This is a genomic window from Magnetospira sp. QH-2, from assembly GCF_000968135.1.
GTDB lineage: Bacteria > Pseudomonadota > Alphaproteobacteria > Rhodospirillales > Magnetospiraceae > Magnetospira.
On record NZ_FO538765.1, the window covers coordinates 3464159 to 3579501 of the forward strand.

Genomic DNA, 115343 nt, shown 5'->3' on the forward strand with positions numbered 1-115343 from the left:
GTCGTTCATGCCCGCCTCGATACAGCGCTCCCGGTCCCCGGCCATGGCGTTGGCCGTCATGGCGATGATCGGCAGATCGACAAAGGTCTCGGTGGCGCGAATTTGCCGGGTCGCCTCGAAACCATCCATCTCCGGCATCTGAAGATCCATCAGAACGGCGTCACAGCGGATCGGGTCGAGGGGATTGAGGAAGGCCTCCAGCGCCTTCAAGCCATTGTCGATGACCTCCACCGAGGCCCCGACATTCTCCAGCAGGCCGACGGCGACTTGCTGATTGATCACGTTGTCCTCCACCAAGACGAAGTGCCGCCGGGCCAGAACACGACGCGCATCCCGCTCGAAACGGCTGGCACCGCCGGAGCGTGCACCGTGCCCCTTGCCCGGCCCCATGGCCTGAATCAAGGTATCGAACAACAGCGATTGATTGACCGGTTTGAGCATGAACCCGTCGATGCCCGCGTCCTCGGCCTTGTCTTGCACTTCCTCCACGTCGGAGGCGGTGGCCATGATGACGGCAGGGATATGGGTCAGCCCGCCCTCTTGTTTGATGGTGCGCGTGGCCTGCACCCCGTCGATCCCGCCAGGCATGTACCAATCCATCACCACCAGCTTGAACGGATCGCCGCCATCGGCCTCCCGCAACATGTCCAGGGCTTCCTCGCCCGAGGCCGCCGCGGACACCGCGAAACCCATATCTTCCAGGGTTTCCCGGAACACGATACGGGCAGTCTCGCTGTCATCCACCACCAGAACCTTCATGCCGCGCATGTCCGGATCCAGTTGATAGCTCTGGAACAGTCCGTCAGACGATTCTTGGTAATTGAACCAGGCGACGAAGGTAAAGGTCGTCCCTTCTCCTAATTCGCTCTTCACCCAGATATCACCATCCATCATTTCCACCAGTCGTCGGGAAATGGTTAACCCGAGGCCGGTGCCGCCGTATTTGCGGGTGATGCTTGTATCGGCCTGCGTGAATGCCGTGAACAGCTTGGCCTGATACTCCGGCGACATGCCGATGCCGGTGTCGCGGACGGTGAATTCCAATTTGACTCTTCGGTTCAAAAGCTCCTCAACATGGCAGGAAACCGCGACCTCACCCTGTTCGGTGAACTTGACCGCGTTACTAACCAGATTGATCAGCACCTGCCCCAGACGCAATGGATCGCCCTTGAGCACCGGAGGCACGTCCTTGGGCGTCGAAAGGGTAAGTTGCAGCCCTTGTTCCCGTGCCTTTTGGCCAAGCACGTTGGAGACGTTTTCCATGACGCTGTCCAATTGGAAATCGATGTCCTCCATGCTCAGCTTCCCGGCTTCGATCTTGGAGAAATCGAGCAGGTCGTTGATCAGCATCAACAGGCTTTCACCGGAGGAATGGATCTTCTCCAGGTATTCCCGCTGTTTCCGCGACAGGCTGGTCTTCAAGGCCAAGTGGGTCATGCCGAGCACCGCGTTCATGGGCGTGCGGATCTCGTGGCTCATGGAGGCCAGGAAATCGGACTTGGCCTGGGTGGCGGCCTCCGCCGCTTCCTCGGCCCGGCGCCGGGCGACCACCTCGCGACGCAGGCGGCGATTCCAGATGATGATGATCAGCACGATTACGGAACCCGCGCCCACGATCTGCCAGACCAGGGTCATGTCGAGACCCGTGGTGTAGTCCACGCTGACCCACTTGTTGCGGATCGCCGCTTCCTCTTCCGGGGTGATGGAGGCCAGAGCCTTGTTCAGAATCGGAACCAGTTCCGGCCAATCCTTGCGCACTGCGAATGACAGTCCGGGCATCTTAAGACCCGCTGGCGCGGCAATCTTGAGATTGGATAGATTGCCCTTTTTGATCAAATAGCTGGCGACCGCCAGGTTCATGATGGTGCCTTCGGCCTCGCCAATGGCAACGGCTTCCAGGGCCGCCAGCGGCGTGGGTTGGTCCACGCGGACGATTCTGGGGTTTTCCGCCAGCACCATATCGGTGGCGCCATAGTTGACCGTCGTGGCGATTTTCATCCCGCTCAGGTCCGCCAGACCGGCAACCAGGCCATGATTGTCGCGGGTGATGATCACCAACGGAAATGTGGTGTGGGGCTCGGAGAAATTCAGGAATGACTGGCGCGGTTGGGTGGAAAAGGCCGCTGGCAGAACATCGATCGATCCATCTTGCACGCCTTCGATGACTTCGGTCCAGGTCCGGCTGGGCACCACTTTCATCTTGATACCCAAGCGTTCGCTTACCAGTCGGACATAATCCGACCCCATGCCCGCGTGGGCCCCTTTGTCATCCAGAAACTCAAAGGGCGGGTAAGCCGGGTCCACACCGATTCGGATGGTCTCGTGCTTCTTCAGCCATTGCTTTTCGTCATCGGTCAGATCAATGAGCTTGTGGATTCCGGCATCGGGCGTCGCCGTACTATCCAGCGTGATATACTTCTCCAGGATGGCCTGTCGTTCCTCGCTGGTGACCGAGGCCAACCCCTTGTTCATGATATCCCTGAAGATGGGCCAGTCCTTGCGCACGGCCATATGGACGGCCTTGGCCTCGTCGCCGAAGAAGCCGACCACTTTAAGATTGGGAAGAATGAACTTCTTGATCAGGTAAGAGGCCACATAGTGGGTGCCGATATAGGCATCAGCCTTGTTGGTGGAGACCGCCTTGAGAGCCTCGGTGGTATTGTCGACCACCAGCAAATTGATCTCCGGATAGTCCCGCTTGAGGATTTCGATGGTATAGAAGCCACGCTCCACGGCAACGGTGCGGCCTTTGAGATCCTCGGCGGTTTCCACGTCATTGATGTTGTCAGCGGTGACAATGGCGTCATAGAGGCTGAGGAAGGAATCCGTGAACTGCAGATAGGCTTCCCGTTCCGGGGTATGATAGATGGAAGGCGCCAGATCCAGTTTGCGGTCCTTGAGCTTGCCGAGAAGCAAGTCCCATTCGTCGAATTCAGGCCGGAATCGGATGCCCAAGCGATCCCCCACCAGTTGGACCAATTCGGCGGCAATCCCCGTATGCTCGCCGCGTTCGCCGCGAAATTCGAACGGTGGCCAATCCTTGAGCGCGGTCATGCGTAAAACCGGATGCTCGCTGATCCAAGCTTTTTCCTCGCGGGTCAGATTGAGTTCCGAGCGCATCGGAGCGCCGGTACCGCCGATCCATTGCCGACGAAGTTGGTCTCGCTCTTCCGGCGTGACCGCTTCCATGGCTTTTTCCAAAATCGGGATCAGCGGCAGCATGTCCGCTTCCTTGCGGGTGGCGATGCGCAAGGCGGCATAGTCATCTCCGCCTAGCTTCAGCTCGCCGGAAATAACCAGATCGGTCATCATGTCGCGACCGATCAGGTGCTTGAATACGGCCAGTTCGCCCACCGCCGCATCGGCCTTGCCAAAGGACACCGCCTTCATGGCCTCGGCCACGTCCTTGACCAGCAGCAGTTTGATTTCCGGGTGATCCCGGCGCAGGATCTCTTCTTGGAAGAAGCCCTTGGGCAGGGCCACGGTCTTGCCGTACAGCTTGGTCAGATCTTCCCCATAAGGGTTGTCCCGGCGGCTGAGGATGGTATTCGGGTTTGACGTGTAAGGCTTGGTGTATGCCAGATATTTCAAGCGTTCCGGGGTGCGCACGATATTGAGCATGATGTCCAGGTCTTTGCTTTTCATCATGCCCAGGAACTCGCCCCAGGTAGGCCCGGTCTTGTAGTCGATCTTCACGCCAATTTTGTCGGCCAGCAAATTCATGTACTCAATGGAATAGCCGCGCGGTTTACCGTCGGTATAAAAATTGAACGGGGGCCAATCGGATTCATTGTGAATGCGCAATACCGGGTGCGCGGCCACCCAGGCCTTTTCCTCATCGGTCAGATCCAAGGCAGGCTTGTCGTCGCGATATAGCCGTTTGGCCGGATCGGCAATCCAATTGGTTTCCATACGCCGAAACTCTTCCGGTGTGATGCTGGCCAATCCCTTGTCAACAAGCTTGGTCAGTTCAGGCCTTCCTTGAAGCACGCCGGCATAAATCTTGTCCGAGAACATGGGCCGCTCGGATTTGAGAACCTCGCCCTGAGCGCCCATGCGTTCAATGGCCGTCAGGGCCGTGGGATCCTCGCCCAGAAACGCCACGATGCGACCCGACATCAAGGCTTGGACACTGCTCACCTGATCATCGGTCGAAACCACATCGATGCTTGGATAGTTCTTCTTCAGATAGGTTTCTTGATAGCTACCGGCCACGGCCCCAACTTTTTGGCCATCGAGTTCGGTCAGCTTGGGAACTGCTCCCGTTGAAGCCAGGGCATAGACGCTTGATGGCGCTTCGTAGAATTCTTGCGAAAACTCCATCCATTCTTCGCGCTCGGCACTCTTGAACAGCCCGGAATGAATATCGGCCTCGCCGCTGCGCAAGGCGTCCAGGGTGTCGGCCCAACTACTGCTCAGAAAGCTGATCTTGCGTCCGGTTTCCTCCGACCACTGGCGCCACATATCCACCAAGAGACCCGCGGGCTTGCCCTGGGCATTCAAGAAAGTGAACGGCGGATAGGCCCGGGAAATGGCGATGATCAGAGCATCATCCCCCTTGTTCTGGCCCGACGCCCAGCGCCGTTGAACCTTCAGCTTCTCGCTCGCGGCGATCTTGTCCATACCTTGGTTGATGATCTTGAGCAGGCCACCGTTGCCATCCTTTACCGCCACGAACCACTTGTTCTTATAAAGGTGCAGGGCATCGAAGAAATTGAAGTCCGACAGGATGCCTTCTTCCCTCAAGTGATAGATGCCGGTCGGAGTATCTCCGGCGAATACCCGCAACTTGCTCGTCTTCAGATCGCCGATGACCGCCGCATAGTTCTCGTAACCGACAACGCTGCTGGCTGGAAGGCGCGCCTTGAGGTATCCCTCCACATAGTCCCCGGCCATCACCCCCACGCGATAGGCGGCCAGGTCGGCCAAATCGGCAATGGGCGGCAGGCTTTTATGCAAGAAAACATGAGTGTCGGTCTTGGTCAGGTCGTTGCCGTAATCCAGATAGACATCCCGTTCCTTGTTATAAAACAGCCCCGCATGGGCGTCGGCCTTGCCGTCGCGCACCATGGCCAAGGTCTCGCCCCAGGTGGCGGCTTTGTAATCTATTTTAATGCCGGTCTTTTTTGACCACAGGCGCCAAAAATCGATAATCAGCCCGGTGGGCTTGCCCTGCGCATCCAAAAACTGGAACGGGACGCAATCGCTACAGACGGCCAATGAGATTTTTTTGGGTGAGGCCTTTTGTGCCAGAGCGCTACCCGGCGCCCAGAGCAGCCATAAAAACGGCACAACCAATAGGAAACCAATCCATTGCCTTGCTGATCTCTTCCCGCTGCCCATCATCTTGATCCGTCCTTCTCGGTTATCAAAAAAAGTATAACCGGATTGCCAATATCTCCAAGCACCGTAATATTTCTCTTATATTTCCCCTGGCTAGATTGGAGAGAAGGAAGCCGCAATTAGTCAGAACCGTTCTAAACAAATGAATACAATATTTCTCTAATATTTCTGTATATCAGAGCCGCTTGTAGGCTTGGCAAAGGTGTCCTATGGTTTACTTAGATACAGAATCAAAGAGATACGGTTTTTTTGGCCAGGGGGGCCAATCTAAGAACGAGGCAGGTCGGGGACCATGGGCAACACTAGAATACTAATGGTCGAAGATGACCGGAGTTACGCCGCCACCATCGCGGCCCATCTCGCCGGGAATGGTTTCGAAGCGGCGGCCGTGCCCACCGGCGCCGATCTGTTCAAACAGATGGATACCTACCGCTTATCCATGCTCATCATCAGCCTGACCCTGCCCGACGAAGACGGGATCGTTTTGGTTCGAAAGGTCCGAGCAAGATCTGATATCCCCATTCTCGTCCTGACCTCGCGCGACGGCATGGATGATAAACTGGCCTGCTTTGCTCTGGGGGCCGACGACTATGTGCCCAAGACCGTTGACCCTCGGGAACTGGTGGCCCGCATCGGTGCCTTGCTTCGGCGCAACGACCCGCGCAGTCGCAAGGATGCGCTGCTGGTTGGCGAAATTACCCTCGACCGGTCCCGCAGGCTGGCCAGACACAGGTCGGGGGCCAAGGTCAATCTGACCCCCGCGGAATTTTCACTCCTATGGATTCTGGCCCAGGCCGATGGTCGCGTGATCTCACGCGACAATCTGGTGGATGCCGTGTCGGTGGGCGACGGCCCGGCGTCCTATCGGGCGGTGGATATTCTCGTCAGCCGGGTGCGAAAGAAACTCGATAAGGGCGCCATCCTGACCGAGCCCCATGTGGGATACAAATGCGGCTGGCCGGTTACCGGCGTCTAAGCTCTTCATTTCCCGTTCAGAAATATCCTGGAAACACCCTCGGACTTGCGAATGAGCCTTGGCCGACCGACAATAATCGGAAGCCGCCAATACCTGGTGGCGTCCCGTTTATGTGGAGGGTGTTATGGCTATCAAGGTTCTCATTCGCAGCGAATCCGGCGATTTACGCGAAGTCACTATCGCCGATGGCGCCAAGATAGCTCTCGCCCCCGGTGAAACTCTCATCGTCGAAGGCATCGACCCGGCCACCCTTATTTTGGGACAGGATTCGGACGACATCTTCTTTGTCTTTGCCGACGAAACCGAACTCACGGCAGGCGACCTGGCCAAACAAATGAGCGCGGGCACCAATGCCATTGAATTGATCCCCGAAGAGGGCGGCGAACCCATCGCCATCGAAAATCTGGAACAATTGGCCGAGATCGAAGCCGGTGGCCTTGAAGATTTCGCCACCGCCGCCGGAGGCCAGAACACCAGCGGCAGCGGCGACGACCCGGCGGGTGGCAGCCTGTTGGACAATCTGGACCAGAACCGACTGGGATCGTTCGAAGGCCGCATTGGCGCGGCCATCGGCGAACCGGAAGGCCAGTTGGGCGACCCGATCCCAGAGGATGACGCGGCAGCGGCCGGCGACCCGGACACACCGCCGGAACTCGAAGGCGATGACGCCGTTTCGGTCAAGGAAATCGCCGAAGACGATCCGTTCGCCAACGAGGGCGATATCCTTACCCGCTCCGGAACGCTGGAATATACCGGCGATGGCGGTTCCATCGAAATCAACATGGTCAGCAGCTCGCTGGACACCCCACTGGGATCCTTCTCCGCTGGCTTTGCCGAGGGCACGGGCACCGGGGCCATCGATTGGACCTTTACCGTCGACGATACCAATCTGGATTACATGGAAGAGGGCGAGACAGAGACCCAGGTCTATCAGATCTCCGTGACCAATGGCGATGGCACCGTCACCACCCAGGACGTGACCATCAATATCGTCGGCACCAACGATGCCCCGGTTATCGAAGGCGACCCCGGCCCCGGCAACAATGACAGCCTGACCCTTGAGAATATGGGCCAAATGAAAGCAGCCTTTGCCAATACCATTGGCTGGTACCGTATGGACGAGAATGGCCATCCGGTGGAAGGCGAAATCATTTGGGCCAACGTGCGTCATACGGTCGGCGATATCTTCACCATGGACAACGTGGATGCAGACAGTATCGGATTCTTCCTGCTATCCGATGGCGCCCGTCGCAATGACGATATCAACGACGGTGATCCGGTTACCTTCAGCCAAAACGAAGCGGGTGAATGGCAGGCATTGGATGCCGACGGCACTGTCCTTCAGTTCCATGAGAAGCGGGGCGGCCTGCTTTTCAATAATCCCGATTTGAACGAAAATAACTACGATCACGAGGGCGATTCTTACGCCATCGGCAACATGAACTGGGAGGATCTAGCCCGGGGCGGCGACGAAGATTTCGATGACGTCAACCTGAACCTGACCATCACCTATGGCACGCCAGGCCCGTTCGAGGGCTCGGTGACCGACGGCGATCTTCTTGATGACAACATGACGCTTCTCGCCGGCGAGGCCTTCGCGGTCGGCAACGAGGGCGGCAGCCAGGTTTATAGTGACGTGACGGCCCTGGCCGGCGGCGGCTACCTGATCACCTGGACCGCCCATGAAGGCGGCGATGATGATTCCCCCTCGGACCTGATGGGGCAGCGTTATGACGCCGACGGCAACCCGCTGGGCGGCCCGTTCACCCTTCATACCCCGACTCCCGACCTGGATGAAGAAAACGGCGCCGTGTCGGCCCTGCCCGATGGCGGTTTCGTCGCCACCTGGCACACCCTTAATAGCGCAGGGGACTACACTTCCAGCAGTATCGTCTTGCAGCGTTTCGACGCCGACGGTAATCCGGATGGTGACCTGACGACCATCAACGCCAACATGGAAGGCAGACATCGGTATCCGGATATCACCACCCTGGCCGACGGCAGCTACGTGGTAACTTGGGAAACGCCGGACGAGGGCGGCACCGACATCGTCGTCCGCCTGTTCGATGCCAATGGTGATCCGATGGATGAAGAGTTCACCGTCGGGACCTATCACGCCAACTATCAGAGCGACACCGAGGTCACGAGCTTGGCCGATGACGGCTTCGTGGTCACCTGGACCACTTCCGCCAACCCGGGCGACACCAGTGATTATGGCCTCGCCGGGCAACGCTACGACTCCCTCGGCAACGCTGTCGGCGGCGAGTTTTTGATCAATACCGCGACCGAGGGCGTTCAGCGTAACCACCAGACAGAGAGCTTCGACGACGGCGGATTCGTGGTCACTTGGCAAAGCAGCTCTGCGCCGGGGGATGATAGCTGGGACGGTATCTCCGGGCAGCGCTTCGACGCCGATGGCAATAAGATCGGCACGGAGTTCCTGGTCAACACGGAGACCTACGCCAATCAATACGATCCCGCCGTGACCACCCTGCCCGACGGGCGATTCCTCGTCGCATGGGGCGGTTGGGGTACGCCCGGCGACGACGATGGCGGCGTTTCCGGGCAGCTGTTCAATGCCGACGGCAGCCCGTCCGGCGAGCAGTTCCTGATCAACACGGGGGCCGAAGGCTTCCAAGGCTATCCCTCGTTCGCCACCCTGGCCGATGGCAGCATTGTCGTCACCTGGGAAAGCGAAAGCGGCATGGACGAAAACGGGGATTCCGTTTACTCTACCTTTGCGCGTACTCTCGAATTCATTCCTGTTACCATGTTGGCCACCGACGGTACCATCGCCTTTACCGACGTGGATGATTTGGACAGTCATACGGTTTCCGTGGAACTGAAAAGCACCACCGCCGGCAACGAACTGGGCGAGATGAGGGCCATCATCTCCGATGGCGCCACCGGCGACAACGCGGGCGAGATCGGCTGGAATTTCTCGGTCGCGCCATCCGACCTGACCCATCTGTCCGAAGGCCAGACCATCACCCAGGTCTATACGGTCACCGTCATCGACGAACAGGGCGCCACCGACAGCCGCGACGTGACCATCGCCATCAACGGGTCCAACGAAGCCCCGGTGCTCTACGGCGCCGCGGTATCGGGCAGCGAGGAATTCCTGGTCAATACCGAGACCTGGGGCGAACAAACCAATCCTTCCGTTTCGGCTTTGGCCGACGGCGGATTCGTGGTCACTTGGCAACACCTGGACAACGGGGAAGGCGGCGAGGAAGCCTTTATCCGGGCGCAGCGCTTCGATGCGCTGGGCAACAAGCTGGGCGAAGAGATCAGCGTCACCAGTTGGCGGGACGGCATGTCCTACGACGCCGACGTGACCGGTCTTGCCGATGGCGGCTTCATGGTCACCTGGAATGCCGAGACCTGGCGCGAGGAGGCCCCGGACCAACAAGGCATCTACGGACTGCGCTATGACGCGTCCGGCAATGCCACCGGCGAACCCTTCCTGGTCAATACCAATATTCCATCGGAGCAGTACTCCTCCGAGGTCACGGCCCTGGCCGACGGCGGCTTTGTCGTCGCCTGGATGGACGCCGACCCCGAAGCCGCGGCTGACTGGGGCGAGATTTCGTTACAGCGCTTTGATGCCGACGGCAACAAGGTGGGCACCGAGACCCAGGTCAACACCACGACCGCCGACACGCAGGGCGCGCCGATGATCACCGCGCTGGGTTCCGGCGGCTATGTGGTCACCTGGTCGAGTGGCGAAGGCATACCCAACGCCATTGCCGGGCAGATGTATGGCGCCGACGGCACGCCGGTGGGCGGCGAGTTCGCCGTCAATACCGTCAGTGGTGCCTATACCTACCAGGGCGGCGTCACCGCGCTAGCCGACGGCGGTTTCCTGGTCACCTGGAGTGCCACCGAAACCCTAGAAGGCCTCGGTGACGATGCCATCCATGCCCAGCGCTTCGATGTCTCGGGCAACAAGGTCGGCGGTGAAGCCGTTGTCAATACAACAACCGAAGGCGCCCAATCGTATCCGGATGTCACCGCTCTGTCCGATGGCGGCTATGTCATTGGCTGGTGGAATGAAACCGCCGACGGCTCCTATGATATCGTTGCCCAGCGGTTCGATGCCTCCGACGATCCCGTGGGCGGCGAATTCACCGTCAACGTCCATGCGGACCGGGATCAGGTGATGCCGAAGCTAGCCGAGTTGAATGACGGCAGCCTGGTCGTCACCTGGGCCAGCAGTGATCCGGCCACCGGCGACCGGTGGGAATCCGGCATCGCGGCGCGCCTCTTCGAGATGCCCAGCGCCGACACGGCGGGCGGCATTCTCAGTGGTTCGGTCACCGAGGGCGGCAGTCTGACCGCCGAGGGTACTTTGCCGTTCACCGATGTGGATCTGGCCGACTCCCACGAAATCTTTGTCGACTATGAGGGTGGCCTACAGGCCGATACCTTCGGGACCATGACGGCGACCATCACCGATGCCGCCACCGGCGACGGGCAGGGCGTTGTGCAATGGACCTACACCGCCGACGAAGCCATGGTAAACAAGCTGGCGGTCGGAGAGACCATCACGCGCACCTACACCTTGACCTTGTCGGACGATCACCGCGAAGCCTCTTCGCAGGTTGTCACCGTCACCCTGTCGGGAAGCAACGACGGCCCAATCGTGGTCGGCGCAACCTCGGGAGAGACCATCATCGAAGACTCGGTGCTGAGTACCAATGGCACCGTGGCCTACAGAGACGAAGACATGTCCGATACCCATACGGTCGAGATCGCCCTGAAGAGCACAACGGCGGACAGCGAATTGGGCGCCATGAGCGTCGAGATCGCCGCCCAGGCCTCCAACGGCAACCCGGGCTCGGCGGAATGGTCGTTCAGCGTCGACAATGCGGCGTTGGATTATCTGGCCGAGGGCGAAACCGTCACCCAGGTCTATTCCCTGACCGTCACCGACCCCAGCGGCGCCTCAGTGAACCAGGATGTGACCGTTTCCATTGTCGGCACGAACGATGTGCCGATCGTCAGCGCCGCCAACGAAGTGCAGTTCTTTGGCGACGATGTGACAGTCAACACCACGACGGCGGGCGATCAGATGGAATCCGACGTCACGGCCCTGGCCGATGGCGGCTATGTGGTGGTCTGGACCTCGCAGACGGTCCCTGGCAGTGGCCTTTCCAATGACGTTTTCATGCAGCGATTTGATGCGGACGGCGGCAAGGTCGGCGGCGAGACCCTGGTCAATACCGGCACGACCTATAATCAGGCCATGGCGCAGGTGGTGGCTTTCGATGATGGCGGCTATCTGGTCACCTATGCCAGCCAGGGCCCAGACGGGGTCGCGGCCAGCAGCTATGAAATCGCCGCCCAGCGCTTCGACAGCGACGGCAACAAGGTCGGCGGCGAATTCGTTGTCAACACGGTAACCGAAAGCATTCAGCAACAACCCGCCATCGACACGTTTGCCGACGGTGGCTTCGTGGTCTCCTGGCACGGCAAGGACGGCTATGGCGACAGCGACCGCGAGGACGTGCGGGCACAGGTCTTCGATGCCCAAGGCAACAAGGTCGGCGGCGAATTGCAAGTCAACACGTCCACGACCGGAAGGCAGTACGACAGTGGCGTGGCCACCCTGGCCAATGGCGGGTTCGTGGTTACCTGGGCTGGTGACAATGCCCCGGGCGACAGCTCCGGCTACGGTATCTCCGCACGAATCTTCGATACCGACGGCAACCCCTCCGGGCCGGAATTCCTGGTCAATTCGGCGACCTACAACTACCAATACGCGCCCAGCATCGTGTCCCTGGATGGCGGCAATTTCGTCGTCGCCTGGAAATCTCCGGATGGCAGCCTGGACGGCATCTCCGGGCAGATGTACGACGGCGACGGCAACCGCGTTGGCGGCGAGTTCCGCATCAATGCCACCTTGCTAAGCGATCAACGAGAGGTATCCCTGAGCGAGACCGACGATGGCGGTTTCATGGTCACCTGGTCATCCTACGACCGCACCGCCAACGAAGACATTTTCGGCCAGCGGTTCGACGCAGACGGCAACAAGGTGGGCATGGAGTTCCGCATCAACGCCGATACGGCGGGCCAGCAGGAACTGTCGGCGGTCACCCAACTTGCGGATGGCAGCTTCGTTACGGTGTGGCAGGATGGCGAGATCGAGGCCAGGCGCTTCACCTATCCCACCGACCGGGTGGATTTCATCGAAGGCGAGGGTGCGGTGGAAGTCTCTCCGTTCCTGCTCCTGAGCGACGTGGACGGCGCGACCCTGGCAAGCGCCACCCTGGCCATCCAAACCAACTTCCAGCAAGGCGGGGATGTTCTGGACTTTTCGGATCAGAACGGGATTTCCGGGTCTTATGATGCCACCACCGGCGTGCTGACCCTGACCGGGACCGCCAGCTTGGCCGATTATCAGGCAGCCCTGCGTTCGGTGACTTTCGACAATACCAGCGCCAATCCCACTTCGCAGGCCCGCACCGTGACGGTTACCGTCAACGACGGCCAGGGAGACAGTGATCCCCTGGAAACCTATGTCACTCTTACCATCAACAATGATCCGCCGATCTTCGGCAGCGGCGACCTGGCAGCCCAGGTCAGCGAGGGGATTGAGAATTACGTTCCCTACGAGGTGGACGAACCGGTGGTGGTCAATACCCAGACGGGATACGGTCAGGAACACCCCTCCATCACCACCTTGGCCAACGGCGACTATCTGGTGGTCTGGAAAGGATTCGATGGCAGTCTCCAGGGGATCAAGGGTCAGCGGTTCGAGGCTGACGGCACCCCCATCGACGGCGAATTCGTGGTCAATGTCGGCGAAACCCGTAGCACCCAAAATCAACCCGACGTGGCGGCCCTGGCCAACGGCGGTTTCGTCGCCACCTGGTACAGCCAGGATTGGTCGACCGGTTCCATGAACTATGAGGTCCGGTCTCAGATGTTCGATGCCGAGGGCAACGCGGTGGGCGGCTTGCAGCACGCCAACGCCGACCCCGAGGGCACACAATATCAACCCAACATCGCGGCCCTGGCGGACGGCGGCTACGTGGTCACCTGGGTTTCCGATTACCGGTCCCTGGAAGGCCGGACATTCGGCGCCGACGGTCAGCCGGTGGGCGAGGGCTTCAGCGTGGCTTCCAGCGGCTCCCTCGATCACGGCGAGCGCAACGATACGGTTACCGGTTTGACCGGTGGCGGCTTCGTGGTCACCTGGAGTGCAAGCGACATCCCTGGCGATTCGTCCAGCGAAGGCGTGGGCGCGCAACTATTCGACGCGACCGGCAACAAGGTCGGCGGCCCGTTTCTGGTCAATTCCATGACCGGGAGCAAGCAATCGGAACCGGCGATCATCGGCCTGAATGACGGCGGATTCGTCGCGGTCTGGTCCGGCTATCATGCTCCCGGGGACACCAACGGCCCCGGCGTCACCGGCCAGCGTTTCGATGCCGAAGGCAACAAGGTCGGCGGCGAGTTCCTGGTCAACACCACCACCCAATCGGTGCAATACGAACCTTCCATCGCTCCCTACGGCGACGGTGGCTTCGTGGTGGTTTGGTCTTCCATGTTCGGCAACGCGACAGCCGTTCAGGGCCAACGCTTCGATGCCGAAGGCACTCCCATCGGCGGCGAGTTCACCGTCAACGGGGCAGCGGATTTGGACGGCGATACCCTCCGGCCCAAAGTCACCGCCTTGGCCGATGGCTCGGTGGTGGTCACCTGGAGCGGCGACGAGGTTGATGGCTCCCAGGAGGGCGTCATGGCCCAGACTGTCCATTTCAACGACGAGGGTGGGCCGGAAGGCGTGACTCATGTCACCGAGGGAGCCCTGTCCTTCAGCGACGCGAATGCGACCGATATCCATACGGTCTCGGTGGGCGCGCCGGGCAATGCCATTGGCACCATGACCGCCACCCTCAGTGCGGCGGGGTCCGTCGAATGGAGCTATACGGTCGACGACGCGGATATGGATCATCTGGCCGAGGGCCAGGTCCTGACCCAGGTCTTTGGGGTCACGGTGACCGACAGTGCCGGTGGTTCGGCGGTCCAGAACGTCACCATCACCCTGATCGGCTCCAACGATGCACCGCAACTGCTCTCCGGGGCGCAGACGGCCTACAGCACCGATGAAAGCAACACCGCAAACATCGATGTGGCCTCCTTGTACAGTGATGCGGACGGCAATCCGCTGACCCTGTCGCGGGCGGAAATCAGCAGTGGTGTGGGTTTGGTCTCGATCATCGGCAACCTGATCGTGTTCGATCCCAGCAGTTTCTATGCCGGGGAACCGGATGGTTGGGCCTCAGCCGACGTGACCATTGCCTATACCCTCTCCGACGGCACGGTTGAAACCACTGGCGAGATCACCGTCTCGGTGGCTGATCTGCTGAACGGCCAGCCGCCGGTGGCGGTGCCCCTGGTGGGGAGCGCCGGAGACGACAGCTTCATGGTCGATGCGGCCAACAGCGTCGATCTGCAAGTGGACGGCGGCGCAGGCACCGACCGGCTCGAATTCGTCGATCCTACCGGCGCGGAAGTCTCCGAAGTTGAACTCGATGGCGTCGGCGCCGGGTCGGATATCATCGGCATTGATGAGATCATCGGCAACGCTACCGTGATCACCGGCACCGACAACGCCGATAACCTGGACTTCACCGGTATCACCATGACCGGCGTCGAAGGCATCGAAGGCGGCGGCGGATCCGATACCATTACCGGTACCGCGGGCGACGATCTGATCACCGGCGGCGCGGGTGATGACGTCCTGACCGGCGGCGACGGCAGCGATTCCTTCCGCATGAGTGGCAATGATGCAACAGAAGCCGGCAATGATGTCATCAAGGATTTCACCCTTCGCGGCGCCGATTCCGAAGGAGATTCCGATGTTTTGGACCTCAGCCAGCTCCTGGATTACTCCTCCGCCGATGGCGATGAACTGGCAAATTACCTTAAAGTTGAGGTAGTTGGTAACGATACGGTGGTCTCGGTCAATACCTCGGGCGAAGGGGAGGCCTTCGAGAGTGTCGCCACCCTCGAAGACGTACAGACCGACCTGGATACGCTTTTGGCGCAAGATGCGGTAAAAGTTGAATAATTAACCTCTGTGGGGTACAACGACCAAAGTGGGAAAGTCATTGTTAATATGACGGAATTTCAATGGCTTTCCTTTTGAAGGATCTTTGGTGGAGGGGTTGGATGTTTAAGTTGAAGCTGGCCGTTGCGGTCGGGGCGCTGGTAGCTGCAAGTACAGCTGCTGGAGGAGCCTCTGCGCAGGAAGCCATGACCATCCAGGAGGCCGTCACGCGCGCCGTATCCCACCATCCCGATGTGGATCGGGCAAGGGCCAGCCACGAAGTGGACGCCCAGTCCATCGAAGTGGAAAAAGCCGGACATTTGCCGTCTGTGGACCTGGAGGGCGAGGCCGGGTACCAGAATTTCACCAGCGAGACAGATCACCGCCTGCGCGGAGGCATAACCTTCAAAATCACCCAACCGATCTTTGACGGCAACTTTGCCAGCCGCCAGGTCAGCGGCGCTGAATTCACCGCCGAGGCGAGCAAGGAACGCCTGCGCGAAACCCGCGAGAACAAAGCCCTGGAAGCCGCCGAAGCCTATTTGGAAGTCTATCGGACCCGGGAAGCCCGGGACATCGCCAGCCGTAATCTGGATCGTCACACCGAATTGACCGATCTGGTGGTCGTCCGCGCCGAACAGGGCGGCGGCACCGAGGCCGACGTGTTGCAAGCCCAGGTGCGCACCGATGCGGCCAAGGTTCGTCTCAACGAAGCCCAGGACGCGGTCGCCACAGCCGAAGCGACATTTCTGCAACTGGTTGGGACACAGGCGGGTGAGGTGACTTTCCAGCCCTTTGGCGGCATGGTCACACCGAAATCCAATACCGAGGCCTTGGAAGAGGCCCGGGCCAAGAACCCGGCCCTAAGCGCGGTTGCCGCCACCGAATTGGCGGCCAAGGAAAACATCGAAGCCAATACCGCCAACTTCTATCCGCTGGTGGATTTGGAGCTTTCTCAGAGCCTATACGAGAATTTCCGCGAGGGCTCCGGCGATTCCCGTGAGACCCGGGCCATGGTGGTATTCACCTGGAACCTGTACGCGGGGGGATCCGACGAAGCCAAGCGCCGCCGCGCCGTTGCCCTGTTGGGTGAGTCCGTGGCCGGCAAGGCCAGCCTGGACCGTCAGTTGGAACAGCAGGTTTCCGAGGACATGTCCTTTCTGGAAACCATGGAGCAGAACGTTCCGATCCTGCAAGAGCGGATGACCAAGTCCGAAGAGGTGCTGGTTCAGTACAATCAACAATTCCAAGTGGGCGCGCGAACCTTGCTTGATCTGCTCAATGCGGAAAACGAGCTATTCCAGGCGCGCACCGATCTTCTTGATGCACGGGTCCAATACGAATTTGCCAAGTACCGGGTCTACAACACGCTCGGTTCCCTGTTGAACGTTTTTGAAGTCGCCTCGACGGAAGGTAAATGACCACCGTATAGAGGGGCGCTGAATCCAGGGGGATTCTAGATCATGGCTGTAGGCGGAGAAACGGACCAGACGCCAACAGCCGCGAGCCCGGACCAACAACCGGAGCCCCGCTCAGGACCACAAGCCGATGACTCGGTGGTGCTCTCCGCGGTGGAAAGCGATCCGCTGCTCGCCTGTCTGGAATTCATCAGCGCTTTCCATAAACGTCCCTACTCCGCCAAGGTGCTGGTGGCCGGTCTGCCTGTCGGTCCAGAGGGCATGACCCCGCAGATCTTCCTCAAAGCCGCCGAACGGGCGGGCTTCCGGTCAAAAATCGTCAAACGGTCTTTTTCCCGCATTCCCATTGATGTCTATCCGGTGGTGGTGATGCTGGCCTCGGGGCCAGTGGTGCTGGTCCGTCGAACCGAAGACGGCCGAGCCATCGCCTTTCTACCGGAAACCGGATCGGTGGAAACCGGGTCCCTGGATGAGCTGATCGAGAACTACACCGGCTACGCCGCCTTCGTCCGGCCAGAGGTGGTGCTGGAGGATTTCGAGCAAAGCACCCGGGACGACGACAAGAAACACTGGTTCTGGGGCACCATCTTCAAAAGCAAAGGCCTCTATCTTCAGGTCATGCTGGCTGCCGTGGTGATCAACATGTTCGCCATGACCGTGCCTTTGTTCACCATGAACGTCTATGACCGGGTGGTGCCCAATAACGCCATCGAGACTCTGTACGTTCTGGCCATCGGCGCCGGGCTCGTCTTTGTCTTCGATTTTATCCTAAAGACCCTGCGCGGGCTGTTCATCGACCTGGCGGGCAAGCGGGCCGATGTCATCCTGGCCTGCCGTATTTTTGATCAGCTGTTGGACATGAAGATCGCCTCGCGACCGCAATCGGCGGGGGCCTTTGCCAGCACCTTGAAAGAGTTCGAGAGCGTTCGGGACTTCTTCACATCGGCCACCCTGATTTCCTTCGTCGACCTGCCCTTTGCCCTTTTGTTCCTGCTGGTCATCTATTTCCTGGCCGGGCCGCCGGTGTTCGTGTTCATTGCCGCCATTGGGCTGGTGCTTGTCTATGCGCTGCTGGTGCAGATCCCCTTGGGCCGGGTGGTTCGGCGCTATTACAAGGAAAACCAGCAGCGCCATGGCATCCTGATCGAGACCATCAACGGCCTGGAAATCATCAAGAGCATCGGCGCCGAAGCCCGCATGCGCTACCTGTGGGAAGGTCTGGTGGGTCTGACCGCCAAGTCGAGCCAGTCATCGCGGGCCTGGTCCATGTCGGCACAGAATTTCGCTGCCTTGATCAATCAGGTCTCCAATGTATCCGTGGTGATCGTCGGCGTGCATCTGCTGGTCGAGGGCGAAATGACCATGGGCGGCATCATCGCCACGGTTATGCTCGGCTCACGGGCCTTGGGCCCCTTCACCCAATTGTCCCAGCTCTTGGTGCGGTTGAACCAGACCCGGGCGTCCCTGGGCGGCCTGAACAGCATGATGCAGGCCGAGGTGGAACGCCCGCCGGAGAAGCGGTTCTTGCACCGCCCGACCCTCGAGGGCTCGGTGGCCTTCGACCATGTCTCCTTTACCTACCCGGGTCGCGAAGCCCCGGCCCTGCGCGACATCTCGTTCAATATCAAGGCTGGGGAGCATGTGGGCATCATCGGGCGCATCGGGTCTGGCAAGAGCACGGTGGCCAAGCTGGTCATGGGCTTGTACGACTCGCAAGATGGCATGGTGACGATCGGCGGGACCGACCTGCGCCAGATCGACCCGGTGGATCTGCGCCGGGAGATTGGCTACGTGCCGCAGGAACCGTTCCTGTTCCGCGGCACCATCCGTGACAACATCGCCGCCGCCGCGCCCCATGTGTCGGACGAAAAGATTCTCAATGCGGCCCGGCTGACCGGCGTTGATGAGCTGGTCCGGCAAAGCCCGTTGGGTTACGACACCCCGGTGGGCGAGCGGGGCGACGGCCTGTCCGGCGGCCAGCGCCAGGCGGTGACCCTGGCCCGCGCCATTGTCCGTGACCCGGCCATTGTGATCATGGATGAACCGACCAGTTCCATGGACGCGCGCACCGAGGATGAACTGTTCAAGGGCCTGAAAGACAGCCTTAAGGGCCGGACCTTGTTGCTGGTCACCCATCGGGGGTCGCTGCTCGGGCTGGTGGACCGGCTGATTGTCATGGACTCCGGCACCGTTGTTGCCGACGGACCGCGTCAGAAAGTGGTCGAGGATCTAGCCAAGGGACGCGTTCGCAGCTCCAAGTCGGGAGCCGCAAAATGAGCCGCAACATTCTTTATCGTATGTTCAAACCTTTCATCGTCTGGGGCAAAAACCGCGGAGACGACCTGAAAGAAGCATCTCCCTCGGCGGCGGTGGAAGATACCTTTTTTGCCTCCAAACAATGGATCAAGAGCCAGACCGATGGCGTGGCCCGCCCCGAAGACGCAAGCTATATGCGCAATTTGAAGGCGGCCTCGGTTCAAACGACCCCATTTTGGACCCACCTTTTGTTGGTCACGGTGGTGTTGTCGGTGGCCGGTGTGATCTATTGGGCCTCGGTGGCGGACCTGGACGAAGTGGTGACCGGCATGGGCAAGGTCATTCCGTCCAATCAGTTGCAGGTGGTGCAGAACCTCGAAGGCGGCATCGTTCAGAGCATCCATGTGAAGGAAGGCGATCTTGTATTTGCCGACGATGTATTGGTGACCATCGACCAGACCCAGTACAAGTCCAAGTTCCGCGAGCAACGGGCCAAATACCTCGGCCTGCTGGCCTCCCAGACCCGCATGGAAGCGGAACTGGCGGGCCGCGACACGGTCATCTATCCCAAGGAAGTGATGGAGGAGGCACCGGAAATCGCCCGCAACGAAGATCGCCTGATGAAGGCCCGGGCCACCGAACTGGGCAGTTCCATCGCCGCGCTCAAGGATACCTCCACGCAGCGCCAGGCCGAGATCCGCGAGATTCAATCCCGGATCGGCAATCTGGGCAATCAGTTGGGCCTTTCCAACAAGCAGGTCAAGATGATCCGGCCCATGGTTAAGGCCGGGGCCATGTCGGAGTTGGAACTGCTGCGCCTGCAACAGGAAATCGCGGCCTTGCAGGTGGAAGTGAGTGCCGCCAAGGACAGCCTGCCCCGGGTGCGGGCCGCCGCCCGGGAAGCCGAAAACCGCATTAAGGAACGGCGCAATAAGTTCCTGTCGGAAACCCAAGCGGCACTGGGCGAAACAAACATCGATATCAGCGCCCTGGAAGAACTCATGGGGGGCGAGGAAGACAAGATCCGCCGCTCCGAGGTCCGCTCACCGGTCAAGGGGACGATCAGCAAGATCAACGTCACCACCATCGGCGGCGTGGTCAAGCCAGGCATGGATATCGTCGAAATCGTGCCCATCGAGGACGCCTTGTTGGTAGAGGCCCGTATCCGCCCCGCCGACGTGGCCTTTTTGCACCCCGGTCAGCAGGCAACGGTGAAGATTACCGCCTATGACTTCGCGGTCTATGGCGGCATGAAGGCGGAGCTGGAACATATCAGCGCCAATACCATTACCGACGAGGAAGGCGAGGCCTTCTACCTGATCCGCCTGCGGTCAAAGGGCAAAATCACCGGCAAAAAGGGCGAGGACCTGTCCATCATTTCCGGCATGCAGGCCGAGGTGGATATCATCACCGGCAAGAAAACCGTGTTGGCATACCTGATCAAGCCAATCATCCGAGGCGCCAACAGAGCGCTGCATGAGCGTTAGCTCTTGCGCTTTTTTTTCGGGCCCCCCCGATGGCGCCACCAGGCCTTTTCATTGATGGAGAACTTGGGTTGGTAATGATGGATACGATCGGCAGGCGTAACCAGGACCACTTGATTGTCCAAAACCATGATGTCGTTGTCCATGTACACGGCAAGAATGGCATGTCCGGCCCGCAGGTTCAGATCCTGAACCGCCACCACGCGCATTTTCGCCGGGTCGAACCCCAGTCTCTTGAGCGCCATGTACTTGGTGATGGCATAGTCTTCACAGTCGCCGTTGCGGGCCAGGAACTCCGTCGGCGTGGCCCAATAATCCTCGACTCCCCAGTTCACCGGATCAACGATATACGGCTTGCGATTGGCAAAACCGTTCACTTTCTCCAGCAGTTTCTGCTTCGGCAACTTGCGGTCGGTTTCGGCCAGAAAGGCTTTCCAGTCCGCTGTCTTGATCAGCGCCCCGCGCGAACGGCGCACCACCTTGGTCCATTGATCAAAGGCTTTCAAATTGGTGCTGCGGTATTCCTTGGAATTGAAGATCCCCGGCTTACCACGCGCTTGAGCCTCGGACCCTGGCAGGAATCCGGCCATGGCTGAGGCACTGAGCAGCGTTAGAAAAGCCCGACGGTTCATGAGGTGCGTTGTCTCGTCATCATCACTGGCCCTTGAGTATACCTCGAAGACCCATCTGGAATCACCTTTGTATTGGGAGACCCCTCTTGTCGACAGGTATTGAACAAAAAGTCCGGCGCGCCATTTTGATCGGGGGCCTGGTATTGGGTGGTGTCACTGTCCTCGCCATCATCCTGTCGATCACCTTCGTGGAGAGCCAGAAGCGGCGCGATCTTTTGGCCTGGAACGACCGCCTGTCCCTTGTCGCCGATAGCCGACTGGCCGCCCTGGATGGCTGGCTGAAAGGTCAATGGGCCGTGATCGAGGAAATTGCCGGCAATGAGTCGGTACGCCTCGCCCTGATGGAGGGCGCTGGCGACGGCGTGCTGGGCGAAGAGGAGCGCGCCAACCTGGTCTCGGAAATCCAATACCTAAGCAATTACCTGAATGCCACCGCGCGGCGCGAAGGCTTCATGAGCGAAATTCAACCGGTGGCCGCCAATCTGGACGGCGGCCCGCCGGTGGGGCTGGCGGTTCTCGACGCAACGAATCGGCCGCTGATTGCCAGTGGCCGATTCAGCGGCCTTGAAACCGTGGTGCGAGACGCCGCCATTGAAGCGCGAGACCGAGGCCGGGCGTTGATTGATCTTCGGGCCTCGACAGCCGGACCCGTCCTCGGCTTTGCCCATGCCATCCAGCCGGTGATGGGACTGCCCGATGCGCCACCGGTGGGGGTGGTGGTCGGATTGCGCCCCTTGGGTGAGTCCGTCTGGACCCTGCTCGCCCAGCCGGGCGATGTCAGTGAATCAGGCGAGACCTATCTGGTCCGGCGCCAAGGGGATCGCATCGATTATCTGTCCCCTCTGTCCGACGGCACCGGGGCATTGAAGCGCAGCCTGACCATGAGCGCCGACCCAAGCTTGGCTGCCGTCCAGGCGCTCACCAGCCCGGGTGAATTCCATGAGGGCCTGAATGCGCAGGGGCTGCCGGTGCTGTCCGTGTCACGCCCCGTGCCCGGCACGCCCTGGCTGTTAATCCGTAGTGTCACCCGCGCCGAAGCCTTGGCCGAAAGCGAAGGTCGGGCCAGCTTGATCCTGGTGGTCTTTTTGCTGCTGATCGCCGGGTTCGTGGGGGCCGTGGTGGCTGTCTGGCGGCACGGGACCAGTCTGCGCGCCGAGCGGGCCGCCGAAGCACAACGCAGTCTCGCGGCCAAGCTGGAGGGAATTTTGCAATACCTGCGCGTTGTGTTGGACAGCCAGCCCACGGCCATCGCCGCCTTTGACAAGTCCGGTCGTTACACGCTGGCCAACCGCCATGCCGCGGAAATGGCGGGTCTGGCGGTGCAGGATATCGTCTCCAAACCCCTCGAAGGGGCCATCGGCCCGGCGGCGGCCAAGCCCATCTTGGATACCAATGCCGAGGTCTTCGAGACCGGCGAACCGCACTGCCATGTGCTGACCCTGCGCACCCGGGACGAATTGCGCCTGCACAAGGTGGATCACGTTCCCCTGCCCGACGATGGCGAAAAAGGCGACGGGGTTCTGGTCATCGCCGAGGATATAACCGAGCTGACCAATGAACAGCAGCGCAGCCGGGATCTAATGTCGCAGCTGGTTGCCACCTTGGTGGAATTGGTGGACCGACGGGATCCCAATACCGCCGACCATTCGGCCAAGGTGGCCCGGGTGGCCGCCGATATCGCTGAAGAAATGGACCTGTCCGAGCCACTCAAGGATACGGTTACCCTGACTGGTCAGTTGATGAATGTGGGGCGCATCTTCGTGCCCCGCGAGGTGTTGACCAAAAAGGGCAACCTGACCGAAGCGGAACAGGCACAGGTGGCCGATTGTCTTGCCGTTGGAACCGATATTTTGGACCATGTCAGCTTTGATGGGCCTGTGGTCAAATCCATCCGGCAGGTCACCGAGCATTGGGACGGCAGCGGCGCCAACGGCCTGAAGGGCGAAGATATCACCAAGCCTGCCCGCATTGTTGCCGTGGCCAACGCCTTTGTCGGTATGGTGAGCGCCCGCGCCTATCGCGACCCGAAACCTTGGCCCGAGGTGTCGCGTATTCTTTCAGAACAGTCCGATCATCTTTATGACCGCGCCGTCGTTGTGGCATTGATGAATTTGGTCGAGAACCGCAACGGGCTGAAGCGCTGGGAAATCAATAATGGTCGATTATCTTAGCCGGTCAACCAGAGGAATCACGGTGAGCTCCCCACCGATAAAGTGACCATCACCCACGCCTTTTTCCTGTTCAATATCAATGTCTTCGACCTTGAACTTTCGGACAACGGCCCAGATCCTTCCGGGAGTTTCCGCCCGATGATGAGCGGCATACCGGCCAAAGACGTATCGAACGCCCGCGTGATCGATGTGGTCCTGTCGGGGAATCAATCCAAGCCGGTCCACCCACTTCGGTCCGAGTTTGGTTTTTAGGGCTGTCCAGGCGGCATTGTCCGTCAATGGCCGGATCTGTAGCGGATATCCCCAGCGGGGGGCCACGCCATATCGCATGATTCCCCAGAAAACAGCCATTTCTGGGATGACCACCATGTCTCCTTTATTCACATGACGGGTCAAATACTGGGCTGCTGGTTTCAGGTTTTCCCCCCGCTGAGGTTTTTGAACCCACAGTCCGGTATAGATGGCGATCACGAGGCAGGCAATTACCGTCGCCACCTTTATCCCCCCCCATCCCAGGCGGGAGACGGCAACCCCCGCGCCCAAAGCCAGGAAAGGGATCAGATTCGCCTGAAAAACCGGCGGCTTGAACATGGGCCTACCCAGCGCGCTAATGGCGATACAGACCAACAGAGCCAGACAGGGAATCAACACGACGGTGAGCCTCGTTGCTTTCTCTCTAAGCCCCAGCGACGCATAGACCATGAAAGCAAGCCCGCCAATCCATGGCATCGCCTGCTCGCTCAGGCCCAACGGGATCATCAGACGGGCCGGATAGTCGATCAAACTGAAAAAGCTTGGCAGATGCAAAACCTCGGTCCCCCGGACCAAAGCGCTACCAACCACCGGCAGCATGAATAGCATTGTCACGACCTGCGCCAAGAACCAGTGGCGAAGCCGCTTGCCGTTCGTGGTCGGCCATTGATCCACCAATGCCGCCAGGGCGAAAAACGCCGCAAAATAGAAACCGATGGCATGGAGGTAGGTTTGCGCAAACTGAATTAGCAGCAGGCCCATCAACCACCCGCGAGACCCGGTTCGCAGGAATTCCCGGTTGGCATACCAACAGATCAAGGCGATGACCGGAACCAGACCATACATTCTCAGGTTGCCGGTAAAATCGGAGAATGTCGGCAACACCGCGAATAACCCGACGGCCCACAAGGCCGCCTTGGCGCCGTAAATCCGCCAAGCGACGCGGTATAGAACCGCGCAGCTGATGACCCCGAAAAACACCGAGCTCAACAAGATCCATTTATCGGAGCCGAAGGCCAACGAAGACCAAAATCCCAAAATCCAAAAGTACAATGCAGGGTGAATATCGTGCCGCAGAATCTCGACGAAAAACGCTGGAAACGGCTGAAGCCCATGCGTAATGGCAATAATCTCGTCCAGCCATAATGACTCCCGCCCGCTCCAATAAAAGAGCGCGCAAGATAGGCCGAATAGCGTTAGAACCGCGGGAAATAGCCTGTCATGTTTCGCCTTGAAAAAGATCATGGCTTCCCGCATTCAACTGAAACTATGCCCCGACGTCGCCGGAAGCCTATTCATTGGTTTTGGTTATGCCTTTGTCCGACATGGGAAATGGCCCGGGTTCGGCAAGATATCTCATGCGCTTCATTTCCTGCCGACCGCGCGTGACCGTATCGAGAATCATGCCACTGGCCAAACTGAGGAACGCCAAAATCATAATACCGGTCGCCAGGATGGCGGTTGGAAACCGAGGAACAAGGCCGGTTTCCATATACGTGATGACGATGGGCACCGCCAGAACGATCGCTGCCAGAACCAGAACGGCGAAGATCGCCGAGAAGAATGGCAAGGGGCGCTCTTCCTTGACCAGTTTGACGATCATCAGGAGGATACGCCAGCCATCCCGAAAGGTGTTGAGCTTGCTTTCCGAGCCTTCCGGACGGGCATGGTAGGGCGTATCGATCTCGCAGGTAGCCATCCGCAGTTCAAGGGCGTGAACCGTCAACTCTGTCTCGATTTCAAAGCCGCTGGACAATGACGGAAAAGACTTCACGAAGCGTCGGGAAAAAACCCGATAGCCCGACAGCATATCCTTGAACCGCCACCCAAATATGGAGGCAACCAGCGACGTCAGAAGCCAGTTGCCGAAGCGGTGACCAGGCCGATAGGCCCGCTGATCCCTGGTGACCCGTGCCCCGTTGACCATATCCACGCCATTTTCCGCATAGGCCTGCAACAGGGCTGCGACGCTCGGAGCGTCGTAGGTTCCGTCGCCATCCACCATCACATAGGTATCGGCCTCCACATCGGCGAACATCCGCCTGACCACATTGCCTTTTCCCTGAAAAGGCTCCATGCGCACGATGGCTCCGGCTTCGTCAGCGATGGCGGCGGTATTGTCGGAAGAATTGTTGTCATACACATAGATCGTGGCATCAGGCAGTTCACGTTTGAAATCCGCGACCACATCGCCGATGGCGGCGGCTTCATTGAAACTAGGGATCAAAATGGAGATACGACCAAAGTCGAACTTTTTGCCGTTGACCATCTGGTACCCCTTTCTGACTCCGTTGGCATGAGACCAACCCATCGCGGCGCTGTTTGCACAAAGCGATCCCTTTCGCAACCGGCGGGTCGGACTCTTTGGCAAATCCAGATTGGATGTTAGTGCATGTCCGGCCTCAGGGCTATTGAGATCATGGTTGCGAGGACCCATGGCATACGGCCATTTACCGAGATTTGTCCTTTAGCAGCGTTCCCAAAACAGGGGCGGCAAGAATGCATATTCCGATCCGCAAGAGATGATGAATGACCACATACGCGGGGTCTATATCCAGAGCCAGCGCGATCAACGACATTTCCGCGATGCCGCCCGGCGAAAATGCGAGAAGACCGGCAATAAACGGGATGCCCGTGACCAAGTACAACAGACCCGCGGTACCAGAAGATATCAGCAACAACAATCCAACGCTAATCAAGGTGTGCCCTGCAAGACGCGCGAGGATGCGATGATCAAATCCGGCGAACCGGCTGCCGATCGAACAGCCCAGCACCCATAACCCAACGGCGAGCAAAGGCCCCGGAATGGCGACCGTTACCGTTGCTGTGATATAAAGGGGTGCAATGCAGACCAGCGGCCCCAGAAACTGTGGTGCAGGCAAGCCCATTCGGTGCGCCACGTAGGTGCCAAGACCCGCGATCAGCATCACCATGCCCAACTGAACCATGTCTGCGTCCAAGCCGGACGTCAGCATGTCGGATTGGTCCCGTTGAACATCGAAGACGCCCCACAGAATAAACGTCACAATAAAGACCGCAATGACAATGCGAAGAATATGGGAAATGGCGATGCGGCGTTCATCCCCGCCACTTGTACCGCCGATGGCAATCATCACCATCAAGCCGCCAGGCACGGCGGCGAATATGGATGAGATGCGATCGAGTTTTGCAACTCTATGAAAATAGAACCCGGCAATAGCCGTTGAAATGGCAATGTAAAGGGGAACACTGGCCAGGCTTAATGGCCACTGTGCCATGCTGGTGACCACATCCGGCGTAAATTTACTGGCGAGGAACGCGCCGAGTATCGTCATGACGGACGTTCGCAAACCATCTGGCACGTTGATCCGCGCCCCGGCAAGCCCGGCCACCATGGTGGCGAACAAAGGACCCAGCAACAATGCCAACGGTATGTTGAGAAAAACAGCCACAAGGCCGCCCGTCGCACCAATTGCCAATGCCAGGGTAATGGATCGCACTTGAGACGAAACGGTCATCCGGGGGCAAACTTTCATTGCCCCAGTGGAGCAGACGATTGTTCAATAATATTCTGAGACAGCAGATTTTGAATGTGATTTTCGTCTATGGCAAGTTCATGCAGAATTTCCACGCTATGTTCACCGCGCCTTGGTGGGTTGAGGTCGGGGGCATGAACCTCTGCTTCTCCGATGCGAAATGGCAGCGAGGGCACGGTTACTGATACGGCTTCGTCCCCACCGGGATTGTGGAGAAAATGACGGCTTGTTATTTGCGGATCTTCCAAGGCTTCAGGCAGCCTGCGTACATAGGCCGCAGGCACCCCGGCAGCCAACAAAGCGCTTTCCCACTCCTTGGCTGAACGCTCGGCAAGCGCCGCTGTCAGCAAGCTCTCCAAGACCTCGGCGTTTTTGGCTCGTGCGGGACGATCCGCGAACCTTGGGTCGGTTTTCCACTCTGATCGCACAAGCACATCAGCCAAGGCCTGAAATTGATGCTCCTCATTGATACCAAGGCTGAGCATGCCGTCGCCGGTTGGAAAACTGCCCGCGGCCGGGCTACGGCTATTGGCCGCGTTGCCGCGCTTAACGGGAGCATTACCAGTGGCAAGGAAATCGGTTACGGTTGAACTCATCAACGTCATGGCGGTTTCCAACATGGACACGTCAATGAATGTTCCTTCTTGGGTCTGGGTACGCTGGAACAATGCCGAAGCGATAGCGAACCCGGCGGACAGTGCCGTACCGTAGTCCATGATCGGCGCGCCCGTACGTGTCGGCCCTGACCCTGGTTCTCCGGTCATGGTCATCAAGCCGCAGGCTGCCTGGATATTGACGTCATAGGCCGGTGCGTCCGCCTTGGGACCATTGCGTCCATATCCCGTCATGGCGCAATGGATGATTTTGGGATTGATCGCCGCAACGGTTTCATATTCCAATCTCAAAAGCTTCAGCAAGCTGGGGCGATGATTTTCAACAAAAACATCGGCACTTTGCAGAAGTTTCTTCATCACCTCGTATCCTTGCGGATCGGCGATATCGATGGCAATGGACCGCTTGCCGCCGCCTTGGGTGAGAAAGGCGGTACTCAGGCCCGCGCTTGATCGCTCGCCATCCGTACCACCCCGAAATCGCGTACTGTCACCCCGCCCGACGGTTTCGACCTTGATGACATCGGCCCCCAATGAGCTGAGAAAATAGGCGCAGGCCGGACCTGCCAAGACATGTGTGAAGTCGATCACGCGCAATCCCGAAAAGGGGCCGTTCCCGGATCGTTTTGAAGAGACCTGTGTCATTGCGTAACCTCCTCAACCGATGTCTTTTGTTGCAATCGAACGGGACGCCTTGCGCCATGTGCCGTAGGCGCGAAATGCCATCACGCCGACACCAAGGATCAAGAACCCGACAACGACCGGTCGCTCGAAAAAGATGCCTGCACCGCTGTCGGATAACAAAAGAGCTTGGCGATAGGCCTCTTCGGCTCCTTTCGCGAGCACGAAAGCGATGATGAACGCCGCAGCGCTGAAACCGGTTTTACGCAACAGGTATCCAATGACGCCAAACACAAGGGCGACGCCAATATCAAAAGCGCTTTGTCGGGCCGAGTACGAAGCCACAAAGGCCGTCAGAAAAATGAACGGATATATAAGGCGTGCGGGAACTTTGCCGATGATTTTGCCAACCATGGGTCCGGCGTAAAAGCCGATGAGCCCATACAGTAAAATTCCAACCAACCCAGCGGCGAACAATCCAAATATCAAGTCGCGCGATGTTTGAAAGATCATGGGGCCGGGCTGGATGCCATGGATCAAGAATATACCGATGAGGATGGCGGCGATGGTGCTGCCGGGCACGCCCAAGGTGAGCAGGGGAATCATGGAAGGGCCTGAAACGGCATTGTTGGCCGACTCTGGCGCGGCGATTCCTTCAATAATCCCCGTGCCCCATTTTTCTTTGAATTTAGAACGCCGCCGTTCTTCACCATATGCCACGAATGCGGCAACGGAAGAGCCGAGTCCCGGCATCATGCCGATAACGGACCCGACCACGGATGACCGTAACATAATGGGTATGCACCGTCTGATTTCCGACCAGGTCAGGCGGCTGCCTTCCTTTGTATCGGCGATCGTGGGACTGGTTTTTTCAGAGCCGTTGGTTTGTTTTTCCAGTTGAAAGATGATTTCGGAAATGACGAATACGCCAATCAATAGCGGCACCAACGAGAAACCGTTTTCCAGTTCCAACTGACCCAAGGTCATGCGGGGCTCACCGGTTATGGGATCAAGACCGATTAAGGATATAAGCGCGCCGAACATGGTCGACACCAAACCCTTGATAACGGATTCCGTCACCACACTGCCGATCACCAGGAAGGCCATCATATAAATCGCGAAGTATTCGGGCGGACCAAAGCTTTCGGTAAAGCTGGCGATCAAAACCGCGCCAAAAATCAATATGATCTCGCCGGTGAAATCACCCACAACGGACGCAACGCTCGCCATCTTCAACGCCTTGCCGGATTTGCCGGCCAGGGTCATGGGATAGCCGTCTTGCATGGTGCCAGCCGATGCGGCCGTTCCTGGCGTGTTAAACAAGATCGCGGAAATGGACCCGCCGAAACGCCCGGATTTCCCGATGACATACAAAAACGCCAGCGCCGTCAGGGGGTCCAGGTGAAACGTAATGGGCATCAACATGGCAATGGCCGCCGCCGCCGTCAGGCCCGGCAACGCCCCAATCACAACACCCACGAACGCCGCCAGCACGACAAATCCTAAAGCCATGGGGTTGTCGAACAAGAAGACGAAACCGTTAAACAGGTCGGTCATCTCAATCCCTCCGGCTTACAAAAAACTTGAAACGTCAATGAGCCAACCCGGCGGATCGTAGATGCCCAGTTGTTTGACAAAGACGACGTAATAGATAGCCGTTCCAATCAGGGACATGAGGATCACGGGAATGGGACGCTTGTTGCCGAACAGAACCAAACACATCACCAATACGACGAAAGTCGACAATGCGTAGCCCAATGCCCCCATCAAAAAGAGATAGAAAAAGCCCAATGCGGTCAGCACGCCGATACGAAAAAGCATGCCCGTGAGGGATACCTGTGAAGCCTGATTTTGGGCCGGTTCTGGCTCTTTTGGCGCATTGATCGTTGCGGCATAGGCCATGCCGATACCGCCCAGGATCAACATACTTACAGACAAGACCAGGGGAATGAATCGGGCGCCAACGCCATCGTCATTTGAAGGCGGGATCGTGTTGGCTAAGGCAATAGCCATCAACGAAAGGACGACGATCCCCAAAGAAATGAGAAATTCATGATTTTTCATGACCGGCATGATGGACCCCTATAAAAGGCCTAAAAAAAGGGCGCGGATACTCTGATCGGATATCCATGCCCTTGAGTGGGGAGGTTACTTGGTGAAATTGGCGTCAACAATCGGTTTCATATTGGCCATCAGGTTTTTGACAATTGCCACGCCCTCTTCGGGCGACTTGTAGTATCCGACGGCCCCCGTCTTCTTGATCAGTTTCGGATAGCCCTTGTTCGTCGCCGCCGCTTTGATGGCCTGGGAAAGCTTGGTGGCCACATCCTTGGGCAGGTCCTTGTGGCCCCAGATCACCATGGGCGCGGCTAGATCAAGGTTGGCCAATGACTGTTCGCCGAACGTCGGCACATTTTTGTAAACGCCGTCCCGTTCCGTGGAGGCAACACCCAAAGACTTCAGCTTTGATTCAAATCCCGCCAAAAGCTGTATACCCATGAAGCCAAAGTCGACTTGCTTACTCGCAACCGCGTTGCGTGCCTTCGAGCCGCCTTTAAAGGGAACCGACGTCGCTTTGATGCCGTTTGAATCCAGGAAACCAAGACCTGCGATGGTATGCGAACTTGTCTTGCCCGGGTTGGACCAACGCAGCTTTCCCGGATGGGATTTTGCGAAGTCCACCAGTTCCTTTGCATTGTTAAACGGGCTATCGACAGGAACAATCAATCCAGAAACCAACTGACCGATCACGCCCAACGGCTGGAAGTCTTCCAGTGCCTTGACCGGGGCTTTGTCGCCATCGATGAGTTCCCGGGTCGAAAAACTGGCCGCGCTGATCACGTACAGGGTATATCCATCCGGTGCGGCCCGCTTAACCGCTTGGGCCGCCACCATGCCACTTGCGCCAGGCTTGTTGACCACAACAAACGGCATGCCCAAGGACTCGTAAACAAAGCTCGAAAGAGCACGGGCGTAGACATCCGTTCCGCCGCCCGCTGAGAAACCAACCATCAGCTTAATAGGTTTCGTCGGGAATTCGGCCTGAGAAGGCGATGCGAGAATCCCAAGTGACAAACCAAATGCCACGGCAACCGCTGCGGCGGACTTCGTGGCCCTCCAGATAAACTGTTTCATCTCATTCTCCCTAGCGATGCAAAGCCGATATGGCCGCCTAATTCGTAGGCGATGGTTTCAGGTTAGTTGACGATACTTGTTCTGAAAAATATAATTATTCTATTATATCTTTTGGAAATTCGAAGAATGAATCTGAAAAGCCTCCGTGTTTTTGTATATGTCATTGATGAAGGCACGCTCGCGCGGGCATCGGAGCGGCTAAACCTCAGCCAACCCGCGGCAAGTCGCTTGCTGTCGTTGCTCGAGCATGAACTTGGCATCACATTGTTTTTTAGAGAGAAAAAACGATTGGTGCCGACCCCGGAGGGGACCTTGTTCTATGCCGAGGCCGTGCGGATTTTGGCTTCCGTCGATGGTATTCCGGCCTTTTTCGACCAGATTAAAGAGGATGCGTCCGTGCCTCTGCGCATCGTTTGTCATTCGCGAATCGTCAACGCATTGGTCTTGCCGTCCATTGCCAAACTATCGCGCCGGAAACCCGAGTTGCGCACCAAGCTCGAAGTCTATCCCCGGCGCAATCTGGCCCGATGCATCGCTCAAGGTTTGTATGACATCGGAGTGGGGGCTCTTCCAATTTCAACGGCTGAACTGGACCTACACCGTTTATGTTCGTGCGATGTGCAGATTGTTTTGCCAAAGGGGCACCCACTATCAAAAGAAACCGCACTGACAACGGAACAATTGTCACAGCTTTCTTACATCGCGATCGATCGCAGCACCCTGATCCGCCGGATCGTGGACAAGGCGCTGCTTCAAGAAGGATCATCTTTGGAACCACACCATGAGGTTTCCGTCGGTTCTGCCGCTTACCGTTTGGTTCTTGAAGGACTTGGCTTTACGTTTGCCGATCCCGTTGCCGTCGAGGAAGATTTAAAACAGCACCTCTGCTTCATCCCCTGGGATCAGACAGCCTCCATCGAATTCGGTCTGTTCTTGCCGAAAACAATTCGTCGGCATCACTTTGTCGAGGGGTTTATCGATTGCATGCATGAAACCGTGAAAGAGGCGACAGCGTCTCATGCATGACCCATTGAGAGGTTTGACCTGAGCCCCAACCTTGGACCGCCGGAGAGGAGAGTTTTCCGGGGCCAATGGTCCATGGTCCGGTCTTCCGCCACCAGACCAGCACGGTAAATTGCCGCGCCGCCAGGGCCATACACGAACACGCCCCTTTGCAACGCTCAAAGTATGGGCCGTGGCGTAGGCAAGATATACAATCGTTGGGGAATTTTCTTTTAAATCAAATCTCTAAAAAGAGATTTGGCGGAGAGACGGGGATTCGAACCCCGGTAAGGTTGCCCTTAACACGCTTTCCAAGCGTGCGCCTTAAGCCACTCGGCCATCTCTCCTCTAAGAAGGGCCGCAAACTAGCCTAACTCCCTGCATGCCGCAAAGGTTTTTTCGAAGCAGTTGCCCCCGGGACCCGAATTCCGGCACAATCGAATTCCCTCGGCCCCGATTGGACGGCAAATGCATATACCCTATTTCCTTGGCCTGCTGCTCTGCGGCTTGGCGGTCCTGCTTGCCGGGATTGAGACCATGTCGCGCATGCGACCCGAAATCGGCGGCGTTTTGATCGCCACAACGGATCTTTGGCGGGCGCTGGATCCGGACACATTCATCGCCTTCCGACAGGCCATCCCCCGGGGAATCTGGGTGGACGTGGTGGCACCCTTGTTCCAAGCGCCGGTTTGGCTGCTGGTGGGCGGACCAGGCTTGATCCTGGCCTGGGTATTCCGCAGCAAGAGCCCGGAAGATCTGGCGGAACTGGAAGAGTCGCTGTTCCTGTTCGATCGGCTGGCCGAAGAGGCGGAACAGGGTGCACATGACCCGCCGGCGGATATTGCCGAGGCGCCCGGGTCCGACGAGCCCATGCTGCTGACCGAGGCTGACCGGGTCGAACCCAAGGACCCGGCCGACAAAATCTAGCGTTACTCGACGGCCAGGTCGCCCACCGCCGCCACGCCGTCGGTGCCATGGTAATAGCCATTGGAGAACGGCACGCCGCCGGAGAGGTCATCCAGTTCGGCAATCGCTTCCGCGGCCTCCATATGGCCATCGAGCAGACGGCGGTAAGCCTGGGCCACCGCCACCATGTCCATGTCCTGGGCCGCCAATCGGTAGTGGTTGATTCCCATGCGCGCCAGTTCGGGGAGTTCCCGGACCAGATTGACATAGGTGTAGGACAGGGTCTGGGTGCCATTGACGGCCAGGAACGGCTCACCGTCCATGGTATCCAGGTCCATGCCGTCCGGGTCGTCGCTACAGACGTACTGGCAGGAATCCTTGTGCAGCTCGCGCGAGCGGGCATGATAACAGCGCGCCGAAATGGCCAATGGCAGACGCCCGAAGACCTGCACCTCCAACTCCGCCAACTCGGCGGCGGCCAGGGCACGCAGGGAGGCCGAGGAAAGCTCTCCCGGGAGCGATACCCGAGTGGCGCCGTTGCGGGCCAGGTAGGACAGGGTGCCCTCGTTGTAAACATTGACCAGCGGCCCCACCGTATGCGGACGCCCGGTCAGAAAGGAGACCGCCGACAGGTCGTTGGCCTCGACCATGATCTCGGAGTCGGTGCACAAGGCGCGCACTTGCTTTTCCTCGCGTTCGGACATGATCAGGGCGAGGGTGGAGAGCAGCACCTCCTTGCCCGCCGCCTGCAAGCGCTCGATGGCTTCCGGGAGGACCGGGTCAAGAAACGGCTGGCGCTTGGAACAGACCACCTCGCCAAGGCAGACCGTGTTCACCGGCGCCTCGTCGGCGATGCGGAAATAGAAGTCCCGCCAGCGTTCCGGTTCCCAGTTATAGTAAACCGGGCCCAGGGTCAGTTTGCCGCTCATGGGACTATCTCCAGGTTTTGCGGTAGGAACCGGCGGTTTCGGTCTGGCCCTCGGTGAGCCCCGACAGGTCCATGTCCGGCACCGGTTCACCCGCGGCCGCCAGATCCACGGCTTGGCGGAAAGCCTTAACCACCTGCGTCACATAGGCCCGGCCCCGCTGACGGCCCTCGATCTTCAAGGCCGTGACACCGGCCTGCATCAATTCCGGCAACATGCGGATGACATTCAGGCTGGTCGGATCCTCGAACAAATAAGAGGTCTTGTCGTTGGCGGTGAAACGGCCCTTGCACAGGGTCGGGTACCCGGCGTTCTCCGAGGTCTCGAAACGGTTGATGGTGAAATCGCCCAGGCGCGAGGTCATGCGGTCGCCCTCTTCCACGTACTGCACATGGCTGGCCGGGGAACAGACCCCGTTCATGTTGGGCGACTGGCCGGTGACATAAGAAGACAAAGCACACCGTCCTTCGGCCATGACGCACAAGCCGCCAAAGACGAAGACCTCGGTCTCCACGTCGATGCGCTTGTTGAGCGCGGCGATCTCGGCGATGGTCAGCACCCGGGGCAGCACCACCCGTTTGATCCCGAATTCCCGAACATAGAAAGAGATGGCTTCGGCATTGGAAGCCGAGGCCTGCACCGACAAATGGCGTCGCAGATGAGGGTGATTGCGCGCGGCATAGTCGGCCAAGCCGATATCGGCCAGGATCACCGCGTCGGCGCCCAGGTCGGCGGCGTCGTCCACAGCTTGGTGCCAGGGCGCATGGTTGCCCGCCTCGGGAAAGGTATTGATGGCCACCAGCACCTTGGCGCCATGGGCATGGGCATGGGCAAGGCCGTCTTGCAATTCGATGCGGCTGAAGTTCAGGCCGGGAAAGTTGCGGGCGTTGGTCTCGTCGCGGAAGCCCAGGTAGACCGTGTCGGCGCCTGCTTCGACGGCGGCGCGCAGAGCGGCCGGGGTGCCCGCCGGACAGACCAGTTCCAGTTTCCGGTCACTCATGGGACGGCTCTCCGGGAGCGGCGCGAGGCCTTGTCCAGGGTGGCGACTTTCTGCTCCAGGCGTTTCAGGTCGGCGGCCTGGGCCTCGGCGCGGCGATCGGCGGGAGCGACAACGGCGGCGCGCAGCAGATCCAGATCCCGGGCAAAACGGCGGGCCAGCCTTTGGCCCAGAGACAGGGCATGGCGGGCCGGGCGCGACGCCGGGCCGAGCAACGACAGCACATCCTCCACCAAATCGACCTCCGCCCCGTCCACGGCGTTGCGCAGGGCCACCACGGCTTCGGTATCCCCATCGAAACGCAGCTCGCGGGTGAAGAACAGGGCATCGCCGTCGATGCGGCCTTCGAGCAGATCGATGAGGGACAGCAAGGGGCCGCGAATTGTCGCCGTAACATCCTCCGGTGTCTCATCGGTATCGGCAATGGCGCGCAGGGTCGGGTGGGCCGCGTCCGCATGCAAGATAAAGCGAAGCGGCAGATCCAGCGGATCAATCATCACCGTCGGCGTCTCGATCCCCGACAGGCGTTCGAACAGGTCCGGATGGCGTCGGCGCAGCAGGGTCATGGAGAGATCCAGCAAAGGCTGCAACAGGGCAGGCGGCAAGGGTCGCAGGACGAACCCGGCGATCAATACCGGCGAAAACGGCGGCGCGGGCTCAGTCATGGCACGGCTCCCCATGGATCAATTTCACAAGCATGGCGCGGACTATAGCCACCCCAAGAGGGGGCTGCAACGGAATTGGCAACAGACGATCCGCCTCGCGCCCTAATCCTTGATGCTGCCGAGAATCTTAGTGGCCTGAGACAAAGCCTCCTCGCCGAAGGTTTCACGCAGCTCGGCCAGGGATTTCGGGTTGCTCATGGCATCCTGCAATTCTGAAAACAGAGCCTTGGCCAATTGATGGAATCCCACCGGGGTCAATTTCCACTCCTCTTCGTCGGCCAGGTCGCGTCCGGCATCGAAAGGACGCAGGTTGCCGTTGACGATGGTGATGAACCATTCCTGACGCCGTTGCAGGGCGGCGAAAAACGGGATGATATGCATCAGCACGTCGCGCACCATGGCCAGGGTCTCGGCATCGCCATAGACATCGCCCCAATGGAAATCGGCGCCCTTGGTGGATTGAACCCTCTCGACGATGGACCGGGCGCGCTCCTGGTAGCCCACCGAGGCATCCAAGCCGACCATCTGCTCCATGCAACGCAGGAATCCGGGGATGATCCGCCGCGACAAACAGTCATCAGGCAGGTTTTTGGTCCCGTCCTCGGGAAACAGGCTGGAGACCTGCCGCACCATCAACCGGTCGAAATGGTCGCTGCGCGCCTTGTTGATCTGCTGCCGTTCCAGCACCTGCCCGAAATCGGAAAAGGCATTCTTGAACACATTTTCCAAGGCCCCGGCCTTCTTACCGAATTCCGAGCCCATGGTTTGCAGGTCCTGCACACTCAACGATCCCCCATTGCGCTGTGCCTCGGCCATCAGCCGCCCCATGAAGGATTCGGTGACCGCCTCCACCAAAACCTTGCTTTGGCTGCGGGCCGCCTCCGCTGCCGCGTCTTCCACCCGACTGGATTCAGTCGGCTTCTCGCTCTCTTTCCTGGACGCCGGTTTGGGCGGGGCGACAACCGCCTTGGGTTTGGCTTTCGGAGTCGGGGGCGGGGTCGCATCTTCTTTTTCGCCTGCCTGCGGCACCGAGCCTGCCGGTGTGGGGCGCTTGCCCATGGAGACACGGGCCGGAGCAGATGGCGTCGAGGGCTTTTTCGCCGGAGCGCCGGCCGCGTCGGTGTTCACGCCACCTTGCTTACCAGAAGAAAAATGCACTTTCTGCCCAGCCTGGGCGGGGATGAAAATCTGCGCGCGGGCGACCTTGTCGGTGGCGCGGGGGGGAGTCTTTTTGTCGGCCATGTTCTGACTACCTGGGCTTCAACCATGCTGCTAACTGGATCTGCCGCACAGTCTAGCAGGCCCCCGGGGCGCCGTCATGTCCCTGATGCGGGGACGGATCCTGGCTCCCTCCTCGCACAGTCGCTATAGTCCCGGTAGCGAACGAGCAATCATCAGGGAGGATCGTTATGACCGCAACAGCGTCCATGACCCGATGGCGGATTGTATGGCTGGTGTTGGTGGCCCTCGGCTTACCGACCAACGCCGTTGCCGAGCGAGAATTCGTCAAGCAACCGGTCATTGTCGATCAACGCGTCGCTCCGCGGGTTATCTACATCGAGAACCCGCGTTTTCCCAAAGTCTCCGATCAGGACCTGCGCAGAATCCTCGCCTCGGCCAGCGCCTTGGTGCGGGATCATTTCGGCATCACCGTCGAACAGCCTCAGGATATACCAGTCTGGCAGATCGACCCGGTTTTCCTGGATCTACAGGCCAACAAGCCCGAGATCTTTGATGATCTCATCGGTGATTTCCGCAACGACCGAGTGGATTGGACGGTTGTTCGGGAGAATTTAGTCAAGCAGATCAAGAAACAAAAGGATCCATTGTCGGCTCAGATCGATTTTGTTCGCCCGCATTTGGTCAATCCGCTCACTGCCGACAACCTGGACACCTTCGCCGATGCCGTGATCGAAACCTTTCGCACCCGCCTGGCCCATTGGACCACCGCCACCCTCGCAGACGGCTACCCGGTGATCGGCAAGGTCGCGGGACGCCCCGACTTGCCGCTCAACGAATACGGATTCTGGACCTTGATGGCCAAGCGCGGCATTCCGGCGGAAATCGTGTTGACCAATCAGTTGGTGGCCAGCGTCGAATACATGCCGATCCCCATCCATACCTCCATCCGCGGCGGGATCACCGGTGGGTCCGCCGAGTACAATCCCAAGTCTTCTCTGGGCACCACGGTCTGGGTGTCGCTCTTCCCCTACCTGTCCGACAATCCACAGATCAAGACCCTGCGCAACGGCGACGGCTACGACCACGACAATGCGCTGGCCTATGCGGGTGCCATGCTGGCCCACGAGATGGGGCACCAGCTTCTGCAACTGGGTCATCCCTGGTCCAACGACGCCTGCGTCATGCGCCCGGCGGAAGCGCTGGACTTCGCGCCCTGGGTGGCGAAATTCGACGCGGCGAAATGCCCGGTGGGGTCGAGTGAGGCCATGACCCCGGGGGTCGTTAAGGTACCAATCTGGTAATCAGTCCGTGAGGAGATTTAGTTGGGACACAGCTCGCATTACGGCAAGGTTTACACTGCCTTGATGATCGGCAAACTCGCGGCGGCGGACCGGATCGGATCCGTCGTGGATTGCGGTTGCGGCAGCGGGACTTACAAGAACCTGTTAGGCCCCCTGTTACCCAGGGCCCGCTGGATTGGGGTCGAGGTCTGGGAACCCAACATCCTCCGATTCGGGCTGGAACAGCTCTACGACGAAATCATCCCTAAGGATCTGAGGGACATTTGTTGGGAAACACTGCCGCCGGCCGACTTGGCCATCTTCGGCGATGTGCTCGAACATATGCCGGAAGAGGATGCCGTTGCCCTGGTTACCAAGGCGAGGCAGAGGGTGCCCTATATTCTGCTATCGATCCCCGTGGTCTCGTATCCTCAAGGCGCCGCTCATGACAACCCCTATGAGGTTCATGTCAAGGAGGACTGGGACCATGGCCAGGTGTCGAGCCGTTTCTCCCCTATCACCTCCTACTTCATCCATGATCATATCGGGGTCTATTTTCTGGCGACCAGCGAGCAAGCCATTCGGGATATTCGTGCACTGCAGCCCGTGGTGGCGGCAATGCTGCGGGACCAGTTTCCGCAGGATATCATGGCCTGGGGAACCCATGGCTAGCGGTAGGGCGCATCCACGCAAAAACTTGCCCTGGCTCGGCTCTTGAGGCATACCGGGCAAAACTCGAGAGTCATAGCAAACCATGCCGCCAACCCTGACCATCGCCCTGGCCCAGAACAACCCCACCGTTGGCGCCCTTGACGTCAACGCCGATCTGGTGCGTCGCGACCGGGCCACGGCCGCTGACCTGAACGCCGATCTGGTGGTGTTCGGCGAATTGAACATGACGGGCTATCCGCCCGAGGATCTGGTCCGCAAGCCCGCCTTTCAGCGACGCATCGAGGCCGAGGTGAGTGCCCTGGCCCGGGAAACCGCCGACGGTGGCCCGGCCCTGCTGGTCGGCGCGCCCTGGCGTAGCGGCGGTAAGCTATGGAACGCCGCCTTGTTGCTGGGCGACGGGCGGATTATGGAGATCCGCGCCAAGCACCACCTGCCCAACTACGGCGTGTTCGACGAAATGCGCGTTTTCGACGCCGGACCGTTGCCCGAGCCCATGAACTTCCGGGGTCGGCGCCTGGGCGTGATGATCTGCGAGGACATGTGGTATCAGGACGTGGCCCGCCATTTGGCCCTACAGGGTGCCGAGATGCTGATCGTGCCCAACGGCTCGCCTTTCGAAGTGGGCAAGGCCGGGCGGCGCATGGACCTGGCGACGAGCCGCGCCCGGGAAACGGAGCTGCCGCTGATCTATGTGAACCTGGTCGGCGGCCAGGATGAGTTGGCTTTCGACGGCGCTTCTTTCGTCAGCGACCGGCAAGGCAAGATCCTGCGCCGCGACAAGGGCTGGGACGAATCGGTCATTGCCACCCACTGGACCTATGACGACAACCGCTGGCGTTGCACGCCGGGGGAAGTGATCGACAAACCGGGACAGATGGAATCCATCTATCGGGCCATGGTGGTCGGCCTGCGCGACTATGTGAAAAAAAATGGCTTTCCCGGCGTGGTGCTGGGGCTGTCGGGTGGCATCGATTCCGCCTTGAGCGCCGCCGTGGCGGTGGATGCCCTGGGGCCTGAGCAGGTTTTGACGGTGATGATGCCTTCGCCTTATACCAGCACCGAAAGCCTGGAAGACGCCTCCGAGGTCGCCCGACTTTTGGGGACACGATTGGAATCCATATCCATTGGCCCGGCCATGGAGGCTTTCGGCACCATGCTGGATCCGCTGTTCGCCGAAACCCAGGCCGACACCACGGAGGAGAATATCCAGTCGCGCTCGCGCGGCCTGTTGCTCATGGCCCTGTCCAACAAGTTCGGCCATATGCTGCTGACCACCGGCAACAAGTCGGAAATGTCGGTGGGCTATGCCACCCTCTATGGCGATATGTGCGGCGGCTATTCGGTGCTCAAGGATCTCTACAAGACCACCGTTTTTTCCCTGTGCGAATGGCGCAATAACCATCGCCCCGATGGCCTATTGGGCCCCGACGGTCCGGTGATGCCCCAACGGGTAATCGACAAACCGCCGTCGGCCGAGCTCAAACCCGATCAGACCGACCAGGACAGCCTGCCGCCCTATGACGTGCTCGACGCCATCCTCACCGGACTGGTGGAGGACGAACGCTCGCTGGAAGATCTGGTCGCCGACGGCCATGACCCGGACCTGATCAAACGCGTCTGGCGATTGCTCGATCTGGCTGAGTATAAACGGCGACAGGCGCCGCCGGGAGTGAAGATCTCGGCCCGCGCCTTTGGCCGCGACCGCCGCTATCCCATTACCAATGGATTTACCAAGCTGGTTTCGAAAGGCTGATCCCGTGACCCTGCGTATCCAAGACACCCTGACCCGCCAGAAAGTCGAATTCCAGCCGGTAACCCCGGGAAAAGTCGGGATGTATGTCTGTGGACCCACGGTCTACGACTATGCCCATATCGGCAACGCCCGGCCGGTGGTGGTGTTCGACGTGCTCTATCGGCTGCTGGATCACCTCTATGACCAGGTGACCTATGTGCGCAACATCACCGATGTGGATGACAAGATCAACGCCCGCGCCGCCGAGTCCGGGGAATCCATCCGCGCCATCACCGAGCGGACGGCGCAGGCCTTCCACGACGACATGGCGGCGCTGAATGCCTTGAACCCGACCATGGAGCCCCGGGCCACCGACCATATCGCCGAGATGCAAGAGACCATCCAGCAACTGATGGACGCCGGGCACGCCTATGAGTCCCAGGGCCATGTGCTGTTCGACGTGCCGTCCGATCCCCATTACGGCTGCCTGTCCCACCGTGACCAGGAGGAAATGCTGGCAGGGGCACGGGTGGAAGTGGCCAACTACAAGCGGGACCCTTCGGACTTCGTGTTGTGGAAACCCTCCAAAGAAGGCGAACCGGCCTGGGATAGCCCCTGGGGCGCCGGACGCCCGGGCTGGCATATCGAATGCTCCGCCATGTCGGCCAAGTATTTAGGGGACACGTTTGATATCCATGGGGGCGGGCAGGATCTGATCTTCCCCCACCACGAAAACGAGATCGCACAAAGCACCTGCGCCCATCCGGGCAGCGGCTTTGCCAAGCACTGGATGCACAACGGCTATTTGATGGTCGAGGGCGAAAAGATGTCCAAGTCCTTGGGCAACTTCTACACCGTCCATGATCTGCTGACCGAGTTCCCCGGCGAGGCCATCCGGCTGGTGCTGTTGCAGACCCATTACCGAGGTCCGCTGGACTTCACCAGGGATGGCATCGCCGTGGCCCGCAAGAGTCTGGATCGGCTCTATACCGCCTTGCAGAACGCTCCCGTCGATCCCATCGATACTGAGCCACCCGTCGAAATCGTCGAGGCCCTGAAAGACGACTTGAACAGCGCCGGGGCCATTGCCCATCTGCATGAATTGGCCGGTGCCCTGAACAAGGCCGCGCCTGACGCCCAGGCCGAGATCAAGGGCAAGCTGCTGGCCGGAGCCAAGATCCTGGGCCTGCTGGAGCAAGACCCGGACGACTGGTTCCGCTGGCAGGGCGCGGCGGCGGACGACGGGCTGGACGACGACGCCATCGAGGCTCTGATCACCCAACGTTTGGAGGCCCGCAAGGCCAAGGACTTCGCCACCGCCGACCGGATCCGCGACGACCTGAAGGACCAGGGCATCGTCCTGGAAGACGGTCCCGGAGGCACCACCTGGAAGCGCGGCTGATGGCGGACGACCCGGTCACCAAAGCCATCGCCGTGCTCAACGACGCGCTGAAGCGCGACCCGGAAGCCATCACCAAGTTGATCAACATGCGCGCCGACTGCGCCAAGTCCCTGGCCGACCACCCGACCATTCAGACCATCGTTCTGGATGGCTCCCACAAGGTGGGCCTGATGGGCCTGCTCAACGGCATCCTCGGCGATTCCCCTTCCGGCGTCATCGGTGCCCGGGGACGGCAACTCCCTTCGGGGCTGTTCACTTCGGTGACCGAGTTCGTGGATCTGCGGAAGGGGAAGGTGGATCTGTTGACCTGAGGGGGACTTGATCAGTCTGCGGGAACGAATTTTTTCCCTTTGAACCGGCGGATCGGGTTGCCACGTTCGAGTAGATTATGGTGTTGCCAGGAGTTGGTTCGGGCTTTGGCGGCGTCTTGGTGGGAGCGGTCTTCCAGCAAAGCCTGCAACCGGGCGATCGCAGCCGCCTTGTTGCGGTGTTGGGAACGTTCCCCCCTGGCCAAAACGACCAATCCCGTCGGCTTATGGATCACCCGTACCGCCGAGTCCGTGGTGTTGACATGTTGCCCTCCCGGTCCCCCGGCCTTGGTGGTTTCAATGGTCAACTCTCTCGGGTCCAAAGGACCAATCGCCCTGGTTGGCGGTTTCAGCGTTTGAATACCAACATACCAATTGCGCCGTTTGTGATGGGGCCTGAAGGGACTCGTTCCGATCCATTGTATGGATCCGTTCCACGAATCCACGAATGCGGACGATTCCCTGCCTGCCACCGAAACCACGGCGGAAGACAGCCCCTCGGGTGTTTCCTCGGCCTCCTCGATACGGACCGAGAGACCGATTTTTGCCGCCTCGCACGTAATGGTTTCGATGACCCTGGCGGCAACCCAACGGCATTCGCCGGGTCCTCGTCCCGTCGTAACCTGTAGCCAAACAGTTTCGCTCATGACTTTCTCCGGACCTTAGAGGTCAGAATGGGCCGGAAGGTGGCGATGATCGTGCATAGTCCCGCCTCGACCAAATCGGCCACCACAGGGTCGATGGCCTTATAGGCCTCGGGTGCTTTTTCCACCAACAACTTGCGATCTTCACAGATGACCCGGCGGCCCAATGCCGTTCGGGTCAGATCGCTCAGGAAGCCCCGGGAATCCTCCACGGATTATGGGCGGCGAGCCTTCCTGGCCGTCAAGACAATGCGACCGGAATTTCTTTAGAAAGTCCCCCGAGAGGGAAGGTTGGAATACTGTGACATGATCACGCCTCCCTGCTGGATGAAAAAGGATGATGCGATCTTAACACGAACTATCCACAAAACAATAGGATTGTTTGTTGGCGGGGCGATACGGCCCTCACCCCCTACCCCCTGGCCAGCGGCACCACATACTGCAAATCCGTGTCCCAGGGGAAGAACACCCATTGGTCCTGTGGCACTTCGTGCAGGAAGGTATCCACCAGAGGCTGACCCTCGGGCTTGGCGTAGAGGGTGGCGAAATGAGCCTTGGGCAGCAGGTCGCGGGCGGCCTTGAGCGTCGTGCCCGTGTCCACCAGATCATCGATCAAAAGCCAGCCTTCGCCCTGTTCCGCCGCCGCCGTTTCGGGGGCTTTGAGAATGGTGGCCTGGGTACCGATTTCCTGTTCTTCATAGGTGGAAATGCACAGGGTATCGATCAGCCGCATATCCATCTCCCGGGCCACGATGGCCGCCGGGACCAGGCCGCCCCGGGTCAGGGCGACAATGCCTTTCCAGTTCTGCCCCGAGAGCAGTTTGCGCACCAGATACTTGGCGTCCCGGTGCACGTCGGGCCAGGTGACGATCATGCCGTCCGTATCGGTGATGGGAGTTGGCATCAGAAGGTAATCTCCACTCTTGGGGCTTGGGTGTCCTTGGCGTCGAACAGGCTGCGGCATTCGGCCAGCCGGGCGGCGTCGATGGCGTGGGTATCGATAATGGACTGTTTCATGTTGCGTGCCCGGGCGACGGCCAGATCCTCGAGGCTGGCGCGGATCTGTTTGTCCAGGGACTCGCGCTCCTCGGGCGTCAGTTCCGGATCGACGGCTTTTTTCTTGTCCTTCAACGCTTGTTCCGTTTTCAGCAACAAGGCATCGGCATAGGCCTGGGCGGCAACCACGGCCTGGTCTTCCCCCGTGGCGCGCCCGCACAGCCGGATCACCAGCTTGGGTCGTTCGCTCAGCACCAGCGCTAACTGATCTCCATGGGCCAGGGCCTCCGGGGTCAACGTCCCCTGACCCGGCGGGAATGACACCGGCTTGAAATCGACGCCACCATCTTCGGATTCGGCGATCAACGCAATCAGCGCCGCCGGGGGGAACAAGACCTTGAAGATCCCCCCCGCCGCTGCCTGAACCGCCCCGCCCACGGCCTGACCGATGGCATCGCTGAGGTCGAAATCGGGCTCGGCCAGATTGCCGGTAATGGGCAAGGCAATGCTGATGTGACCATTCCCGTCTTCGAGCAGCCCGACCACCGTTTCCACCGGCATGCCCACCTGATCGGAGAGCTTCTTGCGGTCCTCTTCGGACAGCGGCGTGAAGGCCAGCTTGTCCAGGGCAATATCCAGCTTGGAGTCCAATTGGCCATCGGTCGCCTTGCCGGATCCGGAGACTCCCAAACGCCCGCCGTCCAGGTGCATGCCCACCGCCCGAGCCGCATAGGGCGACAATGACGGCAGATCGAGGGTCTCGATGGAACCGGTCAGATCAAAGGAGATTTGTTCTCCCAACGGTTTGGCCCAGCCGCTCACGACCAAGGGCGCGAATTGGTTGATCTTGCCGCGCAGGTCCAGGGTCAAGGGCTGGTCCGGTCGGTCGTTGCTGAGGTTTTCCAGCAGGAAGGTTTCCAGCTCCAGCTGCGCCTTGACCGGTGGTTCGACGGAACCGTCCGAGAAGGTGAGACGACTGGCCTTGTCCAAATCCACCCGGTCAATGCGCAGGCTCAAGGGCATCCCTTCCGCCTCGGGTGCGCTCGCGTCACCGGCATCAGGTGCGGCGGCCATCGTTGCCACTTTGTCGGTCAAGCTCAGATCCAGACCTTCCCCGCCGAGGCGAGCCAGTTGGATCGCCAGGCCACCATTCCCGCCTAAACTGAATAGAATATTTTCAAGGGACACTTTAGTTATTTTTGCCAAGACCGCATTGTCTGGAAGTTTGGCCTCGATTCCTTGAATATCCAGGTTGCTTTCCCCGCGCAGGGTGAGGGCGCCGGCCCCATCGGCATCCACTTGCAGCGCGGCGACACTTACCCGGCCCTGATCGGTCTTGACGGCGGTATCCCCGCTCAGGACCGCCTCGCGCCAAGTCACGGTTGGTTTAGACAGCACGGAAAGCAGGCCGTCGCTGTCCCTGCTCAGGGCCAACCCGGCGTCCTCCAAAACAGCCTCGGCCAGCGTGGCGATTCGTGGTTGGCTCATGGCCAGACCCTGAAGCGTGAGCGCGGGTTTACCGCTTGCCCGCATCGAACCATCCGCGGCCAGGGTGGCCTCCAAGTCCGGCACAGTCAGCAACAGGCTGCCCAGGTTGGCGTTCAAGGCCTCCCCTTGCGCTATTTGCCCCTCTTTGACGGACAGGGTCATGCTGCCCTTGATGGCCTGCGCCGAGCCTGTTTTCGCCGCGCCGTCAAAACCCAAAGTCACGCCCGCCAGGGAAACCGTGCCCAGATCGGCCTGACTGATCTTTAACTTGTCGCCCCGCAGATCCAGCTTGCCGGTGGCTGCCCCCTCGCCAGAGGCAGGCAGGTCAATACGCAGATCCCAATCCAGGCCCCCGACCCCGTGCTGCGGTCCCAGATCCGGATTGCCGACCAAGGGCGTGAGCCGCGCCAGGGTGATCCCGGCCAATTGCCCCTTGGTGCCGATTTTCAGGGTCTTGGCAAAGGGATTGGCGGTCCCGCTGGCATTGAGATCCATGTCATTGATCTGCCCGGCCACCTCGAACCGCCCCGGTTGGTCCGGCTGCCAGCCAAAGAATTTATCCAGGCTCACCCGATCCAGGCGCAGGTCGGCTTTCAGGCCCGCCGCCTTATCTTCGAAACGGATGCGGCTATCTGCGAGAACCAACTGATCCAGGCCGGGAAGCCAGGGTTCGGCGTCGGGTTCGAGGGGCGCTTGTTCTCCCATGGGCAAGACCACATCGTTCAGTCGCAGCCCGCCCGATTCATCACGCACCAAAGTCAAGTCGATGCCGCCGATTTCCAAACTTCGCACCCACAACCGCCGATCCCACAGGGCTGCAAGATCATAGCGCAGAGTCAGGCGTTCGATGCGCAGGGGAGTCTCCTCCTTGCGCTGCAAGGCGACGGGCCCGAAGCGGACTTCGCGCTCCCACCAATCCAGATCCAGGGTCTCCAACCCTTTGGGACTGAAACCAAGAGTCCGGAGTTCTTTTTCCGCCAGGTTGGCGGCAATGGGCCCGGCCCCGGCCAACAGGGCCAGGACAATCAACAGCAGTCCAAGGACGATCCCGCCGACGATGGACAACTTTCGGCGGAACGCCGGTCTTTCGGATGGTGCATTCATGATGGGAGGACTTACACCCGGAAGCCAATCACCGCAACATCGTCCCGACGGCGCTGATCCCCCTGATAGGCGATCAGGGCTTCGTGGATGTGATCCCGTTGCACCGCCATGGGTTTGTCGAAGTACTCAAGCAAAACACTCTTGAAGCGTTTTTTGCCGAACATGCGGCCGCGCGCGCCGCCCACCTGATCAATCATGCCGTCGGTGGTCAGATAGAAACTCTTGCCCGCCACATCGTCCACGCGGGTTTCCCGGTATTCCTGGTCGAAGGGAATACCGCGATAGCCAATGCCGGACTTGGTGCCCCGGATGATTTCCACCTCCAACCCGTCAGAGACAAACAGCTCGAAGCGGGCCCCGGCAAAGACCAGGGTATCCATGGTCGGGGCGAGGAAACAGGCGCCCAATTCCAACCCGTCGTCGGACTCGCCCTCCTTGCCGTGCTGACCCAGAGTCACCTGTACGAGTTGGTGGATGCGCCGCACCAGATCGCCCACGCTGCCTGTGGCCGTTTCCGTCAAGGCTTTGTCCAAGGCCCCGGTGGAAATCAATGTCATGAAGGCACCCGGGACCCCATGGCCGGTGCAATCGGCGAGGATGACCAACAGCCCGTCTCCCCACATGCGAGTCCAATAGATATCGCCTCCGACCACGTCACGGGGTTTCCACAAGACGAAATGGTCGGTGAACAGGCTTTCCATCAGTTTGCCATCGGGCAGAACCGACCGCTGAATACGGGCCGCATATTGGATACTGGCCGAGATCACTTCAAAGGCGTCTTCCAAGGCGCGTTCGGCAGCCTTGCGGGCAGAGATATCGATGAACGAGACCACCGCTCCCATGATCTCATCCCCCCGCATGATCGGCGTGGCGTGATATTCCACTTCGAAGGCGGTGTCGTCCTTGCGCCACAGGACCTCATCGTCGATGCGATAGACCGCGCCTTCGGTGAAGGATTTATACATCCAGCAGTCTTCCTGCGGATAAGGACGGCCATCGACATGGCTATGATGAATCAGCAGGTGCCCTTGTCGACCTATCATTTCCTCGGGCGTATAGCCGAGCATGGCCGTGGCCTGCGGATTGACGAAAGTTATGCGACCGTCCAGGTCGACCCCGAACACGCCCTCGCCGACGGAATTCATCAACAAGCGGATGCGCTCCTCCGACTCGGCCAACTCCTTTTCCGCTTCTTTGCGGGCGGTGATATCCATCTCGATGCCGCCATAGGCGGTCATCTTGCCATCGGCATCGAAGACCGGGAACATGGAGGACTGCAAAACGACCTCGCTGCCTTCCTTGTCGATGGAATGTTCGCGCTCCAAGAGGCCGCCTGCCTGCACCGCATCCCGGTCGAAGTTTGACAGCTTATCGGCTAGGTCATTGGGATAGATGTCGTAGAGGCTTTTGCCACGCACCTCTTCGTACCGAATGTCGTACATCTCCTCATAGCCCCGGTTGACCAGTTGGAAGCGGCCTTCCATGGTTTTAAGGAACACCACGCCGGGCAGATTATCGAGCACGGTCTGGAACAGGGCCCGGCTCTCGGCCAGTTCAGCGGTACGCTCTTCGACCCGCAGTTCCAATTGGTCACGGGCCCGCATCAAGGAGTTGCTGGCCCGTTCGCCCAGGGTCATTGTGAACAGGGTTGCGCCCACCGCCAAAACCAGCGTGGCGCCCATGATCAGGATTACCGTCCAACGCAGAATATTGTAGGTCTTGAAGGCTTCATTGACATCAATCTCAGTGGCCAGGCCCAATTCCAAATCGGTGAGCCAGGTCCAGACTCCCAAGACCGGCACCCCTCGATAGTCGGCATAGCCGCTGAGATCCTTACCGCTTCTGCCAACGACGGCGCTGGCAGCCATGCGGGTTAGGCCGGTTTTCTGAGGTTGCCGAGTCGCCTGCGGGTCCCGGGTCAGATCCCGTCCCGGATCGATGATCATGATATTGAGCATGCTGCTTTGGCCCTTGTCCAGCAGCCCCAGTTCAGCCAGCTCCGCCTCGAACCGGCTGCGCGACAGCATCAGGCCGTTGTGATCAAAGGCATAGCTTTCACCGCTCTCGCCCATGCGACCGAACTGTAAAACCTTGCTGAATTGATGCCCCGGGTCGACCCGCAAGGTCACGACAGCAATCACCCGCCCTTGGGGTCCATGGACCGGGGCGGCAAAAAACATGGTTGGCGGTGTGCGGCTGGCTCTCTGACCGTTCTGATCCAAGAAAACGTCCGATTCCAATGGCGGGATGAACACTGTCTGACCATCGAAAACCTTCTGCAACAGCTTCGGGCGCTTCTCGGCAATCAGGTTGATGGTGCCGATATTGGTGTCCCGCCTCGAAGCGATGCTGATGTGGTTGCGATCAATTATGAAGAACCCTTGGGTGTCGAGCGTCTCCTCGTTGCGAGCAAAGAAGTTCCGCACTTCGCCCAACGGCCCGGAACGAAGCAGTTCATCATTTTGGGCGGGAATGGATAGCAGCCGTTGGGTGATGGCCACCAATTCTTGATTGTTGCCGACCTGCTCGACGATCCTCTTCTGTTGCTCCGCCCACAAACGCAGGCGCTCCACGGTGGAGGTGTGAATTGCTTCCAGGTCCGTGCCAATACTCTCGGAGATTTCGACCCGATTGCGATCCAAAACGATCCAAGAGATCACCACCACGATCATGGCCAGCAGTCCCAGGCCGGTCATGATCGACAGGCGGACTTTTCGCGATCCCATCTGACGGGCCAGGCGCTCGTCATCCAACGAGCTCATCATCCGGTTCACCAACACGGCCAGGGCAACGAATATGCCCACGGCCAAGGCGATCAGCCCCCAAAGCTTACCGGCATCATCGTCACGCTCATCCACCACTTGGGCCCGGGTCTGGTCGGTGCTTATCCAAGCATCCAGGATTCGCTTGCGCTCGGATTGCGCAATGGTGGCCAGCCCTTTGTTCAATATGGAGACCAGCAGCGGCCAATCGGAGCGCACGCATATTTTCAATTGAGCCGGGGCCACGCCGGCATGGCTGACGATATGCAGATTGGTCAGGCCCTGGGTACGCATGAGATGGTCGACGACTCCGAGGTTCCCCACATAGGATTCCACTTGTCCATCGAGGACCGCCCTGAGACCCGCCAAAGGACTGTCCACTTCGAGCACCGTCAGACCGGGGAACTTCTCCCGCATGGCGGAAATGACCGCATAGCCTTTCACCATGGCCACGCGACTGGCCAACAGATCGTTGGGCCCCTTGATCAAGTCGGAATTCTCGCGGGAAACGATGACCCAGGGCACGGTGGCCAAGGTCTCGGTGAATCGGAGGTATTTCTCGCGCTCCGGTGTCGCGGAACAGACGGAAATAATATCCAACTGGCGGTTCTTTGCTTTTTGCAGAACCTCGGACCACGTCAAGTCTTCCTGCAGCTTCAGTCGCAGCCCCAACCGTTGCGCCAGGAGCCCCAGAAACTCCGCCGATATCCCGTCATGGCGACCGTTCTCGTTGATCAGATCATAGGGGGGCCAGGCCCTGTCCACGCCCAACCGCAATTCTTGATGATCGATCAGCCAAGCCGTCTCCTCATCGGTCAGGGTCACCCTTGGATCCAGCTGCAACGATTCCCCGGCGGCCTTGAACCAGCGGGCCTGAATTAGCTGACGCTCTTCCTTGGTGATGGCGGCGACACCCTTCTCCAAGATCGAAGCGAGTATGGGCAAGTCCTTGCGGGTGGCGATGTTGAGCAAGGCGAATTCAGGATCGCCAAGCTTGACTTCACCCGACACCGCCAGGTCGCTCATCATATGTTCGTCCATCAAATGGGAGAACACCGCCAGTTCACCAAAAGCCGCATCCGCCGTGCCAAACTGGACGGCCTTCATGCTATCCAGCGTATTGTCCACCGGCAAAACCGTGATTTCCGGATAGTCGCGCTTAAGGATCTCCTCGTAGAAGAAGCCTTTGGGCACCGACACCGTTTTATCGAATAGATCCTGCAAGGTTTTGTAAGGGGTTTCGGCCTTGCTGAGGATGGTATTGGGATTGTTGGCGTAGGGCTCGGTATAGAGCAAGTACTTCTGCCGTTCCGGAGTCTTGACGATGTTGAGCATGACCTCCAGGTCACCCTGCTTCATCATCTCCAGGAACTCGTTCCAGGTCGGTCCGGTGACATACTCGATATTCAGCCCGGCCTTCTCGGCCAGCAGATTCATATAGTCGATGGAGAAACCCTTGGGCCGGCCATCCACCGCGAAATTGAACGGCGGCCAATCGGTCTCGTTATGCACTCGAATGCGGGGATTGGCGGCAATCCAGGACCTCTCCTCGGCACTCAATGTGACCACCGAGGCATCGGAATAAAAGACCTTGATCGTGCCGACTTGTTCGCCATCGAACGACGAAACGGCGGTAAACTGGCTAAGATCAAGCAGGCCTTGCGGAATGGGCTGCCCAAAGACAAGCTCTTCGTTGTCCCGGTAGTAGGTGAGAAGCTGTTCTTGATCGATACTTTCCGTGACGACGAGAGCCTTGACCTCGGGCTTTTCACCCAGATAGCTCTCCAAAACCGCAACCAACTGATCTTCGTCGAGATTATAAATCGCCTTACTGGCAAACGATGCGATCTTGTCAGCGGCGTTTTGACCGTTGTCGTCCGAGCCCGCCGCCGGCGCGCCGAGGCTTACGCAGAACAAAGTCAGCAGAAAAAACGTGCCAAAACAATGGGAAAGAAGTCTTTTCACATTCTTGACCGCCACCATGAGGAATCCCGGCGCATGAGGAAATCACCGGTCATATTTTTTGAGGATGGCGTCAATGACGCCGTCATCCTTTAGCTCGTCCAACGCGGTCTGCCATTGATAGATGATGCGGCTGTCGGTTTCCTTGTTGAAAGCGATATAGAGGAACCCGGACATGATCGATACATCGGGGATGGCCTCAATCTGATCCAGCAGGCCCTCTTTCTTGGCGCTGTAGATCCCCGCGTAGTAGGCCGTCGGCCAGACATCCACCCGGCCCTTGGTCAGCCGCCGAAGGTTTTTGTCGTCACTGCCACTTTTCAACACATCGAGATTGGTGAAGCCCATATTAGTAAGAATTTCATGGGTGGCCACATTCTTTGTCACGCCGATCTTGGGGATCTCGCGCGCGGCCTCCAGGGAATCGACCATGACATCGGTCCCTTTTTTCTTGAAAAACACCATTTCCAGCTTGGAAAGCGGTCCGACCCATTTGAATTTGTCTTCGCGCTCCGGTGTTCGGGCGGTCGAAAACAGCGCCCGGTTCGGCTTTTTCGATACCAGCTTGAGAGCGCGGCTCCAGGGCAGAACCTCGATTTGGTCCCGGTTGCCCACCTTGTTTTGCAGGGCCTGTACAATCTCGATGGAGATCCCGGTAATTTTTTTGTTCTCGCCTTCCCCTGCATAAAATTGGTAGGGCGCAAATTCCTCTGTCATCAACTCAATGGAATCGCTGGCCAGGGATTGGCTGGACCAAATCACTGATAAAAAAAGCAAAAACAAAAACCTCATGGCACCAGGCTCCCCTCGAAATCCCGACAAAAAGTAAATGCGACCCCATACGCCCCAAGGGGCATCGCCCCGCTACGGAATGGTCCGCTTTCCCCTATAACCTGTCATTTAATCTGATTCTTCGTACCCGTGCAACGACGTGGCCTCAGACTGTTTTACCGCCAGGATTTCTTCGCAAGGAAACGGTTTAACTTTGTCCTGATCGAAGCGACGCGCTATGCAGGGAAACGATCCCCTGTCATTGGAGCCCCTCTTGGCCGAGTCCGCCTCTCCCGACCGCCCCACTTCGGAGCGCCCCAAAAGCCGCAATGTGCGGATTCTGGCGCGCCTGTTCGGTTTTTTGCGGCCCTATTGGGGTCGGGTCATCGGCGCCATGATCGCCCTGACCGTCACCGCGGGCGCCACCCTCGGACTCGGTCAAGGCTTGAAACAATTGATCGATGGCGGCTTTTCCGCCGGGCGTCCGGAGGCCTTGGATCAGGCTTTGGTGTTCCTTTTGGCCTTGGCGGTGATCATGGCCTTTGGGACTTTCGCCCGGTTCTATCTGGTGTCCTGGATCGGCGAGCGGGTGGTGGCGGACCTGCGTCACGCCGTTTTTGATCGCATAGTCCATATGCATACGGGCTTTTTCGAGACCACCAAGACCGGCGAAATTCTCTCCCGCCTGACCACCGACACCACCTTGTTGCAATCGGTGATCGGGTCGTCGGCCTCCATGGCCTTGCGCAACACCCTGAACTTCCTCGGCGGCATGGTGATGCTTTTTGTCACCAATGCCCGGCTGACCATGCTTGTGCTGCTGGTGGTGCCGGTGGTGGTGGCGCCGATCATCCTGTTTGGCCGCAAGGTGCGGAGGCTTTCCAAGGAAAGTCAGGACCGGGTGGCCGGGGTGGGTGCCTTTGCCGAGGAATCCTTTAACGCCATCCATACGGTGCAGGCCTTTACCCACGAGGCCGCCGATTGCCGCCGCTTTGGGGCCGAAGTGGAAGATGCCTTTACCACCGCCTTGCGGCGTATCGGGGCGCGCAGCATCCTGACCGCGACGGTGATCTTGTTGGTATTCAGTGCCATCGGCGTGATTCTCTGGGTTGGCGGACGGGATTTATTGGCGGGAGACATCACCAGTGGCGAGCTCACGGCGTTCATTTTCTACGCGGTTATCGTCGCCTTTTCCGTTGGCGTTATCAGCGAGGTATTCGGTGAATTGCAGCGGGCCGCTGGTGCTACGGAACGGCTGATGGAAATCCTGGAGACGCGCTCCGACATCATCGTCGCCGACCCGGTCACGCCGCTGCCGGTTCCAGCCCGGGGCGCGGTCACCTTCGAGTCCGTGACCTTCCACTACCCCTCGCGTCCTGACCATGCGGCGCTGGAGGAGTTCAGCCTTGATGTCCCGCCCGGTGAAACCCTGGCCCTGGTCGGACCGTCGGGGGCGGGTAAGACCACCTTGTTGCAGTTGCTGCTGCGCTTCTTCGATCCCGATACCGGCCGGGTCCTTCTTGATGGGATCGATCTCCGTCAGGCCGATCCACAGGAAGCGCGTGGCCATATGGCACTGGTGCCGCAAGATCCGGTGATTTTCGCCGCCGATGGCTGGGAGAATATCCGCTACGGCAATCCCGACGCCAATGACGACGCAGTGCGGCGGGCAGCGGACGCGGCGGCGGCGTCAGAGTTCCTCGACAAGCTGCCCGAGGGCTTCAACACCTTCCTGGGCGAAAAGGGCGCGCGGCTGTCGGGGGGGCAGAAACAACGGGTGGCCATTGCCCGCGCCCTCTTGCGCGATCCTTCGGTTCTACTGCTTGATGAAGCCACCAGCGCCCTGGATGCCGAAAACGAACGCATCGTGCAGGCCGCCTTGGACAAACTGATGATCGGGCGGACCACCCTGGTCATCGCCCACCGGCTGGCCACGGTGGTCAATGCCGATCGGATCGCCGTCATTGAAGGCGGACAGTTGGTGGCCACGGGCAAGCATGGGGAGCTCCTCGAAAGCTCTCCCCTCTACGCCCAATTGGCAAGGCTGCAATTCGCGCCGGATCTGTTATAAAACGCCGAGACTCGCAAAAGGAGAGACGATTCCATGAAGCCCGACGAAATCGGCAAGGTGCAAAGCTACCTGCGCAAGACCTTTAACAACAATAGTATTTCCATCGCGCCTCCGGCCAAACCCAGCGCCCCTGTCGAGGTCTCCATCGGTGAGGAGTTCATCGGCGTGCTACACCGGGACGAGGAAGATGGCGAAGTCTCCTTCCAGTTACTGATGACCATTCTGGACATCGACCTGGAAGACGTCTGACGACATAGGCTCTATGTCGCCGCTGGCCTGCACCGCATGGAAGTGAGCGGCGAAGGCATCCAGGGTCCCGGCCTCAATGGCGGCGCGCAGGTCTTTCATCAGATCCTGATAGTGTTGCAGGTTATGCCGCGTTAGCAGCATCGGCCCAAGCATTTCCTTGGCCCGTACAAGATGGTGCAGATAGGCCCGGGAGTATTGCCGGCACGCCGGGCAGGAACAGCCTTCCTCGATGGGGCGGGGATCATCCTTGTGCCGGGCGTTGCGTAGATTAAGCGGACCGCGCCGGGTGAAGGCCTGACCCGTGCGCCCCGACCGGGTCGGCATGACGCAATCGAACATATCGATACCCCGCCGCACCGCCTCGACGATATCCGCCGGGGTACCGACGCCCATCAGGTAGTGGGGCCGATCCACCGGCAGTAAGGGCACGGTGAAATCCAGCACACTGAGGGTTGTCTCTTGATCCTCGCCCACCGCCAGACCGCCCACCGCATAGCCGTCAAAGCCGATATTGACCAAATCCGCGGCGCTTTCGGCGCGCAGGTCCGCATGCACGCCCCCTTGGACGATGCCGAACAGGCCATATCCGGGACGTTGCTGAAAGGCATGCCGCGAGCGCAGCGCCCAGCGACTGGTCAGGTGCAGGCTTTTCGCGATCTGGTCCTTGTCGGTGCCGAACTTGGGGCATTCATCCAACACCATGGTGATATTGGAATCCAACAGGTGTTGGATCTCCACCGAGCGCTCGGGAGTCAGGTGGTGATAGGCGCCATCCACATGGGAGCGAAAGGTCACGCCGTCTTCGGTCAACTTGCGCAGGTCAGACAGGGACATGACTTGAAAACCGCCGGAATCGGTGAGGATGGTCTGATTCCAGTTCATGAATTTATGCAGCCCGCCAAGCCGCGCCACCCGTTCGGCGCTGGGCCTGAGCATCAGGTGATAGGTATTGCCCAGGACGATCTCGGCGCCGGTTTCGGCCACCTGTTCGGGATACATGGCCTTGACCGTTCCCGCCGTCCCCACCGGCATGAAGGCCGGAGTTTCGGCGCTGCCATGGGCGCTGGTCAGGCGACCGCGTCGGGCCGCGCCGTCGGTGGCCAGAATCTCAAAACCGATTGTCATGACTCCCCCCGTTCCAGCAGGCAGCCATCGCCGTAGGAATAGAACCGATACTGTTGCGCCACCGCATGAGCATAGGCTGCCTTCATACGCTCGGTCCCGGCAAAAGCGCAGACCAGCATGAAAAGTGTGGACCGCGGCAAATGGAAATTGGTCATCAACAGATCCACCGCCCTGAACTGGAACCCCGGATAGATGAAGATATCCGTCTCGCCCTGAAACGGCTGCACGATTCCCTGATCATCCACCGCCGATTCCAATAGCCGTAAAGAGGTGGTCCCCACCGCGACGATCCGGCCCCCTTGGGCTCGGGTGTGGTTGACCGCCGCGGCCACTTCCTCGGATATCTCGCCCCATTCGGCGTGCATCTTATGCTCTTCGACCCGCTCCACCTTGACCGGCAGAAAGGTCCCGGCCCCCACATGCAGGGTCAGGCGCTGGTTTTTGACTCCCCGGTCATCCAATTTTCGCAGCAAGTCGGGGGTGAAGTGCAAACCGGCGGTGGGGGCGGCCACGGCGCCGTCACGGGCGGCGAACAGGGTTTGATAGTCGTCCCGATCCCGCGCGTCTCCGTGGCCCTGACGGATATAGGGCGGGAGCGGCATGATGCCCCATTGCTCCAAGGCCGCGATCAGATCGCCGCCGCTGCGATCAAAGGTAAGCAGGACCTCGCCCATATCGCCTTTTTCAGTCACCTGGGCGGCAAACCGGTCATTGAACCGCAGCTCGTCACCTGGCCGCAGCTTGCGGGCCGGACGGGCAAAAGCATGCCAGGCATCGGGGCCTGCTTGTTTGTGCAGAGTCACTTCGACCTTGGCCTCTCCGCGTTTTCCGGCGAGACGGGCCGGGATCACCCGGGTATCGTTGGACAGCAACAAATCGCCGGGCCGCAACTGCTCGACCAGGTCGGTCATGCCCCGGTCGGCCAGCATCGCACCCACATGCAATAACCGGGCACTATCGCGGGGTACCGCCGGGCGCTGGGCGATGAGCTCGCGAGGCAGCTCGAAATCGAAAAGGTCCACATCCATGGCGGCGCACCCTACACGGGCCAAGGCCAATGGGAAAGCCCCGCTTGCGGACGAGGCCCGAAGCGCCCATAAGGACCTCCATGTCAACGCTCCCGCGTATTCTTCGGCATTTGGCCGAACTGTCCCGTCTGGCCTGGCCCGTGATCATTTCCCGCTCCGGAATCATGGTCATGGCCCTGGTGGATACGGTCATGGTCGGCCGCTATTCGACCACCGAACTGGCCTATCAGGGGCTGGGCTGGGCGCCGGCGACGACTCTGACCCTGATCGGAATTGGATTGCTGTTGGGCACCCTTGTTTTGGCGGCGGAGGCCACGGGCGGCGGTCGCGACGCCGAAAGCGGCGCGGCCTGGCGTCATGGCATGACCTTGTCGTTGGTCGTCGGCGTGCCTTGCGCGGTGTTGTCCCTGTTCGGCGAGGAATTCTTCCTGCTCACCGGCCAGACCCCGGGATTGGCCGAAGGGTCCGGGCGGGTGATGGCGGTCTTCGGACTGGGTATCCCCCTGACGTTCACCTTTTTTGCCACCACCTTTTTCCTCGAAGGCATCGGGCGGCCCCTGCCGGGCATGATCGCCATGGCCATCGCCAATGTGGGCAATATGGGGCTCAATTGGCTGCTGATCGGTGGCGAGATGGGTTTCCCCGCCTTGGGGGCCGAAGGCGCCGCCTGGGGCACCACCATTGCCCGGGGCGTGGTGGCCGTGGGGTTGGTGATCTATCTGTGGTTCATGGCGGATCATGCGCGCTTTGCGGTTCGACAAAGGGCGAAAGGAGGCTGGGCAGGCTGGAAGCTACAGCGACAGCTGGGCTATGCGGCGGGGATCGCCATCGGCGCCGAGTCCCTGGCCTTCGGGCTGGTCAACGTGTTTGCCGGATGGCTGGGCGAGGAAGCCCTGGCGGCATTTTCCATTGCCTTCAATATGATGTCGGTGGTCTTTACCGCCGCCCTGGGCATCGGCGCGGCGGCGGCGGTACGCGTGGGCACGGCCTGGGGCCGCAAGGACCCGGCGGACATGGCCCTGGCCGGATGGGTCGGGATCAGTGCCAATACGGCGGTCATGATTCTATGCGGCGGGTCCTACATCCTTTTTGCCGAAGCCTTGGTCGGCATCTATTCCACCGATCCCGCCATTATTGCCCTGGCCATTCCCTTGGTCTATGTGGCGGCCCTGGCGCTGATCCCCGACGGCGGCCAGGTGGTGATGGCCAATGCCCTGCGCGGGCGCGGCGAGACCTGGGCGACCACCGCGATCCAGAGCTTTGTCTACTTGGGGCTGATGATCCCCGGCACCTGGGCGCTGGCCATTCCGCTGGGGCGCGGCCCGGTCGGGCTGTTCGAAGGTATTCTGCTGGCCAGTCTGGTCTCCATCGGCCTACTGGCCTGGCGGTTTCAGGTCCTGGCCCGGCGGGATCGAAACAGAGCCTAACTTTAGCAGGCTGCTTCTGTAATCGAGTCTTTTGAGTCAAGCTGATTTCCAAGCCGTCGGTTTGAACCTGGGTTATGTGGCGCCCTTTGCTTCTGTCCGCGGTCGACGTCGTCGCCGCATGATGGGGATCAAGGGGGATCGGGTGCAGCAATCTGAAAAGCGTGGTCTTACGCCACTGCAGCCTGCGCGCTGTCATCCGAGCCCCGCGCGTCGCCACGCGTCCTGGCCGCCCTTCAGGCGATCTCGGTTTTCGTTGTGTTTAGATGGCGGTCTCCTCCTTGCGGTACTGGAAGTCCGTGCCGTCGATCCACATGCGATGCATGATTACGGCGAGACGCCGGGCAACGGCTACCTTGGCGCGTTTCATCCCGCGCCTTTTGGCGACCGCGAGCCCCCAGTGTTTGAGCCAGGACCAACGGCGGGTTCGAGTGAGAAGTGCATTGGCGGCCTCGAACAAAAGCCAACGAACCATGGCATCTCCGCACTTGCTGATGGGGCCGCTTCGGTCCTGCTCTCCCGAGGCGTATCTGCGTGGGACAAGCCCGAAGTGGGCGCCGACCATGACCGACTTTTGAAACCGTTCCGGCACGTCGAGTCCTGTCCTGAAAGCGAGGGCGGTAACCGGGCCGACGCCGGGAACGGTCATCAGGCGCCGGCAAACGCTATCATCGCGCGCAGCGGCATGAACCTGCCGGTCGAGCTTGTCGAGTTGTTCGAGCAAGGCTTGGCGCGCAAGCAAGAGCGGCTCGGCGGCTGCGCTGAGGTGCGGGTTATCAGCCGTCAATTCCCGAACCCGCGCCGCGAAAAGGCGTCCGCGCGCCATACCGACCTTGAGGCCGAAAGCTTTCAATGTTCCTCGTACCGTATTGGACAACTGACGGACCTGATGAACCAGGGTCTCCCGATGGGTCAGCACCATCCGGAGCTCCTGACTGCGCGCGGTCTTGACGTGGGTCGCGCGGTACAAACCGGTCCGCATCGCCTGGCTGATCAAGCGGGCGTCGCGACGGTCCGTCTTGACTGGGCTGGCGCTGGCAAAGGCCTTCATTTGCCGGGTCTCGATACAAATCACAGGGAGGCCCCGACTGGACAGTCCTGCGTACAGCCAAGGCGCCAGAGGGCCAGCTTCCAACCCAATTCGCGCAAAGCCACGCCCGCTTTCCTCGAGCCAAGTGGCGACCGCCTCGGGTGTGCTTGACACCTTGCCTTCGCGAATGACGGTTCCCTTTGCATCAATCTCACAGATCGAAATGCTTGCCATCGATACGTCCATTCCAACAAAATACTCCATGGCTGGTCTCCTCTGTTCCATGTCCAGGAATTGACCCGGATACTTGATCAAGACCGAGTGTGGAGACCAGCTGACTGTCTAGGCAATCCCTGACTGCTCGATTACCGCCATCTGAAAAAGTCCGATTTCGAGCCTGTGGCGACACATGCTTCGACAAGCTCAGCATGAGGGCCTTTGAATTTTCAACATGTTCGCCTCACCCTGAGCTTCCTCATCCCGAGCTTGTCGAGGGACGAAGGGTGAGGCGGGCCGTAGGACAACTCTTTTTAGCAGCCTGTTAAAGCTCTCCCCAGCGCACCGGCAGCCGCACATCGATGCCGGGTAGTTCGATTTCCGCCTTTTCGGCCCAGGCCAATGCGGCCCGGCTTAGGCCATCATGACCGGACAGGGCATAGAGCGCCGCCAGTTCCTGCCAGCCTTTTTCCTCCAAAAGCGTGATCAGGTCGTCACCGCTTTCGTCGCGGCCCAAGGTGATCAGGATCCGCACGGCATTGTCCATGCGCAGCCGGTCATTGGAGGCAATCTCTTGCAGCAACACCTGGCGCGCCTTGTCCCAATAGGCCAGAAGCTCCAGCCGCGCCCGGCGCCCGGCGTAATAGAGAATCCATTGCCGATCGGATTGCGGGGTCCAGCCCAGGGCCTCCAACGCCCGGGCCGCCGGAGGACTGCTCTCCCAGTCCCCCAACAGGGCGATAAGAAACGGACGGACCCGGTTGTCTCCCAGCTGACCAAGGGCCTCCACGGCTTGCGGCCAATGGCTGCCACCTTCGCCCACATGGGCCATCAACAATGGGACCGCGGCCCGGGCCGCCGGACCATAAGAGGCGATGGCACCGATAACCTCGCCATCCCCGGCCCCATGGCGTTCGAACTCGGCAATCAGAAACGGCACCGCATCCGGCAGCCGGGCGGCGCGCAGCACGGCAATGAGCGCGCGGCGACGATTGGCATCTTCCATCACGCCCAGCCCCCGCCCCAGACGCGACACGCCGGAGGGTCCCAACTGCCCCATGGCGGTGGCGGCGGCCAGAAAGACCCCTTCGTCCTTTTCATGGTGCAGTGACTGTTCGAGCACTGACAGAGCCGCCGGATCGCCAAGGCGACCCAGAATCCGGGTAGCCAACAACCGGCCCGAGGCGGACATGCCGCGCAGGCGCTTGGCCAGCGGCTCCGCCGCCGGAGCGCCGATGCGCTCCAGGGTACGCGACACCTCCGGGCGCCATTGGATGTGGCGGACCAACACCGTCGCCGCCGCCCCCCCCAAGGCGACCAAACCCTCCCAGTCCTCACTGGCGAAATGGAATTGGGCCAGGTGATCGTCGGGGACCGGGATCTCGGCCTCGCGGATCAGATCCGCCGCCGCGGCCCGGATCTCGGGATCGTCCTTGTCCAGGGCATCAAACAGTGCCAGCCGCACTTGATCCGTGCCCGCATGAGCCAGCAACGCGGCTCGCGGCCCGGTAAAGGTATAGCTGGACACCCCGGTGATATGGTCAATGAGCAGGCTTGGGCCCTGACGTCCCAGGCGCGCCATGGCCAAGGCAATGACCCGGTTGATCTCAGGACTGGGAGCCGACATCAGGGCATCATGGGCCAGATCAATCGTGGCGGTTTCCGTGTCTTGCAGATCGGCCAGGGCGGTCAGGGCCGCACCCTGGAGATCCGCATGACAGCGTTTCGCCACATCCCGCAACGACTCCACCGCCCGCCGGTCGCCTAACCGTCCCAGGGCCAGCGCCGCCGCCGCCCGCGACCGGATCTTGGGCGCCGTGATCCAGGTTTCTCCCTTGGCAGGCTGCCCGCCGGATTCGCAGCGTTTGATGATGTCGATCAAGGGCAGCACCGCGCGGCGATCTCTGATATTGCCCAAGGCGGTGGTCACCGCCACCCGCACGTGGTCATCCAAATCGGTCAACCGATTGATCAGCAGGTCCACCGCTTTTGGATCGCTGACCGTGGTAATGGCTTCAAGAACTTTTCGACCCCGGTCACTGGTTACTCCCGCCGCTTTTGCTTCGTCGAGCATCAATGGCACCGCGGGCGCGCCCAGCCGAGCCAACGCCTGGAGCGCCACATCGAAGGGAAAAGTCTCGCCCAGCCGAGTCGCCACCAAGGGAATCGCGCGGGCATCACCCAAGTTCCCCAGCGCGGCGACCAGAGCCACTTCGGTTTCCGGATCGTTGCTGTTTTTGAGTTTCTGCATCAAAGGGTCGACGGCAGAGTCGCTTTGTTGCCGGGCCAAGGCATCCACCACGGCCCGGACCACCATCGGTTCCGGTCGATTGAGGGCCCTGAGCAGGGCCTGACCGGCGCGTGGATCGGCGATATCGGCCAACTGCGCGGCGGCTGTAACCCGTTCACGGGTATCAGAAAAGCGCCCCTCCAAGTCGTCAACCAGATCGCCAACCGGATCCTCTTCACAGCCGCCAACCAATAGCAACCCACACAAAACAAAAGGATAAGCGAATGACCGCGAATTCATGATATTCCCCCCATGAGGTTTCCTGACCTCTTGGCCTCATACTAGACAAACATCAAACGTCATGGCGACTTTTCTCGGGATACCTTATCCCCAGGCCTACTCTCCTATGGGCAGAGCCTACCCAAAAGAGTAACATACAGACCAGGATGGCAACCGAATCATCCATACGGTTCCAATGTGGACCGACGCCATAAAACACGGGGAGGAAAAAATGGCTCACCCCAGCCTGAAACCGACCACCGATCCCATAGGCCTGTGCCGGGATCTGACCGTGGCGGCCATCGTCTTGTTTACCCGCGACGGCACATTGATCGATGCCAACCGGGGGTTTCTCCGCTTGTTCGGCGCCCCGGACAGCGACAACCCGCCCAGCGACATTCGGTCCATTTTCATCAATCCGGGTTTTGATCAGATCATCGATGCACCGGTTGTGAAAAAGGGATCCACGCTCTATCGCGGCTTGCTCAACATGGGTAGCCTGGACCGGGAAGTCCGCTCCTACAGAGCCCATATCCACGAACAGGACGGCCATCTGCTATTGGTTGCCGAGGAAGACATGGAAGTCTTGCGCGCCGCCAATCAGCGCCTGACCGCTCAGATGCTGCCCATGCCGCCCACACCCAGGCCCGGCACGGCCCATTTGCCCCGCAGCCACCCGGCTCCATGCCATATCAGTGCCGGATACCTGGACCTGCTTTGGCAGCAGCATCGGCGGCTCCAAAAGTCATTGGAAACATCCAGAGGACGAACCGACAAGTGGGATGAAATCCAAGACGCCACCTTGTCCCGCTCCCTCAAGCACTACTTGGGGCGCATCCCGGATTCCACGGCGGAATTTCAATCGCTCATGGCCGATGTTGCGGCCCGCTGTAAGGAAGGGAAAGAGGCACATCCGGCGCCGCCCCCGTGATGGGAGGCGACCGAACGGACCCTGTGATGGCCGCCGTAATGGCGGCGATGGGATCGGCCGCGGGGCCCGTGCAATCGGCAAACCGGTAGGCGGCAAGGGGTTCGCCCATCGAGTCGTAGACAACCCACAAATCACCGATGATTTCGGTGGTCACGGTAGCCTCTTGCTCGTCGGCCCTGACGGGCGACGACAGCAAGACAGCGACTCCCAACAGGACCCAGCCGACATGCGCGACGCTCAAATGTAACGGGGCGCCGGATCGACCGCCGCCATGGCTGCCACCGCGCGATCCAGACCGTCGAGGGTCTGAGCCAGATTTTCCGGCAGATCCTCCGCCGCCAGTAGGCGGGCCTGCTGGGCATGCAATCGCGCGGCTCCATGGCTACCTTCTTGCAGAAGGGCGGAGGCCAGGCCCGCATGGAGATTGGCATCGAAAGGCCGCGCCATCACTGCCCGAGACAACAGATGGATTGCCCCCTTCACATCCTTGGCCACCAGCAGCATATTGCCCAGCATGAAGGAAGCCAGCACGGCTTCCTCGGGCAAATCCACCCCTCCATCGCCGGGAGTCCAGGCCGCCGCCTTTCTCAGCAACTGCATGGCCTCCAGGGTCCGGCTTTCGGTCCGTGCCTGGATTCCCTGTTGCAGCAAGGCAGCCGCTTCCGGATCCCGCCAAGGCGGTCGGGCCAGATTTCGCACGTCGGAATAGGCACCGCAATGGCGGCAGGCAAAACGGAAGCGTTGGAACTTTTCGCGGGTCGGCAGCACATTGTGAAACTCATTGCGTCCGCCACAATGGACGCAATCGAACGCAATATCGTATTGCGGGTTGCCGTCACGCCCGGGAGAGGCGCTTTCCTCAAAGGCATGGATTTTTGCCGGACGCAGGAGGCCATAGTCGAACAGATTGACCCGCCCCATCAGCCGGGCATAGGTCTCGTTGTCCATCCGTGTGACGTTTTGGTGCCATTGGGTGACCGCCGCCGGGTCATCCTCCATCCGGCCCTCCGCCACCACCCGTTTATAAACCGGGCTGCCGGGCAGGACCTGCAACGGCACCAGGCTGATCTGCCAGGCTCGATTCCGTGCCCACCAGTCGAGAGTATAGTTGGCGGTCTCCAGCGTTTCTTCCGGATCACCGAAAATAAGGTTCCCGCGCACGGCCAGCCCCTTGCCAAAGGTGGACTTCAGGGCATGGTTGATCATCTCCTCGGTGGATTTTTTCTGCATGCTGCCAAGAATGGTCTCGTGCACGTTTTCAATGCCGTAGCCCACAACAACGCATCCGGCGTCCCGCATGATGTCGATGACATCCGGCTCCACCACCCGCACATGCAACGAGGTCCACCACTTGACTCCGTAATCCTTGATGCGACGGCAGAACTCTTCCATGCGGGGGCGCTTGTAGGCGAAAAGTTCGTCTAGGACCTCGACCATATTGATGCCGAAGCGTTCGATGTTGAACTCCAGTTCATTGAAGAAATCGTCGAGCCCTCGCTGGCGGTAAACCTGTCCCGTGGGATGGAAGCAAAAGGTGCATTTGTAGGGGCACGACCGGCTGGCCACCATGGGTACCGAGCGCGGGTCATCCAACAGATCGAAAGAGAAGCTGTCGGATGTCACCTGCTCCTCGACCATCTTTTCCACGTCGAAGCTTTCCAGATCCGGCCAGGGCAATTGGTCCAGGTCCTTCAGGGTCTTACGGGCCTCGGTACGTTGGGCACGACCATCGGCGCCTTGCCAAACAAGGCCCGGTACCGCGCCGATACGGTCGCGGGCTTCCAGTACCCGGGCCAGGTCGACCATGGTCTCCTCACCCTCGCCAATGACACCGATGTCCATGGGCATATGGCCCACCACCCAATCGGGGGCCGCTGTCACCAATCCGCCGCCGCCCACGGTGACAACCGGCGGATGACCATCCTTGGCGGCCTGGAGGATTTCGGCGATTAAATGATAATGGGACGACAGGCCGCCGGTGGCGCAGAGATCGGGCTGAAAGCGCTGGGCCGCCCGCCGCACCTGGTCATAGGAGCGGCCCTCCACATGATGCAGATTGATACATTCAACTTCGTGCCCCGCCTGTTTCAGGGACGACGAGATATAGGCGATACCCAGCGGGAAATTATAGCCCCGGCCTTCGCCGAAATTGGGCAGCACGAGCAGGATCTTCAACGGCGGACCTCCTGACAACCGGTTGCATTTTGAACCAGGAAGCATGGCCTGTCCAATGACTGTTCCTCCGGTCCCCGCCTTGGGTTACACTCGCCGCAGACTCACCGATGGGACCCATTCATGGCGGATATCCGGCGCAAGGCCATCGTCACCCTGCTGATCGGCGAGGCCTATGTGGAGGCCTTCGAACGATTTATCCGGCCCACCTGGCAGCCCTATGCCGAACGTCACGGCTATGATCTGGTGGCCCTGACCGAGCTCATTGATCCCAATGCCGACACAGCAAAAAAATCCCTGCATTGGCAGAAGCTGCTGATCGGCGTTCATCCGGCGCTCAAGGACTATGACAAGCTGGTGTGGATGGATGCCGACATTCTGATCAATCATCGCTTGGCCCCCTGCATCGCCAGCGCCCACATCGGCAATGGCATCGGCGCGGTGACCATGCCGCCGCCGGACACTGATTTCTGCGGCCCGGACGGCAGCCGTTCAGCCCTGCACATGGTCATGGAGAACCTGCGGGCCCGGACACAAAACCCCGACCGCAATCCCTCTGTATTTTTGCAGGCCGACCACGCCGACTATTACCGGGTTTTGGGTCTGGACGGCGAGGCCCCACACCTCATCAACACCGGCGTACTGGTCTTCGATCCCCGACGCCACGGCGCCACGTTGGCCGGGATCTACATGAAGTACGACCGGGACTTCATCGATTTCGAAATGACACCGCTGTCCTTCGAAATACAGAATCAGGGCCTGCTCGACCCCTTGGACCCGCGCTTCAATACACCTTGGGCGTTGCATGCTCTCACCCATTATCCGTTCCTGTTCAATGATGACCTGCGCGAAGCCCATCCGGATCTGCTGAGCCAATGCGTCAACGCCGCATTTCGGCAGGTTTGGTTCTTGCATTTCGCCGGAACCCGAAATCATCCGGTGAGCAAGAGGCCCCTGGACCTGGTGGACCCGACCTGCCCGAGAATCACCGACTTGGTCTTTCCCGATCTGGCCGAGAAATGGCCTCATTGGTTCCGCTTTGTCGATGGGGAGGGATTCAAGCAGGCCTGCGCCCAGGTGGATGACGGGGCCGACATAGACGTTTTTTACTGATCAGTTTGGAGACTCTCCTTGTACCTCTGTTTCTTGATGCGCGAAGGACTGGTGAGCTTTCTTCCCAGGGGCGGAACCGTGGCGGAAATCGGCGTGGCACAGGGGGAGTTCTCAAAGGTGATCCTGGATGGCACCGAACCCAAGCATTTGCATCTGATCGACCCCTGGATCCATCAGGATGACCCGAGCTATGCCGCCGACCCCAACAACGCCCCCATGTCCGACCAGAATGCCAACTTCCGATCCGTGAGCGAGCAGTTCGCCGAGCAGTCGGCCTCGGGCCAGGTCATCATTCATCGAACCTATTCCCAGGCGGCGGTCAACCGATTCGAAGACCGGCAATTTGATTGGATCTATGTGGATGGTCTGCATACCCGCGAGGGCGTGACCCGCGATCTCGCGCTCTATTGGGACAAGGTCAAGGACGATGGCTTCATCGTCGGCCATGACTACACCAACATCGAACCGGCGCGAAAAATGGGGTTTGGCGTGATCGAAGCCGTGGATTCCTTTGTCGCCGAACGGGGTGCCGAATTCATCGCCCTGACCGCCGAGGCTTACCCAACCTATCTGTTGGCGAAACAGCCCGGCCAACACTGTGAGCAGATGAAGGCTTCCTTGCTCTATCACGTGCCGGACCTGGTGGAGATCCGTGAACCGTTGAACCGGTTTCAGCTCAGTCTGGTGACCGTCGGCGATAAAATGGTGCTTTTGCGTTCGTTCTAAAGGCTGCTTCTGTAATCGAGTCATTTGAGTCAAGCTGATTTCCAAGCCGTCGGTTTGAACCTGGGTTATGTGGCGCCCTTTGCTTCTGTCCGCGGTCGACGTCGTCGCCGCATGATGGGGATCAAGGGGGATCGGGTGCAGCAATCTGAAAAGCGTGGTCTTACGCCACTGCAGCCTGCGCGCTGTCATCCGAGCCCCGCGCGTCGCCACGCGTCCTGGCCGCCCTTCAGGCGATCTCGGTTTTCGTTGTGTTTAGATGGCGGTCTCCTCCTTGCGGTACTGGAAGTCCGTGCCGTCGATCCACATGCGATGCATGATTACGGCGAGACGCCGGGCAACGGCGACCTTGGCGCGTTTCATCCCGCGCCTTTTGGCGACCGCGAGCCCCCAGTGTTTGAGCCAGGACCAACGGCGGGTTCGAGTGAGAAGTGCATTGGCGGCCTCGAACAAAAGCCAACGAACCATGGCATCTCCGCACTTGCTGATGGGGCCGCTTCGGTCCTGCTCTCCCGAGGCGTATCTGCGTGGGACAAGCCCGAAGTGGGCGCCGACCATGACCGACTTTTGAAACCGTTCCGGCACGTCGAGTCCTGTCCTGAAAGCGAGGGCGGTAACCGGGCCGACGCCGGGAACGGTCATCAGGCGCCGGCAAACGCTATCATCGCGCGCAGCGGCATGAACCTGCCGGTCGAGCTTGTCGAGTTGTTCGAGCAAGGCTTGGCGCGCAAGCAAGAGCGGCTCGGCGGCTGCGCTGAGGTGCGGGTTATCAGCCGTCAATTCCCGAACCCGCGCCGCGAAAAGGCGTCCGCGCGCCATACCGACCTTGAGGCCGAAAGCTTTCAATGTTCCTCGTACCGTATTGGACAACTGACGGACCTGATGAACCAGGGTCTCCCGATGGGTCAGCACCATCCGGAGCTCCTGACTGCGCGCGGTCTTGACGTGGGTCGCGCGGTACAAACCGGTCCGCATCGCCTGGCTGATCAAGCGGGCGTCGCGACGGTCCGTCTTGACTGGGCTGGCGCTGGCAAAGGCCTTCATTTGCCGGGTCTCGATACAAATCACAGGGAGGCCCCGACTGGACAGTCCTGCGTACAGCCAAGGCGCCAGAGGGCCAGCTTCCAACCCAATTCGCGCAAAGCCACGCCCGCTTTCCTCGAGCCAAGTGGCGACCGCCTCGGGTGTGCTTGACACCTTGCCTTCGCGAATGACGGTTCCCTTTGCATCAATCTCACAGATCGAAATGCTTGCCATCGATACGTCCATTCCAACAAAATACTCCATGGCTGGTCTCCTCTGTTCCATGTCCAGGAATTGACCCGGATACTTGATCAAGACCGAGTGTGGAGACCAGCTGACTGTCTAGGCAATCCCTGACTGCTCGATTACCGCCATCTGAAAAAATCCGATTTCGAGCATGAGGGCCTTTGAACTTTCAACATGTTAGCCTCACCCTGAGCTTGTCGAAGGGCGAGGCGGGACGTCGAACAACACTTTTTCAGCAGCCTGTTAGCGCGTGTTTGATCGAATCCGATCAAACACGCCGTGATCTAAGAGCAAGACGGCTGCAAGGGAACTTTCTTGGGCATCCAGACCACCCAGTTTGGTCAAGAGGCGTGCATCGAATGCCTTGCGCGACTATTGTTATGACAAAGATGGCTCTGGCGCCTTCCTAACCGAGGCGACCGATTGGAATTCCCGTGAGACCGACCATGAAACTGTCCGGCCTTCTTTGCTCTTTGTCCGTCCTGGCCCTGATCGGGTTGGGCGGCCCCAAGGCGTCCGCAGCCGATGCGGATGCCGTCGCGGTCATTGTCGGCAACGGTCAGTACAGCCACCCGGACATTCCGTCGGTGGATTTTGCCCATCGCGACGCCCAGGCCATGCACCGCTTCGTGCGCGACGTCCTGGGGTTCCGCGAGGAAAACATCTTATTGCTCACCGACGCCTCTCAGGCACAGATGGAATCCACCTTTGGGCGCCAGGGGAATCCGCGCGGCAAGGCCTATCAGTATATCCGCCCCGATAAATCCGATCTGTTCGTCTTTTACTCCGGCCATGGCCTGCCCAGTCAGGACCAGCAACGGCGCTACCTATTGCCTACCGATGCCGATTTGGCCACCGTCGATATCAACGGCTATCCCCTGGACGTGCTCTACGACAATCTATCGCAGTTGGGAGCCCGCTCGGTCACGGTGATGGTCGATGCCTGTTTCTCCGGCGGCAGCCATCGGGGTCCACTGATCAAGGGGGCGTCAGGGGTGAAGATCATTCCCAAGGATGAGCCAAACCCCACCTCCTCGCTGACCGTGCTCACCGCCGCCTCGGCCGACCAATTGGCCAGTTGGGACGAAGAGGCCGAGCATGGCCTGTTCACCGAATACCTGCTGCGCGCCCTTTATGGCGCCGCCGACCAAAAGGGTCACGGCAATGGCGACGGCCAGATAACCCTGCAAGAGGTCAAGGCCTACCTGGACGATGAAATGCGCTACAAAGCCCGCCGCGCCTATAACCGGGAACAGGTGCCGACGGTGATCGGAGCGCCGGATCTGGTGCTGGTGGCAGCAGTGGACGGCACCTTTGCCAAACGACCGGATTTGCCGCGCAGCCCGCAATCGCTCATCGGCGAGCCGGTGTTGGATCCCATGGACCTGGAGATGGAATCGGTGACCACCAGCAATGTGCGCGCCGGGCCGGACCTGCGGTCTTTGCGGGTGGGCATGCTGCCCAAGGGCACCAAGGTGAAAGTGACAGGCAAAGTCGTCGACCGACCCTGGTTCCTGGTGGAACGCCAGGGAGACCGCATGGGCTATGTCTATGCCTCATTGCTGCGCGAGCCGGTTCCGGAGCCGATCCTAGTTGAACCGCCGGTGGTCGAACCGCCCGCCCCAACCGTGGAAACCCCAGACGAGGCCGTGGAGGCTTTGGAAGACCGCCTCAAACAGCTGGAAGCGGAAATGGAATATCGAAGCCGCGAAGGATCGATGCCCGAGGATCCGCCGCCCCTGCCTCGATATGGGGATGAAATGGACTTCGAACGCCTCCCGCCACCGCCGTCCCGACCAGGTTTCAATCCGCCTCGACGCCCGCCGCCGGGAGGTCAGGTTGCCCACCGCCCGCCGCCCAGGCGCCCCAATGGCGACAAGATCCGCCCCTTGATGCGGTTGCGCGAGACCCTCGACGAGATGGCCCAGATCCTGGTGCGCCAGAACTATATCGAACGAGTCGAGGTTCCGGTGGATTGTCCCGGCCCCGACGATGGCAAGTGTATTGCCGAAGGCTCCAGCGCCTTGTTCTATGGCCAGATCACGCCCCTGCCCCGAAGCTGCACGCTCAAGGTTCAGGCGACCTTCGAGCATGACCGCCTGATCCGGGCCGATGGCAGCCGCAAAGGCACCTATGTGCGCGATCGCAAGGTCTCCCTCAATCTGTTCAACAAGAACAAAGTCCGTGACAAGACCCTGACCATCAAGTCGCAGACCGAAGGGCAGCTGTTGGCCGTGGAACACTACCTGTTCGGCAAGGCTCGCTTCATCGACAAGGATGACAGAGACCGCTTCGCCCGCCTGGCCCGAGAAGCAAACCGGCTGTGCCGCACCATTCCCCTGATCGCCAACCGGCAGAATCGCTAATTGCGCCATAAGGAGCGACGGTGGGGTCAGTTCGAACTGGCCTTCTTGGCGGCGGGGTAAAGGTGCTCGGATTCCGCCACCACCCGATCCCACACCAGATCGACCATTTCCCTGGTCTCATCGAGAAACTGGCCGTGGTCGCCCACATGCAATCCGTTCCGCCACCACTTTTTCGCATACTTGCTGAAAATCCGTTTGATCTCCCGCTCGCCTTCGAGGAACCGCTTGGCGATGGACGGCGCCTCCTCTTCTGAACCTGCGAGCAGCACGGGATAGATATGAACCCCATTCATGGCAAAGTGGTTGGTGACGGCATCCACATAGCGCTGAAAAATCTCGCTACAAATGGCGGTGTCGCAGATTTCCCGGTCTTCCACCAGGTTTACAAGCACCTTCGCCAACTCAGAGATCTCGTGGTTTTCCCGATGCAGTTTCTCAAACGGTATCATCGTCCCCTCCTAAAGAAATAGTTTTCGCGCAGAATGCCGACCGGGCAATAGGGCGCGCAGGTGTGCGTTTCTCAGACGCCTTGACCAAATCTACCATACATGGCGGTACAATAAACGTTTTTGGTTATGAGCCAGTCGCATTCGAATCATGCATGAAGGCTGAAGGCAGCGGGAATCCACAAAAAAACCCGGGCCGAAGCCCGGGGTTTTTCCTTGTCGTCCGAATACGCTCAGTCGTCCCAGCGGTCGCGATACCATCCGCGCTTCCATCCGCGGCCCCGATAGGCCTTTTTCGACTTGCCCTTATAAACCACCACCCGCTTGGCCGGACGAGACTTTTCCACAATCACCACGCGCTCCACATACCGCGGGCGTTCGACCACCACGACTTTGCGCGGGGCAGGGCGATAGGCAACCGCGCGGGTCCGTCTCGGCGGATCGATCTGTTCATTGCTGATGGCGTAGCCAAAGCCCGCGCCGAGCAACGTTCCGGCGGCGGTGGCGGCCAACTTGCCGTCACCCTGGCCGATCTGAGAGCCGAGCAGCCCCCCGGCGGCGGCCCCGATCAGGGTACCGGGCTGCAGGAATCCATCGGCCTTGGCACCGGTAAACGGCGCGGCGGCGATCAGGGCGGCGGTCGCCAGGGCGGCCAGTTTCTTGGTCAAGGTCATGATCGGTCTCCTTGGTTTCAGTCGATGCCAGGGTAATGGAGCGGCCAGAGCCGGTTTTTCCGTTCATCGAAAATCCGCCTCTCCAGCCCCCATAGCCTCCGCACGATCCGATTTTCCATTCGCAACAGGGAGACCCTGTGATGAAACATTCCTTGATCCATCTGACCCTCGCCGGCTTGCTCGCCGTTTCCGCCGCCGCGACCGCCCCCCATGCCCAGGCTGCCGACCGACAGGCTGGACCGCCTTCGCGCATTTTGGTGCTGGGCCAGGATGGCGGGCCGGACATGCCGCGCCGGGATTCCGTGCCCTATCGCATTCTCACCGAACGGCTGAGCGCCGGTCTCGACCGGGACGGCTACAAGGTGTTCCAGGAAAGCGACCGCAGCCGCGACCGGCGTGATACCGCCAATGTGCGACGCAACGCCCAACAGGCCATCGCCGCCGCCCAGCACCTCAAGCGCCCGGCCATGGATATGGCGGTGGTGCTCTCGGTGCGCCCGGAAGTGGTCAAGCGAAAGATCGACGGCAAGAAAAAAGCCAAGGTGATGACCGTCCGCCTGACTGGCCAGTTGGTGGATCTGCCCAGTGGTCAGGTCCTTGATACCGTCGCCCTGCGCGCTGTCTCCGACAGCCGTTTGGAGCGGGATTGCAACAAAGGCTGCAAGACCCGCAAGGCGGTGCGCCTGACCCGTCGCCTGGCCGATGACTTCACCGAAGAAGTGGCTGCAAGGCTGGCCAAGTCCGTGGCCTGGAAAGACGAGGATGCCAAAGGCTATTCCGTGGTGTTGCAGGATTTCCGGCCCAAGGAACTCAAGCGCATGATCCGCACCCTGGACGACTACAGCGACCGATTGGACTACTGGTCCGTGGGGCGCACCGAACGCAGCCGTATCCTGTGGGTGGAGACCGCCGCCAAGCCGCGTCAGATCAAGCGCGCCATCAACCGGCTGCTGGACAAGTCCGGCCTGGAAGCCCGCGTGATCCGGTCCGACCGGGGCTTCACCATCATCCGCGCCCGTCATACCCGCCTCGCCATCGACCCATGGCGCAAGGGCTAAAGGAGCTTCGGTCATGATCCACGGCACTCCCAACAATGCCATGGCGGAAATCGCCCTGGCCCTGGCCATGGGCTTCTTCTCCATCATGGTGTTGACCCTGGTCTCCATGGGCGGCGGGCTGGTGGCTTCCGCCGATCTCCCCCTGGCCGATAGCGGCGCCGCCCTGGGCAAGACCCAGACGGACTCCGCGCAACAGGCCAGCGGCCCCGCCGTTCCCCGGGATTCCGTGGTGATCTACCACAAGGACCAGTTTTATGACGGCGGCCTGAAACCCCTTGATCCGGCCAGTCTGGCCGGACGTGAGCGGGTGGTGCTGGCCGTCGATCCCGACCTGCCCATGGCCCGGGCTTTGAAGGCCCGGGACCAGATTCCCGTCGCATCGCTCACCATGGCACCGCTGGATGACCGCTGGCGCCAAGCTCTAAAGGAGAAGCAGCCATGACCCCCACCTGGATCCGCAACAGTCTGTTGCTTTTCGCCCTCATCGGTTTCTGGCCGGGATCGGCCCAGGCCATCGTCACTCCCGACCGGGCCGAGGTTAAACGCATGATCATCCAAGAAGCCGCCCGGACCCGCGTACCGGTGGCTCTGGCCCTGGCCCTGGCCAAGGTGGAATCCGATTTCAATCCCAAGGCGCGCAGCAAGGCCGGCGCCCGGGGCGTCATGCAGATCATGCCCAAGACGGCCAAAGGCGAGTTCGACCTCAGCCCCAACCATCTGTGGGACGCCCGGACCAATATCCGCACGGGTCTGCAATTCCTCGAACAGCTCTATGATCAATACGGCGGCCAATGGAATCTGGCCCTGTCCCACTACAACGGCGGCACCCTGCCCGGTTACCCCGGCGCGGCACGGGCCCATGATTTCAACAAGGGCTATGTGCGCCAGGTTTTGAAGTGGCACGGAGTCTATCTCGAACAGGCGCTGATCTGGCGCGAGGAACAGCCCGTGGCGCGATCCAAGGCCGATGCCGAGCGCCCCCGCTATCAACTCGAAGACGACTGGTCCGACGAACGTCCGGCCCGCCTGGTGGTGGAACGCTGGCAGCCCCCCTATGAAGAGGAGTCGGAAGAGCAAGTGGTGGAGATCATCATCGAAGACGATTTTGACTTTGATCGTCCCCCGCCGCCGCCCCGTTTCGAGGCCCGCGACCGTTGGGACGACGATAAGGAGCGCCGCTTTCGACGCCCGCCACCGCGCCGGGGAGGACGCCATCACCACCGCCCGCCACGGCATCGGTTCTAGGACATTTGCATGACCCTCCCAAGGCTCATAGAATTCATCGGACAAAGGCCGACGAAGGCAGGGGGAACCGTGGACGAAGCAACCGACAGGCTGTTGCGGGCGGGGGGCGAAAGCCCGCTGATCGAGGATTTCCGCGCCGTTGCCGAATCCACGACCCCTGCCGGTCGTCTGCGCCATGCGCCCCGTCCGACCCTGGATTGGCTGTCCCGCTTTGTGGTCGGACAGGCCGGGGGCCCGCATAAGGATGCGCCGCTCTATGAACTCTGCCATCTGGTGCTGGCCCTGGGCGGAGACGGCGGCCGCCGGGCTCAAGTGCTGTTGGACCCCGATGGCGTGACCGCGAGTCGCTCCCGCGCCAGCTTTGCCGATCACCCAGGCGCCGATGAAGACGGGGTGACAGTCGAGGGTGACGAAGGCCCCTTTACCATCCGTTTCGGGCGCATGCCGATCCTGGCCGCCCTATACGAGTTTCTCTGCGGCATGGAGGGCTACGGCTTCTATCCCCAGCTGGAAGAGATTCTCGCCGGGATCACCGGTCCGGCCGATGTGCGCCCCGCCGCCAACCAGCTGTCCAGCCATCTGCGGCAATATCGAAAGAAGAATCTGCCCTCGGCCCGCAGCGAAGGAAAATTCACCACCATCTACGGATTTCTGCGCGACCGAAGCCCGGAAAACAGGCTTTCCATCGACGACTCCGCGATTTTGGACTTCTGGTGCCTCCATTGCCAAGGCAAGGAATTCAGAGGATATCGCGCCGTGTTTGATCAGTTCACCCGTTTCATGGAGTCATTGGAAGAGGCCGGCGCCCGCCGCGCCGTCGACGAGGCCGCGCCCTTGGGCACCGACCGCGAGGCCGGGGAGTTGGATCCCGCCGACACGGATCAGTCCGATCCCGGTGGGCCTGGTTGGACGTCCCCCCTGGCCGCCTTCGACCAACCGCCCCTGAACGAAATCAAGTTTCTCAAGGGCAGCAGCGAACGCAAGCCCATGGAAGCCCTGATGGATCATGGGCCCCATGCCCTGCACCTGCCGCTCGCCTTTCTGCGCTACGAGGTTTTCGGACAGGTACAGGCGGGCATCACCAATGATCTACAAGTTGGGCGCGGTGCCGAGGCCGTGGCCAGGCGCATCACCTGCGACGAGGCCGAATCCTATGGCGCCAGAATGGCGACCGTCGAAAAGCTCGCCGCCCACGTGGACCAACTGCAAAAGGCCGCCCTGCACGTTCTCGCCTCCGCCCCCTCTCCCGCCATACCCGCCAACGATGAAAAAATCGTCCCCTTGGAGATGGCGGCGCGGGCATACAAGACCCTGACCCGCAAGGGCTTCACCGCAGCCCCCGACGACGACAGCCGGGCCACGTTCCGTCAGGCCGCCCCGGCCCTGGTGGCGGTCGGGACCCTGCTGCGCGGCTACCTGAGCGCATTGACCCAATTGGACGGTCACGGTCTGGACCGCCATTTCCAAACCGACCGCGAGACCTTCAGCGAGCGCTTCCGGGCGCTGTACGGAGACCCCCAATGATCAGCTACCAAACCACCCCCGACCTCATCGCCCGCGCGACCACCTGGTTCCAGGACCGGGAGGCAGCCGACGAGCTCCTGGCGCGGGCCCGGGAACAATCCACCGCGCGGCCATCACCGGCGCGGCTTCAGGCCTATGCCACCGGACGACTTCCCTGGCCGCAGGACGATCTGGAACGGGCACTGGGCAGCCATCTGCCCTTGCGTCGAGCCTATATGATCATGGTCAAGGCAGCCTCTTCCCACCATCTGCCCCGCGCCCGCGCCGCCAGCAGCGACACCCTGCCCACCCGCGAGGGGGATCGGGTCCGCCTCAGCCTTCGGGAATCCCGCGCCGAGCCGGATCAGCTGTTCCTGATCGTCGAGATCAGCGACCGGGTGCCCGAGGGTCCCTCCACCCTGATCATCCTCGATAGCGAGGACAACTCGACGCAAGTGGCTTTGCCCGAACCACGCAACGGCGTGGCCCAGGTCATTCTCGACCGCGCTTCGGAGGCCGTCCGCCTGCTCGCCGACCCACGCAGCGAGGCCTTTATCCGGTGAGTAAATACGCCGTCTTCGCCGCCACCACCGACGGGCCGGTGCGCATCGAGCGCATCACCGCCGAACCGGCGCCGCAATCGATGATCTGTCTGGGGCGCACCTCCGAGGTGCTTTCCATCAGCGGCGGCTATGACGACTTCGTCCGTCCGGGCAGCGGCGTCATTCTGCGCGAATTCGGTCCCGATGAGGAAGACGCCTTCCGCCTTGATATCTCCGGCCCCATCTCGTCGGGGCGTTCTTGGCAATTGGCCGTCTTTGCCGCCCATGCGCTGCGCGCCGCCGAGAACGCCGAACTGGCACCGGTGGAACAGGCCGATCGGGTCCTGTGGCTGACCGGCACGGTGGATTATGACCTAAATGTCGGCCCGGTGGATCATGTGCCGCAAAAAATCGAGGCCAGCCGTACCTTGTTCGCGGCCTGGGCCGAGAGAGACATTCCGGTGATTGCCGCCTGCGCAGGGGCAGAGGATGCCGAAGCCCTGCGCCGAGCCGGTCTTCCAGGACAGGTGGAGGTCGTGGCATTGACCACCACCACCGACCTGCTCGCCCGTCTGCCCCTGGGCCCCACGGATCTGCGCAAAGCCAAGGAGACGAAGACCGTCACGCGGTCTCGGCGGCCATTTCCCTGGGGCTTTGTCCTGGGTAGTTTGGTGGTGGCCGGGGCCCTGGCCTTCCTCTGGCACAAGCCGTCCATCGAAACGGATCCGGGTCTCCCGGACACGACCCCGGCGGCGGCCATCCAATTGACCAGCCCACGCGGCGAAAATCCCACCTATCATTTCGGCGAGAAGCTGGATCTAAAGTTAACCCTGGGCCGCGATGCCTGGGTGAACTGTTTCTATCATCAAGCCGATGGCAGCACCCTGCGCATTCTGCCCAACAGCCGTTTCCCCGAGGCCCATTTGACCGGCGGACGATCCTATGACCTGCCCGGCGGCAACCTGTTTCCGTTCGAGCTGGAAGTGGCCGCCCCGGCGGGCGAGGAGAAAATCACCTGCTATGCCGCCGATCGCAAAATCGATTCGGATCTGTCCGACGGCCTAGATAATCAGCTACAAGGCCTGGCCGGAACGCAAATCCATGCCGCAACATTGAGTCTTTCGGTACGCCCCTAAAAAAACCGCCTCTCACCCCTCCATAGCCTCGGCAGGTTATCAAACAGAGGGTGAGACCATGTCACAATCAGCAATCCGTCCCCGCCGTCCCGCCGCTTTGGCCCTGGTTGCCATCCTGGGCGCCGTGGGCCTTTCCGCCTGTGTTACCCAGCCCCCCGCCATGGATGCCGGGATCGGCTTCCGCGAGGCCCGCTTCGCCGAAGTTACCGCCATGCGCGACTATCGCAAATGTCGCGACGACGCCCTGACCCTGGACCGACAAGGCAGGGAAACCGGCGATGCGGCCAAGTATCTGGCCAGCGCCAAGCTGCTGGAAACCTGTGAATCCGATCTGGGCCCCGAAGCCGCCGGCATTGCCCGCGACGAACGCCTACAGGCCTATGCCCTGAGCATACAGAATTTCCTCAAGGGTGGTGATCTGACCAGCGCGCGAAGCAATCTGCAACGGCTGTCCCAGGCCCATCCCGGCGTGGACCTGTATTACCCCGATGGCTCGTCTTTCGTGGATACCATGGAAGTGCTGCTGGGCCTGCGCCCGGATCACGCCGTGGCCCGTTTCTCCGACGCCAACGTCAATCGTGACCTGAAGGGCGAAATGCGCCGGGTCCAGTATTGGCAGAGCCACTAAACCAAGGAGGCCGTCATGAACCGCTCCCCCAAATCCCTGTTGGCGGCCCTGATGTTGGGCACCGCCTTGACCCTGACCGCCGCGCCGGTGCTGGCCAACCCCAGTTGGCATCCGCAGTCCTCGGAACGGCTGATCAAGCTGCCGCCAAGCTATCTGCAAAAATCGCTGGATAATGATTTCGCCCGCTCCGCCTTGGGTCAGGCCCTGACCACCACCGAACAGGATCTGTCGTTGAAAACCGGCACCCTGGGTGATCTGCAACGGGCCATCGACACCGCCGAAGGCGAGGTGCGCCTGGATCTGCGTCACCAGTTCCTGGCCGAAAAGCGGGAATACCTGAACCTGATTTCCGAGCGCAACGAGATGCGTCGCAAGCACCTGAAGGTCAAGCGCAAGCTGTTCGACCGCATGATGGACAAGTTGGCCGAGGAGGCCGACGATCCTTCCGGGACCCGCCAGCAGTTGATTGCTCAGCAGCAGGCCGCCCGCAAGCGGTTCCAAACCTCCATGGACGTGGTCGATCAGCGGATCTTCGAGACCAGCATGGCCACCGAGAGCAAGTATGCCTCGCAATATTCCCAAAACATGCAGGCCATGGAAAAACTGCTCGCCCGCATCAAGCATCACGACATGAACCAAATGGCCGAGGATGACGATGGTCAGCCGCTGACCCGCAAGGAACACCTGCGGCGCATGGCCTCCGACATTCAGACCGAACTGGCCATGCTCGACCAGGAAGAGACCATGATCGGCTATATGGCCAAGCTGGTCGCCCTGGATGCCATGGCCCTGACCGAAGACGGCCTGGACGCCGAGCTGGCCGATTCCGACGTGGCCACCGTCGCCTCGCCGGTCACCAATCTCAACTTCTTCCTCGACAACTGAAGCCCCGGAGAAAACCCATGACCCGCAAACTTCTGCTCACCTCCGCCATTGCCCTTGGACTCCTGGCCTCAACCGCCACTGCCTGGGCCGATACTCTGGAAACCCTTGAACGGGAACGGGCCGTCACCGTCGATTTGATGCTCGACCCGGAACTGACCGTGCCCGACCGCATGGGTAAGCTGGCCACTGCCCAGCGCCGCCTGGTGGATCTGGAACGCATGGTCTTGCGCGACGACAGCCTGCGCGGCAAGAACACCCGTGCCGTGCGCCAAGCGTTCAAGAATTACGACATCACCTTCCTGGCCCATGGCTCGGTGGAAAAGAACCGCGCCATGATCGACAACTGGCTCGATCAATTCGGCGTCAGCACCGAGAGCCTGATGGCCGCCAAGGTCGGGAGGCGCTGACATGCCAGCCCTCGCCACCATCGCAGATAGCGGCTCGCGGGCCCTGTCCGCCCTGATCGGCACGGCGACCATGGGGCTTGCCGTGGCCGTGTGGGTAACCGCCGACGATCCGGACGTGCTGGCCGAACGCACCGTGGAACTGTTCGGCGGCACCTTCTTGGTGTTGTTGGCCGGACTTTTGTTCCTCAGCCTGTTTGCCTGGGTGCGCATGGGTCAGAGCCGTTTCGATCCCACCGCCCGCGCCCTGTGGCTGGAGACCGGCCTGCATGGGGCCAGCGGAGTGGCCACCCTGGCCCTGACCTATACCCTGTTCGGGATCAGCCTGGGCATCGGCACCCTGGCCGACCAGCCGCTCAATCCGGATACGGTGGGATCCATCATCCAGGACCTGACCCGGCATTTCTCCATGGCCTTTCTGACCACCGTGGTCGGCCTGCCCACCTCCGCCCTGTTGCGGGCATTGCTGCTCATCACCGAAAAGCGTCTCGACGCCAAGGAGGCCCTATGAAGTTCCTTCTGTTCAATGTTGTTGTTGGCGGTGCCCTGGTCTATCTGATGGCCTTTGGCGGCCCCACCGGCATGCCGCTGCCCCGTGAGCTGTTTCCCGATCGGCCCGAAAAGGTCGCCATTGAGCAACCGGCCCCCGAGCCGGTCCGGCAAAGGATCGCCCGGCCGGTGGCCGAACCCGTGATCGAGCCGACTCCCGTTATGGAGCCCGTTGCCAAACCGATCGCCCAACCCCAACCCGTTTCCCAACCCGTTCCCCAACCCGTTCCCATGCCCGATCCCCAGCCTATTCCCCAGGCCTTACCACAGGCCTTACCCCAGGCAGTGCCCCAGAAGCTCGCCGAACCGGTGGTCGAACCCGCCCACCAACCGGCTATTGCACCGCCGCCGCTGCCGGAGCCGGTCAGTGTGGCTCGGCTTGATCCGAAACCGGCGCCCATGGGGGAATCCCCCGGCATCTTCGACGCGCCGGAACCGGAAACACCGAAGATTTCGGCCCGTGAACGACGCCGGTCCCTTCAAGACCTGGTGGCCGACATGGAACGGCTCTATGTCGACAAGATGGCGAGGTAACGGCCATGACCACCGCTCCCGTTTCCGCCCGCCTGTCCATGATCCTCAGCCTCGGTATCGGCATCGTGCTGATCGCCCTGGCCCAGGTCCCGGACCGGATGCACAAGGAACGGGAATCGGTGCGTCTGGATCTGCCCGAGGATAAACCGCAACCGGTCGCCGAGACGGTTACACCGGTGGTCCGGTTGCCCGCGCCACCGGCGCCTGCGCCAGTATCCGCGCCAGTATCCGCGCCAGTATCCGCACCGGTATCCGCGCCGGTCCCAGTCGCGACCATCACCCCGCCGCCTCCCGTGGCGGAACCAACGCCCAAGCCGTCGGCTGCAAGGGCCGAACCCGTTGCCCAACCGGCTCCGCCGCCCGCCATCGATCCCAGACCTCAATCAAAGCCAAGGGCCAAACCGAAGACCAAGCCGATCCCGCGAGCGGTGGCCATTCCGGCCCACCGACCAGCCCCCAAAACCGAGCCGCGCCCCCAACCGGCACCGGCACCGGTCGTTCAGGCGACCTCCGCGGATATCCGTACCGGGCGAACCCTGCTGCGCGTCTTGGAACATGGTCGTGGTCCGGAGATCGAGATTGCCTGGCCGTCCGGATCCCGGTCCCGCGACCAGTTGTTCGAGGCGCTGACCTCTTGCTACGGCATGCGGGTAGCGGTGATGGATGGCGCGGGGAATTTGTTCACCAGCGAACAGACCCCCGGCGAGCGGTGGGAAATCAATACCGACCGCTATAGCGGCTTCCTGCGTCAGCCCGCCGGACGACCGGCCTCGGCGGAGAGAACCGAGGTCCGGAAGATCAAACAGCATCACGACCTATATAGTGGGGACACGATTAGAATTTTCCCACGCCGGGTGGATGCCGCCCTATTGGGTGGCCTGCGCCAGCAATTGGGCAAGGATTACATGAATACCGGACGCATCCGTGCGACTTACCGGCTTGAGGGAGGCCGGGTCCGGGTCGGCGGTCTCTCGGCCGATGGCCTTGCCTTGCCCGGTCGCATCGACCTGGGCCGCTGCGGGAGGAGACCATGACAAAAACCCTGCTCCCGCTGATGCTGGTGATTTTGCTCGCTGGCTGCATGCAGACCGCCTATCGCCCGCTGACCGAGCGCGACGACAAGAGCGCGCAAGAACCGCTTGCCCGGGAGGTTCTTTATCACCTGGACAGGGACTATTATCGCGACCCTCCAACCTGCGTCTTCGTGCTCCCCACCTTGGGCCTTGAGCACCCCGCCTTGGCCCGCCGGATCGCTGATTCCCTGGCGCAGCACTTGAGTGGTCGCGTCGAGCGGGTCGTCTCTCCCTTGACCCGGCAACGGATCGAACGCAAGCGGGGCATAGATCTGGAAAACTCCGGCGACCGACGCCGCTTCGCCCTTGAACAACGGTGCCCGTTCCAGGCCCGGGCGGTCCTCGGCCATGCCGAAGATGCCTATATGCTCGTATGGAGCGAGCGTCAGGTGGGTCTCCGACTGGAGCTTGCCCGGGCCTTTGATGACAAGATTCTTTGGCGAGCCGCCCACACGGCCCGGCGCGGGGATGGCGGACTTCCCTTGTCGCCCCTGTCGGTGGTGGCCAGCGCGGCAACCGCGGGAGCTTTCCATGCCGATGGCGAAATCATGGACTCCTTGATCGACGACGCTTTGCGCCGCATGCTACGCACGCTCCCCGATAGTCGCTAATCGCGCAAGGATCTCGGTGGGTGGCAAGGACGCCGATGCCCAAGCTTTTCCCGCCGGGCTGTTTCTGCTAGTTCTTCGGACCTTGTTTCAATCTCCCCGTTCGAAGGACGACTTCCATGCATAACCTTTGGTCCGAAACCGAATCTCATGCCGCCATTGCCCGGTACGGTGCCGATGGAATCAACGAGGATTGGGCCCTGCGCACCTATACCACCCGGCTGCTCGGATCGGTGCCCGAGTTGGTGTTGCATGGCGGCGGCAATACCTCGGTCAAGACCAGCCTCCCGGATCTGACCGGCGACACGACCGAGGTGCTCTGCGTCAAGGGATCGGGCTGGGACATGGGAACCATCGAACCGGCGGGACTGCCCGCCGTGCGCCTGGAACCGCTGCTCAAGCTGCAAGACGTGGACAGCCTGACCGATGAGGAAATGGTCAACTTGCAACGCACCAGCCTGATGGATGCCAGCGCGCCCAATCCGTCGGTGGAGACCCTGCTGCATGCCTTCATCCCGCACAAGTTCATCGATCATACCCATGCCAATGCGGTGGTCGCCCTGACCGATCAACCGGACGGCGAGGCCCGGGCCCGCGACCTCTATGGCGACCGCATGGCCATCGTGCCCTATGTGATGCCCGGCTTTTATCTGGCCCGGGACGGCTACCGGGCCTATCTGGACAAGCCCGACGCCGAGGGACTGATCCTGGTCAAGCATGGCATCTTCACCTTCGGCGCCACGGCCCGCGAAGCCTATGACCGGATGATCGAGCTGGTCTCCGTCGCCGAGGATGTCCTGGCCAAGGCCGGGCCGAAAGTTTATCCATCAGCATCGGTGGCGTCGTCGGTGGCGACGGTGGCCCAGGTGGCCCCAATCCTGCGCGGGCTGGTGGCCGAGGATCAGGGTGACGACCATGAGCCCAAACGACTGCTGCTGGACTTCCGCACCTCCGCCGCCATCCGGGCCTTCGTGGATGGCGCAGATCTGAGCGACTATAGCCAGCGGGGCACCGTGACCCCGGACCATGTGATTCGCACCAAGCCCAAACCCTTGGTGCTTCCCTGTCCCGAAGCGGGCAAACTGGACGCATTCGCCAAGGGCGCGAAAGCGGCACTGGCAGCCTATCAGGCCGACTATCAGGCCTATTTCGAGCGCAACAATGCCCGGCTCGGCGGCATCAAAACGCCATTGGACCCGATGCCGCGCATCGCCTTGGTGCCGGGGCTGGGACTGTTCGGCATGGATAAGTCCCGCGGCGCGGCTGCCATCGCCGCCGATCTGGCCGAGACCAATATCGACGTGATTACCGCCGCCGAGGGGTTGGGCACCTATGACCCGATCCCCGAGGCTGACCAGTTCGACCTGGAATACTGGTCCCTGGAACAGGCCAAGCTGGGCAAGGGCTCCGAGAAAGCCCTGGCCCGTCAGGTCTGTTTGGTCACCGGCGGCGGATCGGGCATCGGCGCCGCCACCGCCCGGGCCTTCGCCGCCCAGGGCTGCGAGGTGGTGGTGCTGGACCGCGACGAACCCACCGCCCAGGCCATGGCCGAGGCCGTGAAGGGATTGGGCATCGGCTGTGACGTCACCGACAAAATGGCCGTGACCGCCGCCATCGCCCAGGTCTGCGAGACCTATGGCGGATTGGACATCGTCGTGTCCAATGCCGGCGCCGCCTGGCAGGGCCGCATCGGCGAGGTGGATGAGGAAACCCTGCGCCAGAGCTTCGAATTGAATTTCTGGGGACACCACACAATTTGCCAGGAAGCCGTTCGAGTAATGACCGCACAAAGCACCGGCGGCTGTCTGTTGTTCAATACTTCCAAACAGGCGCTCAATCCGGGCAAGAACTTCGGTCCCTACGGCCTACCCAAAGCCGCCACCTTGTTCTTGATGAAGCAATATGCCTTGGACCACGGGCGCGACGGCATTCGGGCCAATGCCGTTAATGCCGACCGCATCCGCTCCGGCCTGCTAACCGATGACTTCATCGCCCAGCGATCCGTGGCCCGGGGGGTGAGCGAGCACGACTACATGGCGGGCAACCTGCTGGGGCGCGAGGTCACCGCCGAGGACGTGGCCCAGGCCTTTGTGGATCTGGCCAAATCGCGCAAGACCACGGCGGCGGTGATGACCGTCGACGGCGGCAATATCGAAGCCTCGGTCCGATGAACCACGATCATACCGACGCCGCGCGGACGGTCATCCATACCGCCCTGGCCATGAACGCCCAAGGGCTCAATCGCGGTAGCGCGGGCAATGTATCGCTGCGCCTGGGGGACGGATTCCTGGTCACGCCGTCGGGCATGGCCTACCCAGACCTGCTGCCCGAAGACGTGGTCTGGGTCGGTTTGGACGGCAGATGGGATCGCCATGGCCGCAAACCCTCCAGCGAATGGCAGTTTCATCAAGCGATCTACGCGGCCCGACCGGAGATCAACGCCGTGGTCCATACCCATTCCAGTTTCGCCTCTACCCTGGCGGTGCTGGAACGGGACATTCCACCGTTCCATTACATGGTCGCCGCCGCCGGGGGCCGGGATATCCGCTGTGCTCCCTATGCCACCACAGGCAGCCCCGAGTTGGCCGAGACCACCGTTACGGCGCTGGCGGGTCGGCGGGCCTGTCTGCTGGCCCATCATGGCCTGATCGCCTGCGGCCCCGATGCCGAGCGTGCCCTGGACCTAGCCGCCGAAGTGGAAGACTTGGCCAAGATCTATGTGCAGGCCCTGGCCATCGCCGAGCCACCCCGGCTCGAAGACGCCGAAATGACCCGCATGCAAGAGATCTTCAAGGCCTATGGGGCCAACGCGCAGGATTGATTAATATATATTATGTCCCCGCCATAGTGTGGCGGCAATGGCGGTGCGAGACGGAGCGGATTGGTGGATCTGCGGGTATGTCTGTCGGTGAATGGGGCGGCGGATGAGGCGATGAATGGTCCTTCGACGCCCCCATGGTTTCGCCCCTGCCCCACCCATCAGAGCCCCTGCCCCGCACAGGCAGGGGGGTCGCACAATGCTGAGATCACGCTGCCTCATCCATTGATTTGGCGCGGGCAGAACATCAATATTTGGGTATTTTCAAGTCACCTTCTATTATGGGATAGGAGGAGTCGTGATGCTGGATTCGATCATCAAATTTCTGACCGAGAACCGGGATACCTTGATCGTTGGGATCCTGTTGGCGCTGCTGGCCTGGTTCCTGGCCCGATACTTCATGCCCAAAGGCAAGGGCGATGGCCCACAGATCAACTACACAACCAATGTCATTGTAACGCCAGAATTGCTTGATCGGTTGATCCAGGCCATCGAGGCGAAGAAGGATGCCGAGCCCAGGCTTGATACCACTGAAAATGACCTCATCAGCAAGGAAGAGGAAATCCGCGGCCTCAAGAAGGCCTTGGAAACGGCCCTAAACGCTGACCAGAACCAAGTTTCCGTTGCCGACATCATCCAGGACGCGGAACAGGGCAAGACCGACGCCGCCGAACAGGCTCTGGAAGCCCTGCTGGCCGCCAAGGAGTCCGAAGGCCGGGGCAGCCTGTCCGAAGCCTCCCAGGCGGCCTTACAGATCGGCGTCCTGGCCTATCACCATGACAGTCAAAAGGCCCTGCGCGCCTTCACCAAGGCGACGGCCCTGGACGAGGACCATGCTGAGGCCTGGAATTATTTGGGTCTTATTCACCATCGTCTGGGCAATCTGGATCTTGCCGTCGCCGCCTATGAGCGGGTCCTGGTCCTGGGCAACCGCAACAGGGACAAGGCGGTGCAGGCCGTGGCCATCTGCAACCTGGGCACCATCGAACTAACACGCGGGAACCTGGACCAGGCCATGGCCTATCACCAACAGGCTCTGAGCCTCAATAAGACACTGGACCGCAAGCATGGCATGGCCGACGACTACGGCAACATGGGCGTCGTGGAACAAACACGCGGGAACCTGGACCAGGCCATGGCCTATCACCAACAGGCCTTGGCCATCGATGAGGCGCTGGGCAACAAGGAAGGCATGGCCAACCAATACGGCAACATGGGCAACGTGGAACAAACACGCGGCAACCTGGACCAGGCCATGACCTATATCCAACAGGCTCTGAGCCTCAATAAGACACTGGGCAGCAAGCAAGGCATGGCCGCTGACTACCACAACATGGGCGTCGTGGAACAAACACGCGGGAACCTGGACCAGGCCATGGCCTATCACCAACAGGCCCTGGCCCTCCATGAGGCGCTGGGCAGCAAGCAAGGAATGGCCAACGACCACGGCAACATGGGCGTCGTGGAACAAACACGCGGCAACCTGGACCGGGCCATGGCCTATCACCAACAGGCCCTGAGCCTTGATAAGGCACTGGGCCGCAAGCAAGGCATGGCCAACCAATACGGCAACATGGGCAACGTGGAACTAACACGCGGCAACCTGGACCAGACCATGATCTATTACCAACAGGCCCTGGCCCTCCATGAGGCGCTGGGCAACAAGCAAGGCATGGCCAACGATTACGGCAACATGGGCGTCGTGGAACAAACACGCGGCAACCTGGACCAGGCCATGGACCACTACCGACAGGCCCTGAGCCTCAATAAGACACTGGGCCGCAAGCAAAGCATGGCCATCCAGTACGGCAACATGGGCACCGTAAAAAAAACACGCGGCAACCTGGACCAGGCCATGGACCACTACCAACAGGCCCTGAGCCTCAATAAGACACTGGGCCGCAAGCAAGGCATGGCCGCCGCCTACGGCAGAATGGGTATCGTGGAAAAACAACGCGGCGACACAGCGACCGCCCGCGCCCATTGGCAAAAGGCCCTGGACCTGTACCGGCAGGTGGGCATGCAGCCGGAGATCGAGAAAGTGGAAGGCTTGCTGGCCGGGTTGGACAAAGCGGATTAGGGCGGCCTGTTTCCCTTTCCGCCTCCCCCGCGCGGGCAGAGGGGACGGGGGCTGCCGGGGTCCTGTTGGGGGGGAATACCTCCCCGCCTGCGCGGGACCTGCGGGACCTGCGGGACCTGAGGGACCTGAGGGGCCTGAGGGACCTGAGAGGCTTAGATCGCCCCTCTAAATTACTCGGGGACACAATATATAATTACTGCCGACCGAGCCGCCTATGCCGGACGAATACCGGATCGGCTTTCCCGCCAAACCAATCCCGCCAGCAAGGCGAAATAACCGCCGATGAGGCCGGTCTGAATCCAATAAGGCATGGTGGACTGGCCTTCTTGCAGCACGGAGGCCAGGGCATCGGAAAGGTTGACCGAGGCCAGCCCGAGAACGGTCATGCCGAGGGCGAACAGGGCTGCCGGCACCACCGCCCGGTGGTTGGCCGCCGAATAGAACAACGCCGCGTAAGCGATCACCGCGAAGGCGATGATCTTATCCTGATAGGCATGGAACGGTGTGTCGTAATAGACGAACAGCAAGGGCTGCTTGATGCCGAAAAAGTGTGCCACGGCCATGCAGCAGAAATAGACCACCCCGGCCAGCAAGGCATATCTCAAGGGCGCCGATGGCATGGTGGCCTCCGTGGCGGCGGCGGACGGTCCGACCGACCGCCGCCAAGGAATCAGTCCTTTTTCGCCTGGGCGGCGACGATCTGATCGGCGACCCGGCCCATCAGCTCCTGCAAGTGGTCGAAGGACCAGGAGAAGGTGCCGACGCCCAGGGTCATGGAGCGTAACTCGACGATCATGTCATGCATCTCCGCCTGTGGCAGGTAGGCCTGTACTTCGTCCCAGCCGTTCCAGCCTTCCTTGGCCTGATAGCCGAGGATCTGTCCCCGGCGACCGCTGACCAGCCGTTGCACCCGCGAGGTGAACTCGTTGGGAATGGCGATATCCACCGAACAGATGGGCTCCAGTAGCACCGGTTCGCACTCGGGCATGCCTTCGCGCATGCCCTGCTGGGCGGCCTTGCGGAAGGCCATGTCGGAGCTGTCCACGGTGTGGAACTTGCCATCAGTCAGCGTCACCTCGATATCGACGATGGGAAAGCCCAAAGGCCCGGCGGAGGCGCAATGGTCGCGCATGCCCGCTTCCACGGCGGGGATGTACTGCTTGGGCACGGCGCCGCCGGTGATGGTGTCCTTGAACTGGATGCCCGATCCCCGGGGCAGCGGCTTGATGGTCAGATGCACCTCGCCGAATTCGCCGTGGCCACCGGACTGTTTCTTGTGGCGGGCCTGCTTGGAGACGCTCTTGCGGATGGTCTCGCGATAGGCCACCTGCGGGCGTTCGGTGACGGCGGTGATGTTGTAGCGATGGCGCAGCCGGGCCACGGCCACCTGCAAATGCACCGAGCCTTGTCCCCAGACCAGGAACTCGTGGGTCTCGGGATCATGGCCGAAGCTGAGCGACGGATCTTCCTCGGCCAGCTTGGCCAGGGCGCCGGACAGTTTCACTTCGTCCTCGCGCTTCTCGGCATTGATGGCCAAGGAGAACAAGGAGGTCAGCGGCTCGGGCCATTCCAAGGCCTCGGCCTTGCCCGATGGCGACAGAACGGCGCCGGTATGGACCTCTTCCATGCGCCCCAGACCGACGATCGCGCCCGCCGGAGCCTTGGCGGTTTTTACATGCTTGCCGCCGTCAAAGCTGAACAAACCGGAGACCTTGGACTCGCCTAGCTGCATGCCGTCGGTGAACTCGCCACGCCAGACGCGGGCGATGGACAGCTTGCCCGTATGGGCCGCATGCAAGGTCTTGAACACCTGGGCCACCGGCTCGCCGCTGGATTCAAAACCCATGCGTTCGGCCGATGCGGCGGCTTCCGGGGCTTCGTGGCGCAACGCCTTGAGCAGCCGGGTGACGCCATGGGCATGCAGGGCTGATCCGAAGAATACCGGCACAATCAGATCCTGTTGCAGATCGCGGGCCATGTTCTCGTAGACCTCATCCGAATCCGGCACCACCTCTTCCAGCAATTCTTCCATCAGGTGGTCGTCGTAGTCGGCCAGGGCTTCCAAAAGATGTTCGCGCTCTTCGTGCTCCTCGTCTTTCAGGCTGTCGGGCACCGAAGACATCTTGGAGGGCTTGTCTTCTTGATATTCAAAGGCGCGCTCGCTGACCAGATCAATGAAGCCGGTGATCTTGTCGCCATCGCGGATGGGCAATTCGCGCAGCACCAAAGGCCGCTCGGACACCACCTGCAAGGCTTCCAAAGTCGCCTTGACCCCCACCGAGGTGTTGTCCATCTTGTTGATAAAAATCACGTGTGGGATTGCATGATCGTCGAGGAACTTGAGCAGCGGACCCATGGCCAGCGCTTTGTCCTCGCCTGGCTCGCAGACCACCACGGCGGTATCGGCAACCATCAAGGCATTGATGGCGTCTTGGGATAGCTCCACATTGCCGGGACAATCGATGAAAGTCCATTGCTCACCTAGATAGGGACCGGATGCAATGTTCAGTTCCGTGCTCATCTGCCGGTCGCGGGCCTCGGGGGTGGAATCACCCACCGTGCTGCCCTCGGTGACCCGGCCCTTTCGGTTGGTTATCCCAGCACTGAACAACATGGCTTCCAGCAGCGTGGTCTTGCCACTGGTATAAGGTCCGACGATGGCGGCCACGCGCGGGCCAGACGTGTGCTTCTTGTTCGGCACGATGCCCCTCCTTGAGTCAGGTGATCGAAAGCGGATGAGACAGGAAAAGTCCCCTTTCCGAACACTACTCCTTTGAGGGGGCAGGGCAACAGGAAATCAGTCGTTTTTTTAAGCCGCGCCACAGTTCACGTCGGGGCCTTCAAGCCGATTGCGCCCCTGGGCCTTGGCCTTGTACAGGGCCTCGTCGGCGCGTCGGTACAGCTTCTCCGGCACGGCCTCGCCCGACCCGGGACATTCACAGACAAAACCGATGGAGACGGTCAGTCGCCCACCCGCCGGATTGTCCTCGTGAACGATTCCTGCGTCATGGATGCATTGACGGATTCGCTCCAACTGATCGCGGGCCGCATCGGCCTCCATGTTCGCCAGGATGATACAGAATTCCTCGCCACCGGTCCGGAACACATGGTCGTCCGGTCGCCGCAGGTTTTCCCTCAGAAGCTGAGCGACTTCCTTAAGAACGCGATCCCCTTCCTGGTGGCCGTAACGGTCGTTATAGAGCTTGAAATAATCCACATCGAGCATGGCCAGCACCAAGGGTGATTGGTGTCGGCGGGACAGACGGATCAGGCTATCCAGCTGATTGTCGAAATGGCGGCGATTGTGCAGCCCGGTTAGCTGATCGGTGACGGCCAAATGCTCCACCAGCTTGCGGTTGGAAATATCCTGGCGCACCGACTTGTAGCCCACCAGATCGCCCTGTTTGTTCTTCATGGGTGAAATGTGAGACATCAGCCAGAAATCTTCACCATCCTTGGTCCGGTTGAGAATTTCACTCGACCAATCCTCTCCAGCGCGCAGCGTGCGCCACATGTCGCGAAAAAGCCGGTCGGGGGTATCGGGATGGCGGACCAGATTGTGATTGCGCCCCAGCAACTCTTCCTCTGAAAAGCCCGAAACGTCGCAAAACGCCTTGCTGACCCAGGTGATATTGCCATCCAGATCGGTGGTCGAGGAAATCACATAGGTATCGAGCATGCGGTGATACTCGTTCAGATCCCGGCTGCTTTTCTCGATCTCCCGTTCCACATTCGAGACCCGGCGGTAGTAGAACCAGGCGAGCAGACTCAGCACCAATGCGGCGGTGGCCAATGACCCGCCCAGCACTTTGAATTGCAAATTGTGCTCTGCTTCCAAATCGAACAAGGCCACAACGGTGCCGATCACCGGGCCGTCCCGGTCCCGCAGGGGCACGGTGGTCACACCGTATTCCCGCGCATAAGCTTTGGTGACGTTCTCCTCAACCGGATAGCCACCAATCCCTTGATTTGCCAAGGTTTCAGCAACGTTCGATGGCAGCCGGACCAGGGTGCCCAAAAGGATTTTATGGGACCAAGTTTTATCCTTGTCCGTGTTTTGCTGAACCGCCATTAGAATTTCAGCATTCAACGTTTCTGCCAACTCTTCGACCAGATCTGCCGCCGACAGGCCCAATTCCATATACCCCAGCAGAACCCCATCCACTTTTACCGGGTGTACGGCACGCAAAGAAAAATCTCCAAAGGGGCCGAACTCGATGCCGTCGCTGGGGAGCCCTTTTTCCGCCGCCCGCGACAGCGACTTGCGTTCAATCAGGTCGCCGCTTTCCGACGGGTTATGTACTCGCAACTGAACTCGGCGGTCCGGCGCATGAAAGTAGAAATGCTTGACCCCATGGAGGCGCTGCAAATCCGAATAGATGGGATCGGCCAGGGCTCGCAGCCGCGCTATATCCCCCCCTTGCCAAGTCTCAATCAGCTCGGTCTGCCGGGTGAGGAAATACAGCAGACCGTGCAAGGTCCGCATATCCTTGTCCACATCATTGACTAAGACGTCGTCGGCCAAGCGCTGCAAGGATTCAACATGCAGCATTTCTTCTTCCGATTCGAAAATCGCCAGCGCCCCCAGATGCGCCAACAGCATCAGGGCCAAACCCAGGATAAAAGGAAGGAATATCTTATTCTTAATCGACATTATATGCTGCCATGACGAATATATTATTCTTTGGGCATATGTAGCGCGGAATTCAGATTATTATACAGAAACCGAACGTTATTACAAGTTGATAATAATCATTCTCAATACGCCCCAGCAGGCGGCAGGGGTATTCAAATCATATCCACAAAGTGATTATCGATCAGGGCTCGCGACTCAACCCGGCGGCTTCCAGGGCCTGCAGGTAGCCGGCCCAGATTTCATCCTGGCGCATGCCGAAATCATACAAGGTTTCCCAGGAGTAAATGCCGGTGTCGTGAAGATCATCGAACTTGATGGTGACCGCATAGTTACCGACCGGCGTCACTTCCATGATGCCCACATGCTTGCGACCGGCCACCAGAGTCTTTTGGTCGGGCCCATGGCCCTGCACTTCCGCCGAGGGGCTTTCCACCCGCAGCAGTTCCGCGGGGAGCTTGAAGCACTTGCCGTCATCGAAGTCCACTTCCAATACTTTGTCTTCCCGCTTGACGCGGATCTCGGTGGGCGTATGGGTCGTGCCGTAGGTCGCGGTCATTATTTTTCCTCCTCGTCGAGCGAGCGGGCCTCGTCGGGCAGCATGATCGGAATGCCGTCCCGTATGGGATAGGCCAACCGGGCCCCCTCACTGATCAGTTCTTGGCTCTGCGCGTCGTATCGAAGGGTTTCCTTGGTCAATGGGCAGACCAGGATCTCCAACAGTTTCGGATCGACGGTGCGTTCGGCCATGTCTGCCTCCTATTTGGTGTTTCCGGACCCGGTGTCAATGGGCTGTCAGTGACGGGTTCCGGCGTCGTCGGATTCGTCGTCACCCTGTAGGGCCGCCATGTCGAGCAAGGCGGTGAGAATGCGTCCGCGCTCGATCAGGTCGGGGGCTTCCAACAGGGCTTGTTTGTCGTTGGGGGCAAAGGGCAGCCCCATGGCCAGTTGATGCACCAGAACTTCGTCGTCCACCCCGTCCAGGCTGTTCCATTCCACCTGCATGGACCGGGCGGCGCCATAGGTCTTGAGCGCCCGCAACAGACTCTGGCGATCCACGGCCTGGACCCGACCATCATCGATCATATCGGCCTTGTAGTCGCTATAATCCACCACCGCCCGGCGATAGCCGCCGCCGCTGTCCACTTCCTGCCCCAGCCGGAAACGGCAGACCCCGGTCAGGGTGACCAATAGGCGGCGATCGGAGGTTTCCTGAAAGGCGGTGATCCGTCCGGCACAGCCGGTGCTCAGCAGCCGGGCATCGTCGGCGATGGGGTCGGCAGCGGACCGGGCCGGCTGCAAGATACCGACCATGCGTTCCTCGCCCAGACTATCAAGGACCATGTTCAAGTAGCGGGGCTCGAAAACATTCAGCGGCAACTCCCCGCGCGGCAGCATCAGCACGCCGCTCAAGGGAAACAGCGGCAGCACCCGTGGCAGGTCATCGAAATCCAGCTGAAAAGGGGAATCGCCCATGGTCGATCCGGTCTCTACTGATTAGGAGAACAACAAGGTCGACAGGCGCTTGCGGGCCGCGACAGTTGTCGGATGGGTATGTCCCAGGGTCTCGAATAGTTTGACCAATTGCTTGCGCCCAGCCTCCTCGTTCCAGCCCCGGTCCCGTTTGACCAAATCAAGCAGCTGTTCGATGGCAGCCTCGGCATCGCCTGCCGCATAGAGACTGTTGGCCAAGTCGAACCGTGCGTCGTTGTCGTCGGGATTGCTGTCCAGTTTGGCTTGCAGCGCCGCCACGTCGCCACCGCCGGTCCCCGCCAGATCCAACGCCGAACGCGCCGCTTGGATCTCCGACATCATCTTCAGCTTGTCGGACAGGCCATCGAGAAAGCTGGCGGCCGCATCCGTATCCCCGGAAGCGATAAGGCAGCGGGCCAGACCGGCCAGGGCCGCCACCTGTTCCGGCTCGGCTTGGAGAACCTGATTATACAGGGACGCGGCATTTTGCGGATCGCCACCGTCGAGCAACGCCTTGGCTTGCTCCAACGCGGCCTCCAAGGGCGACTGGGCCCCATCGGTGAGCTTGTCCACAAAGGCGCGCAGCTGGCTTTCCGGTACGGCCCCTTGGAAAGCATCCACCGGCTGACCATCCTTGAAGGCATAGACCGTGGGAACCGACTGGACCCGCATCTGCGCGGCCAGGTTCTGGTTCTCGTCCACATTGATCTTGACCATGCGCACGGCGCCGGCCATCTGCTTGACGATCTTCTCCAAGGCCGGGCCCAGGGTCTTGCAGGGCTCGCACCAAGGTGCCCAAAAATCGACGATCACCGGCACCGACCGGGAAGCTTCCAATACATCGGTGGTGAAACCGTTGAGATCGGAATCCTTGATTAGATCCCCCGCGGGCGTGCCACCAGCGGAAACAGGGGTGCCGTCATTATCGAGAAGAATATCCATGGTCTTTCCTTGCGTCTTCGTGGACCCGGTTCAACGGGTCAATTGTCCGTTGGGGCTAAGATGGACGGTTGGACGGCCCCCTGCAACCCCCCCGCCACTGCAAAAGGGTTGGTTCTTTTCATGAATTGGGGCTTGAATTGCCCCGCGCTTTGGGTAATATGCGCCCTCCTCGCGGTGGCGAGGCGGTATGCGGGCGTAGCTCAGGGGTAGAGCGCAACCTTGCCAAGGTTGAAGTCGTGAGTTCGAATCTCATCGCCCGCTCCAGTTTTTCAAAGGCTTAGTCAGTATTTGACTAAGCCTTTGTTGTTTTCCGCCCCCACTTGTTCCTGGTTCGGCGGCTCGATTCCAGTGTCCCAATCAATAATGGGAACGGCGCTACCACCCCATCAGCCCTCGAGTCACGAGACCGCCAATCCTCAACAAGCCTTTTCCCAAGGTCCAACGGCGCCACTCTCTTCAATTTACATAAAATTCGGATGATTTTTTGCCGGGGCAGCCCTGCATTATATGCACTAGTGCTAATGTTGCGTTGCACCCTATACTGTTACGTTATGTCGCGGCGCGGAATCCCTCATGGAGGCCCGGGCCCCATTCAAGGTATAGAGCGCGCCGCTTTGAAATGGGAGAAGCCGTGATGCCTGCTGCCGCCTCCAACCGCCTCAATGTTATTTTCGGTGCCATTCTGATTCAATTGAGTTTGGGTGCCATTTACGCTTGGTCCGTTTTCACCCCCGCCCTTCAGGCTGCCGGGTGGTCGAAGCTGGATACCCAGGTGGTATTTGCGGTGGGGTTGGTCACCTTTGCTTTGACCATGGTCTTCGCCGGGCGGGCTCTGGCCAAATGGGGACCACGCACTTTGGCGGTGGCCGGTGGCTTGGCCCTGGGCGGCGGATATGCCCTGACCGGCTTGCTGGGCGCCACGGAATTCTGGATTGTTCTGCTGGGTATCGGAGTGATCGGGGGAGCAGGAATCGGCCTGGGGTATGTGGTCCCCATCGCCGTCGGCATGCGGTGGTTTCCCGACAAGAAGGGACTGATCACCGGTCTGGCCGTCGCCGGTTTCGGCTTCGGCGCCATGGGCTGGGTCAAGATGGCTGGAACCTGGGGACACCTTATTAATTCCGTCGGCCTCGCTCAGACTTTCATGCTCTATGGCGCGGCCTTTGCCGTCATGATCCTGCTCGGTAGTCTGTGGATGCGCATGCCGCCCAAGGGCTGGAAACCCGAAGGCTATGTGGCGCCCGCGGCCACCGGTGGCAATGGCGGCCAGGAATTCACCGCCGCTGAAATGCTCCGCACGCCCCAGTTCTACTTGGTCTTCTTGACCTTTACCGCCAGCGCCGGGGCCGGCTTGATGTCCATCGGACTAATGAAGCTCTACCCCATGGAGGCCCTCCAGGCCGCCGGATACGGCCCGGTGGAGGCCAGTGCCATCGCCGGCACGGCCATGGCGGTATTCTTCAGCATCGCCAACGGGATCGGCCGGATCGCCTGGGGAACCCTGAGTGATCGCATTGGCCGTAAGCGGTCGATCATGGTCATGACTTTGTCCCAGGCTTTGTTCCTGTTCGCCTTCACTGGCATGGCCGGGTCCGAGTATCTTCTTTATCTGGGGGCGGCCCTCATCGGCTTCAATTTCGGTGGCAATTTTGCCTTGTTCCCCACTTTCACCGCCGATCTGTTTGGCAACAAGCGGGTTGGACAGAACTATCCACTGATCTTTTTGTCCTATGGGGTTGGTGGCGTGGCCGGTCCGGTTTTGGGCGGCATGCTGGGTGATCTTGGTAATTTCCCCGCCGCCTTTGCCATCTGCGGCGCGGCATGCCTGGGCGGCGCGGTCTGCACCTGGATGGTCGCCACGCCCGACCACGAAGAGGCGCGTCATCCGGCCAGTGTGCATGGATTCTTGCACCAAATGCATCTGGATCATATCGAAGAAGTGGTCGAATTCGCGCTCCACCCGGACCACTTCAAGCGCACCATGCGGACCGATTCCGCCAACGACGACGAGCATCAGGCGGCCTGAAGACCGCCTGAATGTTGCTTTATCGAACCGTCTCGTAAAGGGCCTTGGCGTCTTCCAGTTCGGGAAACTCCAAGGCCATCAACGGCTCCAGAACAGAAGCGGCCTTTTCCTTTTGTCCTTCGGCAGCCAGGGCGGCGGCCAGGTGGTAGGCGGTGGATGAACTTTTGCCCTTGCCCAGCACATGAGCCAGTTCCAACAGCGGACGCCCTTTCTCAGGCTCGCCCGTGCGGACCAGAAGCCAGCCATAGGTATCGGCAATGGACGGGTTGGTCTTGGCCAGCATCCAGGCCCGCCGAGCCGCCACCAGTCCCTTGCGCGGGTCGGTCTTGCTATGCAGGTAAGCCATGTTGTTCAAGGCCACCAGATGGCGCGGATTGACCTCGACAACCTTTTCATAGGCTGCAATGGCCTCCGCATCCTTTCCGGCGGCCATATACTGATCGGCAAGCGCCATGCGGGGCGCCAGATCATCCGGATGCTCTGTCAACCATTCGGTCAGAACGGTCTGAGCCGGTTGCCGGTCTCCAGCGGCGATATGCGCCCGGGCCAACCGGACCACAAGCGCGGGAGACGGCTTCTCCGCTATCCCGGCCTTGTACGCCGCCAGGGCCTTTTCAGGTTGCTTTGCCCGCAGGTAGAGATCCCCAGTCAGCATTTCCGCCAGATCCCGTCCCGCACCGGGCATAACCTCGGCCTCGCGGGATAGCTTCAGAGCCGCTTCCAATCCATTGCGCTTTTCTTCATCCGCCAGCCTCATCCCCCATGCGGATATCAGGCCCGGCTCGATTTCCACGGCCCGGTCGAGAACCTGGCGCGCATAATCGGGTTTGTTCTCTCTGATCAATGCCTTGGCCATGCCCACATGCACGGCCCCCCCTTGCGGGGTCAAACCAGCGGTCCGACGCAGGGCTGCCAGACCTTCCACCGGCTGATCAATGGCGAAGTGAACCTTGGACAGGAGAATAAAGGCATCGGCCGATTTCGGCAGGCTGGAGACCAACCGATCTGCTTCTGCCAGGGCGGCTTTCTTTTGACCGGCCACCATGAGCAAGTTGACATAGGCCCGCCCCACGATCAGGGACTCAGGGGCCATGTTCGCCGCCCGCTTGGCCAGGGTCAGGGCTTCGGTCGATTCGCCTTTCACCTTGGAAATGGAGATCTGGCCCAACAGAGCCCGCTCGTTTCTGGGGTTTCGGGCAAGAATGTCCGCATAGACCGCCGCTTCCTTGTCGGCTTCCTTGGTGCGGCGATAATGGGTCGCCAACTCGAAGGCCACAAGATCAAGTTCAGGCGCCTTTTTCTGCGCCGACAACAGGCTTTCCAGTTCCGCCTTGGTGTCTTTTGTCGCGCGATAAATGCGGGCAAGCATGAGATCGGGCTGCGGCGAGTCAGGCATTTGCCCCCGATAGGTCCGAGCCGCTTCCAAAGCCTTGTCCCATTCACCCCGCCCCATATGCAAGCTGGCAATGGCGGCTGAGGCCTGTGGCCCCGCGTCCGGGTCATCAACCAGCCCGGACAGATTGTCCCAGGCTGCCTCCGTGTCCCCTTCGGCCATCCGCGCCATGCCCACACGCAGCTTTAGCGCCTGGTTTTCAGGGTCCAAGGTCGCGGCCTTCTCGAACAACTCCGCCGCTTCGGTGTTTTTGCCGATAGCGGTATAAGCCAAAGCCAACCGCGCCAACACGCGGGCATCATCGGGTTCAGCCGCAACGACCTTTTCCAACAAGGGCACGGCCTTGGCATACTTCTTATCCCGCAGAAAAAGCTCGGCCATCAGTTTCACAACCACGGGATCTTCCGGATTGAGCTTGAACAAGGGATCGAGGAAACTATGGGCCTGCTCGACTTGTCCGGCCTCCATGGCGAGAACCGAGGCCAAAAGAACAGCGGCCTTGTTCCCCTTCAAGTTCTGCATGGCAGGTTGCAGCCGTTCCCATGCTTCCTTGAATTTCTTGGTCTGGGTTAAGCGCTGAGCCCGCAAAAGAATGGCAAGGGGATGATTGGGAACCCCCTTCAGCACCTTATCGATAATCTCGTCGGCTTCATCCACCTGCCCCAGGGCCATCAGGGTGGCCGCCCGGTCCAGTTGGACATTGGCATCATACGGGCGCAGGGCCACAATCCGATCCAGCAAGGCCATGACCTGATCCGTCTCGCGACGCTGTTTGTGCAACGCGACCTTCAGCATCAGGGCCTCGACGCCATGGGGACCCTGAGCGATCAACTGGTCCAGCTTCTGCTCGCCTTGCTCCAGCTTTCCCTCGGCCAGATCCCGCCGCGCATCAAGCAACACGACCCAGGGGTGCCCCGGCACCAATTGCTTGGCGGCTTCGATTTCAATCGCGGCCTCATCTGTTTTCTTCCTGGCATACAATGCTTGACCGCGAACTACATGCATGCGGGCCTTCAACTCATCGGGGAGCGCGTCGTCAATGTCCAATTCGCTAGCGACCCAAAGAAAGTCTCCTTTGAGGATTCTTATCTTTGCTTGCCAGACCAGGACGTCTTCCTTCCTCGCTCCCTTTTCCCGGGCCTGCAAAAAAGCAGTTTCGGCATGCGGAATGTTGCCTTGTGTCAGTAAGATACGCCCCAGCGCCAACCGTAACGAAGGATCGCCCGGATTGTCGCGAATGGCATTGCGCAAGTTGATGATCGCGGCGCTCAGTTCCCCTTTGGCTTCGAGCGCCCGTACCTCTTCGAGGACCGCGCTTCCGGAAGAATTTGCCGTCGTGGCGGACATGGCCGAAAGAGGCGAGAACATAACCAAGCCTGCAAGGACAATCCCTGTCCAAACAGTATGTCGATTCCGGTTGTGGTCCTTCATGGCGGCATCTCCCCTTGCTCCAGCGCGGTGCCGATTCGCTCTTAGCGCGTGCCGGGTCCAAACGGACCCATTGAACAAGCGCGACCCTATTGGAATCAATCATGTTTTTAGTATTCGATCGAATACGATCAAATACGATGTGATCTAGGGGCGCGGCACCTTTCCCATACCCTAGCGGGTTCGTGTGAAGGTTGGAAGACCACTAAAGCCTTTGGCGTTTCATATGACCCATTGTGATGGTCTCCGGTGAGTCGAACCGCCAGGAAAGGTCCCGAAAGCAATGCGGCGCATCGGTGAGGGAGCTTGACGCCGCGGGCGGCCACCGGAGACCACCCTGCGGGCCGATCCTTAAGATCGCTGCGCGTGGGGAAATCCAGATCGGCGCGCGCTTACACCCCGCCGGAGTGCACGACCTCGTAGTACAGCACTTCCAGCTCGTTCTTGTGCTTGGTCTCTTCGTTGGCCAGGTACTGGAACAAGTCGTGGATGGGGCCTGGGCCAGTCTCCTCGGCCAGGGCAGTGTACTGCTCCATGGCCGCCTGCTCGCGCATCAGGGCGAATTGCAGCACTTCCTGATCATCGGGTTTGTCACCAAGGTCCGGCAGGTGGACACAATCGGAGAACTTGCGGTCCGAAGCCGGGCGCTTGACCTCTTCTTGCAACACCGCCTGAACATCCGGGCGCGCCTTAAGCCCGGTGAACAGATCGAAATGCTTCTGTTCCTCGGCTGCCAATTCCTCGGCCAGGTAGCGCAGGTTCTTGCTGACCTTGGGGGCCAATTCGGCGTAGAAATCCCGAGCCGTGCGCTCGAACTCGATGGCCACGGACAGGATCTCTTCCATGGAGGAAAGTGGCTTCAGTTGGTCGTAGCCGTGTTCCTGAGTCATTTCTTGGCATCCTGTTGCTTGAAGACGGCATCGATGGCGGTGGCGAGACGATGACCATCGGCGACCGCGTGGATCACGTCGGGACCATTGACGCAGTCCCCCCCGGCCCAGAGCCAATCCACCGAGGTGCGGCCATCGCCATCCACCTTGATGCGGCCCCGGTTCCATTCCAACTGCTCGGTCAATTCCTCGCCCAGCAGGGAAACGTCGGACATCTGGCCGATGGCCTCGATGACCATGTCGCCCTCGTGGATGACCTCATCGGTTTCATCATAGCTGGGAGCGAAACGGCCCTGCTCGTCGAAGATGGAGACGACTCTCCAGGTCTTCAGACCCTTTACCTTGCCCTTGGCGTCGGTGATGATCTCCTGCGGGCCTCGGGCATCGAGGATAGTGATGCTTTCCTCGGAGCTCTCCTTGACCTCGTCCGGGTCGGCCAGGAAGTGGTCGAAATCTTCCAGCGCGGTAACGGTCATGGCCACGTCGCCATACTTTTCCTTTTGCTTGCGGGCCAGACTGCGGGCGATATCCATGGCCACGTTGCCGCCGCCGATGACCACCGCCTTCTTGGGCACGGTGATCTTTTCACCGTTGGTGATTTGCCGCAGCAGATCCACGGCCTTTTCCACGCCCTTGTTGTCGGAACCCGGGATGCGGGTCGAGCGCCCCAGATGCAGGCCGATGCTCAGGATCACCGCGTGGAAGTCCTTTTGCAGGTCGGCCATGGTGACATCGGTGCCGATACGCTTGTTGTATTGGATCTCCACGCCCATGCCGGTGATCACCGCGACCTCGCGATCGATGGCGTCATAGGGCAACCGGTATTCTGGAATGCCATAGCGGGTCATGCCGCCCGGCTTGTCCTGGGCTTCGAACACGGTGACCTGATGCCCCATGCGGCGCAGGTCGTAGGCAGCGGTCAGGCCGGCGGGACCAGCGCCGATGACCGCCACCTTGTGACGGGTCTTGCGGGCCGGCTTGCCGATGATTTTGCCATACTTGTTGTTGGGCACCTGATCGATGATATGGCGCTTGAGCCAACGGATGGCGATGGGCTCGCCTTCGTGGTTGGCGGCACAAACGGTCTCGCACTTGTGGGTACAGACGCGACCACAGACCTCGGAGAACGGATTGGTCTCGTAGAGCAGCTTCAGGCCCAATTCGTAATTGCCATCGCGCACCGCGCCGATGTAATCGGGGATCGACATATGGGCCGGACAGGTAGCGACACAAAGGCCGCATGAAACGCAGCGGTCGGCTTCGGCCTGGGCCTGTTCGACGGAGTAGCCATCGACGATTTCGTCGAAATTGGCGATGCGGGCGTCCGGTTCCATCTCGCCCATATGCACCCGGTCATGGGGCACCAGGCTATGGCCGTCGGGACGGTGATAGCCCAGTTCGGCGTTGTCCCAGCTTTTCTTGTCGATGCCGGGGGTAAAGCGGAAGGCATCACCGTCGCTGTCGGTCCAGGTGTATTCGTTGGACATGGACAAGGAGCCGGTCATGCAGACGTCGACGCACAGCGCGCACCAGCAGCAGCGGCCATAGTCAATGCGGGGCCGCAATCCGGAATCCTCGCCCCCCGTCACCATGCCCTCGCCGGGCACCATGTCGATGGCGGCATTCTGGCAAATGGCCTCGCAGGTTCCGCACCCGATACAGGTCTTCATGTCGTTCTTGTGGAAGCCGCGATAGCGGGCCGCACCCGGCCGATCATTCAGCGGATCCTTGATGGTCACCGGATCCCGAAACAGGTGTTTCCAGGCGGTGAACGGGGATATGACGTCGCGTACACTCATGGCTATCTCTCGATCTCCGGCGGATAGGTATGCAAGGACACCATCAGTCCCGCCACATCCGAAATATTGAGGTTGACGATCATCCGCTCCAGCAACGCCATGGCGTGGGTATAGGAGGGACCCCGGACATTGACCCGGCGCGGGTAGCCGCTGCCGTCGGTGACCAGGTAGAACCCGTACTCACCGCGCGAGCATTCGCCCTTGATATAGGTCTCGCCGCGCGGAATGTTCCAGTGCAGCACGTTGGGCAGCTTGGACATGGTCGGGCCAGTGCGCGGCATCCGGCCCAGGATCTGCCGGATCAGGTCGATGGAAACCAGAACGTCGCGGCGACGCACGTCGGCCCGGGTGAAGATATCGGAATCCGTGCCGCTGACCGGCTCGAAATTCAGCATGGGATAGACCAGATAGGGCGCATCCTTGCGCAGGTCCTTGACCACTCCGGCGGCGCGGGCATTGGGGCCGGTGATGCCGTAGCTGTCGATCAGCGCCGGGTCAATATAGCCGACGCCCACCGAGCGTTTTTTGAACACGGCGTTGTGGAACATCACGTCATGGACGTCCTTCATGGTCCGTTCGATTTCCTTGAGGGTCTCGGCCATGCGCTGATCGAAACCCTCGGGCAAGGTGTCGCGCACGCCGCCCGGCAGGATGAACATGTGATAGATGCGCGCACCGGTCAGTTCCTCGAAGCGATCGAGCATCAGATCACGGGCATAGGTGGTCCATTGGCCGATGACGCCCAGGCCGAAGGCTCCGGCCTGCCCACCGAGATACATCATATAGCTATTGATCCGACCCATTTCGAGGATCAGGGTGCGGATCCAATGGGCCTGTTCCGGCACCTCGATCCCGGCCAGTTCCTCCACTGCGGCGGCATAGCAGTACTCGTTGAAGTCCGGCTCCGGCACGCAGATGCGGCAGACGATGGGAAAGCATTGGATAAAGGTGCGGCGCTCCATGAGCTTCTCGAAGCCCCGGTGCAGGTAGCCCACATGGGTGCGACCCTCGACCACCTCATCGCCGCAGACCGTCAGTTCCACCGACATGTTGCCGGTGATGCCCGGATGGTTCGGACCCTGCCAAAGCTTCAGGTACTTGCCCGAGGTCAGGTCGATGTCGCAGGTCCCGTCGGCTTTTTTCTCCGGGTATTGGCTGCGATCTGGCGTAAACTGCAACATATCAATCCCCGTCCGGATAGAGTTTCTGTTTCATGTACTGCGCCGGGTCGTGGGTCTCGCGGCCCTCCCGGTGGACGAACTTCTCTTCGGAATACTTCAAGGTATCGAAGTCCCGGCGGTAAGGCGGGATACCGGTCCAGCCTTCGAGGATGAATTCCTCGTCGACTCGGGGGCTGCCCGGGAAGTCGATGCCGAACATCTCGCGCAGTTCCCGCTGATAGGTGGCGGCAGTGGGCCAGATATCATGGATGCCATCCATGGAAGCCTTGTCGCGCGGGATCATCAGCCGTACGCCCAACTCGCGGGCGGCCAACCGATTGCACAGGAGATAGGTCAATTGGAACTGATCTTCTTCAAGCCAATCCACCGCCGTCAGCAGCACCAGATGAGTGAAGCCTTCCACGTCGCGCAGTTGCAGCAGCAAGGCCCGCAGATGCTCGCGGTCCACGGTGACGAAGGCCAGATCCTCGCGCTGCTCGGTCAGCGGGCCGAGGGCGAAGGGCTGTTTGAGTCTCTTATACAGGTCGCGCATGTTCATTGGTCGTCACCAGTTGTAATCGGGCATGTCCCAATCGTCGATCACCGACTTCTGATTGGCCTTGTACCATTCGAAGCGCTCGGCATATTCGTTGGCGCCCTCAGCCTTGCCGGCCCGAATGATTTTTTTCAGATCCTCGAATCCAGCCAGCAGCGCCTCGGGGCGCGGCATGCAGCCGACGATGTACAGATCCACCGGCAGATACTCGTCGAGCTTCTTGATGGTGTTATAGGAATCCCAGTACATGCCGCCGTTGATGGTGCAGGAGCCCAACCCGACCACGTACTTGGGGCTCTGCATCTGCTCATAGGAGCGGATGGCCCGCTTCAGGGTCTTGGTGGAGAGGTATCCCGAGATCATCAGCAGGTTGGCCTGCCTGGGCGTCGGGCGCCACTGCACGCCGAAGCGATAGGCATCGAAGCGCGGTGTCATCAACGGGCGCATCTCGATGGCCCCGCAACCGGTGCCGAAGCCGAGAATCCACAGAGATTCGGACCGGGCCCAGTTGAAGAAGTCCTCGACAATCTTCACATAGACCGGCGGATGGACCTTGGGCGGCGCCTCGCAATAGTGATCGCGCAGCGGATCGATCTCGATGTCTTGACCGTCCGGAGTCCTGACGATGCGTTTTTGAAGTTCTTCTTTCATATCACCTCACACCACCAGAATGGCTGCGACGCCGATGGGAACGGCCCAGATCAGGAACCAGCGGATGGATTGTTCGACTCTAAAGCGTGGGAACACCACGCCAACGAAGGCGGCAAACAGATAGATCAGGAACGCCTTAACAAAGAAGATCGGCCAATTGTCCGCCCCGCCGAAGAACAGGTTCATATAGATCACGATCTTGGCGATGGGGAAAATCACCCGGTTGGTCTGCATCAGCGCCAAGTAGGATGAATGGTATTCCGTCGGCGGGCCGATGGGGATTTCCTGTGGGGCCAGCACCACGTCGAACGGCGGCCGCATCATGGAGCCCAAGAAGCCCAGCATGCCTGCTGCCACCGCCAGCGGATTGGTGAACAGGGTCCAACTCATCAGGCCCCCTTGCTGAGCGGCAACGATCTCGGTTACCGACAGGGTCTGATATTGCAGGGCCACCGCGAACACCGCCAGGGCAAAGGGAAGCTCTGCCGTGGTCACTTGCGACAAGCCCCGGGTCACACCGATGGCAGCATGGGGATGGCCGCTTTCGCCCGCGCCCAAGGCCATGCCCAGGGAACCGAAGAAAACGAAATACAGGGCCAGGATCAGGTCTCCGGCAAAGGAGAAATTGGCGAACATCACCGAGCCGTAGATGGTCGGCACGAACAACAACAGGCCCACACCGCCCGACAGCCGGAACACCGGGCCCAGGTAATACATGACACCATGGGTGATATGCGAGCGCAGGGCATAGTTCTTCAGCAGGTCGAAGTAATTCTGATAGATGGGAATGCCATAGCGCCGACCGGCCCGGGCACCGATTTTTTGAATCAGCGCGGTCATCAGCAGGCCATAGTTGACGACAATGAAGATCGTCAGCAAGGCATAGGGGATTTGGATCCACTCGAAGTTCATGGCTAGGCCCCCATCATAATCAGATAGACGATGACGACAAATCCCAACAGCTGGAAGGCATAGATCTGTCCGTCACCGGTATAGAGACGCCGGGTGATGTCAGCGACACCATGCAGCAAGTCGGTCACCGCAGCCCAGAATGTCTCGAAGTATGGCACCGCCAGGATGCCAAGAGCCTTGCGGTAGGGCGCGAAGAAATTCCAGGCAAAATGGGTGGTCTCCGGTCGATAGGGCCGCTCCGCCGCATAGACGATGTTGAACTGCTTTACCTTCTGGGCGTTGTGGTTCAGCGCCAGCATGACCAAGAACAACGTGGCGAAGATCACACCGGTGACGACCATGATCGAGACCGGACTCCAATAGCCGTATTGACTGGTAATGGTCAGCCCCTCCCATCCCAGGGAGCCATTGGGGAAGAACTGGGAAATGTAGGCATCCACCTTTTTCAGTGCCAGACCCGGGAACAACGCAAAGCCCATGAGGAAGGCCACATAAAGCATCTGCGGCAGGATGAACCAGAACGGCGCTTCCTTGACCGTGCGCAACTCGTCCTTCAACTGGCCCAGGAAGATGGTATGGATCAGCCGGAACAGATACAGGAAGGCGATGGGGCCGGACAGGAATAAGATGATAATCGGCAGCCGCGCATCGGAGTCCAAAATGGCGTTGTAGAAGATCCACCGGCCACCGAAGCCCGAAAGCGGCGGCACGCCGGACACGGCGATGATGCCGATCAAAACAGCGATAAAGGACAGCGGCATCATGGTAATCAAACCGCCCATCAGATACATCTGCCGGGTGCCGGTGCGCTTGGCCACGCCACCCACCGAAAGGAACAGCATGGACTTGTAGACATAGTGGTTGATGATGAACATCAAAGCCATCAGCCAGCCCAGGTGGTTCATCATCGCCAGACCGAACACGGCATAGCCCATCTGACCGATGGAGGAATAGGCCAGCAACCGTTTGGCGTCTTCCTGGAAGGCCGCCATGATGTTACCCACCAGCGCCGACAAGGCACCAATCCACAGCATCACATAGGTTAGTTCGACCCCGTACAGCTGCGTCTTGCCCATGGTCATCAAAAGCATCATCAAACCGAACAGTCCGGCTTTCAGCAAAATACCCGAAACCATCGGCGAGACATCGGTCTCGGCCTCGGCATGGGCGCCGGGCAGCCAAATATGCAGGCCCAACGACGCGGTCTTGGTCATGAAGCCGATGGCCAATAAGACGAATACCCAAGGCGCCCAGTCAGCGCTGACATGGGCCAGGGATTGCAGAGCGAACGGGGTTTGGCCCTGGGCCGCGATGGCGAACCCGGCCAACAGCACGAAGGCCCCCCCCATGGAAAAGATGATATAGGACAGGGCATGGGGCTCGGATTGCTTGCCCCGCAGGATCAGGAAGTACGACCCGATGGTCAGGGCTTCCCAGGCGGCGAAGAAGTTGAACGAGTCCTCGGCCACCACCAGCATGGCCAGACCGGAATACATCAGCATGGCCGACGGATAGAATCCCATGCGCTGGCCCTTGAATTCATAACTGGCCAGGAAGATCACCGCGCCGCCAATGAGGATGATAACCGCATAGATCAGTTGCAGCGGTGAATAGGTGTCGTAGCTGAAATAAAAGAAGACGGACATGCCGACGATGGCGATGCTGTTCTTGATCCAGGACGGCAGCGGCTCCAGAAGCAAAAAGGCGATGGCAAACAGCAGCGGGATCATTTGCAGCAGGTTGCCGTAGTCAGACAGTTCGCCCCAGATATACCCGGCGCCCCAACCACCCAAGGCGGCAAGCATGACCACGCCGACCTTGCGCACGGAGAACGGCATGAAGTGTCCCTGCTCTTCGCGCTTGATGACGTATCCGAACCAGCGATAAAGGTAACCGGTTTCCACCAGCGCCCCAAACAGCACCAGGGCAATCACGGTCAAACGCCCGTTCTCGGCCAGGATATGCATTAGCTCCCACTTGGCGTAGAAGCCGGGGAACGGCGGCAGGCCGATGAGCATGGCGAGGAAACTGGCAAAGGCAAAGATCAGCAGCGGATTCTTGCGCAGCACGGTCCAAGCCATCAACTCGCGCTCCTGGATCAGACCGGAAATCCAATACAGTCCCGCCTTGGCCACCGCATGGGCAACCAGAATGCCGCCGGCAATATACAAGTAGTCCTCGCCCAGGATGTCGCGCTGGCCGATGACCACCAGGATCAGGCCGATCTGACCGACCGAAGAATAGCCCAACAGGCGCCGATCGTTGGTCTGCGACAGGCCCATGATATTGGAGGCCACGAAGGTAAACAGGCCGATGCCGGTGGCAACCGGCAGCCAGGTCTCTCCGCCGATGAGGAGGATTTTGTCCGCCGCAAACAGTGCCGCGGCGCCTGTCGCGGCGGAGAACACCGCCGAAATGGCCGGATGGGCGGATTCATAGATATCCAGCGCCCACCCGTTGGCCGGGAACGGCTTCAGTTCGGCGACCACCGCCATGAACATCAAGAAGAAGGCCACCGAGCCACCGCCCACCAATACGGTTTTGGAGGCCGCCAGGTCGTCGATATTGAGGCTGCCACCAGCGTGATACAGGAAGATGATACCGATCAGCATCAACACCGAAATCACTTGCGAGACGATCAAATACTTGAACCCGGCTCCCAGCGCGTGGCGGTCATAGGACAACAGGATCAAACCACCGGTGGAGATCACCACCAATTCGAAGAACACGAACAGATTGAAGATATCGCGAGTCAGAATAATGCCGCACAGGGCCATGATGGCGATGAGGTACACCGCCATCGCCCGGCGTTTCAGACGGTTCAGTGTATCTTTAAGGAACAGCGCCGAGGCCAGACCGGTCAAGGTGACCAACAACAACAGCGCCGCTTCCGCCATGCCCATCCTCAGATTGATGGCAAAGGGCGGCGGGCTGCCCGCGGTATGAATATCCACCGGCGCGATGCCCTCGAAGGCAAAGGCCCAGACCCATTGACCGGCGATCCAGGCCATGACGGCCAGGGCGGCAAGGGTCAGCAGGTAGGCTTGGGCCCGCCAGGTATCCTTGAGGAATCCGAGCAGGAATGCCGAACCGAGGCCGACGGCGAGAATATAAATGGCGCTTACCATTTCAGCTCCGTGAATTTGGAGATATCGAGGGTCCGTTTGGTCTCGAACAGCTTATGGGCATAGGCGAGCATCAGCGCGGTGACGCCGAGGCCGATAACGATGGCGGTGAGCACCAGGGCCTGTGGCACCGGGTCGATGATCCGCTCGACGGCTTCGGCCAGCGGAACGGCGTCATCGAGAATGGGTGCCGTGCGCCCGGTCATGTATCCGACCGCCACCAGCACCAGGTTGACGCCCGTGTTGGCCACGGTGAAGGCAACGATCATGCGCAGGATATTGCGGTTGGTCAGAGCCCCGTGGAGCCCGATCAGGATCAACAAGAAGCCTGTCGCCATGGCAATGATTTCAATGTCAGGCATCACTTGTCCTCCGTTTCGGCGAAGCTCACCATCATGGAACTGAACTCGGCGCCGACCTTCAGACCAATCAGCGAATAGATCAGTGGAATGGCGCCGGCGGAGAACAAGCTGCCAAAGGTACCCAGGGGCAGGATCCGGTTATCCAGGAAGCCACCGGCCAAGAACAGACCGAGGATGCCGATGGTCACATAGAGGAATCCGGACCCCGATTCGATGCGCGCGATCAGCGCATGGCTGAAGCGGCGGAACGGATGGGTGAGCAGCATCAAGAGAATGCCCGAGGCGACAATGGCCCCGCCTTGGAAACCACCGCCCGGGGTCAGGTGGCCGTTCACAAACACATAAATACCGAACAAGATGATCAGCGGCACCAGCAGACGGCAGCCGGTGAGCAGTAATTCACCCGACGGCAGCAGGTTGGAAATCAAACCGATCACTGGAACCTGGCCCGGCAGGCGCTCTTTTCTAAGCACCAGCGCCACGGTGGCGGCGGTCAGGAACAAAACGGTCACTTCGCCCAGGGTGTCCAGGCCGCGATAGGTGACAATGATCGCCGTGACGATATTCTGCGCTCCGGTATCCGACGCCGTGTTTTCGGCGTAATAGCGCGCTGTCAGATTCAGGGCCTCGTCGGGGGTGTAGCCCAGCATCAAGGTGGTAAAGGCCGTGGCAAGACCGAGAAGCACCATGAAAGCGATCACATTCTTAATCATTGCGTCCGCCTCTCACCCGTCCGAGGACGAAGAAGAACAAGAAGGTGGTCAGGCCGCTGCCGATGGCCGCTTCTGTCATGGCCACGTCCGGCGCCGCCAGCAGCAGAAACTGCACCGAGGCAAACAGGCTTACCGCTCCGGCGGCCAGGATCGAGATCGGCAGGCTCCGTTTCCCCGACACTGCCAGAGTCGCGCCGACCAGCATCGCGGCCGTCAGCAACAGGCTCATGATTAAAGGGAGAAGACTCATGATTTTTCTCCAAGGTCTTCGGCCAGACGATCCACTTGGGTCTCCTGGGCGGGCTTGATGCCGCTCCGATGGGCGGCGCGCGCCAGAACCTGCGAAGACAGCGGGTTGGTGAACATCAAGAACAAACCGATCAACAACAGCTTGAAAGCCCAGTCCGGCTGCATCAAACCCGCACCGAGCAAGGTCAGCATGGTGCCCAAGGTCGTGGCCTTGGTTCCGGCCTGAATGCGGTTGAAAATATCAGGCATGCGGGTCAGACCGAGACCACCAAGAAGCAGGAACGTGGTTCCGGCCACCAAAACGATGCCACCGGCAATATCGAGCGAGGACTCCATCAGTCGGTTCCCCTTTCCAGATAGCGGGCGACGACGATCACGCCCAGGAAGGACAACAAGGCATAGACCAGCGCCACATCCAGGTAGACCACCCTCTGCTCCAACAGCGCCAGCAGCACGATGCCGGTGATGGCAACAATGGTCAGCACATCAAAGGCAATAACCCGATCAACGGCCACGGGGCCCCGGATAAAGCGCAGCAACGCCAGCAGAAAGGCCGTACCGGCCAGACCCGCCGCCACAAGGATCAGGATCTCAACCATACATGACCTCCAGATAGCGCTCGAACCCGGCTACGATTGTCTCGGTCGCCTGGTCCACATCCGCCGTTTCCATGCTCACCCAGTGCACGTACAGCCACTCGTCTTGCAATTCCACGGTCAAAGTGCCGGGGGTCAGGGTGATGGCATTGGCCAGCAGAAGCCGACCCATGCGGCTTTGCAGCTTGGTGCGCACCTTCACGATGCCCGGGTTCACGGGCAGGCTCGGCGACAATACGATAAACGCCAGGCGGAAATTGGATTTAACCAGTTCCTTCAAAAAATAAAGGATGAAAAGCAAAGTGGCGGGAATGGCCGCTGGAACCAGTCGGTAATCCGACAAAAAAGAAAGGCCGTTACGGAAAAAAACGGTAATGACAAAGGCCGCCACCAGCCCGATCAGTAATGTGTCCGATTCCAAATTACCGTTCAGCAAAATCCAGAATAAAATTAGAGTCAAAAACAGCTCGGCCGAGTAGATGAAACGGCTTGGAACGTTTGTGTCCATGTAACCTTACCTTCGCTCTGGGTCCAATGTGGATATACGTACCACACCAGACGCCCCCTTGACCGGATGAACTCGGATAGCTTTTTGTCGTAAACTGACCGGTCCAATATCATTGATCGAGCCCCGAACGTGTGGCGCTCATGCCGGTATATTATAATATATTAGGGAGTGATCATATAATGAAATGTTGCTGTGCACACAAGTATTTTTGACATGACAGCCTTGATTGAACCGCAACTCGAAGGTATCTCCCTGGAATAAGGGAGAGAATCAGGCTCAATCGTGATCGGGTCGCGGCAACGGTAGAATCCCCGAAAGCCCGGATCAACGGAATCAGGCCGTTAGTTGACCTGTTCCGGGCGCTCTTTGCGGGTCAAGCTGACTGGATCACGTCGTGTTTGATCGGATTCGGTCAAACATGAAAAACGGGATCGATTCCAATAAAGTCGCGGAGGTTGACCGGGTACAATTGCACCCGGCCTGCGTTAGCAGGCTGCTTCTGTAATCGAGTCATTTGAGTCAAGCTGATTTCCAAGCCGTCGGTTTGAACCTGGGGTATGTGGCGCCCTTTGCTTCTGTCCGCGGTCGACGTCGTCGCCGCATGATGGGGATCAAGGGGGATCGGGTGCAGCAATCTGAAAAGCGTGGTCTTACGCCACTGCAGCCTGCGCGCTGTCATCCGAGCCCCGCGCGTCGCCACGCGTCCTGGCCGCCCTTCAGGCGATCTCGGTTTTCGTTGTGTTTAGATGGCGGTCTCCTCCTTGCGGTACTGGAAGTCCGTGCCGTCGATCCACATGCGATGCATGATTACGGCGAGACGCCGGGCAACGGCGACCTTGGCGCGTTTCATCCCGCGCCTTTTGGCGACCGCGAGCCCCCAGTGTTTGAGCCAGGACCAACGGCGGGTTCGAGTGAGAAGTGCATTGGCGGCCTCGAACAAAAGCCAACGAACCATGGCATCTCCGCACTTGCTGATGGGGCCGCTTCGGTCCTGCTCTCCCGAGGCGTATCTGCGTGGGACAAGCCCGAAGTGGGCGCCGACCATGACCGACTTTTGAAACCGTTCCGGCACGTCGAGTCCTGTCCTGAAAGCGAGGGCGGTAACCGGGCCGACGCCGGGAACGGTCATCAGGCGCCGGCAAACGCTATCATCGCGCGCAGCGGCATGAACCTGCCGGTCGAGCTTGTCGAGTTGTTCGAGCAAGGCTTGGCGCGCAAGCAAGAGCGGCTCGGCGGCTGCGCTGAGGTGCGGGTTATCAGCCGTCAATTCCCGAACCCGCGCCGCGAAAAGGCGTCCGCGCGCCATACCGACCTTGAGGCCGAAAGCTTTCAATGTTCCTCGTACCGTATTGGACAACTGACGGACCTGATGAACCAGGGTCTCCCGATGGGTCAGCACCATCCGGAGCTCCTGACTGCGCGCGGTCTTGACGTGGGTCGCGCGGTACAAACCGGTCCGCATCGCCTGGCTGATCAAGCGGGCGTCGCGACGGTCCGTCTTGACTGGGCTGGCGCTGGCAAAGGCCTTCATTTGCCGGGTCTCGATACAAATCACAGGGAGGCCCCGACTGGACAGTCCTGCGTACAGCCAAGGCGCCAGAGGGCCAGCTTCCAACCCAATTCGCGCAAAGCCACGCCCGCTTTCCTCGAGCCAAGTGGCGACCGCCTCGGGTGTGCTTGACACCTTGCCTTCGCGAATGACGGTTCCCTTTGCATCAATCTCACAGATCGAAATGCTTGCCATCGATACGTCCATTCCAACAAAATACTCCATAGCTGGTCTCCTCTGTTCCATGTCCAGGAATTGACCCGGATACTTGATCAAGACCGAGTGTGGAGACCAGCTGACTGTTTAGGCAATCCCTGACTGCTCGATTACCGCCATCTGAAAAAGTCCGATTTCGAGCCTGTGCCAACACATGCCTCGACAAGCTCAGCATGAGGGCCTTTGAATTCTCAACAGGTTAGCCTCATCCTGAGCTTCCTCATCCCGAGCTTGTCGAGGGACGAAGGGCGAGGCGGGCCGTAGGACAACACTTTTTCAGCAGCCTGTTAGATCGGTACCTTGCGGCTTCCACCGACATCAGGTTCCGGGACGATGGCGCCGCCGAATTCGATCTCCTCGTCGGTGGCATCACGGACAGTCAGAACTTCCAGCTTGAAGATCACAAGGCGACCGCAAAGCGGGTTATTGCCATCGACCGTGAGAGTCTTGTCGTCCATGCGGGTCACGATGAAGTTCCGCGGCTCACCTTTTTCATTTTCCATGGTAATGGTGGTACCGATTTCCCGATATGGTTCGGGCACGTTTTCGATCTTGTCGGTAAAAACCAGGGATTCATCCCGGGCGCCGTAAAGCGTGGTGCAATCGATGGGCACCTCGATGATGTCGCCGGTTTTCTTGCCTTCCAGCTCCAAGGTGACACTCTTGTCCAGGGCGCAATCCTGACCATGAACATAGCCGATGGGATATTCGACCGCGACCAGGGTGTCCCCGGACTTCTGATCGATCACCTTGTAGCTGAGCTCGACGAATTTGTTGTCTTGAATGGTTTCGCTCATTTCACATCACAATCCGGGTTCTCGGTCACGTCGTGCTTGATCGGGTTCGATTCATCGCGAGTAACGTGATCCGTATCATTGGGGTCGCGCACGCCCATCAGGTTCAATGGAACCCGACCGGGGCTAGAAGACCGAGGCACCAAAAATCTTGATGGCCTGTTGCTCATCGAAGCCGAGGACCAGACGACCGAGCCACTCACCTTCCTTTTTCGTGCTGCGAACACGATACAGAACGGTTACATGCTCGCCACGGCGAATCATGCCGAGGTAGTCGTAGACTTCGGAAAGGCTCCGTGTCAGCTCGCTTTTCGCGAACTGCTTTCCCACTTCGACTTCGTTCAACCCTTGGATCAGGCTGTTGTGGAAATTGCGGATGAATTTTCCATACTTCCCTTCGTTGGAAGCCCGGACAAGCTCGGTCCACATGGGCTCGGCAACGGCCAGGATTTCTTCATCGGTGAGTTCGATAATGTTCATAAGAGTCCTCAGTCACGCTGGTAGGGCAATTTTGTAGGGGCATAAAAAAAGATCAACACGTCAATGCTGATCTTTTTTCAAACCCCCGGCAGAAGTTCAACGGGAACTTCTGCCGGATGTCTTGAAAGTTACTCGGCGGCGTCGGCGGCAGGCTCTTCGACGTCGACCAAGTGATACAAGGGTGCCTTCTCCATGGTGTATTCACCGGTCTTCGGATCACGACGGGACACAGTCAGAACGTGCCAATTCTCGTCATCCAGCTTCAGGGCGTCACCACGGTAGTAGTAGCCCGGCCAGCGGGTTTCCTTGCGGAACAACGTGTGCTGCATAACACACTCCGAGGTCCGGTGACGATGCTTGACTTCCCAAGCACGCAGCAGTTCGTGAGTGTCCTTGGCCGCAATCTTCTCGAGATCTTCTTCCATGATCTTGAGCTTCTTGAGACCGATGCTCAGCAGCTTGTCGTTGGTCATGTAGTTGACCGTCACGCCGCCGCAGTATTCGTCCATCAGCTTTTGCAGACGGTCGAGAGACTGACGCGGGTTGTGGTAGTTCGGGTTGACCTCGCCAGCCACGATATCGTTCCGGTGGACCTTGTAGTGTTCCATCGGCCGGAAGACTTCTTCCTTCAGCTTGGCGATGGTTCCCTCGGATACGCGGATGCCTTCGGCCTTGCCATCGTCGATATACTTGCAAGCATTCTTGGCGGCAATACGGCCTTCGGTGAACGAACCGGAGGAGAACGCGTGCGGCGTACCGCCGACCGCGTCACCGGCACCAAACAGGCCTTCGACGGTCATCATGCGGTTGTAGCCCCACTGATACTCGGGCGGGGAAACATCCGACGGCCCGGAGCACCAGGCGCCGCAACCGGTGGCATGGGAACCCATGACATACGGCTCGGAGGTGGTCAGTTCCGGGTTTTCGTTCTTCGGATCCACATCGGTGGCGGCCCACAGAACGGCCTGACCAACGGTCATGCCGAGGAAGTTGTGCCAACCGATTTCTTCCAGATGCGGATCTTGGAACGAGTGCATGGTGATCATATGGATCGGTCCGCGGCCCGCATTCACCTCATTGATGATCGCGTGGTTACGCAGGCAGGTCGGGATCGGACGGTGCGTACGGTGAGAAACCTCCGGATCCAGGTATTCCTTGCCAACCATTTCCTGGAGGGCGGGGAACCACTTGGATTCGTACTCTTCGCCATAAGCGTTCTGGGTGTAGGCCTTCAAGTGCAGGAAGTAGGCGCCAACCGGGCCGTAACCATCCTTGAAGCGGGCCAGAACGATCCGGTTTTCCATCTGGGTCATCTTGGCGCCTGCGTTGATCATCAACGCATAAGCGGAACCGGACGACCACGGGGCGTACCAAACACGACCGGCACCCTCACCGACGGAACGCGGCTTGAACAGGTTGGACGCGCCACCCGCACCGCAAACCACGGTCTTGGATTTGAACACATGGAAGTCACCCGTGCGAACGTTGAAGCCAACAGCACCGGCAACGCGGTTTTCCTTGGCTTCATCCATCACCAGATGGGTGATGCAGACACGGTTATAGACCTTGTCGGCCGACTTTTTCGCGGCTTCGGCCACGATCGGCTTATAGGATTCACCGTGGATCATGATCTGCCAACGGCCTTCACGCAGGAACGAACCCTTTTCCAGGTCGCGCATCAGCGGCAGGCCCCACTCTTCGAATTGGTGGACAGCGGAGTCAACATGGCGAGCCATGTCGAACAGCAGATCTTCACGCACCATGCCCATCAAGTCGATACGGGCGTAACGCACGTGATCTTCCGGGTTGTTTTCACCCCAACGGGTGCCCATGTAGCAGTTGATGGCGTACAGACCCTGAGCCACGGCACCGGAGCGATCGATGTTGGCCTTTTCGGCAACGACGATCTTCTTGTTTTTACCCCAGTAGCGGGCTTCGAAAGCGGCACCCGTGCCGCCAAGGCCGGCACCAGCGACGAGAATGTCGATGTTGTCTTCGACGATTGTTTTGTAAGCCATTAGTAGTACACCCCTTCCTTCATCACGAGGCCGTTGGATTCCAGGGTATGCAAGTCGCCGTCATCCATGCGGATGTACTTCGGCTCGTTGTACAGCAGCTGACTATCGCGCTGTTCCTTGGACGGCTCGGGCGCATTCTTCAGCTGAGGAATGCAAGTCCCCCATGGCTTGGTGGTGATCGGAGCCA

Annotated in this window: 90 protein-coding genes and 2 tRNA genes (2 of these 92 running past the window's edge); 38 read left to right on the forward strand and 54 right to left on the reverse strand. The window is 60.1% G+C overall.

Annotation, left to right across the window (positions count from 1 at the left end; all coding sequences use genetic code 11):
• A protein-coding gene (locus MGMAQ_RS19860; protein WP_158498882.1) for a transporter substrate-binding domain-containing protein crosses the window boundary here: on the reverse strand, nucleotides 1-5292 show its 5' portion. The gene continues 729 nt to the left of window position 1, outside the view; only the first 5292 of its 6021 coding nucleotides appear in the window; its start codon is at nucleotides 5290-5292; its stop codon lies off the left edge, out of view.
• Nucleotides 5293-5656: 364 nt separating this feature from the next.
• Between MGMAQ_RS19860 and MGMAQ_RS16295 the strand changes: the two genes are divergently transcribed.
• The 5 genes from MGMAQ_RS16295 to MGMAQ_RS16315 all read left to right on the forward strand — a co-directional run bounded on the left by MGMAQ_RS16295 (nucleotide 5657) and on the right by MGMAQ_RS16315 (nucleotide 20541).
• Nucleotides 5657-6319: a response regulator transcription factor gene (locus MGMAQ_RS16295; protein ID WP_052716480.1), complete on the forward strand. Its 663-nt coding sequence runs from the start codon at nucleotides 5657-5659 to the stop codon at nucleotides 6317-6319.
• A gap of 124 nt (nucleotides 6320-6443) precedes the next feature.
• A complete protein-coding gene (locus tag MGMAQ_RS16300) occupies nucleotides 6444-15401 on the forward strand; it encodes a VCBS domain-containing protein (RefSeq protein WP_046022384.1) in 8958 nt (2985 codons plus the stop codon).
• Nucleotides 15402-15502: 101 nt separating this feature from the next.
• Complete coding sequence (locus tag MGMAQ_RS16305) at nucleotides 15503-16801, forward strand: TolC family outer membrane protein (protein ID WP_158498883.1); 1299 nt, start codon at nucleotides 15503-15505, stop codon at nucleotides 16799-16801.
• A 42-nt stretch (nucleotides 16802-16843) separates the two neighbouring features.
• Complete coding sequence (locus MGMAQ_RS16310) at nucleotides 16844-19075, forward strand: type I secretion system permease/ATPase (protein WP_052716481.1); 2232 nt, start codon at nucleotides 16844-16846, stop codon at nucleotides 19073-19075.
• Complete coding sequence (locus tag MGMAQ_RS16315) at nucleotides 19072-20541, forward strand: HlyD family type I secretion periplasmic adaptor subunit (RefSeq protein WP_052716482.1); 1470 nt, start codon at nucleotides 19072-19074, stop codon at nucleotides 20539-20541. Before MGMAQ_RS16310 ends, MGMAQ_RS16315 begins: the two co-directional genes overlap by 4 nt.
• On the opposite strand, the gene MGMAQ_RS16320 is transcribed toward MGMAQ_RS16315, so the two are convergent.
• A complete protein-coding gene (locus MGMAQ_RS16320; RefSeq protein WP_052716483.1) occupies nucleotides 20538-21170 on the reverse strand; it encodes a transglutaminase-like cysteine peptidase in 633 nt (210 codons plus the stop codon). The genes MGMAQ_RS16315 and MGMAQ_RS16320 overlap by 4 nt on opposite strands.
• Nucleotides 21171-21256: 86 nt before the next feature.
• On the opposite strand from MGMAQ_RS16320, the gene MGMAQ_RS16325 reads away from it, so the two are divergent.
• Nucleotides 21257-23341: an HD domain-containing phosphohydrolase gene (locus MGMAQ_RS16325; RefSeq protein WP_046022386.1), complete on the forward strand. Its 2085-nt coding sequence runs from the start codon at nucleotides 21257-21259 to the stop codon at nucleotides 23339-23341.
• On the opposite strand, the gene MGMAQ_RS16330 is transcribed toward MGMAQ_RS16325, so the two are convergent.
• From MGMAQ_RS16330 to MGMAQ_RS16360, 7 genes are all read right to left on the reverse strand, one after another.
• On the reverse strand, nucleotides 23333-24850 hold the full coding sequence (locus MGMAQ_RS16330; RefSeq protein WP_046022387.1) for a glycosyltransferase family 39 protein: 1518 nt from the start codon (nucleotides 24848-24850) through the stop codon (nucleotides 23333-23335). The genes MGMAQ_RS16325 and MGMAQ_RS16330 overlap by 9 nt on opposite strands.
• 34 nt (nucleotides 24851-24884) lie before the next feature.
• A complete protein-coding gene (locus MGMAQ_RS16335) occupies nucleotides 24885-25862 on the reverse strand; it encodes a glycosyltransferase (RefSeq protein WP_046022388.1) in 978 nt (325 codons plus the stop codon).
• 181 nt (nucleotides 25863-26043) lie between these two features.
• Entirely contained in the window at nucleotides 26044-27090 is a 1047-nt protein-coding gene (locus MGMAQ_RS16340) for an AbrB family transcriptional regulator (protein WP_046022389.1), read from the reverse strand.
• A gap of 14 nt (nucleotides 27091-27104) precedes the next feature.
• A complete protein-coding gene (locus MGMAQ_RS16345) occupies nucleotides 27105-28364 on the reverse strand; it encodes a CaiB/BaiF CoA-transferase family protein (RefSeq protein ID WP_046022390.1) in 1260 nt (419 codons plus the stop codon).
• A 12-nt stretch (nucleotides 28365-28376) separates the two neighbouring features.
• A complete protein-coding gene (locus MGMAQ_RS16350; protein ID WP_046022391.1) occupies nucleotides 28377-29897 on the reverse strand; it encodes a tripartite tricarboxylate transporter permease in 1521 nt (506 codons plus the stop codon).
• Between the two features lie 15 nt (nucleotides 29898-29912).
• Complete coding sequence (locus MGMAQ_RS16355; protein ID WP_046022392.1) at nucleotides 29913-30413, reverse strand: tripartite tricarboxylate transporter TctB family protein; 501 nt, start codon at nucleotides 30411-30413, stop codon at nucleotides 29913-29915.
• A 75-nt stretch (nucleotides 30414-30488) separates the two neighbouring features.
• Nucleotides 30489-31475 carry a tripartite tricarboxylate transporter substrate binding protein gene (locus tag MGMAQ_RS16360; RefSeq protein ID WP_082085492.1) on the reverse strand — a complete coding sequence of 329 codons (987 nt, stop codon included), beginning with the start codon at nucleotides 31473-31475 and terminating at the stop codon, nucleotides 30489-30491.
• A gap of 126 nt (nucleotides 31476-31601) precedes the next feature.
• Here MGMAQ_RS16360 and MGMAQ_RS16365 point away from each other — a divergent pair, with 126 nt between their 5' ends.
• Entirely contained in the window at nucleotides 31602-32501 is a 900-nt protein-coding gene (locus MGMAQ_RS16365; RefSeq protein WP_052716485.1) for a LysR family transcriptional regulator, read from the forward strand.
• A 235-nt stretch (nucleotides 32502-32736) separates the two neighbouring features.
• Here MGMAQ_RS16365 and MGMAQ_RS16370 read toward each other — a convergent pair.
• A tRNA-Ser gene (locus MGMAQ_RS16370) sits at nucleotides 32737-32824 on the reverse strand.
• A gap of 121 nt (nucleotides 32825-32945) precedes the next feature.
• On the opposite strand from MGMAQ_RS16370, the gene MGMAQ_RS16375 reads away from it, so the two are divergent.
• On the forward strand, nucleotides 32946-33404 hold the full coding sequence (locus tag MGMAQ_RS16375; RefSeq protein WP_046022393.1) for a hypothetical protein: 459 nt from the start codon (nucleotides 32946-32948) through the stop codon (nucleotides 33402-33404).
• A gap of 2 nt (nucleotides 33405-33406) precedes the next feature.
• Here MGMAQ_RS16375 and MGMAQ_RS16380 read toward each other — a convergent pair whose 3' ends face one another.
• The 4 genes from MGMAQ_RS16380 to MGMAQ_RS16395 all read right to left on the reverse strand — a co-directional run bounded on the left by MGMAQ_RS16380 (nucleotide 33407) and on the right by MGMAQ_RS16395 (nucleotide 37213).
• Nucleotides 33407-34312, reverse strand: coding sequence for a U32 family peptidase (locus MGMAQ_RS16380; protein ID WP_046022394.1), 906 nt, complete (start codon nucleotides 34310-34312; stop codon nucleotides 33407-33409).
• Between the two features lie 4 nt (nucleotides 34313-34316).
• Nucleotides 34317-35309 (reverse strand): peptidase U32 family protein, encoded by a 993-nt coding sequence (locus tag MGMAQ_RS16385; protein WP_173427180.1) that lies wholly within the window; start codon nucleotides 35307-35309, stop codon nucleotides 34317-34319.
• Complete coding sequence (locus tag MGMAQ_RS16390) at nucleotides 35306-35971, reverse strand: SCP2 domain-containing protein (RefSeq protein WP_046022395.1); 666 nt, start codon at nucleotides 35969-35971, stop codon at nucleotides 35306-35308. Before MGMAQ_RS16390 ends, MGMAQ_RS16385 begins: the two co-directional genes overlap by 4 nt.
• 102 nt (nucleotides 35972-36073) lie before the next feature.
• Nucleotides 36074-37213, reverse strand: coding sequence for a hypothetical protein (locus MGMAQ_RS16395; RefSeq protein WP_046022396.1), 1140 nt, complete (start codon nucleotides 37211-37213; stop codon nucleotides 36074-36076).
• Between the two features lie 167 nt (nucleotides 37214-37380).
• On the opposite strand from MGMAQ_RS16395, the gene MGMAQ_RS16400 reads away from it, so the two are divergent.
• The 5 genes from MGMAQ_RS16400 to MGMAQ_RS16420 all read left to right on the forward strand — a co-directional run bounded on the left by MGMAQ_RS16400 (nucleotide 37381) and on the right by MGMAQ_RS16420 (nucleotide 42550).
• Nucleotides 37381-38454, forward strand: coding sequence for a hypothetical protein (locus MGMAQ_RS16400; protein WP_046022397.1), 1074 nt, complete (start codon nucleotides 37381-37383; stop codon nucleotides 38452-38454).
• Between the two features lie 21 nt (nucleotides 38455-38475).
• On the forward strand, nucleotides 38476-39105 hold the full coding sequence (locus tag MGMAQ_RS16405) for a class I SAM-dependent methyltransferase (RefSeq protein WP_052716486.1): 630 nt from the start codon (nucleotides 38476-38478) through the stop codon (nucleotides 39103-39105).
• 82 nt (nucleotides 39106-39187) lie between these two features.
• Complete coding sequence (locus MGMAQ_RS16410; protein WP_046022398.1) at nucleotides 39188-40858, forward strand: NAD+ synthase; 1671 nt, start codon at nucleotides 39188-39190, stop codon at nucleotides 40856-40858.
• A gap of 4 nt (nucleotides 40859-40862) precedes the next feature.
• Nucleotides 40863-42239 carry a cysteine--tRNA ligase gene (gene cysS / locus MGMAQ_RS16415; protein ID WP_046022399.1) on the forward strand — a complete coding sequence of 459 codons (1377 nt, stop codon included), beginning with the start codon at nucleotides 40863-40865 and terminating at the stop codon, nucleotides 42237-42239.
• Nucleotides 42239-42550: a hypothetical protein gene (locus MGMAQ_RS16420; protein WP_046022400.1), complete on the forward strand. Its 312-nt coding sequence runs from the start codon at nucleotides 42239-42241 to the stop codon at nucleotides 42548-42550. Before cysS ends, MGMAQ_RS16420 begins: the two co-directional genes overlap by 1 nt.
• An 11-nt stretch (nucleotides 42551-42561) precedes the next feature.
• Here the strand turns inward: MGMAQ_RS16420 and prfH are convergent, their stop codons facing one another.
• From prfH to MGMAQ_RS16450, 6 genes are all read right to left on the reverse strand, one after another.
• Nucleotides 42562-43194 (reverse strand): peptide chain release factor H, encoded by a 633-nt coding sequence (prfH, locus tag MGMAQ_RS16425; RefSeq protein WP_046022401.1) that lies wholly within the window; start codon nucleotides 43192-43194, stop codon nucleotides 42562-42564.
• Entirely contained in the window at nucleotides 43191-43403 is a 213-nt protein-coding gene (locus tag MGMAQ_RS16430) for an RtcB family protein (RefSeq protein ID WP_046022402.1), read from the reverse strand. Before MGMAQ_RS16430 ends, prfH begins: the two co-directional genes overlap by 4 nt.
• A 200-nt stretch (nucleotides 43404-43603) precedes the next feature.
• Nucleotides 43604-44095: a xanthine phosphoribosyltransferase gene (gene gpt / locus MGMAQ_RS16435; RefSeq protein ID WP_046022403.1), complete on the reverse strand. Its 492-nt coding sequence runs from the start codon at nucleotides 44093-44095 to the stop codon at nucleotides 43604-43606.
• Nucleotides 44095-46779: a DUF748 domain-containing protein gene (locus MGMAQ_RS16440; RefSeq protein ID WP_046022404.1), complete on the reverse strand. Its 2685-nt coding sequence runs from the start codon at nucleotides 46777-46779 to the stop codon at nucleotides 44095-44097. The genes gpt and MGMAQ_RS16440 overlap by 1 nt, the downstream gene beginning before the upstream one ends.
• Before the next feature lie 11 nt (nucleotides 46780-46790).
• Nucleotides 46791-51524: a transporter substrate-binding domain-containing protein gene (locus tag MGMAQ_RS16445; RefSeq protein WP_046022405.1), complete on the reverse strand. Its 4734-nt coding sequence runs from the start codon at nucleotides 51522-51524 to the stop codon at nucleotides 46791-46793.
• Between the two features lie 24 nt (nucleotides 51525-51548).
• Entirely contained in the window at nucleotides 51549-52295 is a 747-nt protein-coding gene (locus MGMAQ_RS16450; protein ID WP_046022406.1) for an ABC transporter substrate-binding protein, read from the reverse strand.
• Between the two features lie 253 nt (nucleotides 52296-52548).
• On the opposite strand from MGMAQ_RS16450, the gene MGMAQ_RS16455 reads away from it, so the two are divergent.
• Entirely contained in the window at nucleotides 52549-54345 is a 1797-nt protein-coding gene (locus MGMAQ_RS16455) for an ABC transporter transmembrane domain-containing protein (protein WP_046023451.1), read from the forward strand.
• A 33-nt stretch (nucleotides 54346-54378) separates the two neighbouring features.
• On the forward strand, nucleotides 54379-54594 hold the full coding sequence (locus MGMAQ_RS16460; protein WP_046022407.1) for a DUF3126 family protein: 216 nt from the start codon (nucleotides 54379-54381) through the stop codon (nucleotides 54592-54594).
• Here MGMAQ_RS16460 and tgt read toward each other — a convergent pair.
• Both tgt and queA read right to left on the reverse strand, forming a co-directional pair.
• Nucleotides 54553-55719 carry a tRNA guanosine(34) transglycosylase Tgt gene (tgt, locus tag MGMAQ_RS16465; protein WP_046022408.1) on the reverse strand — a complete coding sequence of 389 codons (1167 nt, stop codon included), beginning with the start codon at nucleotides 55717-55719 and terminating at the stop codon, nucleotides 54553-54555. The genes MGMAQ_RS16460 and tgt overlap by 42 nt on opposite strands.
• Nucleotides 55716-56747, reverse strand: a complete 1032-nt coding sequence (queA, locus tag MGMAQ_RS16470) for a tRNA preQ1(34) S-adenosylmethionine ribosyltransferase-isomerase QueA (RefSeq protein ID WP_046022409.1) — start codon at nucleotides 56745-56747, stop codon at nucleotides 55716-55718. The genes tgt and queA overlap by 4 nt, the downstream gene beginning before the upstream one ends.
• A gap of 80 nt (nucleotides 56748-56827) precedes the next feature.
• Here queA and MGMAQ_RS16475 point away from each other — a divergent pair, with 80 nt between their 5' ends.
• The gene (locus MGMAQ_RS16475; RefSeq protein WP_046022410.1) at nucleotides 56828-58174 is read left to right on the forward strand and encodes an MATE family efflux transporter; all 1347 of its coding nucleotides are present in this window, start codon (nucleotides 56828-56830) and stop codon (nucleotides 58172-58174) included.
• A gap of 259 nt (nucleotides 58175-58433) precedes the next feature.
• Here the strand turns inward: MGMAQ_RS16475 and MGMAQ_RS16480 are convergent, their stop codons facing one another.
• Nucleotides 58434-59465: an IS110 family transposase gene (locus MGMAQ_RS16480; RefSeq protein WP_046020119.1), complete on the reverse strand. Its 1032-nt coding sequence runs from the start codon at nucleotides 59463-59465 to the stop codon at nucleotides 58434-58436.
• 277 nt (nucleotides 59466-59742) lie between these two features.
• Complete coding sequence (locus MGMAQ_RS16485; RefSeq protein WP_046022411.1) at nucleotides 59743-61947, reverse strand: HEAT repeat domain-containing protein; 2205 nt, start codon at nucleotides 61945-61947, stop codon at nucleotides 59743-59745.
• A gap of 211 nt (nucleotides 61948-62158) precedes the next feature.
• Between MGMAQ_RS16485 and MGMAQ_RS16490 the strand changes: the two genes are divergently transcribed.
• Nucleotides 62159-62857, forward strand: a complete 699-nt coding sequence (locus tag MGMAQ_RS16490) for a hypothetical protein (RefSeq protein WP_148561001.1) — start codon at nucleotides 62159-62161, stop codon at nucleotides 62855-62857.
• Between the two features lie 237 nt (nucleotides 62858-63094).
• Here MGMAQ_RS16490 and MGMAQ_RS16495 read toward each other — a convergent pair whose 3' ends face one another.
• Nucleotides 63095-65032 (reverse strand): B12-binding domain-containing radical SAM protein, encoded by a 1938-nt coding sequence (locus MGMAQ_RS16495; protein ID WP_046022413.1) that lies wholly within the window; start codon nucleotides 65030-65032, stop codon nucleotides 63095-63097.
• Between the two features lie 120 nt (nucleotides 65033-65152).
• On the opposite strand from MGMAQ_RS16495, the gene MGMAQ_RS16500 reads away from it, so the two are divergent.
• The gene (locus tag MGMAQ_RS16500) at nucleotides 65153-66142 is read left to right on the forward strand and encodes a hypothetical protein (RefSeq protein ID WP_046022414.1); all 990 of its coding nucleotides are present in this window, start codon (nucleotides 65153-65155) and stop codon (nucleotides 66140-66142) included.
• 18 nt (nucleotides 66143-66160) lie between these two features.
• Nucleotides 66161-66868, forward strand: coding sequence for a class I SAM-dependent methyltransferase (locus MGMAQ_RS19865; RefSeq protein ID WP_148561002.1), 708 nt, complete (start codon nucleotides 66161-66163; stop codon nucleotides 66866-66868).
• 252 nt (nucleotides 66869-67120) lie between these two features.
• On the opposite strand, the gene MGMAQ_RS16510 is transcribed toward MGMAQ_RS19865, so the two are convergent.
• A complete protein-coding gene (locus MGMAQ_RS16510) occupies nucleotides 67121-68152 on the reverse strand; it encodes an IS110 family transposase (RefSeq protein ID WP_046020119.1) in 1032 nt (343 codons plus the stop codon).
• A gap of 428 nt (nucleotides 68153-68580) precedes the next feature.
• Here MGMAQ_RS16510 and MGMAQ_RS19870 point away from each other — a divergent pair, with 428 nt between their 5' ends.
• The gene (locus tag MGMAQ_RS19870; protein WP_052716488.1) at nucleotides 68581-70500 is read left to right on the forward strand and encodes a caspase family protein; all 1920 of its coding nucleotides are present in this window, start codon (nucleotides 68581-68583) and stop codon (nucleotides 70498-70500) included.
• A gap of 26 nt (nucleotides 70501-70526) precedes the next feature.
• On the opposite strand, the gene MGMAQ_RS16520 is transcribed toward MGMAQ_RS19870, so the two are convergent.
• Nucleotides 70527-70949 (reverse strand): hemerythrin domain-containing protein, encoded by a 423-nt coding sequence (locus tag MGMAQ_RS16520; RefSeq protein WP_046022415.1) that lies wholly within the window; start codon nucleotides 70947-70949, stop codon nucleotides 70527-70529.
• Nucleotides 70950-71179: 230 nt separating this feature from the next.
• Nucleotides 71180-71620 (reverse strand): glycine zipper 2TM domain-containing protein, encoded by a 441-nt coding sequence (locus MGMAQ_RS19875; RefSeq protein WP_052716489.1) that lies wholly within the window; start codon nucleotides 71618-71620, stop codon nucleotides 71180-71182.
• Nucleotides 71621-71760: 140 nt separating this feature from the next.
• Between MGMAQ_RS19875 and MGMAQ_RS16530 the strand changes: the two genes are divergently transcribed.
• The 16 genes from MGMAQ_RS16530 to MGMAQ_RS16605 all read left to right on the forward strand — a co-directional run bounded on the left by MGMAQ_RS16530 (nucleotide 71761) and on the right by MGMAQ_RS16605 (nucleotide 86683).
• Nucleotides 71761-72678, forward strand: coding sequence for a hypothetical protein (locus tag MGMAQ_RS16530; RefSeq protein WP_046022416.1), 918 nt, complete (start codon nucleotides 71761-71763; stop codon nucleotides 72676-72678).
• 13 nt (nucleotides 72679-72691) lie between these two features.
• On the forward strand, nucleotides 72692-73120 hold the full coding sequence (locus tag MGMAQ_RS16535) for a hypothetical protein (protein ID WP_046022417.1): 429 nt from the start codon (nucleotides 72692-72694) through the stop codon (nucleotides 73118-73120).
• Entirely contained in the window at nucleotides 73117-73923 is an 807-nt protein-coding gene (locus MGMAQ_RS19880) for a lytic transglycosylase domain-containing protein (protein WP_052716490.1), read from the forward strand. The genes MGMAQ_RS16535 and MGMAQ_RS19880 overlap by 4 nt, the downstream gene beginning before the upstream one ends.
• Nucleotides 73924-73992: 69 nt before the next feature.
• Nucleotides 73993-75447, forward strand: coding sequence for a hypothetical protein (locus MGMAQ_RS16545; RefSeq protein WP_046022418.1), 1455 nt, complete (start codon nucleotides 73993-73995; stop codon nucleotides 75445-75447).
• A complete protein-coding gene (locus tag MGMAQ_RS16550; RefSeq protein WP_046022419.1) occupies nucleotides 75444-75989 on the forward strand; it encodes a hypothetical protein in 546 nt (181 codons plus the stop codon). The genes MGMAQ_RS16545 and MGMAQ_RS16550 overlap by 4 nt, the downstream gene beginning before the upstream one ends.
• Nucleotides 75986-77104: a DUF4384 domain-containing protein gene (locus MGMAQ_RS16555; protein ID WP_046022420.1), complete on the forward strand. Its 1119-nt coding sequence runs from the start codon at nucleotides 75986-75988 to the stop codon at nucleotides 77102-77104. Before MGMAQ_RS16550 ends, MGMAQ_RS16555 begins: the two co-directional genes overlap by 4 nt.
• Before the next feature lie 58 nt (nucleotides 77105-77162).
• Nucleotides 77163-77732, forward strand: a complete 570-nt coding sequence (locus tag MGMAQ_RS16560) for a hypothetical protein (protein WP_046022421.1) — start codon at nucleotides 77163-77165, stop codon at nucleotides 77730-77732.
• Between the two features lie 15 nt (nucleotides 77733-77747).
• Nucleotides 77748-78617 carry a hypothetical protein gene (locus MGMAQ_RS16565; RefSeq protein ID WP_046022422.1) on the forward strand — a complete coding sequence of 290 codons (870 nt, stop codon included), beginning with the start codon at nucleotides 77748-77750 and terminating at the stop codon, nucleotides 78615-78617.
• A 17-nt stretch (nucleotides 78618-78634) separates the two neighbouring features.
• Complete coding sequence (locus MGMAQ_RS16570; protein WP_046022423.1) at nucleotides 78635-79024, forward strand: hypothetical protein; 390 nt, start codon at nucleotides 78635-78637, stop codon at nucleotides 79022-79024.
• 1 nt (nucleotide 79025) lies between these two features.
• Nucleotides 79026-79532 carry a hypothetical protein gene (locus MGMAQ_RS16575; RefSeq protein WP_046022424.1) on the forward strand — a complete coding sequence of 169 codons (507 nt, stop codon included), beginning with the start codon at nucleotides 79026-79028 and terminating at the stop codon, nucleotides 79530-79532.
• Nucleotides 79529-80104, forward strand: coding sequence for a hypothetical protein (locus tag MGMAQ_RS16580; protein WP_046022425.1), 576 nt, complete (start codon nucleotides 79529-79531; stop codon nucleotides 80102-80104). The genes MGMAQ_RS16575 and MGMAQ_RS16580 overlap by 4 nt, the downstream gene beginning before the upstream one ends.
• Before the next feature lie 5 nt (nucleotides 80105-80109).
• Complete coding sequence (locus MGMAQ_RS21135; protein ID WP_052716491.1) at nucleotides 80110-81138, forward strand: hypothetical protein; 1029 nt, start codon at nucleotides 80110-80112, stop codon at nucleotides 81136-81138.
• Nucleotides 81135-81788 (forward strand): hypothetical protein, encoded by a 654-nt coding sequence (locus MGMAQ_RS16590; RefSeq protein ID WP_046022426.1) that lies wholly within the window; start codon nucleotides 81135-81137, stop codon nucleotides 81786-81788. The genes MGMAQ_RS21135 and MGMAQ_RS16590 overlap by 4 nt, the downstream gene beginning before the upstream one ends.
• A 116-nt stretch (nucleotides 81789-81904) precedes the next feature.
• Entirely contained in the window at nucleotides 81905-83956 is a 2052-nt protein-coding gene (locus MGMAQ_RS16595; RefSeq protein ID WP_046022427.1) for a bifunctional aldolase/short-chain dehydrogenase, read from the forward strand.
• Nucleotides 83953-84606 carry a class II aldolase/adducin family protein gene (locus tag MGMAQ_RS16600; RefSeq protein WP_046022428.1) on the forward strand — a complete coding sequence of 218 codons (654 nt, stop codon included), beginning with the start codon at nucleotides 83953-83955 and terminating at the stop codon, nucleotides 84604-84606. Before MGMAQ_RS16595 ends, MGMAQ_RS16600 begins: the two co-directional genes overlap by 4 nt.
• A 298-nt stretch (nucleotides 84607-84904) precedes the next feature.
• A complete protein-coding gene (locus tag MGMAQ_RS16605; protein WP_046022429.1) occupies nucleotides 84905-86683 on the forward strand; it encodes a tetratricopeptide repeat protein in 1779 nt (592 codons plus the stop codon).
• Between the two features lie 212 nt (nucleotides 86684-86895).
• On the opposite strand, the gene MGMAQ_RS16610 is transcribed toward MGMAQ_RS16605, so the two are convergent.
• From MGMAQ_RS16610 to trxA, 7 genes are all read right to left on the reverse strand, one after another.
• A complete protein-coding gene (locus tag MGMAQ_RS16610) occupies nucleotides 86896-87303 on the reverse strand; it encodes a hypothetical protein (RefSeq protein WP_046022430.1) in 408 nt (135 codons plus the stop codon).
• A gap of 50 nt (nucleotides 87304-87353) precedes the next feature.
• A complete protein-coding gene (locus MGMAQ_RS16615; protein ID WP_046022431.1) occupies nucleotides 87354-89384 on the reverse strand; it encodes an elongation factor G in 2031 nt (676 codons plus the stop codon).
• A 108-nt stretch (nucleotides 89385-89492) separates the two neighbouring features.
• On the reverse strand, nucleotides 89493-91337 hold the full coding sequence (locus MGMAQ_RS19890) for a diguanylate cyclase domain-containing protein (protein ID WP_052716492.1): 1845 nt from the start codon (nucleotides 91335-91337) through the stop codon (nucleotides 89493-89495).
• Between the two features lie 163 nt (nucleotides 91338-91500).
• Nucleotides 91501-91875 carry a gamma-butyrobetaine hydroxylase-like domain-containing protein gene (locus tag MGMAQ_RS16625; protein ID WP_046022432.1) on the reverse strand — a complete coding sequence of 125 codons (375 nt, stop codon included), beginning with the start codon at nucleotides 91873-91875 and terminating at the stop codon, nucleotides 91501-91503.
• Nucleotides 91875-92066: a Trm112 family protein gene (locus tag MGMAQ_RS16630; RefSeq protein ID WP_046022433.1), complete on the reverse strand. Its 192-nt coding sequence runs from the start codon at nucleotides 92064-92066 to the stop codon at nucleotides 91875-91877. Before MGMAQ_RS16630 ends, MGMAQ_RS16625 begins: the two co-directional genes overlap by 1 nt.
• Nucleotides 92067-92111: 45 nt before the next feature.
• Nucleotides 92112-92792 carry an LON peptidase substrate-binding domain-containing protein gene (locus MGMAQ_RS16635; protein ID WP_046022434.1) on the reverse strand — a complete coding sequence of 227 codons (681 nt, stop codon included), beginning with the start codon at nucleotides 92790-92792 and terminating at the stop codon, nucleotides 92112-92114.
• Between the two features lie 21 nt (nucleotides 92793-92813).
• Nucleotides 92814-93731 (reverse strand): thioredoxin, encoded by a 918-nt coding sequence (trxA, locus tag MGMAQ_RS16640; RefSeq protein WP_046022435.1) that lies wholly within the window; start codon nucleotides 93729-93731, stop codon nucleotides 92814-92816.
• 189 nt (nucleotides 93732-93920) lie between these two features.
• Between trxA and MGMAQ_RS16645 the strand changes: the two genes are divergently transcribed.
• Both MGMAQ_RS16645 and MGMAQ_RS16650 read left to right on the forward strand, forming a co-directional pair.
• Nucleotides 93921-93995: transfer RNA gene (locus MGMAQ_RS16645), tRNA-Gly, on the forward strand.
• Between the two features lie 370 nt (nucleotides 93996-94365).
• On the forward strand, nucleotides 94366-95757 hold the full coding sequence (locus tag MGMAQ_RS16650; RefSeq protein ID WP_065814703.1) for an OFA family MFS transporter: 1392 nt from the start codon (nucleotides 94366-94368) through the stop codon (nucleotides 95755-95757).
• 19 nt (nucleotides 95758-95776) lie between these two features.
• Here the strand turns inward: MGMAQ_RS16650 and prsT are convergent, their stop codons facing one another.
• The 19 genes from prsT to aprB form a co-directional block, all read right to left on the reverse strand.
• Nucleotides 95777-98518 carry an XrtA/PEP-CTERM system TPR-repeat protein PrsT gene (prsT, locus tag MGMAQ_RS16655; protein WP_046022436.1) on the reverse strand — a complete coding sequence of 914 codons (2742 nt, stop codon included), beginning with the start codon at nucleotides 98516-98518 and terminating at the stop codon, nucleotides 95777-95779.
• A 452-nt stretch (nucleotides 98519-98970) separates the two neighbouring features.
• Nucleotides 98971-99468, reverse strand: a complete 498-nt coding sequence (locus MGMAQ_RS16660) for a ferritin family protein (protein ID WP_046022437.1) — start codon at nucleotides 99466-99468, stop codon at nucleotides 98971-98973.
• Nucleotides 99465-101267, reverse strand: a complete 1803-nt coding sequence (locus MGMAQ_RS16665) for an FAD-dependent oxidoreductase (protein WP_046022438.1) — start codon at nucleotides 101265-101267, stop codon at nucleotides 99465-99467. The genes MGMAQ_RS16660 and MGMAQ_RS16665 overlap by 4 nt, the downstream gene beginning before the upstream one ends.
• 2 nt (nucleotides 101268-101269) lie before the next feature.
• Nucleotides 101270-102448: an NADH-quinone oxidoreductase subunit D gene (locus MGMAQ_RS16670; protein WP_082085497.1), complete on the reverse strand. Its 1179-nt coding sequence runs from the start codon at nucleotides 102446-102448 to the stop codon at nucleotides 101270-101272.
• A 1-nt stretch (nucleotide 102449) separates the two neighbouring features.
• Nucleotides 102450-102980, reverse strand: coding sequence for an NADH-quinone oxidoreductase subunit C (locus MGMAQ_RS16675; RefSeq protein WP_198409132.1), 531 nt, complete (start codon nucleotides 102978-102980; stop codon nucleotides 102450-102452).
• Nucleotides 102981-102992: 12 nt separating this feature from the next.
• Nucleotides 102993-103634, reverse strand: coding sequence for an NADH-quinone oxidoreductase subunit B family protein (locus tag MGMAQ_RS16680; RefSeq protein ID WP_052716493.1), 642 nt, complete (start codon nucleotides 103632-103634; stop codon nucleotides 102993-102995).
• A 6-nt stretch (nucleotides 103635-103640) separates the two neighbouring features.
• The gene (locus MGMAQ_RS16685; protein ID WP_046022440.1) at nucleotides 103641-104546 is read right to left on the reverse strand and encodes a respiratory chain complex I subunit 1 family protein; all 906 of its coding nucleotides are present in this window, start codon (nucleotides 104544-104546) and stop codon (nucleotides 103641-103643) included.
• A gap of 2 nt (nucleotides 104547-104548) precedes the next feature.
• Nucleotides 104549-107674: a proton-conducting transporter membrane subunit gene (locus tag MGMAQ_RS16690; protein ID WP_046022441.1), complete on the reverse strand. Its 3126-nt coding sequence runs from the start codon at nucleotides 107672-107674 to the stop codon at nucleotides 104549-104551.
• Nucleotides 107668-108033, reverse strand: coding sequence for a sodium:proton antiporter (locus tag MGMAQ_RS16695; RefSeq protein WP_046022442.1), 366 nt, complete (start codon nucleotides 108031-108033; stop codon nucleotides 107668-107670). Before MGMAQ_RS16695 ends, MGMAQ_RS16690 begins: the two co-directional genes overlap by 7 nt.
• Nucleotides 108033-108746 (reverse strand): Na(+)/H(+) antiporter subunit B, encoded by a 714-nt coding sequence (locus MGMAQ_RS16700; protein WP_046022443.1) that lies wholly within the window; start codon nucleotides 108744-108746, stop codon nucleotides 108033-108035. The genes MGMAQ_RS16695 and MGMAQ_RS16700 overlap by 1 nt, the downstream gene beginning before the upstream one ends.
• Nucleotides 108739-108996, reverse strand: a complete 258-nt coding sequence (locus MGMAQ_RS16705) for a hydrogenase subunit MbhD domain-containing protein (protein ID WP_046022444.1) — start codon at nucleotides 108994-108996, stop codon at nucleotides 108739-108741. The genes MGMAQ_RS16700 and MGMAQ_RS16705 overlap by 8 nt, the downstream gene beginning before the upstream one ends.
• On the reverse strand, nucleotides 108993-109331 hold the full coding sequence (gene mnhG, locus MGMAQ_RS16710) for a monovalent cation/H(+) antiporter subunit G (protein ID WP_046022445.1): 339 nt from the start codon (nucleotides 109329-109331) through the stop codon (nucleotides 108993-108995). Before mnhG ends, MGMAQ_RS16705 begins: the two co-directional genes overlap by 4 nt.
• Nucleotides 109331-109594, reverse strand: a complete 264-nt coding sequence (locus tag MGMAQ_RS16715; RefSeq protein WP_046022446.1) for a monovalent cation/H+ antiporter complex subunit F — start codon at nucleotides 109592-109594, stop codon at nucleotides 109331-109333. Before MGMAQ_RS16715 ends, mnhG begins: the two co-directional genes overlap by 1 nt.
• A complete protein-coding gene (locus MGMAQ_RS16720; protein ID WP_046022447.1) occupies nucleotides 109587-110099 on the reverse strand; it encodes a Na+/H+ antiporter subunit E in 513 nt (170 codons plus the stop codon). Before MGMAQ_RS16720 ends, MGMAQ_RS16715 begins: the two co-directional genes overlap by 8 nt.
• 742 nt (nucleotides 110100-110841) lie before the next feature.
• Nucleotides 110842-111873, reverse strand: a complete 1032-nt coding sequence (locus tag MGMAQ_RS16730; protein ID WP_046020119.1) for an IS110 family transposase — start codon at nucleotides 111871-111873, stop codon at nucleotides 110842-110844.
• 278 nt (nucleotides 111874-112151) lie between these two features.
• Nucleotides 112152-112661 (reverse strand): peptidylprolyl isomerase, encoded by a 510-nt coding sequence (locus tag MGMAQ_RS16735; protein WP_046022449.1) that lies wholly within the window; start codon nucleotides 112659-112661, stop codon nucleotides 112152-112154.
• A 123-nt stretch (nucleotides 112662-112784) separates the two neighbouring features.
• Nucleotides 112785-113138: a hypothetical protein gene (locus MGMAQ_RS16740; protein WP_046022450.1), complete on the reverse strand. Its 354-nt coding sequence runs from the start codon at nucleotides 113136-113138 to the stop codon at nucleotides 112785-112787.
• A gap of 128 nt (nucleotides 113139-113266) precedes the next feature.
• Nucleotides 113267-115156 (reverse strand): adenylyl-sulfate reductase subunit alpha, encoded by a 1890-nt coding sequence (gene aprA, locus MGMAQ_RS16745; protein WP_046022451.1) that lies wholly within the window; start codon nucleotides 115154-115156, stop codon nucleotides 113267-113269.
• Nucleotides 115156-115343: the 3' portion of an adenylyl-sulfate reductase subunit beta gene (aprB, locus tag MGMAQ_RS16750; RefSeq protein WP_046022452.1), read on the reverse strand. It continues 295 nt past the right edge of the window; 188 of the gene's 483 nt are visible here — the last part of the coding sequence; the start codon falls outside the window, past its right edge; the stop codon is at nucleotides 115156-115158. Before aprB ends, aprA begins: the two co-directional genes overlap by 1 nt.

Bases quoted from the DNA above. Each gene is read 5' to 3' on its own strand.
- MGMAQ_RS16535 (WP_046022417.1), top strand. From the start codon at position 72,692: ATGATCCACGGCACTCCCAACAATGCCATGGCGGAAATCGCCCTGGCC.
- MGMAQ_RS16480 (WP_046020119.1), bottom strand. From the start codon at position 59,465: ATGGAGTATTTTGTTGGAATGGACGTATCGATGGCAAGCATTTCGATC.
- MGMAQ_RS16360 (WP_082085492.1), bottom strand. From the start codon at position 31,475: ATGAAACAGTTTATCTGGAGGGCCACGAAGTCCGCCGCAGCGGTTGCC.
- MGMAQ_RS16335 (WP_046022388.1), bottom strand. From the start codon at position 25,862: ATGGTCAACGGCAAAAAGTTCGACTTTGGTCGTATCTCCATTTTGATC.
- MGMAQ_RS16635 (WP_046022434.1), bottom strand. From the start codon at position 92,792: ATGGGCGATTCCCCTTTTCAGCTGGATTTCGATGACCTGCCACGGGTG.
- MGMAQ_RS16625 (WP_046022432.1), bottom strand. From the start codon at position 91,875: ATGACCGCGACCTACGGCACGACCCATACGCCCACCGAGATCCGCGTC.
- MGMAQ_RS16650 (WP_065814703.1), top strand. From the start codon at position 94,366: ATGCCTGCTGCCGCCTCCAACCGCCTCAATGTTATTTTCGGTGCCATT.
- MGMAQ_RS16460 (WP_046022407.1), top strand. From the start codon at position 54,379: ATGAAGCCCGACGAAATCGGCAAGGTGCAAAGCTACCTGCGCAAGACC.
- MGMAQ_RS16685 (WP_046022440.1), bottom strand. From the start codon at position 104,546: ATGAACTTCGAGTGGATCCAAATCCCCTATGCCTTGCTGACGATCTTC.
- MGMAQ_RS16715 (WP_046022446.1), bottom strand. From the start codon at position 109,594: ATGGTTGAGATCCTGATCCTTGTGGCGGCGGGTCTGGCCGGTACGGCC.
- MGMAQ_RS16670 (WP_082085497.1), bottom strand. From the start codon at position 102,448: ATGTTGCAGTTTACGCCAGATCGCAGCCAATACCCGGAGAAAAAAGCC.
- MGMAQ_RS16295 (WP_052716480.1), top strand. From the start codon at position 5,657: ATGGTCGAAGATGACCGGAGTTACGCCGCCACCATCGCGGCCCATCTC.
- MGMAQ_RS16345 (WP_046022390.1), bottom strand. From the start codon at position 28,364: ATGACACAGGTCTCTTCAAAACGATCCGGGAACGGCCCCTTTTCGGGA.
- MGMAQ_RS16500 (WP_046022414.1), top strand. From the start codon at position 65,153: ATGGCGGATATCCGGCGCAAGGCCATCGTCACCCTGCTGATCGGCGAG.
- MGMAQ_RS16300 (WP_046022384.1), top strand. From the start codon at position 6,444: ATGGCTATCAAGGTTCTCATTCGCAGCGAATCCGGCGATTTACGCGAA.
- MGMAQ_RS16420 (WP_046022400.1), top strand. From the start codon at position 42,239: ATGGCGGACGACCCGGTCACCAAAGCCATCGCCGTGCTCAACGACGCG.
- tgt (WP_046022408.1), bottom strand. From the start codon at position 55,719: ATGACAATCGGTTTTGAGATTCTGGCCACCGACGGCGCGGCCCGACGC.
- MGMAQ_RS16330 (WP_046022387.1), bottom strand. From the start codon at position 24,850: ATGCGGGAAGCCATGATCTTTTTCAAGGCGAAACATGACAGGCTATTT.
- MGMAQ_RS16550 (WP_046022419.1), top strand. From the start codon at position 75,444: ATGATCAGCTACCAAACCACCCCCGACCTCATCGCCCGCGCGACCACC.
- MGMAQ_RS16665 (WP_046022438.1), bottom strand. From the start codon at position 101,267: ATGAGTGTACGCGACGTCATATCCCCGTTCACCGCCTGGAAACACCTG.
- MGMAQ_RS16475 (WP_046022410.1), top strand. From the start codon at position 56,828: ATGTCAACGCTCCCGCGTATTCTTCGGCATTTGGCCGAACTGTCCCGT.
- MGMAQ_RS19880 (WP_052716490.1), top strand. From the start codon at position 73,117: ATGACCCCCACCTGGATCCGCAACAGTCTGTTGCTTTTCGCCCTCATC.
- MGMAQ_RS16450 (WP_046022406.1), bottom strand. From the start codon at position 52,295: ATGAGGTTTTTGTTTTTGCTTTTTTTATCAGTGATTTGGTCCAGCCAA.
- MGMAQ_RS16560 (WP_046022421.1), top strand. From the start codon at position 77,163: ATGTCACAATCAGCAATCCGTCCCCGCCGTCCCGCCGCTTTGGCCCTG.
- MGMAQ_RS16705 (WP_046022444.1), bottom strand. From the start codon at position 108,996: ATGAGTCTTCTCCCTTTAATCATGAGCCTGTTGCTGACGGCCGCGATG.
- MGMAQ_RS16320 (WP_052716483.1), bottom strand. From the start codon at position 21,170: ATGAACCGTCGGGCTTTTCTAACGCTGCTCAGTGCCTCAGCCATGGCC.
- MGMAQ_RS16680 (WP_052716493.1), bottom strand. From the start codon at position 103,634: ATGAAAGAAGAACTTCAAAAACGCATCGTCAGGACTCCGGACGGTCAA.
- MGMAQ_RS16350 (WP_046022391.1), bottom strand. From the start codon at position 29,897: ATGACCGACCTGTTTAACGGTTTCGTCTTCTTGTTCGACAACCCCATG.
- MGMAQ_RS16365 (WP_052716485.1), top strand. From the start codon at position 31,602: ATGAATCTGAAAAGCCTCCGTGTTTTTGTATATGTCATTGATGAAGGC.
- mnhG (WP_046022445.1), bottom strand. From the start codon at position 109,331: ATGGAGTCCTCGCTCGATATTGCCGGTGGCATCGTTTTGGTGGCCGGA.
- MGMAQ_RS16485 (WP_046022411.1), bottom strand. From the start codon at position 61,947: ATGAATTCGCGGTCATTCGCTTATCCTTTTGTTTTGTGTGGGTTGCTA.
- MGMAQ_RS16530 (WP_046022416.1), top strand. From the start codon at position 71,761: ATGAAACATTCCTTGATCCATCTGACCCTCGCCGGCTTGCTCGCCGTT.
- MGMAQ_RS16520 (WP_046022415.1), bottom strand. From the start codon at position 70,949: ATGATACCGTTTGAGAAACTGCATCGGGAAAACCACGAGATCTCTGAG.
- MGMAQ_RS16570 (WP_046022423.1), top strand. From the start codon at position 78,635: ATGACCCGCAAACTTCTGCTCACCTCCGCCATTGCCCTTGGACTCCTG.
- MGMAQ_RS16590 (WP_046022426.1), top strand. From the start codon at position 81,135: ATGACAAAAACCCTGCTCCCGCTGATGCTGGTGATTTTGCTCGCTGGC.
- MGMAQ_RS16410 (WP_046022398.1), top strand. From the start codon at position 39,188: ATGCCGCCAACCCTGACCATCGCCCTGGCCCAGAACAACCCCACCGTT.
- MGMAQ_RS16315 (WP_052716482.1), top strand. From the start codon at position 19,072: ATGAGCCGCAACATTCTTTATCGTATGTTCAAACCTTTCATCGTCTGG.
- MGMAQ_RS16595 (WP_046022427.1), top strand. From the start codon at position 81,905: ATGCATAACCTTTGGTCCGAAACCGAATCTCATGCCGCCATTGCCCGG.
- MGMAQ_RS16310 (WP_052716481.1), top strand. From the start codon at position 16,844: ATGGCTGTAGGCGGAGAAACGGACCAGACGCCAACAGCCGCGAGCCCG.
- MGMAQ_RS16695 (WP_046022442.1), bottom strand. From the start codon at position 108,033: ATGCCTGACATTGAAATCATTGCCATGGCGACAGGCTTCTTGTTGATC.
- MGMAQ_RS16390 (WP_046022395.1), bottom strand. From the start codon at position 35,971: ATGACTGAGCCCGCGCCGCCGTTTTCGCCGGTATTGATCGCCGGGTTC.
- MGMAQ_RS16395 (WP_046022396.1), bottom strand. From the start codon at position 37,213: ATGGCCGACAAAAAGACTCCCCCCCGCGCCACCGACAAGGTCGCCCGC.
- prsT (WP_046022436.1), bottom strand. From the start codon at position 98,518: ATGTTCTCGCCTCTTTCGGCCATGTCCGCCACGACGGCAAATTCTTCC.
- MGMAQ_RS16565 (WP_046022422.1), top strand. From the start codon at position 77,748: ATGAACCGCTCCCCCAAATCCCTGTTGGCGGCCCTGATGTTGGGCACC.
- MGMAQ_RS16675 (WP_198409132.1), bottom strand. From the start codon at position 102,980: ATGCGCGACCTGTATAAGAGACTCAAACAGCCCTTCGCCCTCGGCCCG.
- MGMAQ_RS16580 (WP_046022425.1), top strand. From the start codon at position 79,529: ATGAAGTTCCTTCTGTTCAATGTTGTTGTTGGCGGTGCCCTGGTCTAT.
- MGMAQ_RS16630 (WP_046022433.1), bottom strand. From the start codon at position 92,066: ATGGCCGAACGCACCGTCGATCCGAAACTGTTGGAGATCCTGGTCTGC.
- MGMAQ_RS19875 (WP_052716489.1), bottom strand. From the start codon at position 71,620: ATGACCTTGACCAAGAAACTGGCCGCCCTGGCGACCGCCGCCCTGATC.
- MGMAQ_RS16400 (WP_046022397.1), top strand. From the start codon at position 37,381: ATGACCGCAACAGCGTCCATGACCCGATGGCGGATTGTATGGCTGGTG.
- MGMAQ_RS16510 (WP_046020119.1), bottom strand. From the start codon at position 68,152: ATGGAGTATTTTGTTGGAATGGACGTATCGATGGCAAGCATTTCGATC.
- gpt (WP_046022403.1), bottom strand. From the start codon at position 44,095: ATGCCAACTCCCATCACCGATACGGACGGCATGATCGTCACCTGGCCC.
- MGMAQ_RS16605 (WP_046022429.1), top strand. From the start codon at position 84,905: ATGCTGGATTCGATCATCAAATTTCTGACCGAGAACCGGGATACCTTG.
- MGMAQ_RS16700 (WP_046022443.1), bottom strand. From the start codon at position 108,746: ATGATTAAGAATGTGATCGCTTTCATGGTGCTTCTCGGTCTTGCCACG.
- MGMAQ_RS16490 (WP_148561001.1), top strand. From the start codon at position 62,159: ATGGCTCACCCCAGCCTGAAACCGACCACCGATCCCATAGGCCTGTGC.
- MGMAQ_RS16385 (WP_173427180.1), bottom strand. From the start codon at position 35,309: ATGAGTGACCGGAAACTGGAACTGGTCTGTCCGGCGGGCACCCCGGCC.
- MGMAQ_RS16730 (WP_046020119.1), bottom strand. From the start codon at position 111,873: ATGGAGTATTTTGTTGGAATGGACGTATCGATGGCAAGCATTTCGATC.
- MGMAQ_RS16375 (WP_046022393.1), top strand. From the start codon at position 32,946: ATGCATATACCCTATTTCCTTGGCCTGCTGCTCTGCGGCTTGGCGGTC.
- MGMAQ_RS16340 (WP_046022389.1), bottom strand. From the start codon at position 27,090: ATGACCGTTTCGTCTCAAGTGCGATCCATTACCCTGGCATTGGCAATT.
- aprA (WP_046022451.1), bottom strand. From the start codon at position 115,156: ATGGCTTACAAAACAATCGTCGAAGACAACATCGACATTCTCGTCGCT.
- trxA (WP_046022435.1), bottom strand. From the start codon at position 93,731: ATGGATATTCTTCTCGATAATGACGGCACCCCTGTTTCCGCTGGTGGC.
- MGMAQ_RS16305 (WP_158498883.1), top strand. From the start codon at position 15,503: ATGTTTAAGTTGAAGCTGGCCGTTGCGGTCGGGGCGCTGGTAGCTGCA.
- MGMAQ_RS16660 (WP_046022437.1), bottom strand. From the start codon at position 99,468: ATGACTCAGGAACACGGCTACGACCAACTGAAGCCACTTTCCTCCATG.
- MGMAQ_RS16355 (WP_046022392.1), bottom strand. From the start codon at position 30,413: ATGCCGGTCATGAAAAATCATGAATTTCTCATTTCTTTGGGGATCGTC.
- MGMAQ_RS16735 (WP_046022449.1), bottom strand. From the start codon at position 112,661: ATGAGCGAAACCATTCAAGACAACAAATTCGTCGAGCTCAGCTACAAG.
- MGMAQ_RS21135 (WP_052716491.1), top strand. From the start codon at position 80,110: ATGACCACCGCTCCCGTTTCCGCCCGCCTGTCCATGATCCTCAGCCTC.
- MGMAQ_RS16575 (WP_046022424.1), top strand. From the start codon at position 79,026: ATGCCAGCCCTCGCCACCATCGCAGATAGCGGCTCGCGGGCCCTGTCC.
- queA (WP_046022409.1), bottom strand. From the start codon at position 56,747: ATGGATGTGGACCTTTTCGATTTCGAGCTGCCTCGCGAGCTCATCGCC.
- prfH (WP_046022401.1), bottom strand. From the start codon at position 43,194: ATGAGCGAAACTGTTTGGCTACAGGTTACGACGGGACGAGGACCCGGC.
- MGMAQ_RS16440 (WP_046022404.1), bottom strand. From the start codon at position 46,779: ATGAATGCACCATCCGAAAGACCGGCGTTCCGCCGAAAGTTGTCCATC.
- MGMAQ_RS16380 (WP_046022394.1), bottom strand. From the start codon at position 34,312: ATGAGCGGCAAACTGACCCTGGGCCCGGTTTACTATAACTGGGAACCG.
- MGMAQ_RS16610 (WP_046022430.1), bottom strand. From the start codon at position 87,303: ATGCCATCGGCGCCCTTGAGATATGCCTTGCTGGCCGGGGTGGTCTAT.
- MGMAQ_RS16690 (WP_046022441.1), bottom strand. From the start codon at position 107,674: ATGGTAAGCGCCATTTATATTCTCGCCGTCGGCCTCGGTTCGGCATTC.
- MGMAQ_RS16720 (WP_046022447.1), bottom strand. From the start codon at position 110,099: ATGGACACAAACGTTCCAAGCCGTTTCATCTACTCGGCCGAGCTGTTT.
- MGMAQ_RS16445 (WP_046022405.1), bottom strand. From the start codon at position 51,524: ATGGTGGCGGTCAAGAATGTGAAAAGACTTCTTTCCCATTGTTTTGGC.
- MGMAQ_RS19870 (WP_052716488.1), top strand. From the start codon at position 68,581: ATGAAACTGTCCGGCCTTCTTTGCTCTTTGTCCGTCCTGGCCCTGATC.
- MGMAQ_RS16740 (WP_046022450.1), bottom strand. From the start codon at position 113,138: ATGAACATTATCGAACTCACCGATGAAGAAATCCTGGCCGTTGCCGAG.
- MGMAQ_RS19890 (WP_052716492.1), bottom strand. From the start codon at position 91,337: ATGTCGATTAAGAATAAGATATTCCTTCCTTTTATCCTGGGTTTGGCC.
- MGMAQ_RS16600 (WP_046022428.1), top strand. From the start codon at position 83,953: ATGAACCACGATCATACCGACGCCGCGCGGACGGTCATCCATACCGCC.